This window comes from Exiguobacterium oxidotolerans JCM 12280, assembly GCF_000702625.1.
Lineage (GTDB): Bacteria > Bacillota > Bacilli > Exiguobacteriales > Exiguobacteriaceae > Exiguobacterium_A > Exiguobacterium_A oxidotolerans.
The window spans coordinates 111,296-226,638 of the sequence record NZ_JNIS01000001.1; the positions used below are offsets into that span (position 1 = coordinate 111,296).

Genomic DNA, 115,343 nt, shown 5'->3' on the forward strand with positions numbered 1-115,343 from the left:
GCGGAGCACAAGCACCGGAAGCTTCGCCCCCTACTCGTCCATCTCGGGATACATAGCCTCTGTACAGCGTCTGTCTTAAGTTATTTTTACCTGACTGGACAAATCGAGCTCGTAAGTGCCCTGTATCTCTTCAGTGCGATTATCGGATCGCACGCCGTCATTGACCGCTCACAACTCAAGCGGATCATCAAACCGGCACCGGCTTTTTGGATTGATCAACTGTTACATATCGGCATCATCATTGGTCTGATCGCGGTGATGTTCCCGATCAGTTGGCCAACTGCTATCACCCTCTCCTTCCAAGTGCTTTGGATCATCATGTGGAGCCTGGTTGCGACGGAACTGGTCGGACGCGGCATTGCCCCCTTGCTGCTACCGTTCGCTCCCCGATTGATTGAATCCCATTTCGAGCGGAAAGTGACTCGTAAGGAACAATTGAACGGGATCAGCCGTTCCGTTACCCACGAGGTTGAGGATTCGGCCCGCAGTTACACGACAGAGATTAATGGCGTTGGTCGCTATATCGGTCTCGTCGAACGGGCGATCATCGTCATTCTCGTCGCCGTCAATGCGGTTGGTGCAATCGGCTTCATCATCGCCCTCAAAGCATTGGCGCGGTTCAAGCAGTTTGAAGACCGCCGTTTTGCGGAATATTATATCATTGGCAGTTTACTTAGTATTTTGAGCGCACTCCTCTGCGGAATCGCCATTCGCTTCGTATTATAGAACGAGAAAGAAAGTGAGGTGAGACGGCTTCCTGGCTTTACCAGAAAGACCGTCGAACAAAAATGAAAACGATTGGATTAGTCAGACACCACCGGGTCACAGAAGGATATCCGACGAAAGGTTGGATTAGCGCTTCCGACATCGAAGCTTGGATTGAACGGTACGATAGCTCGGCGATCGATGTCAAACCGGTCGAACTCGGACAGACCGACTGGACGATCTGTTATGCGAGCAGTATGCCGCGGGCGATCCAGACAGCAGAAAGTGTCTATGAAGATGAAATCATCGTGACCGACCTCTTACGGGAAGTGCCGTTCCCGACGATCAATTCCCGGATTCGCCTCCCCTTCCTCGCCTGGGCGATCATCGGTCGGCTCGTCGCTCCATTCAGCAAACGGATTCAGGCGCAGATTAAAGATGCCAACCAACGCATTGAAGTGTTGTTGAATCAATTGGCATTCGAGAATAATGAACGCGTTCTCCTCGTCGGTCACGGCGGAATGATGTTATTGATGCGGACGGCACTGAAAAAACGTGGTTACACCGGCCCCCGCTTCCGTCACCCGCGCAACGGGATGCTCTATCAATTTGAAAAGAGTGAGGTTAGACGATGAAATGGGCTTCGACGATTCTGCTCGCCCTCGGTCTGATCGTCATTTTCTATATGACACGGGAAGACGAAGCGCTACGCACCGACCGCGCCGAAACGACGGTCTCGGTATACGGATTTGATGTCGGACAAGGTGACAGCACCTTCATCCGGACGAAGACGGACTCGATTTTGATTGATGGTGGCAACAATGGTAAGGGAGATGACGTTGTCCGCTACTTAAAAGCGCTTGGGGTGACACGCTTAACAGCCGTCATCGCGACCCACCCTGACGCCGATCACATCGGCGGACTCGACACCGTCCTTGAAGCATTTGATGTCGACCAAGTCTACGCCCCGCGTGTCAATCATACGACCGATACCTATCGTGACTTTTTGCTTGCTGTCAAAAATGAAGGGGTGACAATCAAGACGGCGAAAGCCGGCGTCGTCATCCCGAGTGAATCAGCCGATTTTGAGATCATCGCTCCTTTGACGGACGGGACCCGTGATTTAAACAGTTGGAGTGCCGTCCTGAAGATGACGCACGAGGAGAATACGTTCCTCTTCATGGGGGACGCGCCAATTCGGACGGAGCAACAATTACTAACAGCCAAAATTGACGTCAAGGCAGATGTCTTAAAGATTGGTCATCACGGTGCCGATACATCGTCGTCGATTCCATTTCTTCAAGCCGTCCACCCTGAACGTGCCTTGATTTCAGCGGGAGAAGGAAATGCCTACAACCATCCCCGGCCGACAGTCATGAATGCCTTAGCAGCAGAGAGCATCACAATCGACCGGACGGACCGGATGGGGACGATTGAATACACATCGGATGGGACGGCGATTACCGTCACAAGTCGCAAAGACTTCCGTCCGAACTAAGGAGGCATAACGATGAAGATGACGGTCACAGCTTTCGAGGAGGCATTCGCCTTGTGTGAGACGGAAGCACGGGAAACGATTCAACTCCCGCGAGAACGACTGCCGGTCGCAGCAGAAATCGGCGATCGGCTGGAATGGCAAGGGCGCTCGATCCGGATTTTACGTACCGAGACGGTGGCGCGTCGCCAGGAAATCGACCAATTGATCGATGAACTGTTTGAAGATTGACGTAAAAAGCAGACACGCTGTGTCTGCTTTTTACGTGTTAATGGAATTATTTAGAAGGAATCTCGAGAATCACTAGCAGTTTTATCTGAATTTTCGTACACTTTAGTGAGAAGAAAACAAGGGGGAATTATTTTATGTTTCAACAACTACGTACATCCTTAAAACAATCCGTCCTCGGACAGGACCATGTCATCGATCATCTGTTGATCGGCATGCTCGCCGAAGGACATGTCTTACTGGAAGATCGACCGGGTACCGGCAAGACGACACTCGCTAAGGCATTGGCGCAGTCGCTCGATGCGAAGTTTTCCCGTGTCCAGTGTACAGCTGATACGCTACCGACCGATTTACTCGGAATGGAGTTGTTCAATCCGTTGACCGGCTCATTCGAACAACGATTCGGTCCTCTGTTCGCCAACATCGTCCTCGTCGATGAAATCAACCGGACGACCCCGCGCACCCAGTCTGCGCTCCTTGAAGCGATGGCGGAAGCACAAGTCACAATCGGTGACACGTCCTATACGTTACCGCAACACTTTTTTGTCATCGCGACACAAAATCCGTTCGATGGACAAGGAACGTTCCCGTTGCCTCAAGCTCAGCTCGATCGTTTTTTGTTCAAACTTTCGTTCACGCCGCTCGACCGGACTGCTGAAAAAGCACTTTTGCGGGGCGCACATCTCGAGGCGATGGATCTTCATCTCCCACTCGAGCAATTGAACGCCTGGAAACAGGAAGTCGCAGCCGTAACCATCGAAGACACGGTCGAGGACTACCTCCTTGATGTATGTGACGCCCTACGAGCGCACCGTGACATCGAAATCGGTCCGAGTCCGCGGGCGACGCTTGCCTTGCTGAAAGCGGCAAAAGCACGCGCCTGGATGCATGAGCGGAATTACGTGACGCCGGAAGATATCAAGAGCTTGGCTACCCCTTTGCTCGCCCATCGTCTCGTCTTGACCCTTGAAGCGACGTTGAAGATGACGAATGAACGACTCGTCAAACAAACACTCGAATCTTTGACTGTACCGACTGAGGTGTAACCATGCAATTGATTACACCTAAAGCATTCCATCCCATCTTCTTATTTCTCGTCGGAGTAAGTGGTGTCTTTTGCGCCCTATATGGTTCACTCGTCCTCGCCAGTCTATTCGTCGCCTATGTCCTCTACGGCTGGTATATGCCGAAGTGCCTCGAATACTTAGCTAAACAGATCGACGTCCGATTGGTTGAGACGACACGTGCCTTTCGTGACGATGAACTCGCAATCCCGTTTACGTTCGAAAACCGGGCAAGGTTCCCGCTCGGTAAAGTCACTGTATCCGGTTTGCTCGGGGACCAGGTCCGAATCGATGGTGCAGGCAGTCAATTTTGGCGGCATCACCTGTTCGTCGGTAAAAATCAAATCGTTCCGTTCGAAATTGACGTCATCGCCGCACATCGCGGAACGATTCGGATTCAGTCGTTCGATGTGATGATTTCAGATCCGTTCCATACGATGACGGTCTACTTGACATTACCGATTCAACAACTCGGGCATGTCTTCCCGGACTTCGCCCCTGCTTCCGTCGAATGGAACGAACGGCAAATCCCCGGTGAGACGGTTGATCGGTCGAGCCCGTTCACGGACCGGTCGAGCTTTCATTCCGTCGTCCCTTATGCGGGAGACGCCAAGACAATTTACTGGTCAGCATATGCGAAGACGAGCGAACTCTATTCCTATCAATACGACCGTGTCCGGAATCATGATTATGCCGTCATCATCGACGGTCTGTCCGGTGACGGATTGTCCTTGCGGAGTGACTTTGAAAAACTGCTGTCCCGTGGTGCGACCATCATTCGAGAACTCGAAAAACAAGGTGCCTCTTACAGTCTTTGGATTTCGATGGTCAATCGGGATGGTCAGTGGTACCATGTTCCGTCCGGAAAAGGAAAGGAACAGTTTTTACGGACGATGGAGTGCTTGGCGCGCCTGTCAGAATACGACTTACCACTTGAGCGCCGCTATTTCATGAAACGTCTCCAACGGGCCGTCCCGTCGACGACTGCCGCAATCCACCTCGGTCATCAGCAAAAGGAGGTGAGCGCATGATGTTGCTCTGGTGGTTCCTCATCATCAGTCTCTTACAGACGATGGCACTCCCGTTGCTTGCCTTTGCACTGCTTGCCGTCCTACCCGTTCGGAAAGTCCGGATTCTTCTGCAAGTGATCGCTGCGCTCGCCCTGTTTTATGTATCACCATTGATCAGCATCATCTTATTGTTGGCGACTGCGATCGGTGCCTTCCTCGAGACGATCGAACTCGAATACCGCTTTGCTTTGACAGGTGCGGTCTTCGTCGGGATTTGTTTTTTGTACCCCGGACTGACACCACCGCTCCTCGCCTATGTCTTGCTTGGTCTACTCGTCCTGACACCGTTCTTAAAGCGACATCTCGTCGAGTGGCGCCGGATTTTGACGAGCGTCTCACTCGCCTTCGGACTTAGCTTTTTGCTCGTCTTCCTTCTTCGCCTGATGAAGGAAGCATTGTTCGGATCCGTCGCGAATTTAATGCGCCCCGCCTTTGAGGCATTCGGCTCACTCTTTACGTGGACGATCCCCCTTTCGGAAAAGGTCGATGAAAAAATGCAGACGGGTGCAAACCTCGGCAACATGGAAGCGGTCGAACCGATCAAACAAGGGACGATGAACGCCGCGACGGTCCAGGTGTTTAATTATGCCGCCTTCGCACTCGCTCTCCTCGTCGTCGGACTGATGTTCTATTTCCTCCGTAAACGACGCGTCGTCACGGTGGAGCAGGACGAGATCGTCCGACCAACCGCCAAAAAGCGGACGAAGGTCGCGAAAAAGCACAGTCAGCACCCGTTGCTCCAACTCGCCTCGCAACTGGAGCAAGCCTTTCCACGCAAACGCGATGAGACGACATACGAATGGCTTGAGCGAATCGCCTTCCCGGAAGTCGAGCGTAATGCCCGCTTGATTGACGGAATCGAGTTTAGTCAAAGTGAACCGGCCTATGACTTGCAAGTTTTCCGTCGTCAGGTTCGGGAACGTATGGAAGAATAAAAAAAATCTCCATCTCTGTAACAGAGAATGGAGATTTTTCATTTAGTTGAATCAATTTTCGATGCTTTACGTGCGATGACGACGATAAAGACGATCGCACCGACAGGAAGCACTAACGGCATCCAGTCGAGGATATACTGTGTGTTCATGGTATCCCCCCCTTATTGGCATGAGCTATAAGCGTAGCATATTCCAAATAACGGGATGATGCAAGTCTCGTTACAGCCGCGGTAAGACCGAATAAGCGATTGAATAATACAGTAAAATACTTGTTGCAAGCGAATAGACGACAAGAATCACCGGGATATGTTTGAGTTGACCACGACGTTTAAAGAGACGAATCGAAAAAATTGTAATGGCTAGTGCAAAGAGTGGACTAAAACCAAAAATGACGATATCCATCGTTTCTAATAATTCTTCCGCAAAAAGTAAGTTAAAAGCAAAAATAAACAATAAGTACCAGGAGATATAGGATAGACAGACGAAGAATAGATACAATAGTCCATCCATCCAACCCCGTGTACGGCGATTTTCCATCTGTTGCATGACGTTCCTCCTACATAAGTATCAGATACCCTTAATAGTAGACGGAAAAGATACGCGAAAATATTCAAATATGAATATACGACAAAAAACGACAAAAAGTGTCCTTTCACTTGCTAGGACACTTTTCGCAGCATTAGTTTACAACAGAACTTTCTTGATAGATTCGCGCCAACTGAAGAACCTTCTCTTTAAACGCCTCACGCCGCTCGCTCGGTTCGATGATTTCAGCTTGGTGAGCAAATTGAATCAACCATATCATGAAGCCTTCCGAGAAGAGGGCACTGACCTTAACCTCGAACCATTCTTCGTCGATTCGTCGACAGCGGATGTCCGTACCGAATCGATCGACGACCGTCGGCATGACACTTTCGTGAAATTTCAACGTCAGTTGCTCATCTTCCCCTCCGTACATGTTGAACATGTTACTTAAGTAGGAAGGATCCACCTCGACCGGAGTCTCTGCCGGTTCGAATACACTGCACTGGACGATCCGGTCGACACGATATGTCCGAATCTGCTGGACACGTTCATCGCGACCGATTAAGTAATAGTTCCCGTTATCGACAATTAAGTGCGCCGGTGTGACGAGATAAAAATCACCGTCTCGGCGGAGCTCGAACTTCCGCGTCCGTTCATTAAACTTCCCTTGGTACTGGAAGCTGATGATTTCTTGTTCCGTAATTGCCTTTTGAATCGTATCGATCGAGAACGGAATCACACCTTTTGGTTTTTTGACCGTATGGATGACGGGGTTCAACGTCTTCGCCAACCGCTCGCTCGTCAACGATGGAATCGTTCGAACAAGCGCCTGCGTCTCACTTTCCGAAATGAACTTCGCACTCGCGATCGCGTCGACGAGTAAACGCAACTGGTGGTGCTCAAACCGCCGACTGACGAGATGGTATGGCGTCGCCAGTCCATTTTTCGTCTCTTCTTTAACGACATCAAACCCTGATTTCGCGAGGGCCTCGATATCGTCCTTCAGCGATTTTCGTGATAATTTTTCAATCAATCCTCGTTTTGATAAAGCGATACTCAAGTCTTCTAACGTCAAGGTCTCCTCTTCGTCCGAGTATTTTTCAAAAATATCTCGAACAGCCAGTAAGCGATCACGGTTTGATAATTTTTCAGTAGGCACGGTACATCCTCATTTCCTATCGTTACGATATTTGATTATACTTCGAGTATACCGTAAATAAATAATAATATTAACAATAAATTGGTAAAATTTATATCGTTAGGAGAATTTGGATGCATTTGATTGGTGAATGGAAGGAACAACAATTTGATTACCGGGATAGCGGAACAGGTCCCATCATTCTGTTAATCCACGGGACACAGTCCGATTACCGGGAGATTTATCATGTCGAAAAATTAATTCGCGCCGGGTACCGCGTGATCGTCCCGTCCCGTCCCGGATACGGAAAAACTCCGCTACGGTTAGCGGAGTCCCCTGTCGAGCTAGCAGCGTTCTATAAAGGTTGGATGCAGGCGCGTGGTTTTACACGCTATACCATCTACGGCATCTCAGCGGGCGGTCCGACAGCAATCGCCCTAGCGAGCCAAAACGATGCTGCTTGCTCACTCGTTTTAGCGTGTGCGATGTCTCATCAAATTTCACTTCCATACCAGAACGTATTGATTCAACCGCTCTTGCAACGTCCACTCCACTTCATTCAGTGGGCATTATGGACGTATGTCAAAGATAAGTTAAAAAAATTTCCTGAAGAGGCGTCCGTCCGGATGGTCGAAATGACGAGCCTATTGCAACGCAGTGACATTCGGTCGCTCTTGACGCATGAGGATGAACGCTTATTGTATGCCGTCGGACTACAAAACGGTCCCGGGCGCGGCGTCTTGTTCGACATTACTCAGCAGCTTGAGCGACAGACACTCGAAACGGTCAGCTGCCCAGTCCTAATCGTCCATTCACAAGCCGATCGCGCCGTCCCGTTCGAGCATGCCCGCTATACGCAGCGTCTGATCCCTCATGCCCAGTTCATCGAATCGAAAAGTCCGGGTCATTTGATTTGGATTGGTCCTTCGGCACGACGAGATGAACGAATGATTGAACGGTTCATCACATTAAATCACCTGTAAACGAACATGTAACTTCATTTTTTCATTTTCCTCGACAATCGAGATGATTCCCCGGGCCGTCAATTCGTCGATCGCCTGCTCCGTCCGTTCTTCGTTCAAGCGGGCACAACGGGCGATTTCTGCGATGCCCATTCGACAGGACAGTTGATTCGCTTTGATTTTCGACGAAGGTTTGGCGACGGACCGTTGCAACAAACGCCAAAAGACATGACGGGCGTCGTCCGATAATGCATAGGCGTTCTTTTCAATGACAGGGGGTACATACCGAATGTCTTCACGGATCCGACGAATTAAGTACAGGCTGAGCCATTCCTCGAGTTCAGCTTGAATTCGGAAAAATTCAAACCACCAAAGTTGATCAAGCGCGTCTTCCTCATCGCGGCTGAGCATCCAGCTCGGTGGGATTTGATCAAACTCCTCTTCAAGCCAATCCTCATAATCAAGTGCCGTCTCATAGAGGACTTGCGGCGAAATTTGAGCCAACGATTCCCGTGATTTATAAATATCAAAGCTCATCCGACGGAAGTGTTCGACGGACGCTGCGACTTGACTGAGCTGGACGAACTTTTTCGTGATGAGACGAGCGAGACCGTCTAAATCATGGTGCATCGCATAAAGGTGTTTTTCTAAAGCAATCAAAATACTTCTTTCCATCAGACGTTTCCTCCTCTTTTCCTGGTGTGCTGATAGTCTTTTTCCGCAATCCCGGTTTTCAAAACCATTCTTAGAAGCAAATCAGTTTATTTCAACGTTTCCTTTGTCTTACAATGGACAAATAGTGATTAATGAAGGAGATGGAACGAAAATGTTTACGATTTACGGCAGTTCTAGAAAAGGGAACAGTGAATGGCTCGGTGTCCGCGCACTCGAAGGCATTCCTCATGCCTCGGTCGATTTAGCCAACACGATGATTCAACCTGTGGAAGACCGACGGCATCATGGTGGGTTCTTACCGATTGGCGATGATTACCGGCGGATTGTGGAAGAAATGCTCGAGCATGACGACATCGTGTTCATCACGCCAATCTACTGGTATTCGATGTCCACGAAGATGAAGCTCTTCATCGACCGCTTCAGTGAATCGTTGCGTGATGAAGACTTACGTTTCCGGGAGCGGATGCAAGGCAAGCGATTCCACCTGATTGCTGTCGGCGGTGATGATCCAAAAGAAAAAGGACGCGCTCTCGTGACGCAGTTCGACCATATCGCGACCTTTTTAGGGGCCCGTCTTGAAACGGCGATCCTCGCGGAAGGGAATGCACCGGGGGACGTCGTACACGATACGGTCGCCCTTGCAGAGATTGATGCGTTCCGAGAAAAAATGTCAAAAGCGTACGTTTAAGGAAAGTTATGTAAGGGAATCTTTTGATTAGTTCCATTCTGTAGGCAGACTAATCGGAGGTGGCGATAGATGTTACAGTCGAAAAAACGCAATGAACGCAAGTGGAAACGACTTAAGACACGCAATCATATCGTTTTACTAGAACAGCTATTTCAAACGGATGAAGAAATACGGGTCGTGCGACCACGACTTGATTCTCACCCCACGCCCTTAAATCCGATCGAGCCTTCTCGTTAAGTCGTATAGGACAAAAAAAGACGCATTTGCAATCGCAAATGCGTCTTTTGACTGTTTAGTCGTTTTTGAGCTTCACATTTTGGTCGGCAGGCAACGTTGTCGTCGTTTCCTCTTCTTCAAGCTTCGGTACACCCGCTCCATAATCTTTCGATTCATCTGCGACGTAAGATGCAGCATAGGCCGGGTTGATTAAGTCTGACTTCGATCCAACAATGACGATATGGCCATGGCGGACTTCATCTTCCAAACTTTCTGCAACATCTTTCGTCATGCCAAGTTCAGATAGTTGAGCGATACGATCTTTTCGATTACTACGGACGGTCGCCATCAATGTTTCAAAAAAAGATTTTTTCGTGACGCGGTAAGCAAGCGTCTGTGTATCGTTCGCTATCCGTTCTGCCAGTTCCTCGTCTTTTGCAAAAATATAAATTTGTTTATTGGAATACCCGCCTGACTTTAAACTCGTTACTTCTGCATCGACGCCAGTCATGTCACGGACAATACGTGTTTCAATCATGTTCGTTCATCTCCTTCATACTAAGCCTCAGTTGGCTGTCTCAATATAAAGTTATTCCCGAAACATAATGAATAAAACATGGATTTCAAAAACTGCTTATGAAACTTTCTTTAGTGACGTGCCACGTCGGTGTTTACGAAAGACGGTCAGACCGATGATGAGACCTACCAGCACTTGCGGCACCACGGTTTCAATCGTCGGATAAAATCCGATCCAGGCGACGGGCGGCAACGCAAGTGGATGGATCGGCAATACGCCTGTCAGTTGGAGCGCGTGCAGACTTACACCGAGTATCTTAAAGGCCATCACATAGATTAAGATGGTCGCGCCTAAGAATAGACGGCGAATCGGCAAACGGACACCGAAATAGATGACTGCAATTGACACGAGTCCGATGAAGAGAATCGCTGCCAAAATGCCTCCACCTAAGGCGAGTGGCGTCATCGCCGGTGCCATCCCGACGTAAAAGAGTAACGTCTCCGCACCTTCCCGGAAAATCGTCAAGAAACTGACGATGAAGAGTGAAGTCCGCGATAGGTCGGACACGAGTTGCGTTTGACGGGAAGTGATGGCCGTTTTCGAATGTAACCAATTTCCGACCAGTAACATCACGAGAACGGCGAACAAGCCGGTCCATCCTTCGATTTGCTCTCGTCCGACACTTGCGAGCGCGGTCGAGAAGAAAAATTGAATGATTAGCGCAAGCAGACCACTCGCTAAAAGCCCGAGGACGGCTCCGAACCAGATGTGCCGTTCCCCCCGTAAATTCGCTTTACGTGTCAAGGCGACGAGCGCACTGATAATCAGCAACGCTTCAAGTCCTTCCCGGACCATGACGAGCATCGCGTCGACGAACGTATAGCTCGTCTGGTCGGTCAGTTGTCCGAGCGATGCACTTAATTCCTGTAACGAAGTGATTGTCGCGTTCCGCGTCTCCTCATTTAAGCGGGCGAGCAATAAGGGGACGTCCGTCTCGACTTGCGTATATAAAGCACTGTCTCGTGTCCGGACCGCCCCTTCTCCGCTCGGCCACTGGGCGATGAACGTCGTCAAAGTCGACCGCGCCCCGTCGAGGTCTTTTGCAACGAGCGCATCCGACGCCTGATCGAGTAAACCGATCAAATCGGTCAATTCGACTGATGCCGTCTTGACGATGTCCCCTTCGACGAATGAGTCGATGCTTGTATCAAACTGGTCGAGGGCCTCGTTCCATTCCGTCTGGTCGAATGTCTGGCGTGCTTGTGCGATGCGAATCGCAGATAACGCCATCTCGACTTTTCCGTAGTGACCGATGCTTTCTTCCCGGACGACGCTCTCACGGGCCGTCCATTCCTTTAACAAGGTCTGTTCGAGTGTCTTTCGCTCACCCGCATCCGCTTGCCGCATTTGCTTGGTCACTTCCTGCAAATCAAGCAGACGGGTCCGGGCCGTCGCATCCTGCGCCGGACGCATTGTGTCTTCGAGCGTCCGGACGGCCGTCGACAGTGCCGTCAAATCCGCACTGATCGTTGCGAACGACGCATCCTGATGTTGTTTTAGCATCGATAAACGCTTTAAGATGACGGCTTTTTCATCTGAGTCAGCCAGTTCCTTTGATTGTTTAGCTAACGTCGCGATTCGTTTTGAAAGGGCATCGCGATCTTCCGCCTGCACGGCTGAGATGGCTTGACCAATCGACACGTAAAGAGCATCGGTTTTCGCCTCTGCACCCGCATGGGGGATGAGCGTGCTACATATAAGGAACACGAGTAAGGCAGCTTTAAGCAAAGAGCGCATCACCGATGTAACCTCCTTTTTGAATGCCGCCGAAACATGCGAACAGCGCGCTTCCACGATGAGTAATGTATTCATTCATCCGGTCAGAAGTTGCGAGCCGTTCTTGAATCGTGATGAACTGCTCCGGCGATCGCTGATACGAGAGGAACAACAGACCGGCGTCTAATGCGCCAGTCGTCTCATCAACGCCATCCTGGTAGGAGTAGGAGCGGCGGAGTAATTGCACCTTTCCTTCACCATGCGCGACCGCTGTATGCGAGTCTGCCGGTAGTTCTGCTTCCCCCCGTGCGATCCGTTTCGTCGGTGTAACGGACGCGAACTCATCTTTTGAACCGAGTGGTGCCCCGGACGCCCGTTCGCGCCCGAATGTCCGCTCCTGCTCCTTCAAAATCGTTCGGTCCCAGACTTCAAGGTGCATCTGAATCCGGCGAACGACGAGAAACGTCCCGTTCGTCAGCCAAGGTGAACCATCACGCCATTGATAAAACAAGGTCTTGTCCCGCGTCGCCGCTTTCGTCACGTCAGGATTGCCTGTCCCATCTTTGAATCCGAACAAGTTCCGTGGTGTCCCGCCTGTCGCATCTGCCACTTTCGACCGCTGGAAACCGGCTTGCGTCCAGCGAATCTTGACGACCCCGCGTCCGATTCGGGTCAAGTTGCGTAACGCGTGGAAGACGACTTGCTGGTCGTCCGCACAAATTTGGACAATCAAGTCCCCGCCGGACCATTTCTCATCGAGCTGGTCCAAGTCAAATGTCGGTAAATCTCGTAAGAGTGCCGGGCGTTTATGGCCGATGCCGAAACGATCCCCTTCAAATAAACTAACTCCGCAACCGAACGTGAACGTCAAGTGACTTGCAGATAACCCCTCTGCTTCACCGGTGTCGTCCGGTGGGATGTAGGCACTATCTGTTTCGCCGAGCGATAGTCCTGCTGATAGGCGCGCGCAAGCCCGCGTCCAGCGCTTCAATAAATCAATCAGCTCGTCGCGGCGATCCGTCTTGACGTCGAACGCAACGAGTTGGACGTGATTTTGGGCCGGCGTCATGATGCCCGCTTGATAGGTGCCGTAAAACGGGACTTGATCGGACGCCTTAGCCGTCAAGGCGCGCGGTAAGAAGCGTTCGACACCACTTGCATAGACAGCTGCACCGAGACCGGTCAGACCGGCGACTTTTAAGACATCACGTCGCGTCATGCTAGCCTCTAATGTGGGTCGTGTCATGATCATCCCTCCAGTACGATGCCCATCTTCGACAGCGGTTCTGCCAGTTCGTTAATGGCTTGACTCAACTGTTTAACGTCGGTTTTTGATAAGTCCGTGTAGAGGACGTACCCCTTTTCCGTTTTCTTCGCCTCTAATAAGGCGTTGACGTCCTCAAAGCGTGCCGCGATCTCTTTTGACAACGCGTCGTCTTGCTTCATCAGGCTCGGGTTCAATAACTGATAAATTTTTTCCGCCCCCTGGACGTTCGCTGCAAAATCATACAGGTCGGTATGTGAATAGCGGTCTTCTTCGCCTGTCACTTTCGAAGTCGAGACTTCATTCAATAAATCCGTCGCCCCCGTCACGAGAAGCTCCGGTGTCACGTCGACTGTTTCGACTTTTGCACGCAAGAGGTGGACGTCCTGCATCAGTTGCTCCGCGTATTTCTCATACCCTTTCGTCGTCCCCTTTTCGAACAAGCCTTGTTCGATCCGGTGATAACCGCCCCACTCGGACTCCTTGACGTCACCTGCACGGGCATCGATTTTCGGATCGAGGTCACCGAAAACTTCCGCGATCGGTTCCGCCCGTTCATAGTGCATCCGCGCCGGTGCATAGAGGGCTTTCGCCTTTTCAAGGTCCCCTTCCTTGACGGCCGTTGTGAAGGCTTCTGTTTTATTCGTGAAGGCATCCAGTTCATTGATCGCATAATCGCGGTAATCGGCGACGACCTGATCGAATTGACCGTCCGCTGTTTTCGGTGTCGCTTTTGTCGTTGTTTCTTGTTCCCCGCAAGCGGCTAACAAGGTCGCGAGTGACAAGACGCTCGCCGTAAGGATTTTCTTATGTGACATGATTCATTTCCCCCAAATCGTTAAGTAAGTTCAGTTGTTAGTATAGACGATAATGATAATCGTTATCAATATAAATTTAGAGGTAACATGAAAAACCCGTCCTGGCGAGCGTCATCAGGACGGGTGTTTGCGCATTCAGTTGTTTTTTCGCTTTTTAAAATACGTCCGTGAAATGATGAACGCCACGATCGCAAACCCGATAAAGACAAACGCTTTTTGGACGAGCGTCAAGAACGATAAATCAAACAATAACAGCTTAATCGCACTGACGCTAAGTAGCAACAGACCGGATAATCGCCAGACGGACAGGTTACGGATCCGACCAATCGTGACGAGAAGCAAGGCAAGTAAAATGTAAGCAATCGATAAGGTCGTACTGCGATTCGTTTCGTTGAGTCCGTCATAAAACGGCAGTTCCATGACGAGTAACGTATACGTCGTCAGGACGCCGACGGCTGCGGCAACTAGACTAATCTGGAACGTCCCGTCCTCGACCATCGCGTGGTGTTGTTGCACGAGTAAATAAATTAAACCACTCGTCGCAAGTACTAAGGCGACGACCGAAAGACGAAACGAGTCATTCATTGCCGCGTACATACCCGTCTGCGTAATCTGGTCGAAGATGAAGTAGACATACAAAGCGAGAGCGATCATCCGCTGGTACGGCATGTGCTGGCGTTTGACGAACCAAAGGCCGATCAGGATGCAGGCGAACAACAGGGCTTCGAACTGCTCGCTCAGTCGGAGTATGTCATAGGGGATTTGCGTGATCGCGTAGAACACCGTCGCGTGACCGACTGCATTGTGCCACGCATCTTTCGAGTAGTTGGCGATGCTATAGGCAAGCCCTGCCAGCACGAGGGCAATCAGTGTCCCCCACTGCCAATCGATGACGGCTAGACTCGCAATCGCAATAAGACCGGCCCCGTAACTCGGGTAGTTCCACTTCATCCGGAGACGTTGCCCAGTGAGAGCGGTCCCGATGTAGCTGACGAGCGACGCAGCAAGCAGTGAGATTTCGTCAGACATGGATGGTGGTGAAAAGCCGACCATGCTCATCGCTGTAACGAGAGCGATCGTCAGGAATCCCCAGCTGACGACGAAACCGAGAATCGTTTTTAAGCGAATCGCGGCATAGAATAAGGCGGCGAACAATATCACTTCATACAGTAAAAACAACGAAACGTTCGCTTCGTCCGCCAGTTGTAGAAACGGGAGTAAAAATCCGGTGATCGAGACGAGAATCAGAAGGACACGTGACGCCATCCATAACATTAATCCGAACGTAATGAATAAAATGACGAGTTCGAGCGAGAAGGCAAGACCCGGCGAATAGAATTGATACAACGCCATGCCGGCGTACAAGGCGGCTAACGAAACGATCGTCCCCGTCGCGACCAGTCCGACGCCGAGTTCCCGTCGCTTTTTCTCATACTGATACTCGCCTACTCCGATTAAGAGCAATCCGATGAGCACTCCACTGCCGACTCGGACCGCTGGATTGACCCAGCCGGAGATCGAGGCGTAAGAAAATAAGAAAATTGCCCCAATCGCGGCAAAAATTGCGGCGATGCGCGGTAACCAGATGGTCGCAATCATGTGTTCCCACTCATCACGCGTCCGGCTTTGTTTGATTTTTGGTGAAAACGTGTCGTCTTTTTTGACGAAGACGGGTCGTTTTTTCGGTGTCACGACCGTACTTTGCTCCGGAGTCGACTTAGGATGCGGAACCGGATGCGGCTGTTCGAGTTGCGCGACACGTAACTTCAACGCCTCGAGTTCCTGTTCTAGTTGGGTGATTCGTTGTTCTTCCATCATTCCACCCTTTCTTTATTTTAGATGGTACTAGTGTACCTGTTTCTTCTGCGTTTTCCTTATTTTTTCAAAAATAAGGAAAAGTCAGGTGACGATTCAACGAAAAAAACGACTTCCGCCCTTTTGAAAAAGGTGAAAGTCGTTTGGTCAGGTGACCAGTTAACGAACGGATAACGCATATTGTCCAGTCGTGTTATAAACGGATGTGAACTGTGCGCGACTGACGGCGTATTTCCCACGATACGGGTCAGACACGTAGAACGAACTGCTTGAAACACCCGTCACGAGCATGACGTGATAGTTACGGTACCCGGTGAACGTTTTACCGTCCGGCTTGATCCAAGAGAAGTAGCCATATGGATTTTTGAAATCAACGGTCGCCCAGACGATGACGGGATTCCCGCTTCGGATTTCACGTTCAATCTTACTGACACCTTGTTTCGAGATGTCGACGGCGCCACTCCGGTATTTTTTAGCGAGCGGGAGGATGCCTTTCGGGTAGATGCCCCAGTTTTTGTAGTAAGAGAGCGTCCCGGCCGGATCACCCGTAAACATTTTTTGCGGATCGGCCCAGTAGTATTTCCCATTTTTGTAGGTCGCATTGCTGATGCTTTTCGGTAGTTGTTTATAGAGCGACGCAGCCGAAACAGACTTTTTCTTGTAGGCGAGCGCCATCTTCAGCGAGACGAACTCGCAACCTGACGGATAACCTAACGTGTATTGATTGTAGTACGGGACATTTAATTTTTTAGTCGTACTGCTCGTTGGCTTCGTTTTCGTTAAGTACTGTGTCGAGACATAACGGTAGCTCCCGCTATACAAAATACGTGTAAAACTCCCTGACGTGCCATACGTTGCGACTTTGACCCCTTTACCGAGCTGGGTGACGGATTTGTATTTTGTGCTCGGACCCGTTCTGACGTTTAACGTCCCGACCGTCGTATACTTCGTGCCAGTCGATGTGTACTTCGAGGACGTCGTCGATGTCTTCACATAATCTTTGTGTATGTACCCTGTGCGTGATTTATAGGTGATTTTGTACCAACTTCCCGATGTTCCTTTTGACGTATAGACGTTTCCTTTGACGACATTCCCGAGAATCTTGCTTGAGGTCGTCGGCTTTTCACGGACACGTAAGACTGCGGTCGTGATGGTCAGCTTCGTTGCGGCATGTGCGACGAGCGACGGACTGAATACGCCAAACAGAACACCAGCGACGATGACACTTGAGAAAAACTTCTTCATGATAGACCCCCTTAACAGAATGACAATACGATGGTATACACCATTTTTCCCAAGTTATTGAAATAATAATCATGATTTCAAAAGAAATTTTAAAAAAATAGCAATATCTTCATTTTTTGTAACAAAAAAATCCTCCTGTTGTATCCACACAACAAGAAGATTTAATTATATTGTAATCAAACAAAATTCATTTTTTAATATTGACGATAAACGGTGACGGTTGAGCGAACGCCTGCTCGAGTAGATGGGCGACGAACGTCGTCTCTTCTTCCGTCACAGGAAGAGGGGCGTCTTCAACGATACTCTGGTAAAATGCCCGATATAATTTACCGTAGTCACCAATCGGACTCGGAATCCGGACATTTCGAAGATGATTGTGGTTGTCATGATAGAGTAACCGACCGAAATCATCTTCCGAATCTTCCCCGAATCCTTCTTCCCCTGGGAAGTAGTCTGCTTTTAAGTCAAGTTCTTGCCGATCGACATGCTGTTTGATGAACGTCCCGTTCGTCCCATGGATCATCCAGCGCGGAGCGGGTGCCAGTGCGACATGACTCGTTCGGACACTCGCCTTGAAATCGTCATAATAAAAATCAAGCGCAAACGTATCGTCCGGAATCGCAGTACCCCGGACGGTTCGGATGTCATAAGCGACTTGGTTCGGTCTTCCAAACAAGGCAATGATTTGATCAATCGTATGGACGCCAAGACTATAGAGCGCACCATTTTCATTCGCCGTATTCGCCGGCTTCGCATCCGGACGATACAAGTCGAAATGCGAGACGACTTCGACGATGCGACCGAGCTTTCCGGACGCAATGACTTGGGCGACAGCTTGAAAGTCGCTATCGAAACGCCGATTTTGATAGGCGAGTAGCTTGACGCCCTGCTTACGTGCTTCCTCAAACAGTTGCACCGCTTCTTGTTCTGTCACGGTAAAAGGTTTTTCGACGAGGACGTGCTTCTGCTGTTGCAACGCCTTCAAGGCATAGGCAAAATGCGTCGCAGGCGGTGTGTTGATGACGACGACTTGAAGCTTCTCGTCCGACAACATCTTGTCGAGGTCCGTCGTGAATTGGACTACGGGAAGCTTGCCCGTATATTTTTCCTCTAACTCCGGTTTTGCCGTCCGATTATAAATCCACGTCACCTCGAAATGGGGATCAATCATGACGTAAGGCAGATGGTAACGGGTCGTGCTTTTACCGAAGCCGATGAAGCCAATCTGAAGTCGCATCCTATCACTCCTCGCAATTACTTTTCTTTTACCTTAACAAAGCGGCTACGACTTGTCTTGAACAAATGACCGATTATGCCGTCGCTTCGATTCGTTCGTACTCATATGTCGAAAATCCGTCATATGTTCCTTGGTACGTAAAACCGACCGACGTATAATAGTCGTTTAAAAATGCATTTGACGCCACGCAGTCGAGACGAAGTGTTTCCCCTTCGTAATCCGTCAACTCGATTACATAATCAAGAAGTTGTTTTCCAACGCGGCGTCCTTTCGCCAAATCACTGACGACGATCCGGTGGATATAAAGACCTTCTGTATCTGCCCATAACGAGCGATCCCATTCCATCGAAGGAAGCAGGGCAACGGAACCGAGCAACTGGTCGTTTTCTTCAAAAACAAACAGTCTTCCGGCATCAAGATCCTCTTGGACGAGTGTTTCGATGTCTTGTTCAAGGTAGGCAGACCACTGTGTGCTGCCCGTCGCTTGGAGTGCGAGCGCCTTGTGCTCGAGTAGTGTTGCGATGTTTCGAACGTCTTGTGATGTAGCTAGTCGTATCATGTTGTACCTCCTGTAAGCAAAAATTCTTCTTTATCCTAACGAAAACTGCACCAGAAGAAAACCGTTTTGCTCGCATCGCTTAAAAAAAATCATAAAAACGCATCATTTTGTGATTTTTTTCATATTCTACAATTTTATTTTTAAATATCGTATTCTAAAAACGTGATCAGACCCCCAGTCTTCACAACGTGGATCTACCGGCTTCCCACGAGCCGGTAGGCCTTTTTTTTGTCTTCAGTCGAGTCCGACCCATTTTTTCGATAGACGGCGCGCATCTTCACGGTAGCGCGTATCCTCGACGACCGGGTTACTGAGACGTGGTGCGGAATCGGCATAATAGCCGCCATTGTCGAGCCGGTCATTCGTCGTCGCGAGGTACAGTGCGGTTTTCGCCCCGTACTCCGGCGTATACAGTTTCCCGGTCCAGTAACCGATTTGAGCGATCGGCTTTAAGAGCACTTTCATCGCTTTGCCGTACTTGCCACGGTAAAACAAGTCGGTATTGACGATGCCCGGATGGACGCTGACGAATGTCACATCGTCCCCATACTTGTCCGCGAGTTCACGCATGTGGACCATCTGTAACAATTTCGATTCGCGGTACGACCGCATCGGGTTGTATTGTTCTTTTTTAACATGGGCAATCGATTCCAGTTCGATATCTGTTCGGACGAGTCCGCCTTCCCCGGCGAGCGATGAAATCGAGATGACCCGAGGATCGTTTCCGTGTTGAAGGAGCGGCAGCAAGCGTTCAATTAAATAGAAGTGACTCAGGTAGTTGACTTGGAACTGGGACTCGAAGCCGTCTTTCGTCAAATGATACGGCGGGACCATGACCCCGGCATTTAAAATCAGGCGATCGATGCGACCGATCTGATCAAACAAGTGGTCTGCAAACCGGCGGACGGATTCCAGTTGGTCAAGTTGAACGATTTCGATTTCAAGATTCGTATGCGAAACCCCATGTTCACGTAACATTTGGACGAGCAGTGTTGCTTTCTTCTCTGAGCGGACCGTCGCGATGACGCGGTCCCCCCGTTCAAGCAACGCTTGGATTGTCACCATTCCCATCCCTGAGTTTGCGCCTGTCACGATACATATGTTCATTTCCATTTTCCTCCTCTAGTTACTAGTTACGCTTTCTTCGTTTACATGCATATATGTTGAGTGTTTTCCTTTTTCCGTCGATTTATACACATCATTTCAAAAAAAGACTTCTCCGCCTGCAAAAGAGCTGAATAGCGTATACTAAACGTAACAGAAGAGAACCCTGCCCCGATTCGAGGAGGTATGCACGTGCATGAAGGAACTGTCCTACTACTTGCCGGTATTTTGTTACTACTCGCAATCATCACGACCAAGTTCTCCTTTCGCCTCAACGTCCCGACCTTGATTTTATTCGTGTTCGTCGGCATTCTCGCAGGAACGGATGTCGCAGGATGGATTGCTTTTTCTGACTTTGAACAAGCGCGTCTATTCGGAACGATCGCCCTCGTCATCATTTTGTTCGATGGCGGTCTCAACACGAAATGGGGCGATTTCAGGCAAGTCCTCCCTGCTGCCCTTTCGCTTGCGACGGTCGGCGTCGTCATCACGACTGGCTTGATTGCACTCGTCGCCCACTTCATTCTTGATTTCAGCTGGCCGATGGCGTTACTCGTCGGCGCCCTCGTCGGCTCGACCGATGCAGCGGCTGTCTTTTCCTTACTGAGCGGACGTCCTGTCGATGAGAAGGTCAAACATACACTGGAAGCGGAGTCCGGAACAAACGATCCGATGGCTGTCTTTTTGACGATTCTCTTTACAGAACTTGCGCTCGATCCGGAAAGTTTCTCGATTATCAGTGGCGTCCTGTCTTTATTCTACGAAATGGGAATCGGTTTACTCGTCGGTCTCTGCATCGGCTGGTTCTTGACACAATTGATGAACCGGATTCAGCTTCAAGCATCGGCCCTGTATCCGACACTCTTGATCAGCGGCGCCTTACTGTCTTACGGGATCGCGACGAGTATCCATGCGAGTGGCTTCCTCGCCGTCTACGTGACAGGCATTTGGATCAGTAACCACGACATGATTTACCGCGACATCTTGATTCGGTTCAGCGGCAGCTTGTCGCATTTGGCAGAAGTCGGGATGTTCATCATGCTCGGACTGCTCGTCTTCCCGCGCCAACTGCTCGATCCGCAGATGCTGCTCATTTCAGGCATCATCGTCGTGACGCTGATTCTCGTCGCACGACCGCTCGCAGTTTTCATCTCACTTCTTCCCTTTCACTACAATTACCGGGAGCAAAGTGTCATCACGGCTGCCGGACTACGCGGCGCCGTACCAATCATCCTTGCGACCTATCCGCTTTCGAGCGGACTTCCGAACTCCTATCTCTTGTTCAACATCGTCTTCTTCACTGTCATGACATCGGCTTTACTGCAGGGAACGGCCTTACCGTGGATCGTCCGTGTCATGAAGCTCGAAGTGAAACCAACGATCGGGATTGAGCCGTTGATTCAATTCATGACGGTCGCAAATCCGAATGCTGAAATCGTCGAGGTCAGTGTCCCGTCGTTCTGTCGGATTGACGGAAAAACATTGCAAGAGATTGAGATGCCGCAGGATTTGCTCGTCGTCGCCGTCATTCGTGACGATGCCATCATTACACCACGCGGTCAGACACGATTGATTGGTGGCGATCAACTCCTGATTTTGACGCCGAAACAATCGGAAGAACGGATTCGAAAGCTGATTGCCTCGCTTGGACTTTAAGGTTGAAAATGCCCGATGATCCCGTGAAAAAAACGGAATCATCGGGCATGTGATGGATGTCGGACGGAAATGTCCGGTAGTTTGGTCAGACGTATGAGTCCTATCCCAGATGAACGTTGTTCCGACGTTTAAGCCAGCCTTTCAGCGTCTCCATCCGGTCCGTGTGGCGTTTTAAATCGAGGATCGTCTGTTTCATCTGTTCTGTACCGATTCGTCGCTCCGTTTCATCCGCACTGAATGTCCGGTTGATATTATAAGCGAGCCAATCGAGTTTGCTCGAATAGCTACAGGCGATTACAGCCGACCATTTTGCATCCCCGAGATTATTTTTCGTTGTGTAGCCGCTGAAAAATGCTTGAAACTTCTGCTTGTTCAGATGCCCCGTCTCATCCTCTGACCAGTAAAGCGCCGTCTCAAGGACATCAAGGACAGGATGAATCGGACCCGCCGATTCCCAGTCAATGACGACCAGATCGTTTTTCGTCCATAAGACATTTTTAGGATCCAAGTCGCGGTGACTCATGACGCAAGCCTTGGACAGGAGTGCTTCTGCTCGCACGGCTCGCTCATTCCACACTTTTAACGCCGCGATGATTTCGCTTAGGGCAGCACTCCACTCGGCGTCGATTGCTTGGCCTCTTTTGAGATGAGCTGTCCAGTCGTGGCTAATCGTTCCAACTACCGCAGGGACTATGCCAGCATCAAGTTGGTGTAAGCCTGCCAGATAGGTTCCGATGGTATGACAGTGGGATGGCTGGATCTCCTTCAAGGAAAGCAGGTTGCCGTCGACCCAGTCAAAAAGAAGAAAGTACTCGTCAGCTATCTGTTGCACTGCTTCCCCCCGAATCCGTTTTGCCGGAAGAGCGGAAAGTCGCCGACCTGCAAGCAATGCGAAGTCTTCTGCGTTTTTGAAGTTCGCAAACGCGTCAGGTCGTCTCATAATCTGCGGATTCAAGCATTTTACCGCATAATGTCCTTTAGTCGTCCTCAGTCCATACATGTCATGGATGAAACCGCCAGAAAGGGGGCGTGGGTCTTCTGTCCGTTCGCCTAAATCAAACAATACACAAATCTGATCAAATCGGTATGACTCCATTTGTTTCTCCTATTATCTTCGTGATTTTTTGCGAAATTGTTCGCCTTGACAGGCGTCAGAATCGATTGAACCGTTAACTTATGTGGAAAAACCCCCGACGTTTTTTCGCAGGGCGAAGACATCGGGGGGCGGGCGATCCTCATTCAATAGAATTTATTTTTTTCTACCAGCGTTTTTTCCTGCTGACGAATGCACCGGACATCGAAGTGGTCCGTCAACTGTCTGATGCGTGAAGTCGTATCAGACAGATTCGCGAGTGTAGCTGACGTTCATCGTTGTTCCTCTTCTCGACTAATCTCAATCGTTCCCGGTGGGCGGTGCGGTAATGTAATGGATAGTCCTGCGAACTGGAAGTGGTCACGTCCGTTTTGTGCACGTTCAATCCAATTGACTGCTTCTTGGCGCGCTAAGCCATGCCGAATCCGGTTCTCCGCCTGTGTCCGTGATATCCCCTTACAGACGACCTCTGTCAAGTAGGTCCGTTCATCGGACTCAAACTGTTGCCAAATCCCGAGGATGAGTTGTCCGACAGCACTGACGGGTGTCCCGTCCGGTTCACCGGCGCTGACGGCCTCGTCAAGCGCATGAATCGCTTCGGTACACGTGTCGCCGAGTGCTAAAATCCGTTGGGATGCTTTTTGCATGATCCGGAACCGTTTTTGTCCGTCTTCCAGCCATAACCGCTGTGCAAAAGGGTCGACGGGAATGCCATGAAAGAATGTGACCGTTCCGCGCCAAGCGAAGCCGAACGACGGATCGTAGTCACGAATCGTCTCCATCGCTTGTGTGTGGAATCGTTTGATTTCTGACCGTTCCTCACGCAATTGGTCGCGCAATCCTGCCGTATCATCAATCGCAACCGCAAGCGGCGTCATCGTGAACAGTTCATTATCGGCAATCCGGTGCGGCATCAGGACTGCTCCATCGAACCGGTAATCGTTCGCCGGGCGTCCCGTCCGCCCGACGAACATGTGCCATTTGCCTTCCGCTGCGGCGAATGCGTAAGCTTGGTGTGCGAACGGTGGTGCCACGAACAGTCCAGGAAATTCCTCGAACGTTTCAATCCGGATCGTTTCTCCGTCATACCACTCCCGTTCGATTGCCGCGAGCAACTGCCCTGTCGGAGATTGACGGTCCGTCAAATAACGACCGGTATTGCTATAGAAGCCGAGTAAAAACTCACGTTCTTCTTCTTCGAATGTCACCATCGTCAGTTGGAACAACGATTCGATTTGTGCTTCGGCGAACGCATCCTCGACCGTATCCGGATGGTGCGATTCAATCGCAATCATTTTCCAGCCCATCCGTTCATATAAGTTGATCGTCACGGGGAAGAACAAAAAGGCTCCGTGGGTCGCCTCGAGTTTAATGATGTCTTGCATGGCAAGGCGTTCAATCCGTAAGTTGAAGCCCATTCGTTCGAAGTGATCCTGTAAGCGTCTTTTCCAGTGCGTAAATTCCATGATCCGTCCACTCCTCTCTCGATTCGTTTAGGCGCGTTTTCGTAAGGGGTTCTTCGACCAGTAGAGGTACAACGCAATCAGACCACCGACTCCGATGATGTAGGAAGGTGTCCCGCTGACTTGGAAGATGACATCCGGATTCGGGACGAACGTAATCAAAACTGCTTTATACGTTGCAAATAAAACGAAACTGATGATGAACTGCCCCCAGACACGTCCTTTGACGTCACGTATTTTTGGTGACGTGATTAAGATCGACATCGCGTCAATCAAGAACAAGGCGATGATTGAGAACAACAGATAATCGGCGAGTGCGAACTGGAAGACACCATCGACGCCCTCGATGAAGATATACATCAAAATACTTGAGACATAGTTTCGTGTCCAGCGTTTTTGTGTCTCCGCACGACGTTGTTCCGGAATCGCGGCGATCATCGTGTCGAGTCGCGCTTCCGGTGTTTGCCCGTGGACTTCTTCGAACGGCCGTTGTTGCCGCTGCGCTTCATACAAGTCAGCCTGCAGTTGACGTTCGATGTCCGTTCGCTCCGGTTCTTCCGCGTTAACGTTCAAACGAGGTAACAATGATTCAAAAATGCGTGTGTTAGCTTTCGTTAATTTCAAGCGACATCCCTCTTTTCCATGTTTAAGTATAACGGTTTATCGGGAAAAATACTTAAGTGAAGATGACGATTACTTGACGAATCCCACTTAAATGTTCAGAATAATCAAAAAGTGTAACTTTTCTTTTTTCAATTTCGTAGGATAACAAAAGAAGGAGTGAGCAACGATGCGCCAAACACTAACGAATGCCGCACTCATCACGCTATTGACCAGTGCCGGGATCGCGTTTCCTTTGACGAGCGAAGCAGATGAACTGGATCCACCTGTCGAAACGGAACAAATCGAACCACTTGATGAACAAACCCCCTAAGCGGTGTTGACTCAAACGGGAGCACGTCTCTCGATTAACAAAAAACAAGGAAGACGGTTCTCCGGTGTTCGCCCCGGAAATCCATCTCCCTTTTTTTAATGCGGTCTTGCGAGGTATGCAGCAAAGATGACCAGGAGAATCCCCGGGACGAGTAACAACATGTAGGAACGCTTCCGTTTCCTGCGCGAAATGCTGAAAATCGTCAAGTAGATTCCTAGTATGAATGACAGCAACATGATGTAAAAGCCCATTTGTATTCATTCCTTTCGAACGTAATTGTTCATGCCTAAGCATTACTCGGTTGTGTCACGTCACCTGTAACATCGATCGACCACGTCAACATCGTCGTACTGTCCCGGACAGCATGGTGCTTGATCGTCGTCAACAAGGTCAAAACGGCATCCTGCGCCTCCGTATCGCGAAACGCGCGACCGATGTCCGTCGCATCGCTGAACGGTTCACCGGGACATTCGACGAGTCCGTCCGTCGTCAAAAAGAGCCGGTTGTTTCCCTGACGCAGTTCACGGATGCCGCGGGTATAACACGGGACAGGTAACGCAAACGTATTGACTTGTCCAATCCATTCAAAGAATTGCCGTTGATTGAGACTGTGTTGACCTAGCCCGGCAAGCTCCGGATGGAACAGATGCGCGATGCAATCCCCAACCGATAACCAAAAAACATAGTTTCCTTTACGGACGACGACTAAACAAGCTGTCTCCCCCCGACACGTCTCGCATCGTGCGCGAAATGTGTCTTCCGTCAACAGTTCGAGGATAATCTGTTCGAACGTCGGAAGGACCGACTCGGTTGCTTGTTCGAGTTGCTGATGCAACCGCTCTTGATACGTCAAAAATTGCTCCGCCACGAGTTCGGCACTTTCTGCCGAATTATGGGCATCGAGTAAGACGGTCAACTCCCAGTCCGTCCCCGTCATGACGAGACAACCATCTTCGTTTTTTGTTTGACCCGCCGTCGAGCAGCCACCGAACCGTCCGAGAACGACCGGACCCACCTGTCGTATGTCGATTTGATCGACATACGCTTCTTCACTTCCGACCCAGCTAAACATGCCTGACTCCCCCTATTCTGTCTGTTCTATCGAGAATACCACACCTACTGTCATTTGGAACATTTTCCCTTTCGTTAATTTACAAAAAAGTCCCTCACTTCGACTACGACTGTAGTGACGTGAGGGATGTGGGTTAATTCGTTGTCATGAATGGCTGGATGAATAATTTTAAGCGTTTTTGATAGTTGACTTGATCTTCGAGATACGTTTGACCATGACCCGCTCCTCGGACCGGATACAACTGCTTCAATCCAGGTTTTGCTTGATACAGTTCATAAACCATCCGCGATGGCATGAGTTGATCGTCCGTCCCATGGATGAACAGCGTCGGAATCATGATTTTGCTCGTTTGTCGTGTCACCGACACGTCACCGTAAAAGAAATCCTGTTCGAATTTATTGAACGTGCTCGCCATCGCGAGTGACGGGCCTGCGGGATAACTGATCTGTTGATCCGCTAAATGATTGAGCCAGTCATCAAATCGGGCGTAGGCACCTTCAGAGATGACGACTTTGACTTGTGTCGGTAACATTTCTTCTCCAGCTGCGAGTAATGCGGTCGATCCGCCGACACCAAGCCCGTGATAGGCGATGTGACTCTCGTCCCCTGTTTCCTCGAGAAGTCGTTTCGTCCATTCAATCAAATCAAGCCGATCGAGCCAGCCGTAATTCTTTTTCCCACCGTTCTCAGGCTGCCCCCGTCGTTCGACGACTAAGACATTGTAGCCGAATTGTTCATGATACAGCTGCACGAGTGGTGCAACTCCGTCCGGCGTCGCTTGTTCCTCGTCCGGGACGAGAATGACCGATTTGTTTGTTGACTCTGTTGCAGGTAGATAGTCTGCGTGATGAACGAGTCCATCCGTCTCGAACGTCTTCTGTTCGAACGGTTGGGCAGCAGACCATTCAGTTGCCTCGGTCAGGGCGTCACTTGATTCATCAGCCGGTTTACCCGCAAGAATCGGTGACGCTTCCGACTCGCCGACTAATGTTTTTTGAATGCGGTATCCATCAAAACTGATTAATCCGATGAATACGAGTAGTATCGCGAGTACGATTGCTAGTCCTTTTCGCACAACATGAACTCCTCTCTTTTCCTATATAACGCGTTATTCGTTATCATACCGTATGTCCCCTGCTTCTGCACGGTCTGTTTTCAGAAAAGAGCGTTGGTACCAGGTCCGGACATCCTCAAATTGCTTGTGTGTGAAATAACCCGCGTTCAAATGTCCTTTACCACGCAGATTGATTTCGAACTTCAGCAAGTCCTTTTGTTCGAGAAAACGGGAGACGTGCCCCGACAAAGCCTCGATTTTTAAACGCGGTGCATAAATCGTTTCCCGGTTGACGAGTTGACGACGTAAGACGAACAACTCTTGTTCGAACCCGTAACACGTATTGCGGTACCCCGTTCGGGCAATAACGTAATAGAGTGGTAAAACCAGGTACAACAGCATGCCGATCCATTTAAGCGGGCTCGTCAAAAAATAGACCAGGCTGGCATTGATTGCTGAAAACAAGACGATATACCGGACGAGCCGCCAACGGATGACATAGAAGAACCCGCGGTCGGTCGCATGCTGCATCGGTTTTACACGTTTGAAGCGCGGGAGAAACCGGTCGAGGAAGGCGTCGATTTCCGATTCCCGGATGAAGGGGTGAAGCAACATCTGCTCTTCCTTCCCGTTCGCCGATATGACGTTGAGCGACAAGTGTGCACGCTTGAACCGTCGTTTAATCCAGTTTTCCTCGATGAATAAGGATTGGACCTTATCCTGGTGAAAGATGACTTCCGTCCGGTTCAGTAATCCGTAACGGATGGTCAGCCGTTTATCTTTGAGAGTCGCTTCGAACGAACCGTAACGAACGACGTAGACGACTATCGATCCGATGTAGGCGAAGAGTAAGACAAGCAATCCGATTCCAATCAGGAGGACGAGTGATAAATGCGCCAATTCATTAAAGACACGATCGATATACTTTTCGATATATTGATCAATCAGTTGATACCCTGCAAAGAAACCGACTAGCGCCAGTCCGAGACGACCGGACAAGGCGCCGGCAAAAAACAGGTCGGACAAGCTGACACGAAACGAGTCCGTCGCCTCTATTTGTTCTATCTGTTCGTCCTCTTCTTTAATCGTCGACTTCAAGGAAGTAGCGAACGCGAGCCGGACACCTTTTAATTCGACTTCCGGTTCACCGCCTTCAGAAGACGTTTCGACGGACAGCGTCGCTAAACCGAGCAGACGCTCGAGCAGGTTTTGGTTGATGCCGACGGATTCAATCCGCCGCCGTTGTGTCGTCCGTTCACTTTTACGGAAGACCCCTTTGTTGACACGAATCGCTTGGTCATCAATCGTAAACGTATAAAAATACCAAGAAGTGATTCCAGAAATGAGAAGAACGAGACAAAAAACACTAAAGCCGATGATTGTATACCAACCGAATCCATCGTTCTTTAAATCATTGAACAATAAAAAAGCGAGCGGGATGACCGTCGACCGGAGATGCGTCAGCGTCGACATCAAGATGAATAACGGGTGGACGCGACGTGTCATAAGGATTCCTCCTCTTGCTCCTCGAGTTTCGCGAAGCGTTCGATATGGCGTCTTAATTCGAGTGTCCGTCGTTCCTCGAGACGCTGGATTTCCGCAAATCCGGATGCTGTATTGACTTTGATGTTCATCAAGCCGGCGCGACGTAACAAGGGACCGGTCGATGTATCGATGAACTGAACTTTGACGAGTGGTATGATTTCGATTTTACGGAAGATGACGCCTGACTTGACGCCTAAAAATTCTTCATCGACCTGATAACGGAAATAGTCGTAACGCAGACGCGGTATGTAATAAAACTTTAAGATGAATAACGCGGCCACGAGTCCTGTCACGATCCACATCCACCACGGAGATAAGTCGAGCCACATGATTTGGACGGTTGTCATGACGGCAATCAAAAGCGCATACAAACTAAACCGTATCGCCACATATTGCCGTTCGACTTTGACGGAGTCGAGTGATAACCGTTGCCAGCCACTTTTTAAGGTTGAAGATTGCATCTGTTCTCACTTCCTTTCTCTTAAAACTACGGAGTCCGTCGTCAATAAGTTTCACTCGACTTAAATCGAACATTGACATTTGACCCGAAATCATCGCATATATAGAAGAGTAGAAATGTAATTCTAGGAGGTACCATGCTAACATTTGAAGAAAAATTAAACATCATTGAGTCGTTTCCACAACTCGTCCGAAAAGATGTTTCACTGAACCGTGTCAATTTCCACTTTCCTGAAAGTCAGTTTGAGAAAAAAATCGTCGTCTATCACCTTCATCCGAACGGGAACGGATTCGTCTATGCCGCCGGATTACCGGGCTACGAAGTCGATAACAAAGGACTCGTCAACATCCGTGAGTTTTCTGCTCCTGCCTTGATTCTTTTGCTTGAAGATGCAATCAAATCGTTATCGACGGTCGAGACGGTCGAAACGCTCGAAGAAACGTGGGTCAACGATAACCAGTTCGAACTCACGCTGTTGAATGAAGACCTCGATACATGGCTCGTCTATGCAGGCGACTTGCTCGATGGTGCCTTCAATTCATACAAAGAAGCGGCAAACTATCTTGAAGAAGAAGGTTTCCGCCGTAAATAACGAACATGAACGGAACTGAATCATTCAGTTCCGTTCATTTTTATAACCAATTGATTTAACGTTTGTTTGACACGTTCTAAATCCTCTTCCGACACGCCGAGTGTCTCTTTTAAGGCAAGCGGAACTTGTTCCGCTTGCTCGCGCAACATATGCCCTTTGTCTGTCAACGTGATTTCGATATGTCGTTCATCTTGCTTATTGCGGACGCGTCGAATTAATTCTGACGCTTCGAGTTTTTTCAATAACGGGGTTAGCGTCCCTGAATCCAAATGCAACCGTTCACCGACGGCTTTCAAGGATTGCTGATCTTCTTCCCATAAAACGAGCATCACTAAATATTGTGGATACGTCAGTCCGAGTGGTTCGAGCAACGGACGATACCGCCTCGTAATTTCACGCGAAATCGAATAAAAGGGAAAACAAAGTTGTTCATCTAACGATAATGGGTTTGACATGATAGTCCTCCTCGGGAGCAAAGTACTTGCTTTCTTTTTTAAATTGTATACAATCTAATTGTAAGCTACTTAATAATAAGGAATCAACGAAAGGGAGTTATTGATTATGAAACCAATGTTCACATCATCAGCTACAGCAGTCGGAGGACGCGACGGACGCGTCGTTTCAGAAGATGGCGTTTTAGACGTCGCTCTCGCCATGCCAGTCCCAGGATCTAAAAAATCAGCGACGAATCCGGAGCAACTGTTTGCTGCTGGATACTCTGCTTGCTTTGATTCTGCATTAAATCTTGTTGCACGTAAACAAGGCATCAAACATGATGGAAGCGAAGTAACGGCGCACGTTACGTTGAACGAAGCAGCAGACGGATTTGCTTTATCTGTTGAACTTGATGTTCTCGTCCGTGGTGTATCGGAAGAACAAGCTGCCGAACTTGCAAAAATCGCACACACAGTTTGCCCTTACTCACGCGCGACAGCTGGAAACATCCAAGTCGATGTTTTCACTCGTACGACTGACGCAGCATAAGCATAACATTGTCTGCCCTTTTCTAGTGAAGTCTACTAGAAAGGGGTATTTTTTTATTGTCAATGCGACGTATTTTGAGGTATCGTATGTTTTTTCTGTTAAAGATTTAATATATGATTACGGTAAATGAAATAAACAGTCCGTTATTTTAGAAAACACACTTCTATTAACAGTGTGTTTTCTTCGTTTGTTCGCTTTACAGTTGGTTGACGGATAAAATGACCAACTCGCCGGAGACAATCATGTAATAGGCATCATCGAACCGGTGCCGGACATACCGCTCGGCGTCAAAAATCGTCACCATCGGCTCGGCATCGTCGCCGATCGTTTCATGTACATAAAAGCGATCACGCAAGACGCGTTCGAACGGATCGCGGTCTAAAAAACGGGCTCCCGTCCGTAAATTAATCACTTCATGGTGTTGCTCCGATCGGTCGTTGACGATAAAGATCGTCGATTCGACGTCATCATACGTAAAATCAAATGCTTCATAATCACTCCAGCGAATCCGTTCAAGCTCCGTCACGTCCGTGTCGTCACGGATTTGATAAAATACTTCTTCGTTCAAACGGTCCGTATAGGCACTGAAAATCAAAAACCCAGCTTGTTCCCCGAGGTACTGCACCGTATCCCCTTCCCCGTCAAGGCGTAAGAGTGTCTTAAAGGACAAGACTTCTGTTCCTAGTTCGATTTCCGAAACGATCGTCTCAAGTGAAGCGATTAATAACCCTTCCGAGTGATCAATTGGATCTTCTGGTGATATCAAGCCGCTTTCGAGGGCATCATAAAAGGAAAATTCGTCGAGGCGCGTGTTGCAGACGATATAATCGACGTCTTGGAGTGTGACGAGGAAAAAGTACAGTTCCCGGTAATTTTCCGTCATCCCGTACAACCGTTGATCATGGATCAAGTGTTGCTGCTTCGTTTTCGTGTCATATAAAAAGGCAGACGTCACACGGTCGACGTGGAGCAGTACCATGTAGCGTTCATTGAGGACCCAGTACAGTGACAGATCCCCCGCGACGTTGAACGTCGCGACCTGTTCCGTCTTCCCGGATAAGAGATCAATCGTCAATAACTCCGTCGCTCCTCCGTTCGCCCGGTCGTGTTCGTTCAAGCAATAGACTTTTTGGTGTTTGACGAACGGACGGGTCGGTCCGTGATCCGTCAAGACGTCTTGCGACAAATCGACTTGTTCTTGATCCTCGAGGTCGAACCGGCTGATATGGTACTGTTCGGCGTTGACTTTTCGTCTGAAGTAAATCGACGATGGCGTGACATGAAGTATGTCCGAGTGATCCGCTGGTAACGCACGCGCGTCTAGTATTTCCATCTTGTGCACCCCTCCTAAGCATGTTCTACTGTTCTTTTCCCACGATTGGTCCCGCTTGAAACAAGGTCATTTCGTGCGTCTACGGAATACGAATGATACAATACAGCTAGATAATAACCACGATGAGGAAGGTGATTCGCTTGCATGCACAAGACTTGAATACGATGATGCTCGAATACGTCAATGATAAGGAAGATTATGACGCATTCGCAGACAAACTAAAAATTCTATTATCCGAGCTACTCGACGCGGCCGGAATCAAATACCATTCGATTGTCTCACGGACGAAGGATTCGGAAAGCCTCTACCAAAAAGTCTTACGGCAACCGAACAAATACCGATCGCTCAAGGACGTCCATGATTTGACGGGAATCCGGATCGTCACCTACTTCCACGACGACGTCCGGGAAGCTGCCCGCATCATTGAAAATGAATTTTCGATCGACCGCGATCAATCGGTCGATAAATCGACGTTGCTCGATACGACGGAGTTTGGCTACTTGTCCGTCCACTTCGTCGCCGCCTTGAGTGAACAACGCCTTGCCTTAAGTGAATACGGTCGCTTCAAGTCGCATACGGCAGAAATTCAAATCCGTTCGATTTTACAACACGCCTGGGCAGAGATTGAACATGATTTAGGGTATAAAAATCCGAACAGCGTCCCGGCAGAAGTCCGCCGCAGTTTCAGCCGCGTCGCCGGACTGCTTGAGATCGCCGATCAAGAATTCGTCAACATCAAAAAGCAACTCAAACAATTCGAGGATGAGACCGTCCAACAAATTTTATCCGATCCGTATAAAGTCCGGATCACGTCCGATAACTTAAACTATTTCATCGACCACTCCCCTGTCATCAGTGAGCTCGACAAGCGACTCGTCACGTCACAAATGATGCTCGATTCCGACCAGCAACTGATCAATGAGTTGATCCGGATGTTCCATTACGTCGACATCCGCAATTACGGTGAACTGATCGATGCCGTCTCGAGTCATAGCACACTCGCCTTAAAATGTGCTCAAGTCATGCCGAATCCTTTTTTGCCGCGCCAAGGCATCGGTATCGCCTACATCTGCATGGCCGTGACGATTGCCGGGAACGACACACACCGGATCGATTACTTCTTCCGTCGCTTCTACCCGGAGCTTCGGAACGTCACGGAAATCATTACAAAAGTTCAGCCGTCGCATGATGAGATGATTCAAGAGAAAAATATTGATTAAACTAAAATTTTTCACTATACTAAATGGCGGGTAACGAAACTATCGTATGGAAAGAGTGAAGCTAAACATGGCAACGACAATCGAAGTAGCACAACGCGATCAATTGATCGTCGATACAGAAAAAGGACTCCGCATGAACTACCGCGCCATCAAAAAAGATGTTCGCAGCATGTTCACGACCTATTTGACACGAAATGAATTTTTCATTTTGAAGTCGCTTTGCGGGCAAAGTCCACAAATCGCATCCGCCCTGTCGAACGAATTCCAGTTCTCTGCAAGTATGATTACAGCACTTGCCGATGAATTGACAAAAAAAGGCTTGATTTCACGCGAACGCAGTGAACTCGACCGCCGTGTCGTCGAGCTCCGGGCAACACCAGACGGGATCGAACTGTACGAAAAACTTGAAGCGATGAAGATGGAGTACCTCTCGGACGTCTTCTCCGCGTTTTCGGATACAGAACTTGATACGTTCCGGACACTCTTGACGAAACTCGAACAACAAGATTAATATTCCCCCCTCTAGCTGACTGAGCTAGAGGGGATTTTTATAACATCTACTGAACTGGAGGATAATTTGATGACGCATGCTACTTTAGAACAGGTGACGGCGCTCCGTCAGTCGAAACAGTACGAGCAAGCCAAACAGATGATGCGTGAACTGTTAGAGACCGACCGTACGAATCCTTACTACCATTTTCAGATGGCTTGGTGTTTTGACAACCTCGGCGAAGAACAGGCGGCCGTCCCGCATTATGTCTTTGCCATCAATAACGGACTCGACGCACAGTTTTTGACGGACGCTTATATCGGACTCGGCAGTACATACCGGGCACTCGGACAATACGCTGCTGCGCGTGACACCTTTACGGAAGGCTTAGCACGTTTCCCCGACAGCACGGGACTGAAGACATTTTTAGCCTTGACGCTGTTTAATCTCAAGCAGCATGAGGAAGCGATGCAACAGTTGCTTGATGTCATCACGACGATGACGCCGGACTCCGACGTCCATGCGTACAGACAAGCCCTCCGTTATTACCGTGACCATTTACATGACGTGTCCGAGACGTAACCGTCTGCCCGCTTAACCGTTTACGCCCCTTCATTTCACTCCCTTACTAACGCGAAAGGAGTTTGTTCATGAAACGACCAACAGATGCACAAACGTCAGTCCTGACGATCATTGCCTATAAATACCCCGACCAGCCCCATTACGAGTGGCGTGGCAACATGCTCGAAAAAACAGACGACTACGTGCTCGTCCATGGACAAGCAGGCAGAAGACTGGTCCATCATACACGGGGACAGACCTTCACCTATGCGACACAGTCGCTTGAGTATTATCCCCTGAACGCGCCGTTCACGGTCAATATCGACTTCGATGCAGACGGAACTTCCTATCACTGCAACGTCTGCCTGCCCCCACGGCTCGACGGGGACACATTGTCTTTCGTCGACCTCGACCTCGATTATGTCCGCAATCAAGCAGGCACCTGGCAAGTCGTCGACCGGGACGAGTTCCTCGTCAATCAACGGACGTTCGCCTATCCTATCCGACTGATTGAACAAGCGGAAGCTGCCTTGACGGACTTGATTAAACGCGTGACCGAGGGACGGTTTCCGTTCGATGGGTTTCTTGCACAACAGGTGACCAGACTGTCACAATCCGTCTCCCGTCCCCCCGAATGAGGAGAGTCGTCAGATAAATCCAGACTAGAGCGTCAATCTTTTTAAACAATCCAAAAAGCCGCTGATGGAGGTTGTTGTCACATCCATCACTCGGCTTTTTGTTTGGCTTACTATTGTTGTCCTCACTGTTCTCCGCTCAGCCCGTGTACCATTCCGGAATCCGTCGCGAGAAGTTGTCGTGCGCCGCAAGAATACGCGTCAGGCGACCGGTCATCTCAGTGACTTCCTCCGGATGATTCCGAATCGTCCAGACGAGGGCTGAGAACAGGGTCATCGCCATATAGATACTGTAGACATCCCAAAACGCCTCCGGGACTGGACCGTCAAAATAGCCCTTGAGCTGCCCCCGGGCAAACGGAATGCTCTGTTCGACCGTAAACAGCCCGAGCTTGACGAAATCATGCCACGGGTCGCCATAATCCGCTTGATCAAAATCAATCACACCTACGAGCGATCCGTCCCGGACGATCAGGTTGCCTAAATGAAAGTCATCATGTTGAAATCGGTTCGGACGATCGGTGAGTCGCGGTATCTGTTGTTCGACCCAAGCAATGAGTTGTTCCGCCTGTTCAAACTCTACCCCGCTGGTCCTGTAGGCGGTGACGTATCGCTGATGTTTTGTTCGGCACCGCTCTGCCCAATCTGCGACCGAAGCAGGTGCAGCATATCCGTGGAGCGCTGCCAGCACCCGCCCCGCTTCGATACCTAGCTTGTACGCTGTCGCCTCGTCTGACGTCTCGAGCTCCGTTTTTGCATCGTTCCCCCTAAAATACGGTCTGATGCTGTAAGCTGAATGTGTTGAGAGCCATCCCACCTCAACAAAAGGCACGACCGGCAGTCCGTCCGCACTCATCGTTTGGACGTTTTCCGCCAACTCCCGTTGCCAAGCGAACCGTGTTCCATCCATGAGCTGTAACACGTACTCCCTTTGTCCGTTGATGACGTAGAATTTCGGGTAAGACGAATAACCGATCGTCAATGGCTCGATGCGTGTCGCACTCTTTAACCAGCCGATGTTTTGTTTGATCTCTTCCCGGTCCATCCTGTTTTCCTCCCTTGCATGGCTAGTCTTGAGATTAGACAAAGTAAAAAGCAGGGAAGAATGTGTCTTCCCTGCTTTTTTACGCTGATGGCTGTCCTGGGATATACTCCGAGATAATCCCGAGTAACTCCGCGTAGGCCTGTTCAAAATCAATGTTTTCAATCATATAGTCATAGTGGTCCCGGTCTTTCCAAGCTTCCGAGTAATCGATGAGCCGTGCTTCGAACTCCGGTGTATCCCCGCGCATCAACAGACGTTCTTTCATCAGATCAGGTGGAACGGACACGAAAATCGTGATGACACGGTCTTCGAACAATTCCTTGAACGCTGCCGCACCTTTCGGATCGATGTCTTTGATGACAATTCCGTTCGTCGCCACGACGTCTTCATAGGCTTGACGTGGTGTTCCGTACCACGCCCGGTGGACGTGCGCATATTCGATGAACCCTGTCTCTTGAATCAATTGCTGGAACGTTTTCACGTCGACGAAATGATAACTTTCCCCGTCTTGTTCGGTCGGGCGTTTCGGTCGTGTCGTCACGGAGGGAATGAACCGGACATGTTCATACTCGTGTCGTAATCGTTTGATTAAGGACGACTTTCCGCTGCCCGATCCACCAATCAATAGAATGATTTTACCTGACATCGTCATCCTCCTTTTGTTGTTGCCTAGTCATGAAATATCCCGAAACACGCAGCGCGAATTGTTCGAGTTCGCTATCGTCGACGACCCCGTAAATCGAACGGATGACGACGAGATACCGATCGTATTCAATGATGCGCGCGACATCATTTCGGGTCATTTGGACACGTTGTTCCGGATAGCTTGCGACGTAGTACCAGTCGACCGCAATACGCTCCGGCGTCGGTGTCGTATAAATCCATGTCTCGCTTTTTAGGTCATGTTCAATCGCACTCTTTAAAGAAAAACGTTGTACGGTCTCTAATTCGGCTTTAGCGTCTTGAAGTCCTGCTTGGAAGTCATCCGGTCGTGTCGCTGATTGTGCAACTTGTTTCGGTTGCGGTTGAGGTATTTTTTGAAAACCAATCTCGAGACCGATGCCAAGCGCAATCAGTGAAGCTATGATTGTCAACACATACCCCTTCCGCATGACGCTTCCTCCTTAGTCGATCGACAACTGCGCTTTGAACCCCTTTGGATCATTGACGATGACGGCATCGATGCCGATCGCTTTCATCCGTCTGACATCCTCTGCCGATTTCGGAGTATAGACACGGACGGAGATTCCTACGGCGTGAGCGAGTGCGACGTCTTCTGCCGTCACGCGACGATAATCCGGATGGATGCCCTTCGCCCCGAGCTGCTTCGCTTGTTGCTCCGGGTGAAACAACGGATACGGATAGAGCAGTGCTGTCTCGAGTGACGGATCAAGCTGACGAATCGTATCAATCGAGTAATGATTGAAGGAACTGAAGATTAATCGATTTGGTGCAAGCTGATGGGCACGGCACCGTTCGACGACGTAGGCCTCGAGACCTTCATAACGGATCGTATCCGTCTTCAGTTCGATATTGAGGACGATTTGCGTTGGCGCCACGAGCTCTAAGACTTCGTCAAGTGTTGGAATCATCGCACGCTGCGGTCCCGTACCCTTAAAGCGCGCTCCTGCATTCAATTGTTTGAGTTCTGCAAGCGTAAGATCAACGACACGCCCCGTTCCGTCCGTCGTCCGGTCGACCGTTTCGTCATGAATGACGATTCCGACGCCGTCTTTTGAGAAATGGACATCGAATTCGATGCCATCGACGTCCGGTAAGGCTGCTTCGAACGCCTCGAGCGTATTTTCCGGAAACGCGTCACTTGCGCCGCGGTGGGCAAACCATTGCATCACAGCGTTTCGACGACGCGCGTGTATTTCTTCGTCAAGTAATCAATCAATGGTTGGACCGTAATCGATTGCCCGGTCGCTGCTTCAATCAATTCGGCCGGCGTCTTCGCTTTTCCGTGTTGGTGGATATTTTCCTTTAACCACTTTTTGATCGGTGTAAACGAACCGCTTGCAATCAGTTCGTCGATGTCTTTAATATCCCGACGCATCGCTTCGTTCAACTGGGCACTGTAGACGAGTCCGAGCGCGTAGCTCGGGAAATAACCGAACGATCCACCCGACCAGTGAACATCCTGTAAGACACCTTGTGCGTTCGACGGGACATCGACTCCAAGGTATTCTTTATAAAGGCGGTTCCATTCCTCTGGCAGTGCCTTGACTTCGAGTTCACCCGTGATAAGACGTTTTTCAAGTTCGTAGCGGATGATGATATGCATCGCGTATGTCAATTCGTCCGCCTCGATCCGGATCAACGATGGTTTGACTTCGTTAACGGCCGCATAAAATGTTTCGAATGGAACGTCCGTCAAAGAAGGAATCGCAGCTTGCAATCCTGTATAACGTGCTTCGAGGAAACCACGGTTGCGTCCGATGAAGTTCTCAAAAAACAATGATTGTGATTCATGAATCCCCATCGACGCCCCTTCACCGAGACCAAGCGAGTCGAGTTCCGGATCGATGCCTTGTTCGTACGTCGCGTGCCCTGCTTCGTGCATCGTCCCGAAAACAGAGTTCCGGTAATCCGCTTCATCATATTTCGTCGTGACACGGGCATCTTTGCGGTTGATTGTCGTTTGGAACGGATGAACCGTCTCGTCGAGGCGACCGGCTGTAAAATCATACCCGATGTCATTCAACCACTCATGGTTGAGCTTGATTTGTGTCTCCCGGTCTGCCGACCAATCGAGTTTCGGGAATGTTTTCCCATCAAGATCGGCGAGCAACGTGATGATTGCTTGACGGAGCTCCGCGAACAATGGATCGAGCTGAGCGACTGTCATTCCTGGCTCATAGTCATGGAGCAATGCGTCGTATGGGTGATTTTCGTATCCACAGTACTCGACGAATTTACGTTCTGTCGCGACGATTTTTTCTAAGAGTGGTTCGAACATCGCCCAGTCATTTGCATCCTTCGCTTTTTCCCACACACTTTCCGCTTCCGAAATCAATGTCACAAAGGCTTGATATTCCGCTTCCGGAATTTTTGAGTCCCGATCAAATGCCTGTTTCGCTTTCTCGTATGAGATCGCATCGAGTCCCGTCAATGTTTCTTGCCCCATTGCGCCTAACAAGGACTGGTACTGTTCCCCTGTCCGGCGACGGAAACTTTCTGTCGATAAAAAACCAAGTGATTTCGAGCGGTTCGGCGCTGATTGTTCCGGCATGTATGTCCGCATGTCCCAGTAGAGTAAAGCGACTGCTTCCTCATAGGCACCAAGTGCGTCGAAATGGTCGCGCCACTGTTGTAACGTATTCATTCTAAAATCCCCCTTGAAGTATGTAGTGGTATACGTTTTTTAGCATATCACAAAATGTTCAAAACATTCATACAGGAACATCTCCTGAAACCTTTGTGGTCATTTGAACGTATAAATTATATAATCATTGTAACGGAGAAAGGATGGACCACACGTGAAAACAGATCAAGAACTGGCGACAGCCATCACCATCGAGTCAAACGGACAAACGCAACTGATTACCGGTCAACCACCTGAGTTAGACTGGATTGGTACGGGACGAAGTGCGTTCGTTTTTCGGATTCAAGGAACGGACCGCGTCATCAAAAAATTTTTCCCGAGCCATCGTCATCTTGCCGTCCTTGAAGGAGCGATTTATGAGCAATTGTCGTCGTTTTCGACGTACGCCAAACAATACGCCTACGGGGCGGATTACCTCGTCATCGAATATATCGAGGGACAGACGTTGTTCGACTGTCTCGTCAACGGGACGTTGATTCCCCGGGACGTCATCCGCGCTGTCGATCAAGCTTTAGCGGACGCACGATCGGTCGGCTTAAACCCGTCCGACATCCACTTGCGCAACATCATGCTGACAAAAGACGGGACACGGATCATCGACGTCGCACGGTTCCGTCAGACAGCACCGTGCTCACAGTGGGACGACTTAAAGCGCGGGTATGATTACTTTTATTGCAAATCGTATTTTCCGAAAAAGCTGCCCGAGGCTTTTCTGAACACAGTCGCCGATATTTATAAACGCCGGATGTTCGAGTCACACAGTAATACCGGATGACGCAGATAGATGAAGCGGTAGCATTTTTCCTGATTCACTTCATAACTCGACTACTGAAACAGGAAAATCCATCCGTTTTCGTTATACATTTTTTGGTATAATTAAGATAGATGAAAAGCAATTCATACCCTGTTTGAAAGTAGGTCGACAGATGAAAGAAATGATTCAAACGCACGATGATTTACTTGACATGCTTGACGATTTACTGCGTGAACCGACAGCATTCTGGAACGGCTTTTACGCCGACCGTGACAAACGGATTCCGTTTTTCGTCAACAAGCCGGACGAAAATCTCGTCCGGTACTTTGAACGCGACATCATCACGCCGGGTCACGTTTTGGAACTCGGTTGCGGCCCGGGGCGCAACGCGCTGTATTTTGCAAGACAAGGCTGCACCGTGACCGCCGTCGATTTGTCGTGCGAGTCGCTTGCCTGGGCACGCGAACGGGCGCAGGAGGAGCAGCTCGAGATTGAATTCATCGAACAGAACATCTTTGCGTTAACGATTGCTGAAGGCTCGTGCGATGTCATTTACGATTCTGGTTGTTTCCATCATATCGCCCCGCACCGCCGACGCGATTACCTCAAGCTCGTCACTGATTCCTTGACGGACGGCGGATATTTCGCCCTGACTTGTTTTATCGAAGGCGGTGAGCTCGGCGGATCCGACATTTCCGACTGGGAAGTGTACCGGACACGCAGCTTAAACGGTGGATTAGGATTCACGGAAGAGAAGTTACGGTTGATTTTCGCTGACTTCGACGTGGTTGAAATCAGACCGATGCTGATGATGCCGGTGTCCGCGACGACGTTTGGTCTATCCGGCTTGTGGACGGCATTGTTTCAAAGAAAAGCACGGTGAGTATACATGACAAAAAACCACGTAGGGCACGTATGCCTGACGTGGTTTTTCGTCACTTGGATGTTTTTCCGGTCACGCGTTTCGGTTTAGCGAATAACCCGAAGTACAATCCAACCATGATGCTAACGATGATCCAGCCATCTGTTTTATCCATCTCGACGCCTCCCGTCTTGCACTTAAGTGTGCCTAAATCATACACCAATGACTGATTACGTGCTTCATGAACACTTTTTTGTGCCTTAGCTTACGATTGAAAATGATAATGGAACAAGACGAGCACCGATAAGATCAGGGACTGATCTTGCTGTTGCTTGACTTTAAACGTTACGTCGGACCGCAAGTTCGCTTTACTCGTCGCAATCACCTCAGCCCCCTGCCAGACTTTAATCTTCGAGGACAACGTTGAGGAAGTGACTTCGTACTCGACGTCTTGATAGGACAGGAGCATGACTTCTTTGAATGTACGCATCCGTTTCAGTGACGCGTCGGTCCGGACCGTTCCGACGACTTCACCATTTTCATAGACGAGCCACTTTTGATTCCGCGCTAGGAGGGAACTCCGTTGTTCGACGTAAGAAACAGTACGGTCGGAAAAACTGAAGTTCAGATTCAAGAACCACCCCCGCAGTTTTGCCGAGAGCTGAACGAACAAAAATTGCCAAGCCTTTTGATAGCTCCGTCGATAGGAACCGATTTGCTGTGCACCTTCCAGCACGTATTTCGGTCGTCGTGTCGTCCGTTCGACGCACCGTGTCGTTAACGTGTTCGCGCGTCCCCCGTACCGCATGTCGCGTCTGATTTGCCAGTAATCGAGAAGCGCGCCACCAAGTGCTGCGAGCAGCAACAACGAAATCAAACCAAATTCCAGCCAACTGAACATGCCGGTTAAGAGGAAGCGGATGACCATTCCAATTGTAAATAATCCATACAGAAACAGCATTTCACCCATCGTCCTTCTTGCCTCCTTCCGCTACTTCAATTCCGTCATTTTTAGTGTACACTAGCACGATTACGATAGTAAGGATTATCTAAATGAGTTAAAATATGTTAAAAGATGGAGTTCAAGGAGGAGATGCAGTATGACTGAACAACGACAAATCGCACTCGTGACCGGTGCAAGTCACGAACGGGATATCGGAGCAGCGATCTGTCGGACGCTTGCCGCACGAGGGATCGACGTTTTTTTCACCGCCTGGCAAGCCGACCACGACTGGATCCCGTCATTTGAAGCGGAACTGGCAGCTTTTGGTGTCCGGACAAGAGGATTCCTGATTGACCTAGCCGATCCGGCGGCGGCGGCAACTGTCCATCAAACCGTCGTTGAGACGCTCGGCCAACCGTCGATTTTAATCAACAACGCTGCTCACTCGACACAAACCGACTATTTATCACTCGACGCCGCATCACTAGACGCCCATTATGCGGTCAATATCCGGACGACGTTACTATTATCGGTCGAGTTCGCCCGCCAGCTGCAAGCGTCACCGTTACTTTCAGGACGAATCATCAACATGACATCCGGACAGGAACGCGGACCGATGCCGGGCGAACTTGCTTATGTCGCGACGAAAGGTGCGATTTCTGCTTTTACGCAGACGTTCGCGCAGGAAGTTGCCCCGTTCGGCATTACGGTCAACGCCGTCAACCCCGGTCCGACCGACTCGACTTGGATGACGGACGAGATCCGCTCCGCCCTGTTACCGAAATTCCCCTTCGGCCGCATCGGGACACCAAACGACGTCGCCCGTCTGATTTCGTTTCTCGTCAGCGGCGAAGGTGCCTGGATCACCGGGCAAATTCTGCATTCGGAAGGTGGCTTTATCCGTCAATAATGGCATAATCCGTTAGTCGGCGAACAAAAAGGTCACTGGACGATGATGTCCGGTGACCTTTTTAGTTTTCTTATGTTGCATACGAATTAGACGTCATCCTTGCAAAAATTGAGTCAAGGACGGAGCGACGACTTCTTCGCGTTCCAGTGTTTCATGACCGACGACCATTACTTGACCCGTTACGAGATCCACACATAACAGGTCTCCATACATGTCTTCGTATCCGATGATGTACCATGATTTTAATCGATCCGCTTGATGTTGTTCGACTTCAATGATACTCCGAAAAATCGCTTGTGATTCCTCAAACAGATCAACCGGATGAACACATCCATAACGTGGCAATCCATCGACATCTGTTAATCGTATTTCTTCTTCCTCAACAGGTAACATCGCCATTACTTGTTCAATCGTCATCACTTCTTCTTCACATCCCTTTTAGTAGCACGTCGCTGTTTCATCTTCAGTTTGATGCTTCTTTATGTTAGTAAACAAAAACAGACTTCGGAAACTTCCGAAATCTGTTAGCGTCATGACGTATTTTTCTAGGGTATCTCAGTCGTTCCGGTAGGTCAACCCAAGAAACTGGGCTTTTTGATTAAACAGTTTCCGGTAGGACAGGTAGCCGACCATGACGGAAGACACGGCAGCATTCGTCAAAATCAGGAACAGAATCAGCAACTGGTACATGACGGCTTCCATCGGATCGGCTCCACCGATGATCAAACCGCTCATCATGCCGGGAAGCTGGACGAGTCCCATCGTTTTCTGGGCCTCGATCGTCGGAATCATACTCGTCTTGATGGCGCTTTTCAAACTTCGGTCAATCGCTGTTTTCGGTGAACCTCCGAGCGCTAAAATCAGCTCAATGACTTCATCGCCCCGGTCGACCTCGTCCTTGAACTTATTCAGGAACAAAAGCGACAGAATCATACAATTCCCGATCACCATCCCACTGATCGGAATGACTTCCTGCGCTTCGAACGGAATGATTCGAAGACCAAGCATGATACCCATCGTCAAGACTTCGACACTGACTAACGTCAGTAAAATGATACCGGTAATCCCGGGAATTCCGTCACCTTTTTTGATGATGTTGAGCGTCGCCGCGACAATCATCAACAGAATCATCAACCCAATGTAAATTTTACTGTCACTTTCGAAAACGAACGTCAAGATATAACCGACAATCAACAACTGGACGATCGACCGGACCGTCGCAATCAAAATATCGTTGCCAAGTCCAAGCTTTAACGTATATGTCAGCACCAATGGAATCAAGATGAAGACTAAGGCGGAAGCGAGTTGCACGTAACTCATTGGTCGACCCCCTTGACGAACGCTTCGATGACGGGATTATCCGAGTCCTCAATCAATTCAATCGTTCCCTGTTGAATCAATTGCCCGTCTTTTAAGAACCACATGTCATCACTGACACGGCGCGCTTGTTCGAGATCATGCGTAATCCAGATCACCGTCACGTTGAATTCCCGTTGAACTTTTCGGACGAGCGCCTCGATTTCCTTGACCATCCGGTAATCGAGACTCGCCGTGATCTCGTCGAGCAGCAGGACATCCGGTCGGTTGACGAGTGTCCGCGCGATCGCGATGCGGCTTTTTTCGCCTCCTGATAGTTCTTTAACGTTTTGTGTCAACGGTATCTCTTTTAAGTCGACCCGCTCCAACAGACGTTTTGCCTCTTCCTGTTCCAGTGTCTGGTCGAAGATCGCTTTCGGAAGATTCAAGTTGTCGTACACAGTCCCCGCAATCATCGGGGCACTTTGAAAGGCCATGCCAATCTTTTTTCGAAGCTCCATCATATCGATGTCTTTTAAATCGGTTCCCTTAAAATAAATCGCCCCGGCGTCCGGGGAAAGTAATCCGTTGATTTGTTTCAGACACGTCGTTTTCCCGGCACCGCTCGGTCCGACGAGCGTCGTGATTTTTCCTTCCCGAAACGTCCCGGAGATCCCTTTTAAAATCGATTTGTACTGGACATCCTTAAATTCAATGACTGCCACACCACTCCACCTCACCTTTTTGGTCGTTTTTTCTAGTGTAGCAGGGACGGTTGCCGCGCGGACAGCAAGAAGGTTCGACCGATGCCCAAGGCTTAGCGAAAGTTAACGAATCGGTGATATCACGTCAGACGATAGACCCAAATTTCTTCACCGTTCGCTTCATCGATCCGTTTGATATCAACAAAGCCTGCTTGCCGGTAAAAATACTTGGCATGCGTATTTTCTGCGTGTAAACTCAACACGATTTCATCGACTTCGAAATGGTCTTCGATGAAGCCGATTGCTCGTTTTAAAAACTGCGTTCCTAAGCCTCGTCCTTGGTATGGCTGACCGATCATGAACCGGTCAAGCCAAATGTACTTGTCAGTCCGGTTTTCAGCACCAATCATCATGAACCCGACCGGCTGCCTGTTTTCGCATAAGGCATAACAACGCCAGTCGTGATCGTGATCGTTCATCGCTTCTTGAAGCGACTGCGCGTTCGTTTCGATGTATGTACGCTGCGCAGGTGCGACGGTTAATGTCAAAACCTTGGCCTGATTCGCGTCATTAATCTCTTCGATTGTCATCATTGCTCATCCCCCAACTCTGTGTTCTTGTAAGATCTACAGCCTGCTCAAGCCACGAACAAATCCCGCATCGCTTAACCAAACTACGCGCGATACGGGTTATAGCGTACAGAGATCAATGAAACAGGCGATCTTACCGTCCGTCACGAATGACACGTGTTTTCGCAAACTCATCTTCCGGTAAAACGGAGGCATCCTGCAGATAACGCTGACGGTCCTTAAAGAATTTCCCTGCTGTGAATACTTCACGGTAAGCAATCCGTTTAAGGATTTGTGTCGTTTTCAACGGTTGGTTGTCTTGACTGACGACACGGAGTCCCATGACACGACTGCCGACCGTTCGGCCATCCGTCAAGCGTAATTGAACCGTTTCCATGACGACATCGACGACCGACTGGGTGACGATGCCACGGATGACGGGACGTTTGCTCCGTTTGAGAATTGTTTCTTCAAGGACATTTACAATGACAGCGTTCAACATCAAATTAATGACAGCCGCCCCGATTCTTCGTTTTGTGAGAGATTCCATGTGGATCATCCTTTCTCGATTTGAATAAAAAAAATGCCACTTCTCTTTCTGAAGAAAGAAGTGGCGTCATGCAAAACGATGAAACGTCCTGTCTGCCCAGCCATGCGGTGATTTCAGAGGCAACGAACATCCCCTCTCTTTTCCCGTTTTCTCATGGATTTAATCGAACGGTGACCGTTGATGTTTGAACAGTAATCTGTCTGAGTGTTGAAGCGTCAGCGTTGTCCTTTGATCGTTGAACATTCAGCTTTGACCGGACGGTCGCAAGGACCATCTTGGATGCTAATCGGTCAACCGATTAGAAGATGTCCGTTCTCGCACGGACAACGCGTGTTCGGTTATGAAATCATCAGACAAACAGGACGGTATGTTTAGATTAATATTTTCGTAAGTGTATTACTTTCAGATAGACTGAAATCGACTTCGGCATCAAATGCATCGATTGTCTCGTCTAACTGTTGAATGACTTGACGAAGACCGGAAGGGTCAATCAATTTCGGTTCTAATCGTTGGATGAACAGACGGCGCGTTTTTTCAATTTCTTCCGCGTCCCCTTTTTCACGCGCACCGTATGTCGCTTCGATATGATTTTCTGCGCGCCGCTCGATCTCGATACGCTCCTGTTCAATCGTTTGCTCCACTTCATGCAGTTGTGTTTTGAGTGTTTGTAACAATTGGCGATCGTAGTCAAGACCCGTATCGCGACGATCAATCGCCTCCGCGACCGTCATCTCGGTCCCGGCGATCCGGACACGCGTCACGGCATTCGATGCGGTAATCGCTGCTTTGATTTGATTTCGACGCTCAATCAATGCGCGAATCGACTGGAGATTTGCCGCCGCTTCCGTCGCGAACTGTTCGACGTTCGGAAAACCGACAGGCGGTTTGTCTCCCATATGCAATCCGATAAAGTGACCAAGCTGACCTTTTTTAATCCGTTTATCTAACATTTTTAATTCTACTAATCCACGATGGATCGACATCTCAATCTGCTCGATGTTCGCCACTTCCTTTTTAGATACTCGTGAGCTCCGCTCTACCTTTTCAGCATAGCAGAAAACACTTTAAAAATCGGACAATCGATGTTCTTTTCAACCTTACAAACTTGTCATATACTGATTTACCTTCATGTTATAATTCCATTATCAGGATATTCATGTTAAGAAAACGGAGGAACTGAACGTATGCCACACAGACTGCAATTGACGGCCCCCCGGACGCTCGAATGGATCGAGCGCCCCTTAGCGCCCTTGCAAGCAGATGAAGTACTCATCCAGACATTACATGGAGCGATCAGCATCGGCGCTGAATTGCCGCAAGTCATGGCGACTGACCGATCAGACCTCGCCCCGATCTATCCGAAAGAAACCGGATACGAGAGTTATGGGGAAGTGCTGGCGATTGGAGCGGATGTCTCAGACATCCGTGTCGGTGACCGCGTCGTCGCTTTTTACGGCCATCACGACAGCGCCATCGTCCGCGCAGCAAAAGTCATTCCCGTCCCGCGCGACCTGCCGCCGCAACTCGCCTTATTGACGATCTTATCGTGTGACGCCGCAAAAGGCGTCCATAAACTCAATCCCCGTCCGTCGGATGCCGTCGCCGTGACCGGGCTCGGGACGATCGGATTATTGACCGTCTTTTACTTACGTCACTATTTCGGTCTCTCGCGCATTGACGCCGTCGACCCGGACGAAAGGCGCCATGCACTCGCAAAACAGCTCGGGGCAACCCGCACGTTGACGTCCGGAAACGACCTCGAGCTGAATACTTATGTCGCTGCCCTCGAATGTTCGGGGCGGCAAACCGCGTTTGCGCATCTTCAGGAGGCACTCGCTCCAAACGGTCAGCTCTGCATTCTCTCTGACGGCAATTACGACGTCTTGTCGCTCTGTCCGAGCTTCTATGAAAAAGAGTTACGGATCGTCGGATCGAGTGACGGGATTGATTACCGCGCCCATGCGGACTGGTTTTTGCCGGTCGCCCGAAAGACACCTGCCTTACTCAAACTGTTTGAACAGTCAGTCGACTGGTCGGAGTTGATTCCTTGTTTCGAGGCTTTACAGGCAGGCGTAAAACCGTTAAAGGTGTTTATCAGCTACGACCGGTGACTGGATTTGTCTGACAGACACACCGTTCGGATCGACGGCTTCGATGTCTTCCCCCATAAAGATGACTTGCTGTAAGACGGTATGATTGCCAGGCACCGTCGTCACTTCATCGATTGCCCGTCCGAACAACCGCTGCAACTCCTGTTCGAAGCCGATTTGTTTTGTTGACAGCTGAATCCGTTTCAGTGGTTGATCGTCTGATAAAATCGCATCGTGATGCGTCTGCAGTTCAATCCGGCAAGCGTAAGGGGTCTGGATGAACGTCCGCCGTTCATTTGCTTGGATGGTCCAGCCCATCTGTTGTGCACGTTCGAGAAGCAGTGTCCGTTGTTCGGGTGTCACGAGAAAACCGAGATGGTCGAAGCGGACGGCTTTCCCGTGACCGAACGTAACGTTGATGGCACCGCGTTTCATCTCGATGATTCGAAAGCGAATCCCGTCGTCCCGGAAGTCATCCCATGTCAACGGCGGATCAAACGCGGTAAATGCTCCGTCGGTTTTTCCAATCCGTTGCGTGACCGCAAACCCTAATTTTTCATAAAACTGCTCCGTCGCCTCAACGTTCGGCGTCCAAAGATGATAATGAAACAACATCGGCACTACTTCCCTTCGCAATCAGTTCAGGGAACGTCATCACGTCGACGTCCCGACTGTCGTCTAAAAATTGTTGTATTAACGGTAAATGGGCGGCACCATAGAGGACGAGAATCCGTTCCCCCGGCTCCGCCAAATCAAGAATCCGGTTCGCGATCAACAGATTGCGGTAGTACCAGTACTGGATGACCCACCTCGCCCCGACGTGCGTCTCCGGATCCAGCCGGGCGAGTTGTCGGTACGTCCGGTGACTTGCTTCGACCGCCTGTTTGTCATTTAGTTGTTCAAGAAATGAGAGGTAGGTCTGCCCAAGTAATCTCGCTTCGAGTGCCTCGGATTTTTGTTGCTCGGCACGTATCAACCGGTCAAACGCGATCGGGTCGAGCTGTTCGAGTTCCGCAAGATTCGGGACACCTTCTACCGTCTGATTCCAGTCCACCGCCTGCAAACCGGTCAGACCCGCCGAGCGCGCCACTCGAAACCCGAGTTGATGGCGTTCATTCGCCGTCAGCGTAAAGGTTTGCTTGAGATAAGCGGCGTAGTCGCCATTCAGTGCGTCCGCCTGCTCAGGCAAAATCTCTAGCGCAACTTCTGTCGGACGAAACGTTTGCAGGACTTCGACGACCTGTTGAATCTCCTGCTGCCGTTCGTCTGAAAACACATCAAAGATTCGCGGACGAAACAAGTCCCCGTTGTCAGGACGGTCCAGATGAACGGTCCCGACGAGTAATACGGTTGCGCGTTGTGCCATCGATACTCCCCCTTTTATCATTTCCATTTTACTGTAAAATGGAAGCTAATCCTAGTCGGTTTCATTAAAATAGACCTTCTGCTATTGGCAAAAGGCGCCTCGACCAATCACGAGAGTCCCCCGATGGAGCTTTTGTTAGCAGCAGACCCATCTCAAAAAATAGTCGATGAGTATTTGAAAAGAGGTCGATGTTTCGTAGCTGAAACAGGGAATCAACGGATTGGCGTGTATGTGCTTCTGCCGACCAGACCACAAACGATTGAAATTGTAAATCTTGCAGTGGATGGGCAACATCAAGGTTACGGCGTAGGAAAATATCTTTTACGGCATGCCATTAAAACCGCGCAAACGATGAAATATACGACAATTGAAATCGGAACAGGCAATTCGAGCATCGGACAGTTGGCACTTTATCAAAAATGTGGATTTCGGATCGTCGGAGTCGACTTGAATTTCTTCTTGAGGCACTACGAAGAGGAGATTGTAGAAAACGGTATCCGGTGCACAGACATGATTCGGTTGTCTAAAGACATATAAAAGTTTCAACTTCCTTCATACCAAACAGCTCGTCTCGATTTTTTACAGATACGAACATTGCCTTGCTTTTACAGAATCAGTCAGCTCTTACGAATAACAAACCGATAAGAATAGCTCGAGCAAAAAAACGTGTAGTCAGTTATCCTCCTCACAGTTCATACTTTATGCAATTATCTTCTGCGCACAATGAGATGCTCTACATATGATTCAGGCATACACAGAAGCAAAGAACATCACAATTTCTCACTTCATGCGTGATTTAATTCTTAATCGTATCGGGAATGAAAACGATTTGACACGCTACCGTATTTTAATGGCAGCACACGAAAAGAAGTTTGAAGCCGTTACGTTCGAGAACATGAAACAAGATGCACCATAAGGTGAGTCTCATGATTGTTTTTCTCCGTCGTCATTATATAAATACGTGGATCTAGTTCTTCGATTTCGTACATAGAAATCAGTCTTTTTTAACTCTATTCCTATAATATTGAAAGCATCACTTCACTAACATTGCGTAAGAACCACAAACCTATTGCAAAATGCATATTCAACAAAACATCGATTCTACGAGATTCACTATATATTTTTTTAGAAACAAAAAGTTAGTTTTGATTTCAATTAAATCGGCTTATCAAAGTATGGCTGTTTATCGATGCTCCATGTAAAAACCTGTGTCCGTGTATGACGGTTCGGATCGTATAAAGGATCACCCTCAATTTCAGTATATGTCCGAGCATGATAAATAATAACATGTTGTCCCTGTTCATCTACTGTAAAGCTGTTATGTACTAGTCCATATTGACCAGCCTCTTCGTTCGTAACGAATACGGGATGTGTTTTTTCTCGGTACGAAAACATCAAGAGAGCTCTCTTGATGTTGAAAATTTTAGAATATTGTTCATTTTTATGAACTTACTTATAAATTTTTGATTATCAATCACCAATGCTTGGAGAGGGTTATATTAAATCTATTTTTTAAGTAGGACTAAGTACGTTATAGGTTTAAAACACATTTTATAAATTATTTCGACGCCGAAATGTATACATATTAACGGAAGAATTGTCCTATATTATTTTTAAAAGAACATGTACTTCAAAGTTTCTCAAGGATGCGTAATTTAACCGAATTACTGCGTGCTTCGCAGTTTCTCTTTGGCATTTCATAATTCTGTCCAGCTTTGATCGCATTGTGTGTAAGAACGTTCCATTTTATTTCGCTCGAAATTGGAGGTAGCTTTCGTCCTAAGTTCTGAGAAATCTTTCTCAATAAAAATCCAAGCTCTAGATAGGTTTCTATTTCCATTCTTCCTAATTTAGAAAGATGAATATTGCTTATAACGTTTCTCAGTTAGATTTATGTTGTGAATCTACTTTACAAAAAACGGTTATGGGGATTTTTTTGTGTTTTTATCTATATTCTGTACTTAATATACAATTCCTCATTATAAAATAAGAAGTATATATTCCCTCGTTGAAAGATGTATACTTCTTATTTTTTGACATTTATTATGTAAACAATACTATAACCATTATTACTCTTCATTAATAGACATTTATTTAATACTCGTTAATTTTAATTAAGCAACCTAATACCCATAAAAGCGGTATTATCCGTTAATTCCATTCTTATATTTCTTCATTAAGTACGAGAATAAAGTTATTAAAATTAATACAGATAGCCATAATACATACCCAGAAGTAACGATAAGACAGAATGCTAAAATTATACCTAGAAATAATTCTCCAAATTTATCTGCATTCATTGATTTCTGTACCCATGAATCAAACATTAATATCAATAGAAAAATTAGCACTGAAAAACCAAGCGGCCTTGTTATTGAACTTAATTCTGTTTCTGCACTCAAATATAACGAAATCATAATCAACGTACCAAAGATAAAAAAAATTGATATTAAATATGGCTTAAACAATTCAGCGATTCTGATGCTTAATTTTTCCATATCAGAAAACAATCCTTCACTCTCATCATGTTCTAATTCCATTAAAGATTTTTTTACTTCTTTATCTAAGTAGATAGATATTAAATTAGTGATTGAATTAATTTTTTGACGATTTAATTCTTTAGAATTCATGATAAGAAGAATTTCTTTCAATGCTTTTTTGTTAATAACATGATAAGAGTCATGGACTACTTTAAAAAAATCGTCATTTCCTTTACTCAGATTTACATTTTTAGATTCATAGAGAATAGAGGAATAAGCTTTAATTCTTTTTTCATATAACTCCATTTTTATTTTCTTTGATTCTATTTGTTGTTGTTTGAAACCATTACTTAACCAAATAAAAAATACGATAATGATCAAGAGTAAAATCTTATTCGCATTATCTAAATTTATAACCTGATCAACTTGGTCAATAAGTTGCTTATTCAAATATACCATTCTCACTTCTCCTGTTTTTCAGTAATTAAAATCATACAGAGCTGATCTTTTTCAATAAAGAAATAGAGCGCGTAATTGACATTTAAAAATTCGTAGTTCAAAAATATTTGCTTAGATAGTTAAAATCGTAAAATTCTTCAAGACATGGAGTAGTTTGCTCATATTGTATTTTTCATCCTCGTTTTAGTAGATCGTAAAGTCAATCAGATTTACAGTGATGCTCTGGATTATTAAGAAAACGAATTAAATCCTTCTCTCCGTGTACACAATCCAACAGATAGATAAATACGGTGATATCTTCGCTCGTGAAGCGGAATATCCTCTGATCAACGGCGAAGCTTTCAACGAGTGGATAAATGACGATCACCTGTTCGCTCGCGTATTTTTTAGCATATGCAAACATTTGATACATATCGGCCTGTGAGATCCCAAAATTGTTCACCTTAGGATTAAGGACCTTCCATTTCATGTCGATGATCCTCGTCTTCGTCACCTTATCAATACGGCACAAATACTTCATTACGACATCTGGGACTAATCTGAACGATCCACTATCGAATAGATACTTCGCTGGTTTCTTAAGAGTCACTTCCCATTCGGCTCCAGCATAACTCTCGATTAATTTCCCGACGTAACTCTCGAATAATTGGTTCATCGAGAAGAGGAGAGACTGAGTTCGAGTATTGCCTACCATATTTGAGATGTTTAAGTTGTTCAATAGAAGCCGTGACCATTCTAAACAATTAGTGTAATGTCCATTTTTTCGATTCTCAAGAACACTCGCAAACTCTTGATCGATTGTATGACTCTCTGCAACGCCATCAAAATGATGTAATAGGCGACGTGCCTCGCGACGATTCATCGGATCTGATGCGATCAAAATCGTCTTCATCAACGCCTTCTTGAGGATCCGATTTTCTGGACAATCGATGCTGTATTCATCAAACGCGACGTAAAATCGTTCTTTATGTACATGGTTGATGGTAATCTGACGTGCGAAGTTCATCTTTCCTTTATAGAACCGTACATTCTCTTCCTTCGTACGATAATCAGATTTCAATCCTCGCTTGACCACCCCAGACACTTCGCGAAGAAAAAGACTGATATATATTTCAAACATTGGCATTTTCGAGCTCCCAAGTTCCGTCGCATCAAAGGATTTACTCGGAAATTTACGCAACGTTTTTAACATCTTGAGCATCGCTGTACGGGCATCGACGTTTGTGGCATCAATTTTTGGAAGGATTTGAAGTTGTCTGCCGCTCGGCATCTGTAGAACACCAACGTAGTTCCTCGCCCGGATCACCTTACCGACACCTTTTCTTGAGGATAAGGTTAAGAAATCTAACCCATCCCGTCCTTCTTCCGATAACTCAAGCATCAGACTTTCCAGTTCCTTAAAGGTCTTTTTATCGATATTCCGGCCAGGTCCCGTGCACATGATGGCCTCATACTCCATCACCTCAATAACGTCATGCCTTTGCATATTGATTTCCATAGATCGCTTTGTATGTATCTGGTTGATTGAGGATATCATGATTGATACGATAGCTCGTCTCTAGATCTCTTGGGTCTATAGATGAATCGAACAAACCAAACGCTGGTTCATCATGAATGAGGATCGGATAGTTCTTATCGTTTCCGAATATAGCGTTTATTTTTCCAAAATCATCAAAGAAGTACTCTTGAAGGAGCGGAATGATGGATTTCAGGAAGACTTGCTCCAACGCACTTATATTGTCGTCCGATGACAGTGACGTAAAATAGGCATGTCCAATCATATGGTCCCGGTCATAGAGTGCTGCAATTCGACGATTCATGATGTCGAGCAAGTGCTCTAAATTTACGCCTTTGACAGAGATCCCTCGGAGCGTCAGCGAGTCAGGAGACATTTCGATAAATTGGAATCTTCTTCGCAGCGCGGTATCCATCAACGCAATGGAACGGTCCGCTGTGTTCATCGTTCCAATAATATAGATGTTACTCGGAACACCAAACTCTTTTTTCGAATAGGGAAGCTTAACGAGCGTTTCTTCCATCTCTCCAAGGCGTTTTGAAGGCTCGATCAACGTGATGAGCTCCCCTAAAATCTTCGAAATGTTCCCGCGATTAATTTCATCGACGATAAACACATATGGTTTCTCACTCTGGTCATTTATATCCGGAATACCATATTCTCCTTCAAGCATGCGTTCAACTTGCGATACGGATAGACGATCTAAAGGATAAACGGTCTTCTGAGTCAAATTCTTCCGCATATTCATTTCATGGATATCGAGTGAGATATTCTTAGCAAGCCAGTTCACTTTCCGGCTACGCTTGTACTGAGCTTCATCTTCCAACCATTTGACTTCACCTTCGATAATACCAATACCATCAATATGCCGTTCGTCTTTCAATGAAAGAACAATATCCCCAGCTTTCATCGTCTCGTAAAAATAGGTCAGAATACTACGTTCAGAAGGATTCATGGAGACAGTACTTTTAAAGGGGTTCTCTCCATAATTATCCCATCCAATCCGCATGATACCCTTGTCAAAACAAGCCTTCTTGAGAGGATGATCCCCTGATCCTCCTAGAGAAACCTTCCAAATACGTGCCTCACCATCAATTGAAACGTCATATCCGCCAAAACGATGACCGGCAGCAGCGAGATCGCAAAACTCCTTGAAAATACCAGACTCGATGTTGAACCCGATCTCATTCGTATCAGACGCGACCACTGGTTTGATTCCTTCTATAAACTCCTCGTATCCATACGACTGATGAAATGTCGTAAAGGCGATTCGGTTCTCATCTCTATACTTTGCATACCGTCGTTTCACTTCCGGGTATCCATCTTTCTTAATTTCATCCATGGTTTTCCCTTCAATGATAGCGACGGCATATAAGACCGTATGGTAGGTCTTCCCCGTACCTGGTGGCCCCTGTAGGATCGTGTTCTTAGGATGCACTGCTCTTCCTCCTTCAAGATGGTTTTTGACTGTAGCTGGTACTTGCTCCTCAACCATTGCAGGAGCGGCCTCTAGGATGGCTTCATAACTCGGTATAATTCGTTTGATCGACTCGTGCAATATGTCAGTCAGTTCTCTGCCCTGTGTCTCTTCGCGGGCACTCACATTAAGGGTAAACACTAACTCTATATTCTTGTTTTTCTCATTATTAATTTGTTTCTTTAAACTATCAGGAGTTTCTATTCCCGATTCCGATTCGTAATGGAATCCATCCTCACTAAGATAAGGCATATTTAAAAGACGGCTATGACGTACCAAATCCTCGGCCGAGGGATAACGCCTTCTTGTTCCCCTTCCATATCGACACTGCAGTACGACACGAACAACAACTTCCTCTTCTTCTGGTCTCCATCGAAGGTCGACTTGGATCCCATGGGGAAGTTCTTCGTATCCTCTTTTTTTGAGGACACCCCAAAGTCTGTTACGTCTTCCATTTATTAATCTATTTCCATCAGTCAGTATCATGTCGCTGCCGATCACTAAGCTTTCATAGAATCTTTTCTCAGCTTCTTGTATGGCGATGGCTTCCTCATTCGTAATTTCGTCTTCTCCCCTGAGGTATTCCAAGAGAATCGTCTCGATTTTGTCGCTCATTTATTACTCCTTTCGAGTCATTCCTTAACGAGTATGAGTCAGTCTACATCACTCTAAATGCAATGGAATGGCTCTATAATTTAAAATTCTTTACTTAAAAAATGAAGAAACTAATTTTTGTAGAGGATAATATCCAAATTCATGTTCAATCAAGATTTGAATCTAATCGTATCCCATACCTTACAACTCAATGATATTTTCATTTTTTATTCAGATTTGTATACATTTCGATATCGAAATGTATACAAATCTGAATACTCTATCAATAAACATATTTCATGCGTAATGGATCTTCTTTATTTAAAATTTTTTCAATTAATATTTCATTATATTCAATGCCATCGACACCTCGATGGATGCGTGCATGACAGTTAGGGCAAATAGCGGCAACGTGCTCTGGATGATCCGGTCCACCATCAGATAGACGATACATATGATGTACTTCTAATGATGAACCTGACTTGGCCTCAAAAGGCAAGCTTCGCATACTCCAACTGCTCTTCTTCGAGCGTACAGTTTGATAGCTTCTGATCGCTTTCGCACCGTCACTTGCTTGACTTGAATGGTTTCATGTCCATTTGACGTATCTTGAAGAGCTAACTGTTTTAACTCATCAAGCGAAAAATCTATATTTTGTAGTGTCACTTCACTATTGTTCAAAAGAGATCGTTCAATATTTGAAGAAGATTCAAAAATAAACTCTATAACATCGCGCATATTACCATTTCGATCTGGTGCTCGTTTTATTTCGTAATCAATTAGCGTTAACTGATCATCAAATGTATACAGACCATTTGTTGCGCGGTGAAACAAAAAAACATATTTTGAAGAATTAACATGATCTCGTAATGCTTTATTTCCCATTGAAAATGCTTGATCTCCGATTTGTCCTTCGCCTGTGTACATAAACAATATTCTTTCTTCGTTCCAACTATCAGAATAACCATATTGGCCGCCACTAGCCCCTGAAAAGATAAAGATTACAGATTCTTTAGCAGAAGCACTTATACCGCGCTGACGATTCCCTCCAAATTGATCATAAATCTCAGAACGTTTGTAGTACTCACCTGGACTAAAATTAATAGACAACATAAAGTATCACTCCTATTTTTTCTATCTAATAATCAATCACTTTTTTTAAGACAGATTCAATAATTTTAAAAATAATTAAAGTGATTTCTAATGAATAACCAATATACTATTGCTTTATTAATAAATTTCCCAATAATTTTATTGCTGTTACAAAAGTGAAAAGCGTCTAGTCCTGTATATACTTATAAGGAGTTAGACGCTTATTCGCAAGATGATGCAATTTATATGACTTTTAGAGTTTTTTCTTTACTTCTATTAGAAGATTTGTCCTGTGCATAAACTTTTAAAACAGATCCCTTTTTTTGAGCTTTAATTTTAACTTTAAAGTTCCCTTTAGAGTCTGCATTTCCTTCTGCAATTTTTTTAGAATTATAGTAAACGAAAACTTTAACATTGCTTTCTGCCTTACCACTTATCATTTTACTCGTATTCGTTATCTTATTTACAATAGGTGTTGCTGGTGGTGTTCGATCTAAAACAGTAACTTGCTTACTTTTGCTTTGATTTCCAGAAGCATCAACAGCATAAACAGTTAGTTTAGTACCAGCTTTTTGTTTAGCGATCTTAATATTGTAAATACCTTTTCCAGATAAAGCTGATCCGATTAATTTAGATCCTACTTTTACATATACTTTTACATTACTTTCTACTTTTCCATTAACGACAATCGATTGATCTGATACAAGGCCTACACTTGAAATTAGTGGCGGTGTTGTATCTCTAACAATTACCTCAGTTGATTTACTAATATTCCCATAATGATCTATTGCAACAAACGTTAATTTCACACCTGCCTTTTGTTTCGCGATCTGAATTTTATAGGTTCCATTTGAGTTCACAATTGAGTTACCAATCTCTTTGATCCCGATTTTCACTAAGATTTTAGAACCCGCCTCCGCTGTTCCACTAACCGAAATAGCTTTATCCGTAACTTCGTACACTTTTGGTGGAGGAGGCGATGTTACGTCTTTTACGAGTAATGTTGTTTCATCACTTTTATTTCCTGCAGCGTCTGTTGCTACAACACTTACTTTCACTCCCGCTGCTTGGCGTGGAATCTTCAATGAGTAGATTCCATCTGTTCCGGCTGATGTAGTTCCAAATACTTTTTCGTCTACTTTCACAGTGACTTTGGTATTAGCTTCCGCTTGTCCACTAACCTTTGTCATTTGGTCCGTTAATCCGTCCACCTTCGGTGCCTCCGGTGCCGTTACATCTTTCACGGTAACAACGGTCTCTACACTCGTATTTCCAGCTAAGTCTGTTGCTATAACACTCACTTTCACTCCCGCTGCTTGGCGTGGAATCTTCAATGAGTAGATTCCATCTGCTGCTCCAGCTTTTGTAGTTCCAAGCATTTTATCGCCTGCTTTCACGATCACTTCGGCATTTGCTTCCGCTTGTCCACTGACTTTCGTCATTTGGTCCGTCAGTGCATCCACCTTCGGTGCCTCCGGTGCCGTTACATCTTTCACGATGATAATCGTTTCTTCACTTGTGTTTCCAGATAAGTCTGTTGCTATAACACTCACTTTCACGCCCGCTGCTTGACGCGGAATCTTCAATGAGTAGATTCCATCTGTTCCGGCTGATGTAGTTCCAAATACTTTTCCATCTACTTTCATAGTCACTTTGGCATTAGCTTCCGCTTGTCCACTGACTTTCGTCATTTGGTCCGTCAGTGCATCCACCTTCGGTGCCTCCGGTGCCGTTACATCTTTCACGATGATAATCGTTTCTTCACTTGTGTTTCCAGATAAGTCTGTTGCTATAACACTCACTTTCACGCCCGCTGCTTGACGCGGAATCTTCAATGAGTAGATTCCATCTGTTCCGACTGATGTAGTTCCAAATACTTTTTCGTCTACTTTCACAGTCACTTTGGCATTAGCTTCCGCTTGCCCACTGACTTTCGTCATTTGGTCCGTTAGTGCATCCACCTTCGGTGCCTCCGGTGCCGTTACATCTTTCACGATGAAAAGCGTTTCTTCACTTGTGTTTCCAGCTAAATCTGTTGCTACAACACTTACTTTTACACCAGCTGCTTGACGCGGAATCGTCAATGAGTAGATTCCATCTGTTCCGGCTGATGTAGTTCCAAATACTTTTCCGTATACTTTCACAGTCACTTTGGCATTAGCTTCCGTTTGCCCGCTGACTTTCGTCATTTGATCTGTTAATACGTCCACTTTTGGCGCTTCGGGTGCTGTCACATCCTTCACGGTGACTATTGTTTCTTCGCTCATATGTCCAGACTGATCTGTCGCTACAACACTTACTTCCACACCGGCTGCCTGGAGTGGAATTGTCAGCGTAAAGTTTCCATCTGCTCTAGCTTGTGTAGTCCCAAGTGTTTTATGGCCTACTTTCACAGTTACCTCAGCAGTTGCTTCCGTTTGGCCACTGACGGTCGTCATTTGATCTGTTAATACTTCCACTTTTGGTGCTTCAGGTGGGGTAATATCTCTAACCCATTCTTGAATTTCCTTACTTCTATTTCCAGCAGCATCAACCGCCACAATAGTAACTATAGTATTAGCACTTTGTGGAGTTATGATCACCTCAAACATTCCGTATTCGGAAGTTGTAGCTGTTCCCAGAATACTTGAACCAGAGGTTATTAAAATTGTTGAATTAGGTTCTGCCCATCCAATTACAGTGGTCGAATGTTCTGTTAAATCATTTATTAAAGGACTACTTGGTGCAGTACCATCTTTAACAAGTACTTTTGTTATCTCGCTAATATTTCCTGATGTGTCAGTAGCAGACACAGATAAAATATCACCAGCATACGGTACCATTATAGGGATGTCAAAATTCCCTTCGCGATCGACAAGTCCACTTCCGATTATCCACATTCCACTTTTAAACGAGACTGTAGCACCAGGTTCTGCTTTACCTTTTGCAGTTAAGGTTTGATCAGTTATCTTATCCACAGTAGGGGCAAGTGGTGGAGTTTTGTCTGAAACCACTATTTCTTTTACGGCACTCATATTTCCAGCAAGATCTACTGCATAAACATTTAATTTTGTTCCTGCAACTTGTTTAGAAATCGATACATTATAATTTAAATAATATCGTTCAAACCGAACCGCCGGATGTAAAGTCGCATCTGACATGCCTAAAACCTCTGAACCTTTTTTCACTATAATTTTAGCTCCACCTTCAGCACTTCCAGTTACTTCTTGTGTTTGATCTGATACATCATCCACATTGGGAGATAAGGGCGGTGTACTGTCTAATGCTACTGTATTTGATTCTTCACTAGTTATTCCATTTTTAATGGAGGTTAGACGCATTGTATAATCCCCACTGTATATAGGATTAATTTCAAATTCACCAGTTGAATCTACAAAAATCCACCCTTGTTCCGTTCCAACTTCATATGGGCTAGTAGGATAGTAAAAATAGTTAAGGAGTGAACCAGGTTCAGCAAATCCTTTGACAGAAGTGCTTTTTTGAGTGTATACACTTGTTAAAGTCGGAGCTTTAGAAGGTAACATAGAAGGTGTATTCTCATGAGGACTGGATAAATAAGAATCAAAACTCACTGTATTATGTACTCTTAAGTCATCATCAGCATCATAAATCTTTTCTGAGATTTTCGATTTAATATTTGTATTCCAAAAGTTATTTTCTATATTATTAATTTTTGAAGATCCATAAAGTTTTACAACATCATTTTCTTCACCTAGGAAGCTATTATAATTAAAAACAATATTTTGCTCGCCAGAAATATTTAACTTATAATTTTTTAAAAAAACATTATTTATGAACTTCGAATTATTTGAAACTGAAATTGGTAGGATATTTGCAAAAATATTTCTTTCAATTATGGCACCATCACCGAAAAAATATGAATAACCGTTATAATCATTAAAATAACCGTTGTAATCATTAAATTGAGGTGTAAAGAAAGATTGTCCAAATGAATCGTCAATCCAAGAATCTTTTAAAATAAATGAATTTTTTATTCCATAAGGAATATCAAAACTACATTTGAATAAGTCACTATTCGAAATAGTCATTTTACCATTTCGTAGATAGTCTCCTCCCTTCAAATTAACACTCATTAATCTTACTTTTTTATCCTTGCTACCTGACACTTCTAATTCACCAAATACAGCAATATCTTTTCTATTCCCAATTACAGTTACACCAGGTTCTATTGTGAGTTTCCCACCAACTTGAATATTATCTACTAAATTATATGGTGACCCTTCTTTAGTCCATATAGTGTCTGTTCTTAGTAGGCCTTTAACATCTGTGCCTTTAGTAGCATCGACCTCATGATGAATGCAAAAAACACATACAAATACAGCTAAAAAAATAAGTTTTTTTATCATATTATATATTACTCCTTACAGGTAATTTAAATTATCGTCCATAGAAAATGTAAGTTTAGAGAATAACTAATAACTCCTTGAATCACATCTCTTAACATCCAATTACAAAAAGATGTTTATTGTTCAACTGCTACAAACAATTTTGCTTTCTTTATAACGCCTTTAATTTGATATTTTTTCATTTCGTTTAGGAAAGATTGTGCTTCTTCAATAGTCTCGAATCTTGTAGCACAATCTAAAACTCCATCTAACACTTTGCCTTCAAAAATACTGTCATCGACTACATATAGTCCACCATATTCATCAGTGCTTGTTTGAACAACATAGTGACTATCATATTCTTCAATATCGCGCATATTTTCTAATAAATTCTCTTCCATATTCTATTCCTCCAATCTTAGTTCTAATAATTAAATCCCGCGTCCAAAGAGTATTAGCAGTAATGCAATCATTAGAATTTTTTCATATTTAAATTAGCTCTCTATTGCGCGATTTGCTCATTTTTTTAGAATCTCAACCGCTGCCACTCTTCTTCAAGATGTTGATCCAAAGCTTGAATGTCTAATACGTCGCCTTTTAAAAAGACGCGAACTTCTTTTATAGAGGCATACATAAATCGACTCCATGCAACATAATTCAATCGGGTTGCAAATAAAATAGGGACATTATTACTTCGGAGATATGCATCAATACCATCTGTTAAGCATAGAGAGCCTTGTCCAACTAGCAGCATTTTTCGAAGAGTCGGCTTATTTCCAAAGGGAAGTGACTCTATAAAACTTTTTTGATGATAAAACTTACTTTTTAGTCCCCATAATAAACGAATAATTAATTCATTTAGCACAACTGGAACTGTCATTGCTGCTCCAAAACGAGCATCATATCCTTTTTCAAACACTTTAGTCGAGAACTCTGCAATCGTCAGATCGGCTCCGTTATGTTTTATATTACCGACGTTTGCAAATTGAAATACTTCAAAAAACGGAAGAGGAATCCCAGCCCCTCTTCTACCATCTAAATGTCCCCTCGTGCCACTTGAACCAGATATATCTGACAAGAGGTGTCCTAACCAGTTTGAAAAACCAGCAAATAGTTTAGATAAAATCGTTGCACCCACTAACCTAGACGAACCGTCTTCTTTTGGTTCAAGTCGAAGTAGCTTTCCATCAGATACAAAACTAGCTTTTCCAGTGAATTGATCAAGAATTGAAAAGAATAATCCTATGATATCTGGAGCATGTGCAAGTGATTTTAAATGATGATCAGTTGGACGCATGTTTAGCGATTCTCCGTTCATTTTCAAATCACTTGCATAGCGGGCATCGTAATTTACTTTAAAACGTCTCTCAAGATAACCAATGGCACTAGCAATTGAGTCGGGCTGTGTACGAATGTTCGATCCGTTTGCTTTATCGTGATTCCATACCATTTTTGAAAATTTAATAACGATTTTATCGACTTTTTGATCAGACCATTTCATAATTTTACTATCGAGTGGAGATCCTACAAAAAAACTATCGATTAAACCGGCTACAAGACCACTAAACGCAGCAATCATATAATCATAACGATCACAAGATTCATTCTTCAGGATAAATTCCTCACGAAACGTTTTTGCTATCTCTGCTTTTTGTTGAGCACTTAACAAATCTGCATATGGATTTTCGTGTGCAACACCCTTCTCGATCAAATAGGTATCAATCCGCTTTGAAAAATCATTCCACGATTTATCTGAAATAGATAAAGGCTGTAAATCATCATAATCAGGAACAATAAGTGCAGAAAAAGAATGTTGTTCCTGTTGAATTTGATGTCCGTTCATCAGCATAGTTGCTTGAGCAAGTAAATGATCTAGGGCTTCACTTTGATCATGTTGAAGGTGATCTAAGCTTTCAATGTTTTTATTCACGTCGCTTAGTCTTTGTTCTGCCGATACTACTTGATGATTTTGTGCTAATAATGCTTTACCTATCTCATTCCATTCTTCATCTAATTCTTTCATTTGATCACCGATCACCAAACAAGTTTTTTGCAATTCGTTTCGCACTTCCAGTAACCTCAGCAACTCCACCACTTGTTAATTCGAAATAGCCAATGTTCTCAAAAGATTCTTGAAGCATTTCTAAATCTTCTAAACTTAGATTTTCATTTATTTCTAATTTTCCGTTTTGTGTTTTATTAAAGCTTTCAAATGTTTTTTTATAATTCTCACTCAAAGAATTCAACTTTGAAAGTTCTGCATTCTCTTGAACACCACCCACTAAAACAAATCCTTGATTCATTTCTGGAGTTACTTCAGGGGTTAGTGCTTCCATAGATTCAGTAACTTCAGTTGTATAGCACTTAAGAATAAACTCACGAATTTTTAACTGTGTTGGTTTAGGTGTAAGCTCTTCTAAACGGTCAGTACTTAAAATTAAAGGAAGATGCGTAATCATCTGTTCTTTTTGAGATTCATTTTGTTTTTTAGCACTAAATCGAGCACTTTCACTTAGCATCGTTAACATACTAGATAATTTATTGATTTTTTCTGAGTTTTCGTTTCCTTTTTGAATAGCCGCAACTAATGCACGAGATATTTCATTAATATCTTCTAACAAGTAATCGAGTGTTTGTTGAGAATTTCGAATGATTTTTTGAAGCATATATTCACGTTGTTTATTATTTTCTATATCTTTAATACCTGTGATTTTCTTTAATCCTTGATAAGTACCTACACCAATTAATACAATAGCTCCAATTCCTGTGAACATACTTGAGAATCCTAAAATCCCACCCATACCTAATGTAGCTAGTCCAGATGTAAGACCTGCTGCACTCAAACCAACAACAGAACCAGATAAATAAATCGCTGTAAGTGGCATTCCAACAGCAGCAGCTTTTGCAGCGATATCTTTCATCGACTTAACAATGTCAGAATCGTTTTTCCGGAACGTTAAAATATCTTCATCATTCTTAATTGCAGCACAAATCAAATCGATTTCTTCAGATTGAATCGAAAATTCATCTCTTAATTGTATAAGGAATTTATTTTCTTCCCATGTCTGTAAACTATTTTTTAATTTATATAAGTATAAGAGATCTTTAAATAGTGATTTTTGAACGATAGAAAAATCGATGGAAATTGACTTCTCTTTAAGTTTTCTAATTAGAAACATAGTCTCTTCTTGATCTTTTACCGATCCAATATAAGCTCTTAGTTTTAAACGGTATTCTGAACTAAGATGAATGCGTGTAACAAGCGACATCAATTCGCTATATTCTTTAGCATCGACCTTACCATCATCAGACATAGTAAAATTAGCTAACACTTTTAAATAAGAAAGCTTATATGTTTCAGACATATCCGCTAAAGGTGTGATTTGCGATACATTTTCAAACTCTTGAGTCTCTTTCAGAGCAATAATTCCTTCAATTAATTTAACGAATTTTTCAATCGAATAATCATGTAATTTATTTGTCAAAATATGTGTTGTGCTCTCAGTAGTCAGAATAACGTGAAGCTGTTCTTTTTCTTTATCTCCTTTTACAATCTTTTCGCGATCTATTCGAATTTCTAGTAATTCTTTATACAGAACAACGATTGGTTTTTCAAACATTGGCTTAAAGTAAAAACAGTCGCCTAAAAACAATAATCCATCCTTAGCATTTTTCAATAATGTTGAATCGTGTAATAAAATCACATGTTCAGGAATAACACCATTCGCATAAGACTTAATAGCAGAATTTAATTTCTTTTCAGAGATATTTGGTGCAATTTGAACATCACTTCCGATTAAATTAGAAGCATTTTCTTTTAAAAATTGTGCAATATTCATCAAGGTTTCCTCCTAAGTAGAAACGATACAGATATTATTTTTCCATTTTTTATTTTTTTTAAGTATTTATGTATTTATTATACAACCATTTACCATAAGAGTAGATTATTATTTTAAACCCCTTATTATTTTTTACAGGGTTCAAAATCAAACTATGTAAGCAAATCAAAAAGCATGTCCTTTATTTAAAGAACATGCTTCAAATTCTCTTGAAATGATATTAAATTTATTTCTCTTTTACAGTTAATTTATTCTATAAGAATAAATTAGCTCAGACTGTAGACAAACCCTCATTTCCACTTGGAAATGAGGGTTCGTCTTATGTATACGTAAAAAATATGACACTTCATTAGGATTCCGACTGGAATCCCATGACCAATTGGCCAATTTTTTGAGGTTCAGGGCAGCAAAAGTGAGCATTGCCTGCATCGTCACTTTTTTTAACCCGCGGTAGCGAGTCCAACGCATGCCATGCTTTTCTTTCGCGTCCGCCGATTGTCTCTTTTCGTCGGGCATACAGCTGCCTATTAACCGGTGTGTGGCGAAGGTGCTCGACTTCGTCGATTGCATCTTGCCAGACATGCCGATGAATCACTTTCTGCATCGTCTGACTTTTCGTACACCGTTCTAGAAATGGATAAGTTTCACAGATCTTTGGATCTGATACGTACTCCCGTCTTCCTTCCCGTGTAGTTGTTCGATAGACAAGCTGCTGATCATTTTCACAGAGATAGCAGTCGTAATACGCATCATAATAGAAGGCATTCGTTTTGAACATACCCTTCACCCCTTTGGGGCGGGTGTAGGGGAAGACTGGCAAAATACGCTGTCTGAGAAGTAAGTGTGCGATGGGGGCGGTTTTATAGGCGGAGTCTGCGACGACTGCAAACGGGACGGTAAACGGTGGATAATGAGTTCGAGCAAGGGCTTTAAAATGATACTATCGTGAATATTACCTGGTGTGACAATTGTCCCGAGGACAAAACCATTCCGATCACATGCTGTATGAAAGGAATAGGCGAATTGCTTTTCACGCTCCCCCTTCACGTAATATCCTGACTCAGGATCCGTGGTACTCTCTTTCGTCAACCGTTGATCATTCTCGTCCTTCTTCTTGGGGGTAAAACGCTTTTTTCCGTGCGCCTCACGATCATCATTGATTTCTTGTTCCAGTTCATCTTGATAAAAACGTGCTGCACGACTAACATGTTTCTTTTTATATTTCCGCTTATTCGCATTTGCTTTGACGTGTGTCGAATCGATAAACAGGACCACCGGGTCCACGAATCCAGCATCGACGCCTTGGGTCAGAATTTTGTAGAAGATATCTTCAAAAATCGTCGTGTCTTGGAAGCGTCGGACATAGTTTTTTCCGAAGGTTGAAAAATGAGGAACCTTTTCATCCAATCCAAGTCCTAGAAACCAACGATAGACGACGTTCGTTTCGATTTCTTGGATCGTCTTCCGCATAGAAGGAATACCGAATAAATATTGAAGGAGAGCCATCTTGATTAAGAGAACAGGATCTACGCTAGGTCTTCCGTTATTTTCACAGTACAACTTTTCAACAAATGGATAGATGAATTGAAAGTCCATCACCTGATCGACCCTGCGGACCAAGTGGTCCGCAGGAACCAATTGTTCGAGTGTGACCGTGATGTTTTCAGAACGATGGTGTTGATTTCGTTTTCCCATCATGGGAAACCCTCCTTCGTGGTATATTTCTTTTATTTTATAATATGAAAGAAAGCTGGAAAAGCCTCGATTTCCGATCTAATCGCTTCCTAGTGGAAAGCAAACAGGAGCGACCCTGCAGCGAAGCGAAGCGATGTTTGCCACAGGAAGACGATTAGGAAGGAAAGAGAGAGCAAAAAAAGATGGGAAATCACATTCAAGTGACCTTCCATCTAGTTTGTCTACACGCTGAGACTAGCTCTTTTTAGGGCTAGTCCGTTTAGTTCATTTGTTCACTTTCAGGAATCAACTGTTTAATCAACAACGTCTTCCCACTGATTTCTTTTGGAATTTCCGGGACCGCTTTTAAAAGGACATCCATTTGTCCACCGAACAAACGCTCTAACACGAAGTATAACTCCTTTTCATGCTCTTGTTTAAAGCAACGTTCGTCCGGTACGTACAACATCACAACTTCATCCGCGTCTTCTTGGATGTACTGGACTCGTTCGATACAATTCGGGAACCGCCGCACGATTCCAGCGAGTTCCCCTTCAAAGATTCGATGCCCATTTTTCAACTGGATATAACTTCGTCCGCGTCCGTCAATCGATGCGATGATCGGACCACCATGCCCACATGGACACGTCTCGTGACTAAGCGTCATCCGGTCACCAATCCGGTAGCGGACAAGGGGCGTACCATGTGTATCAAAACTCGTCACGAGAATTTGACCGTCTGCTTCGACTTCGATGATACCCATCTCATAATGGAGATGTTTTTTACCGTAGCGGCATTCGGCGACAATCGGTGCCCCTTCGGACGAGGCGTACTGATCAAAGATTGGTGCATGAAATACTTCCTCGATTAAAGCACGTTCGTCCCGTGTCAACATTTCAGCCGTCGGAAAAATCGCCTTCGGACGGAATGTACAGTCGACGGCATGTTTTTTGGCGTATCGTGCAACCTCAATCATTCCCGACGGTAAACCATCAATCGACACTGGATTAAATCGGTTCAATTGTTCGATGTAAGCGGGAATTGTCAACGGGTTAATATTCTTAATTGAAAAAAGCATTTGATTGATCGCCTTATTCATCCGCCAATAGACGGGTGACTTTTGTTGTTCTGCCGCTAATGTCTGTCCCGTAAAACTCGCCCGGCGCATTCCCTGTTCAATTCCATGCGTCCATTTGAAATAATCGAGGTGCGCCATCCGGATTTGCATGTCCTCTCTCGTATAATGGACTTGGATCGATTTCCCGGTCGTCCCGCCCGTCTTTCCAAGAATCGGCGCATGAATCCGCGCATGGACGTCGGCATTCCTTGTCCGTAGCGTCTCTTTATCGAGCAAGGGAATTTGTTTTAACTCTGACAACTGCGCAAGCGGAAGCTCAATCCGGTTCTTATCGAACAACTCTTTGTAGTACGGGCTATAGGCCTGACAAAACAGTAAAAACTGATTCAGGCGGGATAATTGCTCCTGCTCGGGATCAATCGATTGCCGTTCTTTCCGCTTCAATTCTTCGAACCGATTACGGTAGGCGGACCCGTAACGTTCCTGGTACAAGACCCGTCCGTAAAGCGTCGTTAGGATATTCTGAATGAAAATCGGTGAATGGAAATAAATCGATTCTTTGAGTTGCATATGTTCACTCCCCTTCCTCATCATTCGACGCGCGACTTGTCAGCAGCCACCATACCTTCCCTGTTACTTACATCTTATTTCCAGTCCTACCGCTAGACAACCAAATCTTAAGACATAAGCTTAGCTTTTATTTAGATGCTGTTTTACATTAATAACTTCAGTTCACAAATGTAAGTTAACGGTCCTTGAAATGACAAAAAAAGATAACCGAAGTCCATCTGACAACGGCTATCTTCTTTAGTGTACTTGCATGTTTTGATTTCCGAATGACCGGATTTGGATGGCTCCGAGGACGAGCTCTAACTCCGTTTCATCTAACTGATCGATGATCTCCATGATCGTCAACGTCGTCCTGCCGTTATACAACTGAACGAGTAATTGACGTTCGACATCGACCGTTAAATCTTCGACAGGTTCCGCTAATAATTCTTGGTAAAAAAATTCACCCGTCTCCGGAAAAAAATAGTCACTGAACAATTGCATAAGCGCTAGATTACCCGTCGCTAAAAATAAGATTGATTGAAAAGAATACTTTTTACGGTTTCGTGCATTCAATCGCTTCAATATCATTTGGTAACGTGTATGATGACGTTCGTCCAAAAAACAGACAGCATTCATATCCGTCTCCCTCCCCTAAAAAATGATACTGTCCATCCCTCCAAAACAGTGCGCAAATCTTCTTTATTTGTTTTCCCTGTTTTAAAAAGATGAAGCATTTGTTTTTAACTATAACATTCGTTTGATTAAATCGCAGGACGTTTGGGTAAATCTTTGTAGTAAGCAGCTAATGAGGAGGAATTGACATGACGCAACCACGTAAACGCCTGGCACTTGCCGGTGCGACAGGATATATCGGACATAATCTATTAAATGAATTGAAGAAAAAGTACGACGTCATTGCCTTGTCTCGCAATGGTGACGACAAGGAAGATGAAGCGAATGTCGAATGGCGGTCGTGTGACCTTTTTTCGTTAGCGGATACGACAGCCGGATTAAAAGGAGCAGACATCGCCATCTACCTCGTCCACTCGATGATGCCGTCAGCAAAGTTGACGCAAGGCTCATTTGAAGACATGGACTTGATTTTAGCCGACAATTACGCACGCGCTGCAAAAGCAAACGGCATCCAGCAGATTGTTTACTTAAGTGGCATCATTCCGGACGAGACGGAAAATTTATCACGTCATCTTAAAAGTCGCCTTGAGGTCGAGCGCGTCCTCGGTGCATACGGTACACCGGTCACGACGATCCGCGCTGCGCTCATCGTCGGTCCGAAAGGGTCTTCGTTCCCGATTCTGTCAAAACTCGTCAAACGACTTCCCGTCATGCTTCTCCCGCGTTGGACGCGTAACAAAACACATCCCGTCGCGCTACCGGACGTCATTCATGCGCTCGGATCTAGCGTCGACCGCGAGGACCTCAAGGATCGTGCCATCGATATCGGCGGTCCGGAAGCGATGACGTACAAGGAAATGATTTTGAAGACGGCGGAAGTAATGGACAAAAAACAACCGACCTTCGACTTACCGTTGATGACCGTCAAATTATCGCGGCTTTGGGTGACACTCGTCTCCGGAGAACCGAAAGAAACCGTTTATCCGCTCGTCGAAAGTATGGTCCATGAGATGGTGGCGGATCCCGACAAGATGGTCGAGGGCATCAGTGACGGAAAAATTTCATTCGAGCAATCCGTACGGATGGCGATGGAAGAAGAAGAAGAGTCGAAATCAAAAAAATCAGGAAACTCTTCATCGAGTAAGAAATCACAAACGCTTGATGTCCGGTCCGTCCAACGTGTCCGTCTTCCAGACGACCGGAACGCGAACTGGGCTGCCGACAATTACGTCGATTGGTTATCGACGTTCGCGAAACCTTTTCTTACATCGAAGACAGCGGAAGAAACGGTCGTTCGGATTCATGTTCCGTTGCTTGACGCCCCGTTGCTTGAACTGACGAAAGAACCGTTCGAAGACGATCAACAGGCAACGTACCGAATTACAGGCGGCTTGTTTGCTCAAGTGAAAGAAGATAGTAATGGACGCATCGAGTTCCGGCAAATCCCGGGTTCGCAAGAGTGTATCATCGCGATTCATGAATATGTTCCCGCATTACCATGGTTGGTCTATAAAACGACCCAGGCGAATGTCCACCTCATCGTCATGTATCTCTTTAAACTGCACCTGCTACGCTTGATGCAGACGACAGAAGAACAGCCGGACGAATCAGAAATGATCGTTCCGGAGCCGAACTGAATCAGCACTGTTTTTAGAGGCTTCTCACGATTCGTGAGCGCCTCTTTTTTCGTGTACAACCGTAAGATGACGAAAGCAAAATAAACATGATACACTTACAATTGACTGTAAGAAAGGGGTTACAATTTGCATGCGCTCATTTGAAGAACGATTGACGAACCACCTGGAAGCGACGGCGCTTCTCGCGACACTGATTCAACCTTCACGCGATCAGCTCCGACTCGATAAATTAGATACATTTTCAAAGAAGTTAATCCGACGCGACTATACGATTGCCTTCGCCGGTCATTTTTCTGCCGGTAAATCCAGTATGATCAATGCCTTGACGGGCGAATCCATTCTCCCAACGAGTCCCATTCCGACGAGTGCGAATATCGTCACGCTTCGTCAAGGCGAGACCGACGAAGCGATTGTTTCCTTCCATGATCGAAAAGCAGTCCGTCTAGCCTCGGAAGATGATTTGCAACACTTACGCCATTTCGGCCGTGACGGCACCGTCCAACAAATCGACATCACCCATGCGACGTCCACTTTACCACCTGGTCTCGTCCTGATGGATACGCCAGGCGTCGACTCCGTTGATGACGCCCACCGGATTTCGACTGAATCGGCGTTACATGTCGCCGACTTAATCTTTTATGTCATGGACTATAACCATGTCCAATCTGAACTGAACTTCAGCGTCACAAAAGACTTACTCGCTTCTGTTCCTGAACTCTATTTAATCGTCAATCAAATCGACAAACACCAAACATCCGAGCTGCCATTCGATGCCTTCAAACGCTCCGTCGAAAAATCGTTTGCTGAGCATGGTGTTCAGCCAAAAGGCATTTTCTTCACGAGCCTGCGTGAGCCGGAATTCGCGGGGAACGACTTTTCTGCCGTCAAGCGATTGGTCGACCAAAGTATTCGTGACGCCCAGCCGAAATTGATCGAATCCGCTCAAACGACGCTCGAGGTCTTACACCAGGAACACATCAACTATTTAGAAGACATGATTGAAGAAGCATCTGACGCCATGCGGCATATGGTCTCGGCGACCGAACGCGCAGAAGCGGAGCGTTTGTTTGACCGGCATGCACAAGTCAAACATCAATTGACCCTATTTGCCCCGGAACAATGGAGCAGTCGTTTTTCGGCACACCGGGAAAGTTTACTTCGCAATGCGACGTTGATGCCGTTTGAATTGCGCGAAAAGATGAAAACGTTCCTCGAATCCCGGCAACCTGCATTCAAGGTCGGATTGTTCCGGAGCGCTAAAAAAACACAGGCGGCGCAACAAGTCATCGCTGACGATGTCCTGCGCGCACTCCAGTCTGTCACTGCTTCTGAAATTGCGCTTCATCTTCGAAAACTTATGAAACAATCGCTAGCGGAAATTGATTTGCTGTCTGACCAGCACTCGTTACGAATCGATCAACTCCCACTTGATCCACCGTTAGCCGTCATCGAGGAAGCACTTCAAGACGGCATCACAATTACCGGGGAATCGGTCTTGCAGTTCACGAATCGGGTCGTTGCATCGGTCAGTGCTTGGTACGTCAAGGAAACGAACCATTGGCGAGAAGCGGTCCGCCAGGAGTTGACGCATGAAAACATCCCTGCGAAAGCGACGCTTCAAGCTGAATTTGAGACGCTCGAACAAAAATGTGACGTGATGACAACGTTCAAGAATGCGGAACAGGTGTTAATAAGCTACCTCGAACGGGCGAACGAACCGACCACTGACGATATGACAGCAGCACGTGAGCAACTAGAACAGTGGCATACGCAGCTTACGCAGGCGACGCTCGACATCGAGACGTTTACAGGAATCAATCCAGTCGTGACACAAGAGATAGAAACTACGCATGAAGAAACGCTTCAAGCTGTCCCATCCCGTTATACATTAGAAGAGATGCAGCAAATCCAGACCATCCTCTCCGGTGTCCGCGGGTTCGAGGACGCTACGAAGTATTTGCAACAAAAGCTTGCGCGCGTGACGACAAGCGACTTTACGATTGCCTTATTCGGTGCTTTCAGCGCCGGCAAATCTTCGTTTTGTAATGCTTTGCTCGGTCAGCGTGTCCTACCGGTCTCACCGAACCCGACGACGGCATCGATCAATCGGATTAAACCGGTCACGGCGACGCATGTCCACGGGACCGCAACGATCCGGTTTAAATCGGAGACTGACCTTCTCAACGACTTGAACGAAGCCCTGCAAACGTTTGACGCAACGATGCCGTCAGTCACTGCCGTCGTCACATGGTTGCGCGAACGGACGACAAGCGACTTGAAAGATGCCTCTTTCTTACGCGCGTTCCTAAAAGGATATCCGACGGTCGAACCTTTCATCGGTACAGAACAGACAGTCGATCAATCGGCATTCGAGGAGTATGTCGCGCAGGAACACCTCAGTTGTTTCGTCGATGTAATCGACCTGTATTTCGACAGCCCGTTGACACGTCTCGGCATCACGCTCGTCGATACACCGGGTGCCGATTCCATCAATGCCCGGCATACGGACGTCGCATTTGAATACATTAAAAATGCGGATGCAATCCTGTTCGTCACCTACTACAATCACGCTTTCGCCCGAGCCGATCGTGAATTTTTGATTCAACTCGGCCGGGTTAAGGATGCATTCGAGCTCGATAAAATGTTCTTCGTCGTCAATGCGATTGATCTCGCAACTTCGACAGCGGAACAGCAAGATGTCCTACAATACGTCGGCACGGAACTAAAACGATTCGGCATCCGTGCACCACGTCTGTTCGGCGTCTCGAGCCTCAATGCCCTTGCCGAGAAACAACAAGGGATTGATGAACAATCCGGCATCGATTCGTTCGAACAAGCCTTCCATCACTTCTTGAACCATGATTTGAAGGGGCTCGCGCTTCAATCCTTGACGGAAGAGACGGACAAGACGATCCACCGCCTCAATCAATTGATTGATCAGACAGAACGGAACATCGCCAGAAAAGATGCCCGATTGACGGAACTCGATGCGCTCGAACATGAGATCACGGCACACTTCTCGAACGGTCGGGTCGAACTCGTTCACCATGAGCTATTTGCTGAGATTCATGAATTGTTACATCACGTCAATCAACGAATCTATTATCGTTTCCCAGACTTTTTCAAGGAAGCCTATCATCCGGTCCGGTTTGCGAACGAAACGAAAGCAGTCGCTTTGCAACAAGCACTCGTCGAGTTACTCGGATTTTTACGCTACGATTTCGAACAAGAATTACGTGTCACCCATTTCCGAATCGATAGCTGGATCCAACGTGCCATCGCAAAGCGCTTTGACGAAGAGGCGATGTATGCTACGAAACTGAACCCGTCGTTCCAACTATCACCGCTCGATCCGCCAACGCTACCTCCGATGACGTTCAGCGGTCCGTTCCAAGATGACACGAAATACCGTTCCGTCAAAAGCTACTTCCGGAACGCAAAGGCTTTCTTCGAACGGAACGAGAAGGAGCACTTAAAAGACGCGCTGGTCGCGTTGACGAAACCAGATGCCGTCAGTTATCTCGAAGGCGAAGAGTCACGCCTTCGTCATCTAACGGAGCAACATCTCGACGACGTCTTCGCGACACTCTATGCCGAGTGGACAGAGACATTATTGAGGCAAATCGAAACGGAACGTTCGACTTTGACGGATGCGCATCCACTGGACTCATTCAAGACCGCACAAACGAAGCTCTCTCACCTACTCGAACAATCTGTTCGCTAACGCTGGTAGACAAAGTCGTATGGGATGATAACAGCGAAGCTGATACGTGTTAAAGCAGCGTTCTGTCTTGAATCGTTTCCAACACGAAAATCATTCCGACAGCATACCCGTGTAGAATTTCCACTACTCATGAGGGGTTGTCTACAACCTGAAATCAACTAGTATATAACTAGCTGATTAAAAAAAGAGGAATTGCCATCATCGTAGATGCGCAGTTCCTCTTTTTTTACTTCATAAATTTTACGATAGTCCAAGATATCTGTCTTTACGAAATACCAGGGGTCAAGTCGAATGTCCAATCGTGGCCACCGTCTATTCGTCAAACCAGTGGTTACGGATAAAGTAGAACGTCATGCCGATCGCGACAAGTGCCATCGCTCCGAGCGTCATAAAATAACCATAGCGGACCGTCAGCTCGGGCATATATTGAAAGTTCATCCCGTAGATGCCGGCGATGAACGTCAACGGCATGAATATCGTCGTAAAGATCGTCAACGTCTTCATGATGTTGTTCATGCGGTAAGAGTTTAAAGAAATGAAGTTTTCCCGGAATTCTGACGTCATCGCCCGATTGTACTCAATCATGTCGTTGAGTTTCAGCAAATGGTCGTAGATGTCACGGAAAAATGCCTGTTTGTTCGGATGAATTGCCAGTCTCTTCGATTCAATGACCCGGTACAACAAATCCCGCATCGGTAAGACCGTCCGTGCTAACTCAAGCAAATCCGAACGAATGTCGAAGATGTCTTCCATGACTTTTTTATCATTACCTTCCTTTTCGTATCGGCTTTCGAGTGAAAAAATCCGGTCTTCCAAATTGTGCACGATCGGGAAATACCCGTCGACGATCTTGTCCATGATTTTATGGACGACTTCGACCGTCAAGTGCTCCTCTTGTCCTTCAATACTTTCAAAGGCACGAAAAACGAAATCGACTTCCGGTGATGCTTGTTCATGATAAGAAACCACATAATGTTCACTTGCGAACAGATTGATTTCCTTTCCTTTTAACGAGGGTTCTTCAACCGCATGCAATACAAAAAAACTGTACCCGTCATAATATTCGAGTTTCGGTCGTTGCAAATATTGAAAACAATCTTCAATCGCGAGCGGATGAAACGTAAACGAGGAGACGAGTAACTGTTTCTCCTGTTCTGTCGGTTGGTCGAAATCAACGAAATACCACTTAATGTCCGACCGCGTTAAGCGATCAAGATTCGTATCGACGAAAACATGATTGTCCTGTGTGACAATGAGGGCACGAATCACCAATGAACACCTTCCTTGCTATTTTCTCACTTTAGTATGGCAAAACCGATCTTAAATAGCCATCATCAAAAAAAGGACTTGCGCCAATTAGTAGCACAGTCCTTGATCGTTCACCCGCGTTCAAAATAAAATCCACTCCAGTAGACTTGGCGATATGTGAATTCTTTCCCACTTTTCGTTGTCACGAGCATCTCATCTTCCGAGACGACAGCGATCTTGATCGGCGTTTCACCATGATCCGTCAAGTAATTGAGAATTTCAAGATGGCGGTTCAACCACATACGGCGCCGAAACCAACGAAAACGGCTAAATGCGGCGCTAAAGTGGAGAAGCGACAATAATATGATGATCATTCCGAATGGAAGCGGAATTTGGAAGAGCGCGATGATATAAAGATCGGCGATGATGAGGAAGACAGACAGCCCCATCTCCGTCATCTCCATGAAGGAAGCTTTATACGTCGCGAAATACGTCATGACACGGAATAAGACAATGACGGTCAAGTACGGTACGAAATAAAGTTGGAACACCTTGTCAGAGCCGCTATTCATGAACATCAATAAGGGTAAGAAGAAGAGCAACTTCCAGATCAGGATGGCGGAATAAAACAAAGTGTGATCCGTGTAGCGTTTGCGTAAGATGGTTTGACTAATGTTCATTGCCTTCCCCTCCTTCAAACGTGACTTTGCGCTAAGCCATTGATGTCGGGACATGATGCCTATAAGGGTATCTTTCCTAATCGGACGCTTTTTAACCGTCTATTTACAGTTTTTTTCATCCATATGTAGAGTATACGAAAAATTCAGAATAAAAGATTTACTTTCCCATCATTCCCCATATTTTAATGTACTGATGATATTAAGATTTGTCACCAGCGTACTTTTTCTTTAGACTAGATGAAGAGTCTTAAGAAATGAGTTGAATGAACATGTATACACACATTATCATCGGTGCCGGGATTTTAGGTGCATCGACAGCCTATCACCTATCAAAACAAGGGGCGACCGTGCTTTTGATTGACCGAAAAGAGAGCGGACGCGCAACCGATGCAGCAGCCGGCATCATCTGCCCCTGGATGACACAACGTCGCAATAAAGCCTGGTACCGCTTAGCAAATAATGGCGCTCACTATTACGATACGTTAATCGAAGAGCTGGAAGCGCTTGGCGAAACCGCGACCGGCTACCGAAAAGTGGGCACGATTGCGCTACATGAATCGTCAAAAATCGAGAAGATGAATACGATTGCTGAAAATCGATTTCCGGAAGCCCCAGGCATCGGACGCATCGAACGACTCGACGCTTCTCAGGTCAAATCTCTATTCCCATTGATCGATACGGTCGAAGACGCGTTGTTCGTCTCCGGTGGAGCGCGCGTCGATGGTCGTGCTTTGCGTGGTGCACTCGAGCGTGCGGCAATCCATTACGGGGCGACTGTTATTGATGCGGATGCGGAATTACTCATCGAAACAGGACAAGTGCAAGGTATTTCAATCGATGGACAACCGCATTACGCGAAGCACGTGATTTTGACGGCTGGGGTCTGGATCAATGAATTGTTACGTCCGCTCAAGCTCGAACTCGATATCCGGACGGAAAAAGGACAAATCCTTCATCTTGATTTAGAGGAAACGAAAACGAAACATTGGCCCGTCATCATGGGGCAACGTGGACTCTATCTCGTGTCGACGGAAGATGGTCGTCTTGCTTTAGGATCGACCCATGAAAAACAACTTGATTACAACTTACAACCGACCGTCAAAGGGATGCATGCGCTTTTAACGCGTGCCCTCCCTGTCGCACCACGACTCGAAGAAACGAACATCCATGAAATGCGGGTTGGTCTACGTCCCTACACGAGTAATTCGTTACCGGTCATCGCCTCACTCGATGCTCACCCGAACGTTTTCATCGCGAACGGCCTCGGTGCATCCGGATTGACGATCGGCCCTTATCTCGGACGCGAGCTCGCAGAACTGGCGCTCGATCAACCGCTCGAGATTCCGTTAGGGGATTACGTTCCGACTTATCACAACTAATTTGTTTGACGATAGGAGATGACTCATGGATCCGATTAAACCATTTGTACCCGTCGAAACCTTTACCGCGTTAGATATCCGTGTCGGAACGATTCGTTCCCTCATCCGTGACGAGAGTGAACCACACCTTCTCAACGTGACGGTCGACTTCGATGGACACGATCACTCTTTTTTACTCGACTGGGTCGAAACCCGGTTCGACTATGAAGAAATTTTAGGGAAACAAGCCATCGCGATCCTGAACGTCGAGGGCGCGCGTACCGGTTTCACAGGTCGTATCCTTGAACTTGGTCCGCTCGATCAACTGATGCCCGTCCTCGTATGTCCGGAACATCCAATTCCGGATGGAAGTCGCGTCAGCTGAGACGACTCCGCCTGAAAGTTCATCATGGCACATCTTTTCAGTTGCACAGCTTCAAGAGGAAAAAACACGTCTTGTCCAAGGTAACTTTATCTACACGCAAATCGAAGGGATTGCCCATCAACTTTAAGATGGCAATCCCTTCGATTTTATCGTCAGTTAGCGGTGTGTCAGCCCCTCTTCCATCGTCATGATCGCGTTAGCCGTTCGTCTTCTCAAGGTAATGGACGCTGAAGTGATGGTTCGCATCCGTCCAGTAGGTGACGGCACGAAAGCCACTTTTACCCGCCAACTGCTGAAATTCTTCGATGCTATATTTGTACGAATTTTCTGTATGAATCGTTTCACCTTCCTGGAACGTAAACGACTGACCGTTGATTTGTACGATCTGGTCAACCCGACTGCGGATGTGCATCTCGATTCGACCTTGCGCTTCATTATAAAAGGCTACATGCTCAAACCTTGTTTGATCAAATGTTCCATCTAAGACACGATTGATGTGGGTCAGGATGTTTAAGTTGAACGCTTCCGTGACGCCGGCCATATCGTTATACGCTCGATGAAGGATGTCCGGATTTTTTTTCGTATCGACACCGACTAAAAAGCCGTCTCCCACTTCGAGTAAATGAGATGAATGGCGCAAGAACTCCATCGCCTCCACTGGATCAAAGTTACCAATCGTCGATCCCGGGAAGAAGATAACTTTTTTCAGTGCGCGGTCGACCGGTAAGGTGATCGGTGTCGAATAGTCGCCACAAACCGCTTTAATCGAGAGATTCGGATAATCCTTTGACAATTCCGCCGCCGACTGTAGTAAATAGTCCTTCGAGATATCGATTGGGACATATTCTTCCAACCCGTGCAGCGAACTGAGCAGACTTTTGATTTTCCGACTACTGCCACTCCCATACTCAATCAATGTATGGACAGGACCAATCTTATCTGCAATCGTCGTTTGGTGCGTCGTCAAAATCTCGAGTTCAGTGCGCGTCGGATAATATTCCGGTTGTTGCGTAATCTGCTCGAACAGTTCCGACCCCGTTTGATCGTAAAAATACTTGGCGTGAAGCGTTTTAGCCGGTTTCGATAAACCAGCTATGACTTCTTCTAACATATTTTGCTGCGTCGTATATAAATCAAAGCTCTTCACTTGCTGACTCATCTTACAGGTCACCTGCCAAACGGAACCCACTGAATTGCCACCGCTTATCCGGCGGGAAGAAATTACGGTACGTCTCACGGATGTGATCGTCCGGCGTCACACACGCGCCACCCCGTAACACCATCTGGTTACACATGAACTTTGCATTGTATTCACCTAGTGCTCCTTCAAGCGGTCGACTGCCCGGGTATGATGAATAGGCACTGGCCGTCCATTCCCAAACGTCACCAAACATTCCTGTCAATTCGTGCTCGGCCCGTACAACCGGTGCCGGATGGTACGTCCCTCGTCCCATCATGTTCCCTTGTCTTGCGACCGTTTTTGCCGCATGCTCCCACTCCGCTTCTGTCGGGAGACGTTTTCCTTTCCAACGACTATAAGCATCCGCCTCATAAAAGCTGACGTGACAAACCGGTTCGTCGAGTGCGAGTGGTTCGACACCATTTAATGTGAAGACAGACCAGTCCCCCGACTCATCCTTCATCCAGTAGAGCGGTGCTTTCCAGCCGAGTTGCTTGATGACTTGGTACCCGTCAGAAAGCCAATATTCGGACGTCTCATAACCTCCAGCTTCGATGAAAGCTAAGTATTCCCCGTTCGTCACGGGCGCGGTTGCCAGTTCAAATGGATTCAACCATACTTTATGGACAGGACTTTCGTTGTCAAACGCAAAGCCGGTCCCATCATGACCGATTTCAATCAATCCTCCGTCAAATGTTTTGTAAGCAGGACTGACATTCGTTTCAGCAGTCGGCGCGACCGCTTTATTTTGATAGGCCGGTAACAAGGGATTGACGAACAAGTTAAATTTCATATCCATCAAAATAAGTTCCTGATGTTGCTGTTCATGTTGCACCCCCATCTCAATCAAACCTTCAATTTTATTTTGACTCGCCGCGTCGCGATCTTGTCTCAAGAACGTATCGATTGCCGCATCGACGTACGAGCGGTAGGCGATGATTTCACTTACAGTCGGCCGCGACAAGACACCTCGTTGATGGCGCGGTTGATACGGACCGATTGAGTTGTAATACGAATTGAACAGATAATTGAACTGTGGATTAAACACTTGATACGCTGCATCGTATTCCTGCAAAATCATTCGTTCGAAAAACCATGTCGTATGCGCGATATGCCATTTAGCCGGACTTACATCAGCGCTTGCTTGGATTACGAAATCTTCCGGTTCAAGTGGATCAATCAATTCAATCGTCTTATCACGGACTCGCGTAAACTTTTCGATTAAGTACGTTGTCGTTTCTGTGTTCATATGCTATGACACCCCTTTTGATGGAATTTTCTGAAAAATAACCATTTAACTATTACCCTAGTTTTATAGGAAGTATGCAAAAAAAAGCAGACGTCGTCGAGACCGTCTGCTTTTTCTACTTTTAATTGCCTTAAAATACTTTATCCCCATTAAAGATTGAGTTCTTGACGACGACATAGTCGACCGTCCGAATCGCTTGCAATTTATTTCCTCCGGCGTACGAGATCGACGATTGCAAATCTTGCTCCATCTCCGTCAATGTATCGGCTAAGCTCCCTTTATGCTCAACAAACATCTTTTTCCCCTCGACGTTCTTTTTTTCACCTTTTTGGAACTCTGATGCCGAACCAAAGTATTCTTTGACGCGGACACCATCGACTTCATGCGTCTCACCAGGCGATTCTTCGTGCCCGGCAAACAATGAACCAATCATGACCATCGTCGCACCAAAACGGACGGATTTCGCAATATCACCGTGTGTCCGAATTCCTCCATCCGCGATGATCGGCTTGCTCGCAGCTTTAGCGCACCAGCGAAGTGCTGCCAATTGCCAACCGCCTGTTCCGAATCCTGTTTTAATCTTCGTAATGCAGACTTTCCCGGGTCCGATTCCGACTTTCGTCGCATCCGCACCTGCATTCTCGAGTTCACGGACAGCTTCCGGCGTTCCGACATTTCCAGCGATGACGAAACTGTTCGGTAAAAATCGTTTAATGTGCTGAATCATTTGAATGACCGCGTCTGAATGACCATGCGCGATGTCAATCGTAATATACTCCGGCACGAGCCCTGCCTGTGCGAGTTCTTCGATGAACGCGTATTCTTCGATCTTGACGCCGACACTAATCGACGCAATTAAGTTTTTCGCTTGCATCGTCTCAACGAACGTCCGTCGTTTTTCTGGTTCAAAGCGATGCATAATATAGAAATAACCATTTTCGGCTAAGTACGTCGCAATCGATTCATCGATGATGGTTTGCATGTTCGCCGGAACGACTGGTAGTTTGAATCGTCTTCCACCAAACTCGACCGTCGTATCACACTCAGATCGACTGCCCACGATTGACTTTGCGGGAATCAATTGAATATCTTCATAATCAAATACTACATCCATTTTCAACACTCCAAATAACGAATATTTTTTAAACTATTGTTTATAATCGTTCGTACTTGAACACTATATCGAATGCAGATTGTCATGTCAAAGGATTTAGAGTGATTTCTCACCTAAAAGCAAATATTTTTGTCTCATAAATGATTTATCGTTCGTTTTTTCATTCTTTTTTATGCTTCAATCGCTATAATCAGTCTTTTCAACAGTCAAAATATCTTAATTTCGATTTTTGAATGGAAATCGATGTTAGATCATGCAGTGCGAATGAGCGTGTAGACAAACTCTTATGAAGCATGAATAGGCTATAACGAGAGGCAATCCGTTCGCACTCCCCTGTCTCGCCTCGTCTTCAAAGCAGCAACCGGTCGCTTTTCGCGGTCTAAAGCGATTCGAGACGGATTGCGCTCTAAACTGTCTGCATGACTGGATTTCTGTCACGGTATTACCTGAAAAGCGTCATGTTTCGTTGACTCCTACGGGAAAAAGTGCGTTTTTAACGTACGTTCAGAGGCAGGCAGGACCCTGCTCGTTGACCGCTAGAATCCAAGTAGCAACGGCTTGCGCCTCGCCCGAGAAAAGTAACGAAAAAAGACGCTGTATCTCCCGATAGCACGTTGTCTACAGTCTGGCGAATGATCGTCGTTCTTCAAGATGAAAGTACGTCCATTCAAGCGATTCACCATTAAAACAGCCAATCAGGCGTGTTAGTCGAATGATTAATCCAGTTTCTTCATATTAAGTTGCGCATGATTGCATACACAGAAGGTTGACCTTATTCAGTTGTAGCCGCGGATGATCGCGACGCCAGAAGGACTAAAAAGTAATAGTTATTAATTTTTTTGCGGCATGTACTATAAAACATCGACATCGACAACAATCATTATCTCCTTACACTAAAAATTCTTCTTTTAATAGTGCAAACATCGTGAAGTCTTCCCAGTTTCCATTAATATATAGACTTTTCCTAGCAAGTCCCTCTCTTCGAAAGCCTACTTTTTCGAGAACACGGCTTGATCCAATGTTCTCAGGCATTACTTCCGCCCGTAACCGATGAAATGCATACTTGTCAAAGAGCAATGCAACTGCTTGACTGACTGCTTCAGCCATCAATCCTTGACCATTGTAATTGCGGTCAAGTTGATAGCCGATCATACATGTTTCAGCTGGAAACCGTTCAATGAACGAAGCAGATACTTCGCCGATTAATGCATTGTTCTCCTTCAGGAAAACACCAAACGCATAGTAGCGATCATCTTGCATCTTTTGTAAGGTTTGACGAATCCGTTCTTGATGGGCTCCAAGAGAATACTGTTCTTCTTTCGGTTTAAGTGGCATCCAAAATTCAAAGTGCTCCCGGTTTCGTATGTTCAGTTCCAACAATTCTAATGCATCTTCTTCTATATAAGCTCTAATAAAAACACGACTCATCCTTGAACATCTCCTTTTTAAGTAACACGCCCTCTAAATATCTTGAAGTTAAACAGTTCAAACGTTTGATTATTATATTTTGGGGAAAACAAATTAAGCAGAACAGATGACAATTCAATGACAATCGTTTTACTACATGACATTAAGGAGGAGAGCATGCAGACAGACCAAGAACTATTCGAACAAATCGAATTAAAAAATAGTCATGCCCTCGAGTTACTTTACGATCGGTATGAAACTTCTCTTTACCTTCTACTTAGACGCGTGACAACTGATGAAGCACGGATTCAACGGACGTTGGCACATATTTTTAAAGCTGTTTGGACCGAGCCACGCCGGCATACTTCCATTCACGGTTATGTCCTGGCAGCGATTAAACACGTTCAACACCCTACTCAGCCTGCCCATTAACTACAAACAGACCTTGTCACTTTTATTCGTTAGGCCGAGACCGAACCCTTTAAAATTTAGGTGCACCTGGTGTTATTTCAAGTTTTTTAGTAAAATTTAACGATTTTTCTGTTTATTCCTTCCTTTTTTTTCGAAGGCATGCTATATTATTAAGTAATTATTGTTGTTCGGTGGAGATAAGAAGATTACTCTTTTAACTCGATGAAATTGATCACGGTAGTAATAATCAGTGTGACTCAGTCGCACGCAGGAGGCAACACACATGGAACAAGGTAAAGTAAAATGGTTTAACGCAGAAAAAGGTTTTGGCTTCATCGAACGTGAAAGCGGCGACGACGTTTTCGTTCACTTCTCAGCTATCCAAACTGATGGCTTCAAATCACTTGACGAAGGTCAAGAGGTTTCTTTCGAAGTTGAAGAAGGTCAACGCGGACCGCAAGCAACTAACGTTACTAAACTTTAATTTCCTTAGAGGATTCGCATTTGCGAATCCTCTTTTTTAATTCTTTTTCCGATTCCCCTTTCTTTCTCTCATCGGCTATGGTATATTATTAAGTAATTATTGTTGTTCGGTGGAGATACAAAGTTTACGCTTTAACTCGATGAAATTGATCACGGTAGTAATAATCAGTGTGACTCAGTCACACGCAGGAGGCAACACACATGGAACAAGGTACAGTAAAATGGTTTAACGCAGAAAAAGGTTTTGGCTTCATCGAACGTGAAAGCGGCGACGACGTTTTCGTTCACTTCTCAGCTATCCAAACTGATGGCTTCAAATCACTTGACGAAGGTCAAGAGGTTTCTTTCGAAGTTGAAGAAGGTCAACGCGGACCGCAAGCAACTAACGTTACTAAACTTTAATTTCCTTAGAGGATTTGCTGATGCAAATCCTCTTTTTTAATTCTTTTTCCGATTCCCCTTTCTTTCTCTCATCGGCTATGGTATATTATTAAGTAATTATTGTTGTTCGGTGGAGATACAAAGTTTACGCTTTAACTCGATGAAATTGATCACGGTAGTAATAATCAGTGTGACTCAGTCACACGCAGGAGGCAACACACATGGAACAAGGTACAGTAAAATGGTTTAACGCAGAAAAAGGTTTTGGCTTCATCGAACGTGAAAGCGGCGACGACGTTTTCGTTCACTTCTCAGCTATCCAAACTGATGGCTTCAAATCACTTGACGAAGGTCAAGAGGTTTCTTTCGAAGTTGAAGAAGGTCAACGCGGACCGCAAGCAACTAACGTTACTAAACTTTAATTTCCTTAGAGGATTTGCTGATGCAAATCCTCTTTTTTAATTCTTTTTCCGATTCCCCTTTCTTTCTCTCATCGGCTATGGTATATTATTAAGTAATTATTGTTGTTCGGTGGAGATACAAAGTTTACGCTTTAACTCGATGAAATTGATCACGGTAGTAATAATCAGTGTGACTCAGTCGCACGCAGGAGGCAACACACATGGAACAAGGTACAGTAAAATGGTTTAACGCAGAAAAAGGTTTTGGCTTTATCGAACGTGAAAGCGGCGACGACGTTTTCGTTCACTTCTCAGCTATCCAAACTGATGGCTTCAAATCACTTGACGAAGGTCAAGAGGTTTCTTTCGAAGTTGAAGAAGGTCAACGCGGACCGCAAGCAACTAACGTTACTAAACTTTAATTTTTTAAGACCTTGCTGATGCAAGGTCTTTTTTTAATTTCATTCATGATAAACTTCATACGTATAGAAAGGAGAACTTCCATGCAACTCTCAATACAAGAACAATTGCAACATGTCTTACAAGCAAGACACAACCATTTGATGGCTGGAAACCGAGAAGCGATGAATGAACTCTTAACTCCTAATTTCTCGTTCATCGATGGACTTGGACGACAATTCGACGCAGAAACTTATTTAGATCACTATGTTGACGTTGATTTGATAAAATGGGTTTCTTCTATAGATGAATCGATGACTGTCGAGCTTTTTGAGACGACTGCCTTAGTACAAACGTTGACAGAGGACCAGTTTCAATATGGGACGACGTCTTATGTAGGACGTTTTCGTATCGTCTCCCTTTATCAACTGACGGACACAGGCTGGAAGTGGCATTTTTCGCAAGCGACGTCGCTTGATCAAGATTAAATAAATTCAACGCTCTACTAGACTCGCTTTAAAGATTGACTCCTTAATTATTTAATCTTTAAAGCGTGACTTAAGCCAGTTTTCCTGACCATTACGGACAGGAAAACTGGCTTTTTTTGTCTCTGAGCGTATATAAACAAGCACTTTTTCTGCAGAAGTTGCCTAAAAATACTGAAAGCTGGTCCTAGGCATCTCTAAAATTGAGTTTCGGTCGATTCTTGAGTCAATTCCTTTTTATATTCCAATTCGGTACTTGAAATCTACTCGAAAGCAATTTGAAAATCCGTTTTCATTCCGTTACACTAAAGTTGCATGTATTTTCTGAAAATTAACGAGAAAGAAGGAATTGGATGACTGTTTTTAACTTTTCCGCAGGTCCCGCCGTTTTACCTGAACCTGTCTTACGTAAAGCACAATCGGAATTATTGAATTATCGAGGGTCCCATCAGTCTGTCCTCGAGCTCAGTCATCGCTCCGCCCTATTCGAAGCAATCTTAGACGATGCAACGTCGCTCGTCCGCGAACTGCTTGAAGTGCCGTTAGACTATGATGTCTTGTTCTTGCAGGGTGGCGCAACGCTCCAATTTTCCATGTTGCCACTGAACCTTGCGATGACTCATCGTGTCGACTTCATCGATACGGGCGGCTGGTCGCAAAAGGCGATTGCCGATGCTGCTCCTTATGCATCGACACGCATCATCGCCTCTTCCCGTGACGATCACTATCGGTCGATTCCGGCCGGTCCTTTTATTTCGGATGCCGATTATCTACACGTGACATGGAACAACACGCTTGAAGGGACGACTTTTCAGGAAGCTCCACGTGTCAACGTCCCGCTCGTCGCTGATTTTTCTTCATCAATTTTATCAGAACCGATTGATGTCAACGCGTTCGACGTCATCTATGCAGGTGCTCAAAAAAACCTCGGTGCTGCCGGTATGACACTTGTCATCATCAAAAAAAGTTTAGTCGAGCAGACACCTTCTGCTCTCGGTTCATACTTACGTTATGACGTTCATGCGAAACACCATTCACTCTACAATACACCACCTACGTATAGTATTTATTTAACGAAACTCGTTCTCGAATGGATAAAACAAGAGGGCGGATTACAGACAATCACGGCACGCAACCGTGCTCAAGCCGCCTCGCTTTATGATGCGCTCGACCACTCCAACCTGTTTTCGAATCAAGTCGCTCACGCAGATCGAAGTTTGATGAACATCCCGTTTTCGACGGGACAACAAGCCTTAGACGATGCCTTTATCGCATACGCCGAACGACACGGCTTAGTGAACCTACAAGGACATCGTTCTGTCGGCGGTATGCGGGCTAGCCTTTATAATGCGATGCCGACCACTGGTGTCGAAGCTTTACTATCCGTCTTACGTAAATTTGAACAGGGGGAACGTTAAATGTACCAAATCCAGTTGTGGAATGATTTGTCTGAAAAAGGGCTGAGTCGCTTTACGGACGATTACCACGTCCATCGCCAAGTTGAGGCACCAGATGCTTTCCTCGTTCGAAGCAAAGACTTACACGGGATGCAGTTCGCCGACTCCCTGAAGGCAGTCGCCCGTGCTGGCGTCGGTGTCAACACAATCCCGCTCGACCAACTCGCAAATCGTGGAATCCCCGTCTTTTCGACGCCCGGTGCGAATGCGAATGCCGTTAAGGAACTTGTCATCGCCAGTCTCTTTTTGACAGCCCGAAAATTGATACCGAGTATCCTTTGGACGAATAATCTACGCGGACCAGACATCCCGGAACGGATCGAAGCCAACAAGCGGCAATTTGTCGGGACAGAACTGTTAGGTAAACGAATCGGCATCGTTGGTCTCGGGGCAATCGGGGCAAATCTTGCTAATACGCTACATGAGTTGGGGATGACCGTTTCCGGTTACGATCCGCATATGTCGATTGAATCCGCTTGGCAGGTCTCAAACCAAATTCATCGGGTGACGAACCTTGAAGAACTTCTTGCGACGAGTGACTATGTCACGCTCCACCTTCCACTCGTCGATGCAACACATCATCTGCTCGACGAACGCTTGTTGTCGAAAGTAAAACAAGGTGCGACGCTACTTAATTTTTCGCGTGGTGAGTTGATTGATGAAGCTGCACTCGCGACCGTCCTGAAATCTGGTCGCCTCGCGAACTATGTCACAGACTTTCCGAATGCCTTCATTTTATCATTACCGCGGGTCATCCCTTTTCCGCATATCGGAGCATCGACCGGTGAGGCCGAAGAAAACTGCGCCATCATGGCAGTCGATCAATTGAAGACCTTTCTCGAGACAGGCAACATTCGTCATTCCGTCAATTTCCCGTCAGTCGAGCTACCGGACTCCGGTAAACGACGCTTGACGATTGCCCATCAAAACATTCCGAACATGGTCGGTCAGATTGCTTCCGTTCTCGCGACGGAGCGGATTAACATCGCGAACATGATTAACGGTAGCAAAGGGCCGATTGCCTATACGATCATCGATATCGATAACCATCTTGACGAAACGATTTCCTTGACGCAGCTCGATGCGATTCCCGGCATCTTAAAAACACGACTACTTTAAAGGAGTGATCTCATGCCAACATTCGAACCTTTCCAGGCACTACGACCACAAAGCAAATATGCAGAAACGTTCTCTTCGCTACCTTATGATGTCTTCAACCGGGCTGAAGGACGGGTCGAGGTACGCCGTCGCCCATTATCCTTCCTTCGGATCGACAAAGCTGAAGTGACGCTACCTGATCTAATCGATGAGCACGACATGCGTGTTTATCAACAAGCTGCCCTCCACTTCAAAGATGCACGCGATAGTCAAATCTTAAAACTCGACGAAGATGAATGTTATTACCTCTATCGTCTCCGTGATGGCGAGCATGTCCAAACAGGTTTTGTCGGTTGCGTGTCCGTATCTGACTACGACGACGGCTTCATCCGTAAACACGAATTTACGCGTCCTGATAAGGAGCGAGATCGCGTCCGTCAAATCGATGCGTTAGAGGCACATACCGGTCCCATCCTACTCGCCCATCAACCGGATGATGAACTCAATCGAATCGTTGCAGAACAGAGTACAAATGTCCCGCTCTATCAGTTCACCACCGAGGACGGGATTGAACATACCATTTTTAAGATTACAAATCGTTCTGACATGCTGACGATCGGGAGTCAGTTTGCTCGTCATGATGCACTGTACATCGCGGACGGACATCACCGGGCAGAAGCGGCATCAAAAGTTGCAAAATTACATCCGGACAACGATGAAGCACAACTGTTCCTCGCTGTCTCCTTCTCAAGTGACCAACTAAAGATCATGGGGTATCATCGCGCTGTCGAAGATCTTTACGGACAATCGGTCGACGAATTACTCGAACGGATCAGTCAACGCTTCACCGTGACGGTTGGTCGTGCTGAAACGACGCAAAAACACCGGTTTGAGATGTATCTTAAGCAACAATGGTATACGCTCGATTACACAGCGCAGCAGACGACTGTCAAAGACAATCTTGACGTCTCTATCCTTCAACATGAACTTTTGACACCCTTTTTAGGGATTGAAGATCCTCGGACCGATGCACGGATTCAATTCGTCGGTGGCATCCGTGGGTATGCCGGACTAGAACAACTCGTTGATCACGGGACGATGGCAGTTGCCTTTCACCTACATCCGACCGACTTGACGGATTTGATGCAAGTCGCGGATGCAAATCAAGTCATGCCGCCAAAATCGACGTGGTTCGAACCAAAACTGCGTAGCGGTTTACTGATTCATCGCTTTTTCAGCTAACGATATAAAAGGATTGGCGCAAAAATTGCGCCAATCCTTTTTCTTATCCATTCTTTACTTGTAAGATCGTCCCATGGATTGGCCCTACGTTGATTTCACCAGCCCACTCCGTTCCGTCCAGTAAGTCGACTGCACGTCCTGAAAATTCGAACCGCGTTTCTTTCTCCCCATTGTTGATGAGGATTAGATAGTCCCCATGTGGTGAGGAGCGCCGGATAACGAACTGATTTTTTTCGTCATCGATTTGCTCAAAGACATACGATGCTTCGTTTGCGAGCGCCGGATGAGCTTTTCGTAACGCAATCAATTCCGTTACGTAGCTAAGCAGTTCTGTATCTTGTTTTTCTTGATCCCACTCCATACATTTCCGGTTTGCCGGATCCTGCCCACCGCTCATACCGATCTCATCACCATAATAGATGACAGGACTTCCCGTGAAGGTTAAGAGCGATAATAAAAGCAGTCGCATCCGTTCCTTATCGCCACCCGCTCGTGTCAATGCACGTGGTGTGTCGTGCGAGCCAACTAAGTTAAACATCACCTCGTTGACGTTCATCGCGTTCCCGTTCAAGTTCCGGACGACGGCATAACTAAATTCAGAGGCTGTCGTTTCTCGTGTCGCAAAGAAGGTCAAGAACGCTTCCGTCAGTCCGTAGTTCATAACGGCATCAAACTGATCTCCAAACAACCACTCTTGCGAATCCGTCCAGCATTCTCCGACGATATAGGCTTCCGGATTTGCCGCACGTACTTCTTTTCTGAAGTCACGCCAAAAGGCATGATCGACTTCACTCGCGACATCGAGCCGCCAGCCGTCAATTCCAAACTGTTCGACCCAGTATCGCCCGACTTTCAACAGATAGGCTTTGACATCCGCATTCGCCGTGTTCAGCTTCGGCATGTTCGCTTCAAAAGCAAATACTTCATAGTTCGGCGGGTCCATCTCGAGCGGAAACGAATCAATCATGAACCAATCGGCATATTCTGAATCAGCCCCCCGTTTGATGACATCCTGGAACGTCGGGTGGTCGACACTAACATGATTAAAGACGGCGTCGAGTAATACGCGAATCCCGTTCGCATGTAACAGTTCGACCATCTCACGAAACTTCGCTTCCGTCCCGAATGCAGGATCGAGTTTCAAATAGTCAAGTGTGTCGTATTTATGATTGGAGGGTGCGGCGAAAACCGGACAGAAATAAATTCCGTTAATCCCCAAGTTTTTCAAATAACTGATGTTGTCAATCACCCCTTGAAAATCGCCACCGAAGTGATTCTCGTACGCCGGTGCTTCCGACGCCCACGGGACCGTTCCTTGTCGGTCGTTCGTAACGTCTCCATTCGCAAACCGGTCAGGGAAAATTTGATACCAGACCGTCTCTTTGACCCATGCTGGGGCATCGAATACATCGACTGCATTGATGTACGGAACGGCAAAATAATAACCGGGGTGGTCGAGCGGAATCTCGTCATACCATCCCCGTTCCGTGTAGATTGCCGTTTCCTCAGCAGTCGACAACTCAAATCCATAACGGACGCGTCTTCGACTCGGTTTTATGGCGACGAACCAATAGTCGTGCGTCGCGTCAGCACCTGTCCGCATCATCGGTGTTTGCTGCGTTTTCCAAAACTTTTCTTTATCCGGATCAAAGTTCCAGTCCCGATCCTCTTCTCGTTCTGCATCCCACTCGTATGGATCACCATGAATCAGAATAATGCGGTCGACATCCCCTTTTGCTGTCGTCAACCTGATATGGACTGTTTCTTGATCATACTTATAGACATATGGCGACATCGCCCGGTGAAAAACGGCCTGCTTATTAATAATCCGTCACTCCTTCAGAATAGCTGTAGATTTAGTTCTTGTTCCCGACTTTGTACTACTTATAAACGTTTTCCGCAAAAAGTCAGCTATTCCCTCACCATTTTGATTCAATATCTGGCTGTTTTTGATGTATACTGATAACGCAGAGGAAGCCGTCTGGTTTCCAAATCAAATCGAAGTCATGTGAAAGAGAGTGGATTCTGATGGGTCGTAAATGGAATAATATTAAAGAAAAAAAGGCATCGAAAGACAAAAACACCAGCCGGATTTATGCGAAATTTGGTCGTGAAATTTATGTTGCTGCGAAACAAGGAGAACCGGATCCCGAATCAAACCAAGCACTTAAAGTTGTTCTCGAGCGTGCGAAGACGTATAACGTGCCACGGGCAATCGTCGATCGGGCGATTGAAAAAGCAAAAGGCGGTGCGGAAGAGAACTTCGATGTTCTCCGTTATGAAGGATTCGGACCGAGCGGCTCGATGGTCATCGTCGAGACATTAACGAACAACGTCAACCGGACGGCCTCAGACGTGCGGGCTGCTTTCGGAAAAAACGGCGGCAACATGGGTGTCAGTGGTTCCGTCGCCTATATGTTTGACGCGACTGCGATTTTTGCTTTTGAAGGAAAATCGGCGGATGATGTTCTCGAGTTGATGATGGAGGCGGATATCGACGTCCGTGACATCCTGGAAGAAGAAGAAGCCGTTATCATCTACGCAGAACCCGATCAGTTCCACACGGTCCAAGAAACATTAAAAAATGCCGGTGTGACCGAATTTTCAGTAGCCGAACTCGTCATGCTCGCTCAAAACGAAGTCGCTTTATCTGAAGAAGATGTTCAGCAATTCGAAAAAATGGTCGATGCACTCGAAGATTTAGAAGATGTGCAACAGGTCTATCATAACGTTGAACTTTAAACGAAAAAAAGCAGCCGAATGGCTGCTTTTTCTTTTTTTAGCTGACGCTTGGTTTATTTACTCTTCCAATTACGCGCTACCTTATTTACAAAATACATTATGAAACGCGTTTCATGGCAAGCAAAAAAAAAGATTCTTTTTTTCAGCGTGTAGACAAACTCTTATGAAGCGTCAACATGCGATAACGAGAGACAATCCGGTCGCGCTTCCCTGTCTCGCCTCGTCTTCAAAGCGGCAATCTTCCGCGCCGCTACAGCAAAGCTGCAGGGTCGCGACCGATTGCTTTTCGCGGTTCTAAGCGATTCGAGACGGATTGCGCCTAAACCGTCTGCATGACTGGATTTCCGTCATAGTGTTACCTAAAAAGCGTCACGTTTCGTTGACTCCTGCGGGGAAAAGTACGTTTTTAACGCACTTTTAGAGGCAGGCAAGACCCTGCTTCTTGTCCGTTAGGATCAAGGAGCAACGGCTTGCGCCTCGCCCGAGGAAAGCAACGAAAAAAGACGCTTGATCTCCCGACGGCACTTTGTCTACAGCCTGAAAAAAAAGATTCTTTTTTTATGTTTAGTTCTGCAATTTAATGGGAAAATTATTAATCGGAACGGTTAATCTTTGGGATAGCCCGTTTGTTTTGTAAGAGAAGAAGGAGGAACAATCATGTCATATCCAGTCATTGAAACTTTTAAACACATCGTCAACGAGGCTACTCGCTTTAATCGGGTCGACTTTGGTGGTTACGATATTTATATGCAGACGAACGACGGTCGCCTAATTACTGCCCACATCCGCTTCGACGGTGGTGGTGAAGATCAAAACGAGGCGTATTTACTCCTCGAGTCAAGCACCGGTCAACGCCGGATGACGACACTGACGTTACATCAGTTCGAACATCTTTCATCCTATACAGCCCATAGCGAACGGATTCGAGCCCTCGAAAGTACGAGTGCTTAAGTGGTTTTCTAATACATGTCAACAGCGCCTCCCATTACAGGACGCGCTGTTTTTTTACACTTCTTCGTTTTCTAGACGCTCACGTTCCGCATGTGTTTGCGGGAAACCATTCGCTTGCCACTCTGCTTTTTGGATGGAATCGAGTTGTGTTAAGCCAACTTCCGATTCGTCTTGTGTTTGATCGACACTCGGACGACGATCGAGCTCAGCTGAATCACTGATGCTTTGATTTTGTTTCGCGCATGAACGTTTGTATTGCTGGATTCCGAAAACAGACACTGCGGCTAAGCTACCTACAAACAGACTGCGCTTTAATGTAGTATTCATGATTTTGTTCCCCCTGCTTTCAATAGTAGATGACATTACTTGAATAATGTTCCCTCAATGATTGCAGATTAATCACTTTCTAACCAAGGTTAAAAAATTTTTTCAATCCTTTTCACCCGTGTTTCTACATATTTAATAATTTAATCTAAAAACACTGGTCTCCTTTGCTTCATGAGGGTTCTAGTCATGCAGAGACGGCAAATGTACGCTATACTTTTAACAGGTGCTCAATCATAAAATCGAATGAATATGGCTGAGAGGACAAGTCCCAAGCAGAACGAACGCTTGCGTACGAAGTCCTTCTTTCATTTATTCGGTTCATTTCAAAGGAGGGAATCTTGTGTCATTGCTTCATTTGGCCATCTTGTTGCCATTACTTGCTAGTATCTTCATCCCATTCTTGTACAAACAGTTTCGCTCCGTGCATACGGGATGGTTCGTCTTGCTCGTCCCTCTTTCGCTCGTTCTTTACTTTAGTCAATACATCAGTCAGACGATGGCTGGGGAGACTGTCACGCAGTCGATGCAGTGGATCCCGTCACTCGGAATCAACTTCGTCGCTTACATCGATGGTCTCGGACTATTGTTCGCCCTGTTGATCACAGGAATCGGGACGCTCGTCGTTCTCTATTCCGTCTATTATCTCGATGCAAAAAAAGAGGCATTGCATAATTTTTATGTCTACTTGCTCCTTTTCATGACGGCGATGCTCGGAATCGTCCTCTCTGACAACATGATCGTCATGTACATGTTCTGGGAGATGACTTCGATTTCTTCATTCCTATTGATCGGGTATTGGTATGAACGGGAACGTTCCCGCTACGGTGCTCAAAAATCAATGTTGATCACCGTCTTTGGTGGACTTTCAATGCTCGGTGGGATCTCGATTCTTTCGTTACTATCCGGCTCGTTCAGTATCCGGGAGTCCCTCAGTACGCTCAGTACGTACAATGATGATCCGATGTTTCTTGTTGCACTCGTCCTCTTTTTATTGGCAGCCTTTACGAAATCGGCTCAATTCCCGTTTCATATTTGGTTACCGGATGCGATGGAAGCGCCGACACCGGTCAGTGCCTACCTTCACTCGGCAACGATGGTCAAAGCCGGTCTCTATCTCGTCGCTCGGATGAGTCCGATTTTCGCCGAGACGCCACTTTGGTTCTATCTTGTCTCTGGCGTCGGAATGTTCACGCTATTCTGGGGATCTCTCAACGCTGTCAAACAAGTCGATTTAAAAGCAATATTAGCTTACTCGACGATTTCTCAGCTCGGTCTCATCATGTCGCTCCTCGGTTTAGGGGCCGCTGCTTTGCAGGTCGAGGCACTGCCTGACAGTTTATATACGATCGCGACCGTCGCGGCCGTCTTCCACTTGATTAATCACGCGACCTTTAAAGGAAGCTTGTTCATGATGGCGGGAATCGTTGACCACGAAACCGGAACACGCGATTTACGTAAGCTCGGTGGTCTATCACAATTGATGCCGGTCACGTTTACAATTGCGATGATTGGAACGTTGTCGATGGCAGGTGTCCCACCATTCAACGGCTTCCTAAGTAAAGAGATGTTCTTGACTGGAGTCAACGAAGTATCTGAATCCGGCTTATTCCATCTCGAAACGTTCGGCTTCTTATTCCCACTTTTCGCCGTCGTCGGAAGTATCTTTACATTTGTTTATAGTTTACTGATCGTCTACCGGACGTTCCTTGGACCAAAACAGCATGATCAGTTACCAAAAAAACCACACGAAGCACCAATCGGGATGTTGATCTCACCTATCATTTTGGCTTCACTCGTCATCTTGATCGGTCTTTTCCCGAATATGTTGTCGGAAACGATCATCCGTCCGGCAACCGAAGCGATCTTACCGCAGGTCCTAGCTGCTGGTGGTGAAATTGATGTCCACATCAAGCTTTGGCACGGATTGAATCTTGAACTTCTCTTCACCGTCATCATCATTACGGTCGGGTTCATCTTGTTCAAGACCTTCCCGAAATGGCAGTCACTCTATAATCGGATGCCGAAAAGTTTCTCGCTGAACCATCAATACGATGGCTTGTTACGCCGCGGTGAAAAAGTTTCGACGGCGATTCACGATGCGGTCATGACCGGATATATGCGATCTTATCTCGTTTATATTTTCGGATTCATTGTCCTCCTCGTGTTATCGAGCCTATTTTTCTTCGATGCCTTTGCCTTCGACGTCGATCCCTTAAGCTCGATTTCCGCTTACGAAATCATCTTAGTGCTTGTCCTCGTCAGCAGTGCGCTTTCGATCACGTTCGCTCGGTCGCGTTTGACATCAATCATCTTGCTTGGTGTTGCCGGTTATTCGGTCGCTTTGTTCTTCGTCTTGTTCCGGGCACCGGATCTCGCTTTGACACAACTGGTCATCGAGACGGTTTCTGTCGCACTGTTCCTGCTAGTGTTCTACCACATGCCGGAAATCAGTCGTAAAGAAGAACGGATTAAGTTTAAACTAGGAAATGCTGCGATTTCAGTATTGGTTGGTCTCAGCGTGACGCTCGTTGCCCTGTCATCGCTTAGCCAACGCTCGTTTGCCTCAATTGCTAAATACTATATTGATAACGTGTATGAATTGGCGGCTGGTGGTAATATGGTCAACGTCATCCTCGTTGATTTCCGCGGTTTTGATACACTGTTCGAAATCAGCGTGCTTGCCATTGCTGGTCTTGGCATCTACGCGATGATTCACTTCAGAAAGACAGGAGGCATCGACAAATGAAAAAACCAATGAAAAAGAATACGAATGACGTCATTCTAGAGTCGGCGACGACGTTCATCACCTTCATTATTTTCTTGTTTGCCGTCTACCTGTTCTTCGCTGGACACTATACGCCAGGTGGCGGATTCATCGGTGGACTAGTCACTGCATCTGCTCTCGTGTTGATTTTGCTTGCCTTCGACATTAAGACGCTTCGGCAAATCCTGCCGTTCGACTACAAGATGGTGACAGCCGTCGGGATGTTGATCGCCGTTTTAACGGCGTCCGGTGCCTTACTGTTTAATGTACCGTTCTTCACCCATGCCCACGGGTACTTTGATTTACCATTGTTCGGAAAAACGTCTTTGCATACGGCCATGCTATTTGACCTCGGTGTCTACTTCGTCGTCGTCGGCGTCACGATGACGATCATTCAAACGATTGGGGAGAGTGATTAACAGATGGAGATTATCATGGCGATAGCTGCAGGCATCTTGACGATGTGTGCCGTCTATCTCATTCTTTCAAAAAGTATTTTACGCATCATCATCGGAACCGGCTTACTCAGTCACGCTGCCCACTTACTCGTCATGACGATGGGTGGACTGAAGACTGGTGCTGCGCCTGTCCTTGAAGACGGAGTGACGAAATATACCGACCCACTCCCGCAAGCGCTTGTCTTGACCGCAATCGTCATTAGTTTCGGGGTAACAGCATTTTTCCTCGTTCTTGCCTACCGAGCGTATCAAGAGCTTGGGACCGATAATATCGAGGAAATGAAAGGAACCGATACGAATGATTAATTTACCGCTATTACCGATTTTAATTCCACTGCTGACTGGTGTCTTGTTGATGTTTTTCACGAAACGTCTGTGGATGCAACGTATCGTGTCCTTCTTGTCGACGCTGTTGACGATTGGTGTCTCGCTTTACCTCGTCTCTCAAGTCAAGGCAAACGGGATTTTGACAGTCACACTCGGCAGTTGGCCGGCACCGTTCGGCATCACACTCGTTTCAGATATGTTGTCCGCCTTACTCGTTTTGACGACGAGCGTGCTCGTTTTCTTCGTCATTTGGTATTCGATGACGTATCTGTCGGAGCAACATCAACGTTTTTATTACTACATCGCCGTTCAGTTTTTGCTCGTCGGTGTCAATGGCGCCTTTACGACCGGTGATATTTTTAACATGTTCGTCTTCTTTGAAGTCTTCTTGATTTCATCATATGTCCTGATTGTGCTCGGTGGTAAACCGGCGCAGTTACGCGAATCGTTGAAGTATCTGTTGGTCAATGTCATTTCATCTGCTTTGTTCGTCATGACGGTCGCTTTTTTATATGGCATCATCGGCACGCTTAATATGGCAGATATCTCGCAAAAGATTTCTGAAATCAATCAGCCCGGAATCTTGAGTGTCATCGCGATTTTATTTTTAGTCGTCTTCGGCTTAAAAGGAGCGATTTTCCCGCTTTATTTTTGGTTACCTGGCTCGTACCAAGTGCCACCGACACCCGTCCTCGCCTTGTTCGGCGCTCTCTTGACGAAAGTCGGTGTCTATGGCATCTTGCGGACGTATAGTTTGTTCTTTTCGAACGAAATCGGGATCATCCACTCGCTTCTTGGTGGACTGGCACTGGCGACCATCATCATCGGTGTCATCGGCGCCCTCGCGACAAAAGATGCGAAACAAATCTTAATCTACAACATCATTGTTGCCGTCGGCGTCATTCTTTACGGCGTTTCCGTCATGACTCGTCAGTCGCTCGAAGGAGCCGTCTTCTACCTGCTACATGATATGTTAATTAAAGCAGCTCTCTTCTTGCTCGTCGGTATCATGATCGGAATTGCCGGCTCGAGCCGTTTGAAAAGCATGGGCGGGATGATTAAAGCCTATCCGTTGCTCGGTTGGACGTATTTCATCGCTGCCTTGTCCTTGGCTGGTATCCCACCGTTCAGCGGGTTCATTGGTAAACTATTGATCGTCCGTGGCGGGATTGAAGCGGGTGACCTCGTCGGACCGTTCATCGTTCTTGCGTCAAGTTTGCTTGTCCTCTATTCCGTCATGCAAATCTTCATTCGCGGATTTTGGGGCACACCGAAGACGTATACGGGTTCACGACGTCACCTCGTCAAACAATTGCTCGCTCCATCAATTCTTTTAGTAATGATTACCGTCGCCTATGGGGTCGGGGCAGAAGCCGTTCGTCCATTCATCACTCAAGCCGTTGATCCGCTCGTCGATCCATCACTTTATATTCAAGCTGTACTGAAGGAGGGCTAATCGATGCCATTTCAATTAATGCTCAATGCTTTTTTAGCCGTCTTATGGATGTTTCTATCGAACTCCTTCACGACTTCGTCATTCATCGTCGGTTATCTGCTCGGGTTGATTGCGATGTTCGCGATGCGTCGTGGTTTCAGTAGTCGGTTTTATCTCGGTCCGGTCATCGCTCTAGTTCGCCTCTCGATTCGGTTTCTTTACGAATTGGTCGTTGCGAATATCGAAGTTTTGGCCGTCATCTTAAAACCGCGACTCGATATTCAGCCTGGTATCTTTGCGTACGAGACGACGTTAAAGAAAAACTGGGAGATTACGTTACTTTCTATGTTAATTACGTTGACACCCGGAACACTCGTCGTCGATATCTCAGATGATAATAAAACACTGTATATCCACGCGCTTCATATGCCAGAAGCGGATGAAGCTGTCGCTGCCATCCGGAATAGTTTTGAAAAAGCGATTTTGGAGGTGAGTCGATAATGTTCGAAATGCTGATCTATATCGCACTCGGAGGCGTTTTCATTTCCATGATTGGTTTGTTTTACCGCGTCATCAAAGGACCCTCGATTGCTGATCGCGTCATCGCACTTGATTCAATCGGCATCAGTTTAATCTCCATCGTCGGTTTAGTATCCGTTCTCTTACGGACAAGTGACTATTTAGAAGTCATCTTGTTAATCGGGATTTTAGCTTTCATCGGGACAGTCGCCTTCTCGAAATTCATTGAGAAAGGAGAGATCATCGAACGTGATCGCAATAAATGAAATCTTCGTAGTCGCCTTTGCTTTAATTGGAGCCTTTTTCAGCATCGTCGCGGCTCTCGGGCTGATTCGTCTACCCGATATCTATACGCGCGCACACGCAGCCTCTAAGAGCGCCACACTCGGCGTCATGAGTATTCTAATCAGCGTCATCATTTTCTTCGTGACAGAAGAAGGACTCTTTTCATCACGAACATTTTTAGGTATCTTGTTCGTCCTGACGACAGCACCAATCGGAAGTCATTTAATCGCCCGTGCTGCCTACTACAGTGACGTTCCCTTATGGAAAGGATCCGTTCAAGACGACCTCTCGAAAAACAAAGAACATGTCATGCCCAAAAAACGCGTCAATCGTGATAATTGATGCTCGTGAATTCAACATAAAAAGGACATCATCCTCCGAATTTTTACGGAAGATGATGTCCTTTTTCGTGAACGTCGTCACGGGTTTACGATTGAATTGATGTCGTTTCTGTTGCAAATAAAAAGGTTAGCTCCTCTTTATTTTCAACGAGCTCTGCTAACGTATGCTGTTCAAGTTCTTTCAAAAAGGCGCGTAAGGCGCGTCCAAGAATCCCTTTTAAGTGACAATTCGGCTCAATGATGCACCGGCCTTCTTCAGAAAAACATTCAACGATTTCCATCGGTTCCATCTCACGTACGACTTGTCCGATATTGATGTTTGCTGGATCCTTTATCAATCGTAATCCACCTGTCCGTCCACGCGTCGATTCCACGTAACCGAGTTTCGTCAACTGTTGCGTGACTTTCATCAAATGATTCGCTGAAATTCCATAATGGCTCGCGATCATCGGCATCGGCGTAATTCTATCTCGGTGAACACCGAGATAGATCAGGACCCGTAATCCATAATCCGTATATTGTGTGATGCGCATCCAACCCGTCCTTTCTCAAGCGTCTTAAAACAATTTTAATTCATCCGAATTTTCTATGCCTAGCGTACCATTTTTTAGATAGAATCTGAAAATCAAATGTCCGATTTAAATTTTTCCATCTCACGCGTTTCGGCGAATAAACCGTTTTTTCATACAAGCATACGTAAGCACATCGCTCTTGGATCGTTTTTTTATGAATGATAAAAAAAATCAGCTACCTCCTTCCATAATGGGAGACAACTGATTTTTCTTGTATTCATTTATTTTTTTTATTCAGAGCGTGCAACACTTCATTAAATCGATCGGCATAGTTCGTAAAGACACCCGTCACCCCGTAATCAAGCATCCGCTCCATGTCGACTTTTTCGTTGACTGTATAGGGGTGGAGCAATAACCCACGCTCGCGGATCATCGCTGTATTTTCCCGCGTCAATCCTTTAAAGGACGGTCCGAGTCCGACTGCGTACGTCTGTAGCTCGTCGAGTGCCTCAGGCGTCATCGCTTTGACCGTCGCCGCGTCCATCAATTGAACGAGCGGAAGACGTGCATCCAGCTGTTTGACTTTCAACAAACTTTCTTGACTGAATGATTGAATCATAACTTGCCCCGGTTTGACGTGATCGCTTGATAGACCATGACGTTGTAACGTTTTCAGTAATTTTTCTTCCATGCCCGGGTAAACTTCAGGTGATTTTGTTTCAATATAATAGTTCGCATGTTTGCCATACGTATCAAAAATCTCATCGAGTGTCGGAACTTGCAGTCCCTTATATTCAGCCTTCGCATATTCAGGGTTCGCCGTATTAAACCAGCTTCCTGCATCAAGTCGCTTGATTTCTGCTAACGTCTTGTCTTTGACGGCACCTGTTCCGTTTGTCGTCCGGTCGACCGTCTCATCGTGCATCGCAATCAGCTTACCATCTTTCGTCATCTGTAAATCGATTTCGATGTAGTCGGCTTTTAATTTTTTATGACTTAATTGGTATGCAGTCATTGTATGTTCTGGTGCATAACCAGAAGCACCGCGGTGGGCGATGTTGACGACTCGATCCGGATCGAGTAACCCGTGTTTCTGTTGATGTGCCGAAGCATCGATGATTCCAAAACTTGTTGCAACGATTGCTCCTGTAAGTACGGTAACGCCAATCTGTTTCATCATGTTGTATTTCCCCCTTGAAAGTAACTTACAGACTGAATCTTACGCTGTGACTGTGAAGGAAACATGGAGTGCGGGTGAAGAAGTTTTTAGAAACGATGACAACGATGTAACACTAAAAAACAATATCTCTGTCAATTATTAAGCGCACTTCTAATCGTGCTCTTCTTGTATGGTACACTTTGAATAGGGAATTATTCCCTGTAACTTCAACATCACTCAAGGAGGGCTCCAGTATGAAAGCAGCAGTATGGTACGGGCGAAAAGACTTACGAGTAGAAGAAGTTGAATTAGCAGAAATGAAAGACAACGAAGTTCAAGTAAGGGTCGCATGGGCTGGGATTTGCGGAAGTGACTTGCATGAGTATGAAGAGGGTCCCGTTTTCATGCCTAGTCAAACAGAAGATATGTTGACGGGTCAGAAGACTCCATTAACCATGGGACATGAGTTCGCTGGAGTAGTCGAAAAAGTCGGCGCACAAGTCTCTGGAATCAATCCAGGTGACCGTGTTGCGATTAATCCGACTTTGACACACGGCAACAAACATGAAGATGTAGATATATATGATGGGTTCAGTTTTATTGGATTACATGGAAATGGCGGATTTACTCGGTTTGCGAACGTCCCACAAGATAACGTGTATATCTTGCCTAAATCGTTATCCCTTCAAGATGGCGCTTTAGTAGAACCGATGGCCGTTGCCGTGCAAGCTGTGAAAGAATCTGGTTTACAATTTGGTAATACAGTTGCAGTATTTGGAGCTGGTCCGATTGGTTTAGTAACGATCGTAGCTGCAAAAGCTGCTGGAGCAAGCAGAATCATTGCTCTTGACCTTTCAGAAACTCGTCTAGAAAAAGCGAAAGAGATGGGGGCAACAGATACAATTAATCCAGGTGAAGTAGATGCAATCGAAGCGATTAAGCACTTAGAAAAAGAAGGTGTCGCTATTACTTTTGAAGTAGCAGGAGTTGGTCCCACTTTCAAACAGGCGATTGATGCGACAAAAGCGAGAGGCACTATGGTGATCGTCTCGATCTTTGCAGGTCCTATCGAATGGAATCCGATGCAACTGACCGGAAGTGGCGTTAAAATCACTTCAACCATCGCTTACTCTCCAACTACTTTCCAACAAACCGTCGATTTGATGGGGACAGGTCAACTTAAACCACAAGGTATAGTGACGGATCAGATTCAATTAGAAGAGATTGTCGAAAAAGGGTTCGAGACCTTAAGCAATGACAAGTCTCAAGCTAAAATCCTAGTTGAACTGAGCGGCGAGCTGTGAAATGTTCGAACCCCATGCGAGACCCTGCTCCTCGTGTCTGAGGGCAGTACGGGAAGAATGAATCTTTCTTCGGATGACATGATTTAGTATAAAAAACAGGCATTCCCCTATTCCCTAGGAGAATGCCTGTTATTTTTAAGATTTACGCTTCAAAAATCAACGACTCTGGGTCTTCAAGTAAGTCTTTGATGTGTTTCAAGAACGTCACGGCTTCTTTTCCGTCAACGATCCGGTGATCGTATGAAAGTGCGACATACATCATCGGACGGTTTGCCATCCGTTCTGCATCGATTGCGACAGGACGTAAGTTGATCGCATGCATCCCGAGAATCGCAACTTGTGGACCGTTCAAGATTGGTGTCGACATCAATGAACCGAATGTCCCACCATTCGTGATCGTAAACGTCCCACCTGTTAAATCAGACAATCCTAATTTATTATCGCGTGCTTTAACAGCCAGACTGATGATATCTTTTTCAATCTCACCAAAGTTCTTTTTGTCCGCGTCACGAACGACTGGCACGACAAGCCCGTCTGGCGCAGACACGGCGATTCCGATATCATAGAATTTTTTAAGAACGATTTCGTCGCCTTGGATTTCAGCATTCAAGTACGGCATTTTTTTCAATGCTGCGACGGCTGCTTTCGTAAAGAAGGACATGAAACCAAGTTTGACATCGTTGTCTTTGACGAATTTTTCTTGACGCCGTTTCCGTAATGCCATCACGGCCGACATATCGATTTCGTTGAATGTCGTCAACATCGCTGCCGTCTGTTGCACTTCGACGAGACGGTTGGCAATCGTCTTACGACGACGTGACATTTTAATCCGTTCTTCCGGTTTACCTGGAGCTGCTTGTGCTGGTGCTTTCGGTGCCGGTGTTGCTTGTTTTTCCTGAACAGGTGCTTGTTCGCGTGGTGAAACTTCGAACGTCGCAACGTCTTGGACACGAATCCGACCGAGCGGGTCTTGTGTCGCCACTTGCGCGAGATCAATCCCTTTTTCCCGTGCCAATTTCCGAGCCGCCGGAGAAGCGATCGGACGATCAGCCGCTGACGTTTTTTCAGTTGCTGCGACTGCGACCGGTTGTTCTTTTTCAGGTTGCTTCGCTTCTTCTTGTTTCGGTTCTGCCTTCGGCGCTTCTGCTTGTTTCGGCGCTTCGGCTTCTCCGCCAACCGTGATGATGGCGATTGTTTCCCCGACACGTACCGTATCCCCTTCTGCTGCCATCACTTCTGATAATGTTCCCGCTTCGTCTGACGGTACTTCGATGTTTACTTTGTCCGTTTCCAGTTCAACGATTGCTTCCCCTTTTTCTACGTGATCGCCCGGTTGTTTCAACCATGAAGCGACCGTCCCCTCTGTAATTGATTCGGCAAGTTCTGGTACTTTGATTTCCATCGTTTTTGTCCCCCTATGACTATGGTTCAATCTCTGCTAAATCGCTTTCGTTACGCGTTCGTATTCGACGCTTCTTGTTCGTTCTCCGTCCGTGCTGCTGTCCGAGTCAACGCATCATGAATGATACGCGCTTGTTCGACTTTGTGACCGGTCGGATCTCCTTCAGCCGTACTCGACCGGCGTCTACGACCGATATAACGGACTTGTGTGATCCCGTTAGGTGCGATGGACTCAAGACGTGGTTCGATATAAGACCACGCGCCCATGTTTTTCGGTTCTTCTTGGACCCAAACGATTTCTGTCACATTCGGATAACGCGCGACTAACGCTTTCAACTGTTTCGCCGGGAACGGATAGATTTCCTCGACGCGGACGATATGCAGCCAGTCATACGACTCGTCCGACTTCGCGAGTGCATCCGCTAAATCAATCGCGACTTTACCCGTTGCGAACACAAGACGTTCGACGCGTTCCGGTGATTGACCTAACCCCTCTTGTTCGACGATTCGCTTGAACGAACCCGACGTCAATTCCGACAAGTCCGATGTCGCAAGCGGATGACGAAGTAAACTTTTCGGCGTCATCACGACGAGCGGACGGACTTCGTCTTTGCCGAGAATGGCGGCTTGACGACGCAACAAGTGGAAATACTGCGCTGCGCTCGTGACGTTCGCGACGGTCCAGTTCTTCTCACCGGATAATGTCAAGAAACGTTCCAAGCGACCACTCGAGTGTTCTGGACCTTGCCCTTCGTACCCATGTGGCAAGAGCATGACAAGACCTGATGTTTGACCCCACTTCGCGCGGCTTGCCGTGATGAATTGATCAAAGATGACTTGCCCCGAGTTTGCAAAGTCACCGTATTGCGCTTCCCACAAGACAAGTGTCTCTGGTGCAAAGACGTTATACCCATATTCAAACCCGAGTACGCCAGCTTCCGATAACGGACTGTTATAGACGGCGAATGATGCTTGCGCTGACTCTAACTCGTGCATCGGTGAGAATGATTTCCCTGTTTTCACATCATTCAAGTTAATGTTCCGTTGTGCAAACGTTCCTCGCTCCGAATCTTGACCACTGAGACGGATTGGTGTACCGTCTGACAAAATCGAAGCAAAGGCAAGCGTTTCGGCATGTCCCCAGTCAATTCCCTTGTTCGTCGTTAAAGCATCCGTCCGCCGTTTTAAAACTTTTTCAAGCTTATGGAAGACCGTGAACCCACTCGGCCATGCGAGTAGCTGGTCATTGTAATGAATCAATTTGTCCTTCTCGACCCCCGTCTCAATCGACGGAACCCCTTTGAATACGACATCCGGCATGATGCCCCCGTATTCTTTTTCGACGTTTGGTACTTTTTCGCGCGCCGCTTTCATCACATCACTAATCTCAGCTTCGATCGTTTTGACTTCCTCTTGCGATACTTCCCCGCGTTCGACAAGATCTTTTGCATAGAGGACACGCGCTGTGTCATGTTTATGGATCAACTCATACAGGACCGGGTTCGTATTCATCGGCTCATCCATCTCATTGTGACCAAATCGGCGATATCCAATCAAATCAATCAAGACGTCTTTGTTGAACTTCGCACGGTATTCGCTTGCTAAGAGCGCGACTGCTAAACAGGTTTCCGGCTGATCCGCATTGACGTGGAAGATCGGAATCTCATAACCTTTCGCTAAGTCACTCGAATAACGTGTCGACCGTGAATCGGTTGGCTCTGTCGTGAAGCCAATCGTGTTGTTGGCGATGATATGAATCGTACCGCCCGTGTTGTATCCCTTCAAGTTCGTCATGTTCAACGTCTCTGCGACGATTCCTTGACCAGGGAAGGCAGCATCACCATGAATTAAAATTGCGGCTGCTTTATTTTGACTTTGCGTCGGCATCCCCTTGCCGGAACGATCGTCTTGCGCCGCCCGTGTGAATCCTTCGACGACAGGATCGACGAACTCGAGGTGTGATGGGTTGTTCGCAAGTGTCACGTGGACGTTCGTCGATTGTTGTTCCATTTTGCGATTGAGCCCGAGGTGATACTTAACATCGCCTGTCCAACCATACGTAATTCCGATTGACCCTTCTGACGGGACAAGGTCATGATTTGGCGCGTGCTGGAACTCTGCGAAAATCATTTCGTACGGTTTCCCGAGCACGTGAGCGAGCACGTTCAAGCGTCCACGGTGAGCCATCCCGATATTGATCGTTTCTGAACCGTTCGCAATCAAGTGACCGATAATCGTATCAAGCAATGGAACCATCGCGTCGAGTCCTTCGATTGAAAAACGTTTTTGTCCGACATATGTTTTATGAAGAAACTTCTCGAATAACTCTGTTTCAGCTAGTCGTTTGAACAATTGTTTCTTTTGGTCACGCGTCAGTTTCGCCGTCAATGCGCCTTGTTCGACTTTTTGACGTAACCATTTCTTTTCGTCTAAATCATCAACATGTTGGAGTTCGACTGCCGCCGCTCCCGTGTATTGCGCTTTTAAATGCTCGATCGCTTCGAATGCGTCCGAAAGACCTGCAGGTGGATCTGGACAAACGAGTGAGACCGGCATCGTCCGTAAATCTGCCTCCGTTAATCCGAACTGCTCTAATTCAAGCAATTCGTTCTCACGCGGATGATCTTTCAACGGATAAATATCTGCCGCAAGGTGACCCTTCGCCCGAATGCGTTCCGCGAGACGATGCGCCGCTAAATATTTTTCGAAATCCCCTGTTTCTACGTGCACTGGTGTGACGGTTTCTGTGACCGGAGCACCATGTGTCTCAAAATAAACACGCGTCTCTTCGTCAATCGAAGAAGCATCTTCTAAAAATCGTTCATACATCTCGATGATGTACCCAAGGTTCGGTCCATAAAATTCTTGTTGCTCCTGTTCCCGGCTTGCCATGTACGGTTCCCCCCGTTTCATTCTTTCACCCTTTGAGCTGCTCAACACAGCCCGTTCCAAGCTCTCTACCTGTTAGCGCTTTCAAATATAATGGCATAAAAAATCGACAGTGGCACGTCCTCTATGAATAAGTAGGATGACCACGTTTGAAGGCGTTTATCAAAATCAGGCGAGAATACTCCCACCTCTAAGCGTCTCAGGGCGAAGCCCAGCGAAGGTGGGAGATGAATCGCCTTCGGGCAAGACGTGCCTTGAGACACGTCAATTGCACGACATTCTTGGTTTAAAAACACTCAAAATCAGGAATAAAATCGATGTCATGTTCTTTGAAAACTGAAGAGATAGGGTTGTGACAGGGAGTTCGTCTGTCACGTAAAATCTTCAACGTTCACCTTGCGGATGACCGAAGTAGCGAAAACCAAGCAAAGTAGGCATCCGCGTAAAAGAAACTGACAAGATTAACTCTCAACCGTCGGGACGACGGGGTTAGCCTGATAAAGTTTCGACCGATAAGTCGGATAACTCAGGAATCTTTCACCTCTTAGCATAGCGTAGGTGGAGGTAGTTCAAACCAAAGTGTTTGCCTTAGTTATTATCTTACTACTTCTGAGCCCTCAGTGCGTTTCGAATTCCCAATTTCTCTGTGGTAAATGTATAAGTTTTTCTTATGATGTCATCTTCAGTAATTTATGATACAAGCATTTCTTTTTTATCCCATGACAAAGAACACAAGTATCCCCGTTAGAGACACTTGTGTTCTGTATTCATAAGACTTTACTTAAAAAAGATTGGGTCCGTTCATGTTGCGGAGAATCAAACAGTTCACTCGGAACATTCTCTTCGACGATATAGCCGCCGTCCATAAAGAGTACGCGATCCCCGACCTCACGGGCGAAGCCCATTTCATGTGTCACGACAATCATCGTCATCCCTTCGATTGCCAATTGTTTCATGACTTCAAGGACATCCCCGACCATCTCCGGATCAAGTGCCGATGTCGGTTCGTCGAACAACATGATTTTCGGATTCATCGCGAGTGCACGGGCAATCGCGACCCGTTGTTTCTGACCTCCCGAGAGTTCACCAGGATAGTTGTCCGCTTTTTCGCGGAGCCCTACCTTATCAAGTAATGCAAGCGCACGTTCCTTTGCTTGTCCCTTTTCCGTTTTACGGACTTTAATCGGTGCGAGCATGACATTATCTAAAACCGTCTTATGCGGAAAGAGATTAAAGTGTTGAAAGACCATCCCGACTTCTTCTCGGACTTTATTGATGTCGACTTTCGGGTCCGTGATATTGTGCTTATCGATGATGACTGTCCCACCTGTAATGTCTTCCAGACGATTCAGACAACGAAGAAACGTACTTTTCCCGGAACCAGATGGCCCAATGACGCAAACGACTTCTTTCTCTTCTACTTCAACGGAGATATCCTTTAAGACTTCATTTTTTCCGAATGACTTTTTTAAGTTATCTACTTGAATGATACTCATCGTAGCGTAAACCTCCGTTCCAAGAATTTCGCTAACATCGACAGCAAATAGATGATGACGAAATACATTAAGCCGACGACGGACCAAACGATGAACGGTTCAAACGTCGTCGCTTGCTGGACTTGTCCTTGTTGCGTCAAATCGGCGATGCCGATAATCGAGAGCAACGAAGTATCCTTTAAACTAATGATTGATTGGTTCGTGATGGTCGGCAACATTCTCCGAAAAGCTTGCGGTAAAATGATTTGGACCATCGTTTGACGGCCCGTCATCCCGAGCGATCGTGCGGCTTCAGTTTGACCTTTGTCAATCGACTGGATGCCGGCCCGGATGATTTCTGCAAAATAGGCCCCTGCATTGATCGCGACCGTCAAAATCCCCGCGTACATCCGGTCCATCGATAACCATTCGAGCGAGTTCAAACCAAAATAAATGAAGAACAGTTGAACGATGAACGGTGTCCCACGGATTACATCGATATAAATGATCGCGATCCCATTTAAAATTTTTAATGGAGACAAGCGCATCAAGGCAACGATGAGACCAATCAAGAATCCTGCGATGACGGCGATGATAAAGATATATAAGGTGACTTGTAACCCATCTAAGAAAAACGGAAATGCAGCTTTTGCTACTTCCATCAGCAGCTCAACTCCCTCATCCTTCACTCAATCTGGTGATTATTTTAAATAACGATCAACGATTTTGTCGTACTCGCCACTGTCTTTTAAATTTGCTAAACCTGTGTTGATTTTTTTCATCAAGTCTTCGTTTTCCCCTTTAAGGACGGCAATCCCGTAATTATCTCCATTTAAACGGTCTCCCACGAGTTTCAGACCAAGGTTTTGTTGTTTATTGGCATACGAGATGACTGGATAGTCTTCAATCAAGGCTGCTGCATTCCCATTTTTGACTTCCTGGAACATCGCTGGACTATCATTGAATTGTGTGACTTTAATGCCTAGCTTATCCGCGTTATCTGTTGCATACTTTGCCCCTGTCGTCCCTTTTTTAACTGCCACCCGTTCCCCTTTTAAATCATCAACCGACTTGATGTCATCATTGTTGTCTTTGACGACAAGAATCAGTCCGGCTTCAAAGTACGGGTCAGAGAAGGTGACGACTTTTTCACGTTCCGGTGTGATACTCATTCCGGCAATCGCGATGTCAAGTTGATCCGCCTGCAGCGCAGGAATGATTCCGCTAAAGTCCATCGCTTCAAATTCAATCTTGAAGTTTTGATCGTCTGCAATCGCTTGAATCAAATCGATATCGATTCCTTTGTACGTATCCCCGTCCTTGTACTCGAATGGTGGATAGGTGACGTCGATCCCGACTTTGTACGTTTTGTCCTCTGACGATGAATCATCATTTGAACCGATGCTACACGCACTTAATACAAACAGACAGCCCATCAATAAAAATAAGATAGAAAAACGTTTATTCATCCTTTTTACCCCCTTCTTTTGAAGGCACGGCCCTCTACTAAGATATTTCCCTTAATAGTGGTCCCTTTGAAACGTCTTTTCGATAAAAAAACTGAATTAAATGAAAAAACTGAATTTTTAACGCGGTAAACGTATCACGATATTAGGTCTTCCATTATTTTCACAGTACAACTTTTCAACCAATGGATAGATGCATTGAAAGTCCGTCACCTGATCGACCTTGCGGACCAAGGGATCCGCAGGAACCAATTATTCGAGTGTGATTCAGAACGATGGTGTTGATTTCGTTTTCCCATCATAGGAAACCCTCCTTCGTGGTATGTTTCTTTTATAATATGAAGGAAAGCTAAATAAGCCTCGATTTCCAATCTAATCGCTTCCTAGTGGAAAGCAAACAGGAGCGACCCTGCCGTGAAGCGAAGCGGCGCGATGTTTGCCACCGGAAGACGATTAGGAAGGAAAAAGAGTACAAAAAAAAGATGGAAAGTCACATGCAAGTGACCTTCCATCTAGTTTGTCTACAGTCTGTGACCTACTAACAGGTCTTCAACTTATGAAAATGCCGCCGAGAGGACTTGAACCTCCACAGTGTTGCCACCACTAGATTCTGAGTCTAGCGCGTCTACCAGTTCCGCCACGACGACATGACGTATATGATATTAGAATACGGAATGGACGAATTTTTGTCAATCCATTCCGCTTTTTCTTATATTTGAACGTCTCTGGCTAGCAAAACACGCCGAACGAATGCCTCGACGACTTCATCGTATCGATCGGGTGCTTCGAAATAAGCCATCGCATGTGCCGCATTCGGAATGACGACAAGTTCTTTCTCCGTCTGGCAGGCATTATACAGTTCATAGACCATCGAGGTCGGAACGAACGTATCTGCCTCCCCATGGATGAATAAGATCGGTACCGTTGCCTTTTTGACTTGTTTTAATGCTGAGGCTTCACTGAAGAAGTAACCGGCTTTTAATTTCGTCAGCACACTCGTCATCGCAAGGAACGGAAAGTGCGGCAAACGATACATCCGTTTCATTTGATACGCGAGGACTGCGTTGACTGATGTATAAGCACAGTCGGAGATGATGCCTTTGACTTGAGCAGGTAATGTTTCCCCGCTCGTCATCAAAACCGTCGCGCCCCCCATCGATACACCATGTAAAAAGACGGAAGAAGTCGTTCCAACGCGTCTGACTAAATAGTCGATCCAGCGCAGACAGTCTTGCCGGTCATGCCACCCGAAACCGATGTAGTTTCCGTCACTTTTTCCGTGACCACGATTGTCCGGCATCAACACATGAAAACCGGCTTGATGATACAGATAGGCGAATCCTGCTAAATCCGTTCCGACACCACCGTAACCATGTACGAGAATGACGACTCGATCGGACGGAACGAGTGGCGGTAAGTAATGTGCCCGAAGCGTCAATCCATCATGTGCTTGCGTCGCGACGAGTTCTAACGGTTGTTCCTTAATCCATGTCTGACCCGGTTGCATCAATCGGACCATCTCGTCACTTAAATCACGGTTGTTCGTCAAGAAGGGTTTCGGGTTCGTTGCGATCGCCATTTCGTAAAAATAATAGCTTGCTGCAAGCATCCCTGATCCAATCACGCCTAAACCAATTTTTGTACCTGTTCGCATCCAGTCCTCACTCCTCGTTGTTATAGTTCGATTTCTAGTTGAGCTGACGACTCTGGATGATCATCTTGTAAGATGTTCTGGCGCAACCGTTGTTCATGCTGCGCCTTCCGGTAAGCGAATTCGCGAATGAGCTCTTGCCCCGCAAATCCCTCTTCAACGATTTGCGATAATAATTCGGTCTCCATCTCGACCATCTCGTCCGGATTACGCATGACGAGAACTTGTCCGACTTGCGCAATCATTACTTCATCCGTCAGCCCGAGTGCATCATAAAAAGGTTCAGGTAACGTCATCCGGCGTGTTTCCGGATTGATGTAGATTCGCTTATATGCACCAAGCGATTGAAAATGTCGTGTCGCCATATGAAATCTCCTTAGTCAAATGTCATGTCAAGCCGTGAATCTTTTCCTTGAAGCGTCACCGTTGCCGTCGCTCCGTTGACGAGTGTCAATTGGGGCGGCTGATGCCCAATGTCTAAATCATAAAAAATCGGGAGTCCTGTCTCTGTAGCAATCATTTGGTAGACATCCAGTAGTGTATAGTCTTCGATTGCCTGACCTGCGCTTGTTCGACCAAACAAAATACCAGTTGCGTAATCAAACCAGCCGGCAAGATGCATCTGCATCAAGGAGCGGTGAAGATCAGTCGCGCTGGCTTCACAGGCTTCGAAGTACCAAAGAATTGGTTCACCCCCGAGGTGTTGTTCTTGAAATGCACGGACATCGCCATAAGGCGTACCGATTAAATGACGGACGGTTTCGAGGCATCCGCCTAGAAGTCGACCCGTCACCTGAGTGATGGATGGATTAAGGGTTTTCCATTCCGTCGGTTGATCGAAATGGAACATAAAGCGCTTAGGGCGGACGTCGTGATTCCAGGCTGTTTGAAACCTTGTCGACATCCACTGGGTCACGGAACCATCACGCGGTGTCGCAAGCACGCGACGCCAAGCAGCTGTCGTCTCGTCCCATTCTTCACTCCTCAACTCAAGCACGTTCGGACCATGTGCTGTCGCAATCCCCGTTTTGACGGTAATTGCGAACAAGACCGTACTCGTATCTGAATATCCGAGTAACCATTTCACCGGCAGTTCAAAAAAATCTAGATGCGATAATATATCTAAGGCACGTTCGCCACCAAACGGCGGAAGGATCGCATCGATATCTGGGTGTTGGAACATCTGCATCAATTCAGATGCCCGAACCGATGCGGTTGTACTTTGTGCTTTCTCTTGTGTCCAAACTGTCTCACCAATCACCGTCTCCATCTGCCGGTCCTCTAAACGTAACTTGGATTCTTCGAGTAAAGGATGGAGCGCATCAGGTAAGCCGGAAGATAATGCTGTTATACCAATTGTTTGCCCTGTCCAGCCGAAAAATGGATACCTCATCTTCTTCCTCCTTCAGTTAACGATTAATTTTCTAAATCGATAATTTCTGATTTTACAAATTCACCAATCTGCTCTACACGTCGACGGAATCGTTCGATTGGGACGATTCGCGCCTCGCGGTGCATCTCTTTTCCGTTTAAAAACAAAAGTAAGACAGGGGCGGTGAAAATGGATAACGCTCCTGCAATTTCGGGAACGTCCGATACATCGACACGCGCTGATCGAATTTCTGGGTGTTCCAACATGATGGGTTCGATTTGTGGGAACAAGGATTCACAGACGGAACAATTCGGGCTTGAGACGTATAAAAAACTAGCACCCGGAACCGAATACCAGGACTGCACGGCATCAATGGACGTCAATCGTGTAAACTCAGCCATCAACAAGACCTCCTTTTAAAAAATGTTGCTCTTATTATACCGCTCTTCGCATAGAGAAACCAAATTTCGTGCTAGCGTTCCCGTGACACAGCAAATGAAAAAACACCTAAAACTGCTTCGGTGACGTCTCTCACACGAAGCAATTTCAGATGTTTTAAAGGGGATCATCTAGTGTCAGTCTGAAGTGTAGCGTATTCTTCGTCCGTAAAGGCGCGGGATCGAGTTAGAAAACGTTTCCCTTCGACCCCTTCAAGCGAAAACATGCCACCGCGCCCATCGACGACATCGATGAGGAGTTGGGTGTGTTTCCAGTACGTATACTGATCTTCATGGATATAAAATGGACAGCCGCCAATCGTCCCAATCAATAAATCGTGATCTGCGAGAAATAAATCCCCCTCCGCAAAGCACATCGGTGAACTGCCATCACAACAACCACCAGATTGATGAAAGATGAGGGGCCCATGTTTTGCTCGTAACTTGTCAATCAACTCGAGCGTCGCCGCTGTAGCAAGGACACGTTCGACCATACGGACACTTCCTTTCTTCGCTTAGAAGAAACCGAGTTTGTTCGGGCTATAGCTGACGAGAAGGTTTTTCGTCCGCTGGTAATGATTGAGCATCATTTTATGATTTTCTCGCCCAATCCCGGACATCTTGTAACCGCCGAATGCCGCGTGCGCCGGATACTGGTGGTAACAGTTCGTCCAGACACGTCCTGCTTCAATCGCCCGTCCGAAGCGATAGGCACGGTTCATGTCGCGCGTCCATACACCAGCACCGAGACCGTACAACGTATCATTCGCAATCTCAAGCGCTTCGTCATCCGTTTTAAACGTCGTGACGGACAGAACCGGCCCAAAAATTTCTTCTTGGAAAATCCGCATCTTGTTGTGCCCTTTAAAGATCGTCGGCTGGATGTAGAAACCGTCCGCTAGATCGCCGTCCATCTGATTGCGTTCTCCACCAATCAGGCATTCTGCACCTTCTGATTTACCGATTTCTAGATAAGATAGAATTTTTTCCATTTGTTCATTCGATGCCTGAGCCCCCATCATGACGTCGCCGTCAAGTGGATTGCCGAGTTTGATTGCTTTGACGCGTTCAAGGACTCGCTCCATGAACGGTTCATAAATCGACTCCTGAATCAACGCCCGCGATGGACAGGTACAGACTTCCCCTTGATTCAAGGCAAACATTAGTAACCCTTCGATTGCTTTATCGAAAAAGGCGTCATCGGCGTCCATGATGTCTTCAAAGAAGATGTTCGGAGACTTTCCACCCAATTCAAGTGTAACGGGAATAATGTTTTGTGACGCATACTGCATGATTAAGCGACCTGTCGTCGTTTCACCCGTGAAGGCGATTTTCGCAATCCGTTTGCTCGACGCAAGTGGTTTTCCTGCCTCTAAACCAAACCCGTTGACGATATTCAAGACGCCTGCTGGGAGCAAGTCTTCAATCATTTCAGTCAAGAGTAAAATACTGGCAGGTGTCTGTTCCGCCGGTTTTAAGACGACACAGTTTCCGGCAGCTAATGCCGGTGCTAGTTTCCAGACGGCCATCAGAATCGGGAAGTTCCACGGAATGATTTGACCGACGACACCGAGCGGCTCATGAAAATGATAGGCGACGGTATCGTTATCAAGTTCCCCGACAGATCCTTCTTGCGCCCGGATGACACCGGCGAAATAACGGAAATGATCAATCGCCAGTGGTAAATCTGCGTTTAACGTCTCGCGGACGGCTTTCCCGTTTTCTAGCGTCTCGGCGTAGGCTAAAAGTTCTAAATTTTCTTCCATCCGATTAGCGATTTTATTTAAGATGTTCGACCGTTCCGTGACCGATGTTTTTCCCCACGCCTCTTTGGCTGCGTGTGCGGCATCGAGTGCTAATTCGATATCTTCTTTTGACGAACGCGCGACTTGGCATAATACCTT

Annotated in this window: 116 protein-coding genes, 1 tRNA gene and 1 pseudogene (2 of these 118 running past the window's edge); 47 read left to right on the forward strand and 71 right to left on the reverse strand. The window is 46.4% G+C overall.

The features are described 5' to 3' along the window. The 7 genes from P403_RS0100665 to P403_RS0100695 all read left to right on the forward strand — a co-directional run. Positions 1-726, forward strand: the 3' portion of a protein-coding gene (locus P403_RS0100665; protein ID WP_029330217.1) for a DUF3307 domain-containing protein. Its footprint begins 69 nt before the window's first position; only the last 726 of its 795 coding nucleotides appear in the window; its start codon lies off the left edge, out of view; its stop codon occupies positions 724-726. 62 nt (positions 727-788) lie between these two features. Beyond that, positions 789-1,340: a histidine phosphatase family protein gene (locus P403_RS0100670; protein ID WP_029330219.1), complete on the forward strand. Its 552-nt coding sequence runs from the start codon at positions 789-791 to the stop codon at positions 1,338-1,340. Then, complete coding sequence (locus tag P403_RS0100675; RefSeq protein ID WP_029330223.1) at positions 1,337-2,203, forward strand: ComEC/Rec2 family competence protein; 867 nt, start codon at positions 1,337-1,339, stop codon at positions 2,201-2,203. Before P403_RS0100670 ends, P403_RS0100675 begins: the two co-directional genes overlap by 4 nt. 12 nt (positions 2,204-2,215) lie before the next feature. Then, positions 2,216-2,431 (forward strand): DUF3006 domain-containing protein, encoded by a 216-nt coding sequence (locus tag P403_RS15925; RefSeq protein WP_034800737.1) that lies wholly within the window; start codon positions 2,216-2,218, stop codon positions 2,429-2,431. Between the two features lie 134 nt (positions 2,432-2,565). Continuing rightward, positions 2,566-3,474 carry an AAA family ATPase gene (locus P403_RS0100685; RefSeq protein ID WP_029330224.1) on the forward strand — a complete coding sequence of 303 codons (909 nt, stop codon included), beginning with the start codon at positions 2,566-2,568 and terminating at the stop codon, positions 3,472-3,474. A 2-nt stretch (positions 3,475-3,476) separates the two neighbouring features. Next, entirely contained in the window at positions 3,477-4,523 is a 1,047-nt protein-coding gene (locus P403_RS0100690) for a DUF58 domain-containing protein (protein ID WP_029330225.1), read from the forward strand. Continuing rightward, positions 4,520-5,497, forward strand: coding sequence for a hypothetical protein (locus P403_RS0100695; protein WP_235195153.1), 978 nt, complete (start codon positions 4,520-4,522; stop codon positions 5,495-5,497). The genes P403_RS0100690 and P403_RS0100695 overlap by 4 nt, the downstream gene beginning before the upstream one ends. Before the next feature lie 219 nt (positions 5,498-5,716). Here the strand turns inward: P403_RS0100695 and P403_RS0100705 are convergent, their stop codons facing one another. Continuing rightward, positions 5,717-6,043 carry a hypothetical protein gene (locus P403_RS0100705; protein WP_029330229.1) on the reverse strand — a complete coding sequence of 109 codons (327 nt, stop codon included), beginning with the start codon at positions 6,041-6,043 and terminating at the stop codon, positions 5,717-5,719. Between the two features lie 133 nt (positions 6,044-6,176). Next, the gene (locus tag P403_RS0100710) at positions 6,177-7,181 is read right to left on the reverse strand and encodes a helix-turn-helix transcriptional regulator (protein ID WP_029330231.1); all 1,005 of its coding nucleotides are present in this window, start codon (positions 7,179-7,181) and stop codon (positions 6,177-6,179) included. Between the two features lie 113 nt (positions 7,182-7,294). Here P403_RS0100710 and P403_RS0100715 point away from each other — a divergent pair, with 113 nt between their 5' ends. After that, complete coding sequence (locus P403_RS0100715; protein WP_029330234.1) at positions 7,295-8,143, forward strand: alpha/beta fold hydrolase; 849 nt, start codon at positions 7,295-7,297, stop codon at positions 8,141-8,143. Here P403_RS0100715 and P403_RS0100720 read toward each other — a convergent pair. Then, positions 8,129-8,797, reverse strand: coding sequence for a hypothetical protein (locus P403_RS0100720; RefSeq protein ID WP_029330236.1), 669 nt, complete (start codon positions 8,795-8,797; stop codon positions 8,129-8,131). The two genes, P403_RS0100715 and P403_RS0100720, sit on opposite strands and share 15 nt — an antisense overlap. A gap of 151 nt (positions 8,798-8,948) precedes the next feature. Between P403_RS0100720 and P403_RS0100725 the strand changes: the two genes are divergently transcribed. Further along, on the forward strand, positions 8,949-9,485 hold the full coding sequence (locus tag P403_RS0100725; protein WP_029330238.1) for a flavodoxin family protein: 537 nt from the start codon (positions 8,949-8,951) through the stop codon (positions 9,483-9,485). 69 nt (positions 9,486-9,554) lie between these two features. After that, complete coding sequence (locus P403_RS16555) at positions 9,555-9,722, forward strand: hypothetical protein (RefSeq protein ID WP_160167769.1); 168 nt, start codon at positions 9,555-9,557, stop codon at positions 9,720-9,722. A 55-nt stretch (positions 9,723-9,777) separates the two neighbouring features. On the opposite strand, the gene P403_RS0100735 is transcribed toward P403_RS16555, so the two are convergent. The 9 genes from P403_RS0100735 to P403_RS0100780 form a co-directional block, all read right to left on the reverse strand. Next, positions 9,778-10,239: a YflT domain-containing protein gene (locus P403_RS0100735; RefSeq protein WP_029330240.1), complete on the reverse strand. Its 462-nt coding sequence runs from the start codon at positions 10,237-10,239 to the stop codon at positions 9,778-9,780. Positions 10,240-10,335: 96 nt separating this feature from the next. After that, a complete protein-coding gene (locus P403_RS0100740) occupies positions 10,336-12,015 on the reverse strand; it encodes an FTR1 family iron permease (RefSeq protein WP_029330246.1) in 1,680 nt (559 codons plus the stop codon). Continuing rightward, the gene (efeB, locus tag P403_RS0100745) at positions 11,999-13,240 is read right to left on the reverse strand and encodes an iron uptake transporter deferrochelatase/peroxidase subunit (RefSeq protein WP_029330249.1); all 1,242 of its coding nucleotides are present in this window, start codon (positions 13,238-13,240) and stop codon (positions 11,999-12,001) included. Before efeB ends, P403_RS0100740 begins: the two co-directional genes overlap by 17 nt. A gap of 2 nt (positions 13,241-13,242) precedes the next feature. Beyond that, the gene (efeO, locus tag P403_RS0100750) at positions 13,243-14,076 is read right to left on the reverse strand and encodes an iron uptake system protein EfeO (protein WP_029330251.1); all 834 of its coding nucleotides are present in this window, start codon (positions 14,074-14,076) and stop codon (positions 13,243-13,245) included. 135 nt (positions 14,077-14,211) lie between these two features. Beyond that, entirely contained in the window at positions 14,212-15,891 is a 1,680-nt protein-coding gene (locus P403_RS0100755) for a DUF2339 domain-containing protein (protein ID WP_029330253.1), read from the reverse strand. A 159-nt stretch (positions 15,892-16,050) separates the two neighbouring features. After that, positions 16,051-17,136, reverse strand: coding sequence for a C39 family peptidase (locus P403_RS0100765; protein WP_029330255.1), 1,086 nt, complete (start codon positions 17,134-17,136; stop codon positions 16,051-16,053). Between the two features lie 187 nt (positions 17,137-17,323). After that, complete coding sequence (locus tag P403_RS0100770) at positions 17,324-18,373, reverse strand: oxidoreductase (protein WP_029330258.1); 1,050 nt, start codon at positions 18,371-18,373, stop codon at positions 17,324-17,326. Positions 18,374-18,446: 73 nt separating this feature from the next. Then, positions 18,447-18,932 (reverse strand): GNAT family N-acetyltransferase, encoded by a 486-nt coding sequence (locus P403_RS0100775; protein WP_029330260.1) that lies wholly within the window; start codon positions 18,930-18,932, stop codon positions 18,447-18,449. Positions 18,933-19,166: 234 nt separating this feature from the next. Continuing rightward, entirely contained in the window at positions 19,167-20,039 is an 873-nt protein-coding gene (locus tag P403_RS0100780) for an SDR family NAD(P)-dependent oxidoreductase (RefSeq protein WP_029330262.1), read from the reverse strand. 183 nt (positions 20,040-20,222) lie between these two features. Here P403_RS0100780 and P403_RS0100785 point away from each other — a divergent pair, with 183 nt between their 5' ends. After that, the gene (locus P403_RS0100785; protein WP_029330264.1) at positions 20,223-21,692 is read left to right on the forward strand and encodes a potassium/proton antiporter; all 1,470 of its coding nucleotides are present in this window, start codon (positions 20,223-20,225) and stop codon (positions 21,690-21,692) included. A 100-nt stretch (positions 21,693-21,792) separates the two neighbouring features. Here the strand turns inward: P403_RS0100785 and P403_RS0100790 are convergent, their stop codons facing one another. From P403_RS0100790 to P403_RS0100800, 3 genes are all read right to left on the reverse strand, one after another. Then, entirely contained in the window at positions 21,793-22,788 is a 996-nt protein-coding gene (locus P403_RS0100790; protein WP_029330265.1) for a phosphotransferase, read from the reverse strand. Positions 22,789-23,057: 269 nt separating this feature from the next. Beyond that, a complete protein-coding gene (locus P403_RS0100795) occupies positions 23,058-24,251 on the reverse strand; it encodes a hypothetical protein (RefSeq protein WP_029330267.1) in 1,194 nt (397 codons plus the stop codon). A gap of 27 nt (positions 24,252-24,278) precedes the next feature. Further along, a complete protein-coding gene (locus tag P403_RS0100800; protein ID WP_029330268.1) occupies positions 24,279-24,872 on the reverse strand; it encodes a hypothetical protein in 594 nt (197 codons plus the stop codon). 166 nt (positions 24,873-25,038) lie between these two features. Between P403_RS0100800 and P403_RS16625 the strand changes: the two genes are divergently transcribed. Next, positions 25,039-25,182 (forward strand): hypothetical protein, encoded by a 144-nt coding sequence (locus P403_RS16625; protein WP_167331085.1) that lies wholly within the window; start codon positions 25,039-25,041, stop codon positions 25,180-25,182. A gap of 95 nt (positions 25,183-25,277) precedes the next feature. On the opposite strand, the gene P403_RS16560 is transcribed toward P403_RS16625, so the two are convergent. The 5 genes from P403_RS16560 to P403_RS0100830 all read right to left on the reverse strand — a co-directional run bounded on the left by P403_RS16560 (position 25,278) and on the right by P403_RS0100830 (position 29,314). Continuing rightward, positions 25,278-25,433: a hypothetical protein gene (locus tag P403_RS16560; RefSeq protein ID WP_160167770.1), complete on the reverse strand. Its 156-nt coding sequence runs from the start codon at positions 25,431-25,433 to the stop codon at positions 25,278-25,280. Between the two features lie 35 nt (positions 25,434-25,468). Further along, a complete protein-coding gene (locus P403_RS0100815; RefSeq protein WP_029330270.1) occupies positions 25,469-26,254 on the reverse strand; it encodes a PP2C family serine/threonine-protein phosphatase in 786 nt (261 codons plus the stop codon). 133 nt (positions 26,255-26,387) lie between these two features. Then, positions 26,388-27,329: an alpha/beta hydrolase gene (locus P403_RS0100820; protein ID WP_029330273.1), complete on the reverse strand. Its 942-nt coding sequence runs from the start codon at positions 27,327-27,329 to the stop codon at positions 26,388-26,390. 33 nt (positions 27,330-27,362) lie between these two features. Beyond that, on the reverse strand, positions 27,363-28,814 hold the full coding sequence (locus tag P403_RS0100825; protein ID WP_029330276.1) for a PH domain-containing protein: 1,452 nt from the start codon (positions 28,812-28,814) through the stop codon (positions 27,363-27,365). Beyond that, positions 28,811-29,314, reverse strand: coding sequence for a PH domain-containing protein (locus tag P403_RS0100830; RefSeq protein ID WP_029330279.1), 504 nt, complete (start codon positions 29,312-29,314; stop codon positions 28,811-28,813). Before P403_RS0100830 ends, P403_RS0100825 begins: the two co-directional genes overlap by 4 nt. Positions 29,315-29,449: 135 nt before the next feature. On the opposite strand from P403_RS0100830, the gene P403_RS0100835 reads away from it, so the two are divergent. Next, complete coding sequence (locus P403_RS0100835) at positions 29,450-29,905, forward strand: hypothetical protein (protein WP_029330281.1); 456 nt, start codon at positions 29,450-29,452, stop codon at positions 29,903-29,905. Positions 29,906-29,925: 20 nt separating this feature from the next. On the opposite strand, the gene P403_RS0100840 is transcribed toward P403_RS0100835, so the two are convergent. After that, the gene (locus P403_RS0100840) at positions 29,926-30,363 is read right to left on the reverse strand and encodes a MarR family winged helix-turn-helix transcriptional regulator (RefSeq protein WP_276525023.1); all 438 of its coding nucleotides are present in this window, start codon (positions 30,361-30,363) and stop codon (positions 29,926-29,928) included. 103 nt (positions 30,364-30,466) lie between these two features. On the opposite strand from P403_RS0100840, the gene P403_RS0100845 reads away from it, so the two are divergent. After that, the gene (locus P403_RS0100845; protein ID WP_029330285.1) at positions 30,467-30,889 is read left to right on the forward strand and encodes an organic hydroperoxide resistance protein; all 423 of its coding nucleotides are present in this window, start codon (positions 30,467-30,469) and stop codon (positions 30,887-30,889) included. A gap of 196 nt (positions 30,890-31,085) precedes the next feature. Here the strand turns inward: P403_RS0100845 and P403_RS0100850 are convergent, their stop codons facing one another. Continuing rightward, positions 31,086-32,222, reverse strand: coding sequence for a hypothetical protein (locus P403_RS0100850; RefSeq protein WP_029330287.1), 1,137 nt, complete (start codon positions 32,220-32,222; stop codon positions 31,086-31,088). A gap of 131 nt (positions 32,223-32,353) precedes the next feature. Here P403_RS0100850 and P403_RS0100855 point away from each other — a divergent pair, with 131 nt between their 5' ends. The 4 genes from P403_RS0100855 to P403_RS0100870 all read left to right on the forward strand — a co-directional run bounded on the left by P403_RS0100855 (position 32,354) and on the right by P403_RS0100870 (position 35,131). Next, entirely contained in the window at positions 32,354-33,442 is a 1,089-nt protein-coding gene (locus tag P403_RS0100855) for a GTP pyrophosphokinase (protein WP_235195154.1), read from the forward strand. Between the two features lie 67 nt (positions 33,443-33,509). Continuing rightward, positions 33,510-33,953 (forward strand): MarR family winged helix-turn-helix transcriptional regulator, encoded by a 444-nt coding sequence (locus tag P403_RS0100860; protein ID WP_029330291.1) that lies wholly within the window; start codon positions 33,510-33,512, stop codon positions 33,951-33,953. A 69-nt stretch (positions 33,954-34,022) separates the two neighbouring features. Next, positions 34,023-34,514: a tetratricopeptide repeat protein gene (locus P403_RS0100865; protein WP_029330293.1), complete on the forward strand. Its 492-nt coding sequence runs from the start codon at positions 34,023-34,025 to the stop codon at positions 34,512-34,514. 68 nt (positions 34,515-34,582) lie between these two features. Then, the gene (locus P403_RS0100870) at positions 34,583-35,131 is read left to right on the forward strand and encodes a DUF402 domain-containing protein (RefSeq protein ID WP_029330295.1); all 549 of its coding nucleotides are present in this window, start codon (positions 34,583-34,585) and stop codon (positions 35,129-35,131) included. 136 nt (positions 35,132-35,267) lie between these two features. On the opposite strand, the gene P403_RS0100875 is transcribed toward P403_RS0100870, so the two are convergent. From P403_RS0100875 to P403_RS0100895, 5 genes are all read right to left on the reverse strand, one after another. After that, positions 35,268-36,173, reverse strand: a complete 906-nt coding sequence (locus tag P403_RS0100875) for an aminoglycoside phosphotransferase family protein (protein ID WP_029330297.1) — start codon at positions 36,171-36,173, stop codon at positions 35,268-35,270. 79 nt (positions 36,174-36,252) lie between these two features. After that, the gene (locus P403_RS0100880; protein WP_029330299.1) at positions 36,253-36,819 is read right to left on the reverse strand and encodes a guanylate kinase; all 567 of its coding nucleotides are present in this window, start codon (positions 36,817-36,819) and stop codon (positions 36,253-36,255) included. After that, positions 36,809-37,285, reverse strand: a complete 477-nt coding sequence (locus P403_RS0100885) for a hypothetical protein (protein ID WP_029330301.1) — start codon at positions 37,283-37,285, stop codon at positions 36,809-36,811. The genes P403_RS0100880 and P403_RS0100885 overlap by 11 nt, the downstream gene beginning before the upstream one ends. Before the next feature lie 12 nt (positions 37,286-37,297). Continuing rightward, entirely contained in the window at positions 37,298-38,023 is a 726-nt protein-coding gene (locus P403_RS0100890) for a glycerophosphodiester phosphodiesterase (RefSeq protein ID WP_029330303.1), read from the reverse strand. Next, positions 38,023-39,501, reverse strand: coding sequence for a carboxypeptidase M32 (locus tag P403_RS0100895; RefSeq protein WP_029330305.1), 1,479 nt, complete (start codon positions 39,499-39,501; stop codon positions 38,023-38,025). The genes P403_RS0100890 and P403_RS0100895 overlap by 1 nt, the downstream gene beginning before the upstream one ends. 154 nt (positions 39,502-39,655) lie before the next feature. Between P403_RS0100895 and P403_RS0100900 the strand changes: the two genes are divergently transcribed. Both P403_RS0100900 and P403_RS0100905 read left to right on the forward strand, forming a co-directional pair. Then, positions 39,656-40,276, forward strand: coding sequence for a lipopolysaccharide core heptose(II) kinase RfaY (locus P403_RS0100900; protein WP_029330306.1), 621 nt, complete (start codon positions 39,656-39,658; stop codon positions 40,274-40,276). A gap of 151 nt (positions 40,277-40,427) precedes the next feature. Continuing rightward, complete coding sequence (locus P403_RS0100905; RefSeq protein WP_029330308.1) at positions 40,428-41,138, forward strand: SAM-dependent methyltransferase; 711 nt, start codon at positions 40,428-40,430, stop codon at positions 41,136-41,138. 244 nt (positions 41,139-41,382) lie between these two features. Here the strand turns inward: P403_RS0100905 and P403_RS0100915 are convergent, their stop codons facing one another. Then, positions 41,383-42,087: a tubby C-terminal domain-like protein gene (locus tag P403_RS0100915; RefSeq protein WP_029330310.1), complete on the reverse strand. Its 705-nt coding sequence runs from the start codon at positions 42,085-42,087 to the stop codon at positions 41,383-41,385. A 130-nt stretch (positions 42,088-42,217) separates the two neighbouring features. On the opposite strand from P403_RS0100915, the gene P403_RS0100920 reads away from it, so the two are divergent. Beyond that, positions 42,218-42,970: an SDR family oxidoreductase gene (locus P403_RS0100920; protein WP_029330312.1), complete on the forward strand. Its 753-nt coding sequence runs from the start codon at positions 42,218-42,220 to the stop codon at positions 42,968-42,970. Between the two features lie 93 nt (positions 42,971-43,063). Here P403_RS0100920 and P403_RS0100925 read toward each other — a convergent pair whose 3' ends face one another. From P403_RS0100925 to P403_RS0100950, 6 genes are all read right to left on the reverse strand, one after another. Then, entirely contained in the window at positions 43,064-43,390 is a 327-nt protein-coding gene (locus tag P403_RS0100925) for an SMI1/KNR4 family protein (protein WP_152638907.1), read from the reverse strand. A gap of 135 nt (positions 43,391-43,525) precedes the next feature. Continuing rightward, the gene (locus P403_RS0100930; protein WP_029330318.1) at positions 43,526-44,290 is read right to left on the reverse strand and encodes an ABC transporter permease; all 765 of its coding nucleotides are present in this window, start codon (positions 44,288-44,290) and stop codon (positions 43,526-43,528) included. Then, complete coding sequence (locus tag P403_RS0100935) at positions 44,287-44,991, reverse strand: ABC transporter ATP-binding protein (protein ID WP_029330320.1); 705 nt, start codon at positions 44,989-44,991, stop codon at positions 44,287-44,289. Before P403_RS0100935 ends, P403_RS0100930 begins: the two co-directional genes overlap by 4 nt. 119 nt (positions 44,992-45,110) lie before the next feature. Next, positions 45,111-45,563, reverse strand: coding sequence for a GNAT family N-acetyltransferase (locus P403_RS0100940; protein ID WP_029330322.1), 453 nt, complete (start codon positions 45,561-45,563; stop codon positions 45,111-45,113). 130 nt (positions 45,564-45,693) lie between these two features. Next, a complete protein-coding gene (locus tag P403_RS0100945) occupies positions 45,694-46,089 on the reverse strand; it encodes an RDD family protein (RefSeq protein ID WP_029330324.1) in 396 nt (131 codons plus the stop codon). A 371-nt stretch (positions 46,090-46,460) separates the two neighbouring features. Further along, a complete protein-coding gene (locus tag P403_RS0100950) occupies positions 46,461-47,096 on the reverse strand; it encodes a hypothetical protein (RefSeq protein ID WP_235195155.1) in 636 nt (211 codons plus the stop codon). A gap of 177 nt (positions 47,097-47,273) precedes the next feature. Between P403_RS0100950 and P403_RS0100955 the strand changes: the two genes are divergently transcribed. Then, positions 47,274-48,200, forward strand: a complete 927-nt coding sequence (locus P403_RS0100955; RefSeq protein ID WP_029330327.1) for a zinc-dependent alcohol dehydrogenase — start codon at positions 47,274-47,276, stop codon at positions 48,198-48,200. On the opposite strand, the gene P403_RS0100960 is transcribed toward P403_RS0100955, so the two are convergent. Together P403_RS0100960 and P403_RS0100965 are read right to left on the reverse strand one after the other, a co-directional pair. After that, positions 48,171-48,794: a VOC family protein gene (locus P403_RS0100960; protein WP_029330329.1), complete on the reverse strand. Its 624-nt coding sequence runs from the start codon at positions 48,792-48,794 to the stop codon at positions 48,171-48,173. The two genes, P403_RS0100955 and P403_RS0100960, sit on opposite strands and share 30 nt — an antisense overlap. After that, complete coding sequence (locus P403_RS0100965) at positions 48,757-49,545, reverse strand: DUF5694 domain-containing protein (RefSeq protein ID WP_029330331.1); 789 nt, start codon at positions 49,543-49,545, stop codon at positions 48,757-48,759. The genes P403_RS0100960 and P403_RS0100965 overlap by 38 nt, the downstream gene beginning before the upstream one ends. Before the next feature lie 123 nt (positions 49,546-49,668). Here P403_RS0100965 and P403_RS0100970 point away from each other — a divergent pair, with 123 nt between their 5' ends. Both P403_RS0100970 and P403_RS16490 read left to right on the forward strand, forming a co-directional pair. Further along, on the forward strand, positions 49,669-50,082 hold the full coding sequence (locus P403_RS0100970; protein ID WP_051667265.1) for a GNAT family N-acetyltransferase: 414 nt from the start codon (positions 49,669-49,671) through the stop codon (positions 50,080-50,082). Between the two features lie 202 nt (positions 50,083-50,284). Further along, positions 50,285-50,461: a DUF6290 family protein gene (locus P403_RS16490; protein WP_152638908.1), complete on the forward strand. Its 177-nt coding sequence runs from the start codon at positions 50,285-50,287 to the stop codon at positions 50,459-50,461. 239 nt (positions 50,462-50,700) lie between these two features. On the opposite strand, the gene P403_RS0100980 is transcribed toward P403_RS16490, so the two are convergent. From P403_RS0100980 to P403_RS0101045, 13 genes and pseudogenes are all read right to left on the reverse strand, one after another. Next, on the reverse strand, positions 50,701-50,940 hold the full coding sequence (locus tag P403_RS0100980; protein WP_029330339.1) for a family 43 glycosylhydrolase: 240 nt from the start codon (positions 50,938-50,940) through the stop codon (positions 50,701-50,703). A 749-nt stretch (positions 50,941-51,689) separates the two neighbouring features. Beyond that, on the reverse strand, positions 51,690-52,484 hold the full coding sequence (locus P403_RS0100990) for a hypothetical protein (RefSeq protein ID WP_029330342.1): 795 nt from the start codon (positions 52,482-52,484) through the stop codon (positions 51,690-51,692). 199 nt (positions 52,485-52,683) lie between these two features. Then, positions 52,684-53,982: an McrC family protein gene (locus P403_RS0100995; protein WP_160167771.1), complete on the reverse strand. Its 1,299-nt coding sequence runs from the start codon at positions 53,980-53,982 to the stop codon at positions 52,684-52,686. Beyond that, positions 53,957-56,092: an AAA family ATPase gene (locus P403_RS16235; protein WP_051667267.1), complete on the reverse strand. Its 2,136-nt coding sequence runs from the start codon at positions 56,090-56,092 to the stop codon at positions 53,957-53,959. The genes P403_RS0100995 and P403_RS16235 overlap by 26 nt, the downstream gene beginning before the upstream one ends. Before the next feature lie 262 nt (positions 56,093-56,354). Continuing rightward, positions 56,355-56,525 carry a hypothetical protein gene (locus tag P403_RS16360; protein WP_160167772.1) on the reverse strand — a complete coding sequence of 57 codons (171 nt, stop codon included), beginning with the start codon at positions 56,523-56,525 and terminating at the stop codon, positions 56,355-56,357. Between the two features lie 11 nt (positions 56,526-56,536). Continuing rightward, positions 56,537-57,184, reverse strand: coding sequence for an SRA domain-containing endonuclease (locus tag P403_RS16240; protein WP_051667269.1), 648 nt, complete (start codon positions 57,182-57,184; stop codon positions 56,537-56,539). A gap of 221 nt (positions 57,185-57,405) precedes the next feature. After that, positions 57,406-61,530, reverse strand: coding sequence for an Ig-like domain-containing protein (locus P403_RS16245; protein ID WP_051667271.1), 4,125 nt, complete (start codon positions 61,528-61,530; stop codon positions 57,406-57,408). A 116-nt stretch (positions 61,531-61,646) separates the two neighbouring features. Continuing rightward, entirely contained in the window at positions 61,647-61,910 is a 264-nt protein-coding gene (locus P403_RS0101020; RefSeq protein ID WP_029330352.1) for a hypothetical protein, read from the reverse strand. A gap of 125 nt (positions 61,911-62,035) precedes the next feature. After that, positions 62,036-63,532, reverse strand: coding sequence for a hypothetical protein (locus tag P403_RS0101025; RefSeq protein WP_029330354.1), 1,497 nt, complete (start codon positions 63,530-63,532; stop codon positions 62,036-62,038). Positions 63,533-63,536: 4 nt separating this feature from the next. After that, the gene (locus tag P403_RS0101030; protein ID WP_029330356.1) at positions 63,537-65,348 is read right to left on the reverse strand and encodes a hypothetical protein; all 1,812 of its coding nucleotides are present in this window, start codon (positions 65,346-65,348) and stop codon (positions 63,537-63,539) included. A 243-nt stretch (positions 65,349-65,591) separates the two neighbouring features. After that, positions 65,592-67,046 (reverse strand): annotated as a pseudogene (locus P403_RS16960) (IS1182 family transposase). A gap of 256 nt (positions 67,047-67,302) precedes the next feature. Then, positions 67,303-68,670 (reverse strand): phenylacetate--CoA ligase family protein, encoded by a 1,368-nt coding sequence (locus P403_RS0101040; protein WP_029330358.1) that lies wholly within the window; start codon positions 68,668-68,670, stop codon positions 67,303-67,305. Positions 68,671-68,907: 237 nt separating this feature from the next. Beyond that, the gene (locus P403_RS0101045) at positions 68,908-69,288 is read right to left on the reverse strand and encodes a hypothetical protein (protein ID WP_029330360.1); all 381 of its coding nucleotides are present in this window, start codon (positions 69,286-69,288) and stop codon (positions 68,908-68,910) included. 185 nt (positions 69,289-69,473) lie between these two features. Here P403_RS0101045 and P403_RS0101050 point away from each other — a divergent pair, with 185 nt between their 5' ends. Next, the gene (locus P403_RS0101050; protein ID WP_034800752.1) at positions 69,474-70,922 is read left to right on the forward strand and encodes an NAD(P)H-binding protein; all 1,449 of its coding nucleotides are present in this window, start codon (positions 69,474-69,476) and stop codon (positions 70,920-70,922) included. Positions 70,923-71,052: 130 nt separating this feature from the next. Beyond that, positions 71,053-74,646, forward strand: coding sequence for a dynamin family protein (locus P403_RS0101055; RefSeq protein WP_029330363.1), 3,594 nt, complete (start codon positions 71,053-71,055; stop codon positions 74,644-74,646). A 312-nt stretch (positions 74,647-74,958) separates the two neighbouring features. Here the strand turns inward: P403_RS0101055 and corA are convergent, their stop codons facing one another. Next, positions 74,959-75,915: a magnesium/cobalt transporter CorA gene (gene corA / locus P403_RS0101060; protein ID WP_029330365.1), complete on the reverse strand. Its 957-nt coding sequence runs from the start codon at positions 75,913-75,915 to the stop codon at positions 74,959-74,961. A gap of 110 nt (positions 75,916-76,025) precedes the next feature. Further along, positions 76,026-76,574: a hypothetical protein gene (locus tag P403_RS0101065; RefSeq protein WP_029330367.1), complete on the reverse strand. Its 549-nt coding sequence runs from the start codon at positions 76,572-76,574 to the stop codon at positions 76,026-76,028. 269 nt (positions 76,575-76,843) lie between these two features. Here P403_RS0101065 and P403_RS0101070 point away from each other — a divergent pair, with 269 nt between their 5' ends. Both P403_RS0101070 and P403_RS0101075 read left to right on the forward strand, forming a co-directional pair. Further along, entirely contained in the window at positions 76,844-77,953 is a 1,110-nt protein-coding gene (locus P403_RS0101070) for an NAD(P)/FAD-dependent oxidoreductase (RefSeq protein ID WP_029330368.1), read from the forward strand. Positions 77,954-77,978: 25 nt separating this feature from the next. Continuing rightward, a complete protein-coding gene (locus tag P403_RS0101075) occupies positions 77,979-78,317 on the forward strand; it encodes a hypothetical protein (RefSeq protein WP_029330370.1) in 339 nt (112 codons plus the stop codon). A 196-nt stretch (positions 78,318-78,513) separates the two neighbouring features. On the opposite strand, the gene egtD is transcribed toward P403_RS0101075, so the two are convergent. The 4 genes from egtD to P403_RS0101100 all read right to left on the reverse strand — a co-directional run bounded on the left by egtD (position 78,514) and on the right by P403_RS0101100 (position 83,288). Next, complete coding sequence (gene egtD / locus P403_RS0101085; RefSeq protein ID WP_034800755.1) at positions 78,514-79,476, reverse strand: L-histidine N(alpha)-methyltransferase; 963 nt, start codon at positions 79,474-79,476, stop codon at positions 78,514-78,516. Between the two features lies 1 nt (position 79,477). Then, positions 79,478-80,746 (reverse strand): ergothioneine biosynthesis protein EgtB, encoded by a 1,269-nt coding sequence (gene egtB, locus P403_RS0101090; RefSeq protein WP_029330374.1) that lies wholly within the window; start codon positions 80,744-80,746, stop codon positions 79,478-79,480. Positions 80,747-80,876: 130 nt separating this feature from the next. Continuing rightward, positions 80,877-81,860, reverse strand: a complete 984-nt coding sequence (gene guaC / locus P403_RS0101095) for a GMP reductase (protein ID WP_029330376.1) — start codon at positions 81,858-81,860, stop codon at positions 80,877-80,879. Between the two features lie 888 nt (positions 81,861-82,748). Continuing rightward, positions 82,749-83,288, reverse strand: a complete 540-nt coding sequence (locus P403_RS0101100; RefSeq protein ID WP_029330378.1) for a GNAT family N-acetyltransferase — start codon at positions 83,286-83,288, stop codon at positions 82,749-82,751. 156 nt (positions 83,289-83,444) lie between these two features. On the opposite strand from P403_RS0101100, the gene P403_RS0101105 reads away from it, so the two are divergent. The 9 genes from P403_RS0101105 (at position 83,445) to P403_RS0101145 (ending at position 89,624) form a co-directional block, all read left to right on the forward strand. Then, the gene (locus P403_RS0101105; protein ID WP_029330380.1) at positions 83,445-83,699 is read left to right on the forward strand and encodes an RNA polymerase sigma factor; all 255 of its coding nucleotides are present in this window, start codon (positions 83,445-83,447) and stop codon (positions 83,697-83,699) included. Positions 83,700-83,961: 262 nt separating this feature from the next. Continuing rightward, on the forward strand, positions 83,962-84,162 hold the full coding sequence (locus P403_RS0101110; protein ID WP_012370557.1) for a cold-shock protein: 201 nt from the start codon (positions 83,962-83,964) through the stop codon (positions 84,160-84,162). Positions 84,163-84,362: 200 nt separating this feature from the next. After that, positions 84,363-84,563 carry a cold-shock protein gene (locus tag P403_RS0101115; protein WP_029330387.1) on the forward strand — a complete coding sequence of 67 codons (201 nt, stop codon included), beginning with the start codon at positions 84,363-84,365 and terminating at the stop codon, positions 84,561-84,563. A gap of 200 nt (positions 84,564-84,763) precedes the next feature. Further along, positions 84,764-84,964 carry a cold-shock protein gene (locus tag P403_RS0101120; RefSeq protein ID WP_029330387.1) on the forward strand — a complete coding sequence of 67 codons (201 nt, stop codon included), beginning with the start codon at positions 84,764-84,766 and terminating at the stop codon, positions 84,962-84,964. A 200-nt stretch (positions 84,965-85,164) separates the two neighbouring features. Next, the gene (locus tag P403_RS0101125; RefSeq protein WP_029330387.1) at positions 85,165-85,365 is read left to right on the forward strand and encodes a cold-shock protein; all 201 of its coding nucleotides are present in this window, start codon (positions 85,165-85,167) and stop codon (positions 85,363-85,365) included. Between the two features lie 81 nt (positions 85,366-85,446). Beyond that, on the forward strand, positions 85,447-85,830 hold the full coding sequence (locus P403_RS0101130; protein ID WP_029330388.1) for a nuclear transport factor 2 family protein: 384 nt from the start codon (positions 85,447-85,449) through the stop codon (positions 85,828-85,830). Between the two features lie 350 nt (positions 85,831-86,180). Then, the gene (gene serC / locus P403_RS0101135) at positions 86,181-87,245 is read left to right on the forward strand and encodes a 3-phosphoserine/phosphohydroxythreonine transaminase (protein WP_029330390.1); all 1,065 of its coding nucleotides are present in this window, start codon (positions 86,181-86,183) and stop codon (positions 87,243-87,245) included. Then, on the forward strand, positions 87,246-88,403 hold the full coding sequence (locus P403_RS0101140) for a phosphoglycerate dehydrogenase (protein ID WP_029330392.1): 1,158 nt from the start codon (positions 87,246-87,248) through the stop codon (positions 88,401-88,403). Between the two features lie 12 nt (positions 88,404-88,415). Then, positions 88,416-89,624 (forward strand): DUF1015 domain-containing protein, encoded by a 1,209-nt coding sequence (locus P403_RS0101145; protein ID WP_029330394.1) that lies wholly within the window; start codon positions 88,416-88,418, stop codon positions 89,622-89,624. A 43-nt stretch (positions 89,625-89,667) separates the two neighbouring features. Here P403_RS0101145 and P403_RS0101150 read toward each other — a convergent pair whose 3' ends face one another. After that, positions 89,668-91,419 (reverse strand): glycoside hydrolase family 13 protein, encoded by a 1,752-nt coding sequence (locus P403_RS0101150; protein WP_235195158.1) that lies wholly within the window; start codon positions 91,417-91,419, stop codon positions 89,668-89,670. Between the two features lie 233 nt (positions 91,420-91,652). Here P403_RS0101150 and P403_RS0101155 point away from each other — a divergent pair, with 233 nt between their 5' ends. After that, positions 91,653-92,366: a YebC/PmpR family DNA-binding transcriptional regulator gene (locus P403_RS0101155; RefSeq protein WP_029330405.1), complete on the forward strand. Its 714-nt coding sequence runs from the start codon at positions 91,653-91,655 to the stop codon at positions 92,364-92,366. A 657-nt stretch (positions 92,367-93,023) separates the two neighbouring features. Next, the gene (locus P403_RS0101160; RefSeq protein WP_029330408.1) at positions 93,024-93,317 is read left to right on the forward strand and encodes a hypothetical protein; all 294 of its coding nucleotides are present in this window, start codon (positions 93,024-93,026) and stop codon (positions 93,315-93,317) included. Between the two features lie 54 nt (positions 93,318-93,371). Here the strand turns inward: P403_RS0101160 and P403_RS0101165 are convergent, their stop codons facing one another. Beyond that, the gene (locus P403_RS0101165) at positions 93,372-93,644 is read right to left on the reverse strand and encodes a hypothetical protein (protein ID WP_029330411.1); all 273 of its coding nucleotides are present in this window, start codon (positions 93,642-93,644) and stop codon (positions 93,372-93,374) included. A gap of 340 nt (positions 93,645-93,984) precedes the next feature. Here P403_RS0101165 and P403_RS0101170 point away from each other — a divergent pair, with 340 nt between their 5' ends. The 7 genes from P403_RS0101170 to mnhG are packed head-to-tail and all read left to right on the forward strand — an operon-like array spanning position 93,985 to position 99,774. After that, on the forward strand, positions 93,985-96,390 hold the full coding sequence (locus tag P403_RS0101170; RefSeq protein WP_029330419.1) for a Na+/H+ antiporter subunit A: 2,406 nt from the start codon (positions 93,985-93,987) through the stop codon (positions 96,388-96,390). After that, on the forward strand, positions 96,387-96,827 hold the full coding sequence (locus tag P403_RS0101175) for a Na(+)/H(+) antiporter subunit B (protein WP_200872396.1): 441 nt from the start codon (positions 96,387-96,389) through the stop codon (positions 96,825-96,827). Before P403_RS0101170 ends, P403_RS0101175 begins: the two co-directional genes overlap by 4 nt. A gap of 3 nt (positions 96,828-96,830) precedes the next feature. Next, positions 96,831-97,172 (forward strand): Na(+)/H(+) antiporter subunit C, encoded by a 342-nt coding sequence (locus tag P403_RS0101180; protein ID WP_029330423.1) that lies wholly within the window; start codon positions 96,831-96,833, stop codon positions 97,170-97,172. After that, complete coding sequence (locus P403_RS0101185; RefSeq protein WP_029330427.1) at positions 97,165-98,649, forward strand: Na+/H+ antiporter subunit D; 1,485 nt, start codon at positions 97,165-97,167, stop codon at positions 98,647-98,649. Before P403_RS0101180 ends, P403_RS0101185 begins: the two co-directional genes overlap by 8 nt. A gap of 3 nt (positions 98,650-98,652) precedes the next feature. Further along, positions 98,653-99,129, forward strand: a complete 477-nt coding sequence (locus tag P403_RS0101190) for a Na+/H+ antiporter subunit E (RefSeq protein ID WP_029330430.1) — start codon at positions 98,653-98,655, stop codon at positions 99,127-99,129. Positions 99,130-99,137: 8 nt separating this feature from the next. Beyond that, on the forward strand, positions 99,138-99,413 hold the full coding sequence (locus tag P403_RS0101195) for a Na(+)/H(+) antiporter subunit F1 (protein ID WP_407716615.1): 276 nt from the start codon (positions 99,138-99,140) through the stop codon (positions 99,411-99,413). Beyond that, on the forward strand, positions 99,397-99,774 hold the full coding sequence (gene mnhG / locus P403_RS0101200) for a monovalent cation/H(+) antiporter subunit G (protein ID WP_029330434.1): 378 nt from the start codon (positions 99,397-99,399) through the stop codon (positions 99,772-99,774). Before P403_RS0101195 ends, mnhG begins: the two co-directional genes overlap by 17 nt. A gap of 85 nt (positions 99,775-99,859) precedes the next feature. On the opposite strand, the gene P403_RS0101205 is transcribed toward mnhG, so the two are convergent. Beyond that, positions 99,860-100,306 (reverse strand): Rrf2 family transcriptional regulator, encoded by a 447-nt coding sequence (locus P403_RS0101205; RefSeq protein ID WP_029330436.1) that lies wholly within the window; start codon positions 100,304-100,306, stop codon positions 99,860-99,862. Positions 100,307-100,562: 256 nt separating this feature from the next. Continuing rightward, entirely contained in the window at positions 100,563-101,465 is a 903-nt protein-coding gene (locus tag P403_RS0101210; protein ID WP_029330438.1) for a glycerophosphodiester phosphodiesterase, read from the reverse strand. Positions 101,466-101,698: 233 nt separating this feature from the next. Between P403_RS0101210 and P403_RS0101215 the strand changes: the two genes are divergently transcribed. Beyond that, positions 101,699-102,748, forward strand: coding sequence for a 2,3-butanediol dehydrogenase (locus P403_RS0101215; RefSeq protein ID WP_029330440.1), 1,050 nt, complete (start codon positions 101,699-101,701; stop codon positions 102,746-102,748). Positions 102,749-102,890: 142 nt separating this feature from the next. On the opposite strand, the gene odhB is transcribed toward P403_RS0101215, so the two are convergent. From odhB to adh, 12 genes are all read right to left on the reverse strand, one after another. Continuing rightward, positions 102,891-104,150 (reverse strand): 2-oxoglutarate dehydrogenase complex dihydrolipoyllysine-residue succinyltransferase, encoded by a 1,260-nt coding sequence (odhB, locus tag P403_RS0101220; RefSeq protein ID WP_029330442.1) that lies wholly within the window; start codon positions 104,148-104,150, stop codon positions 102,891-102,893. 50 nt (positions 104,151-104,200) lie between these two features. Then, entirely contained in the window at positions 104,201-107,062 is a 2,862-nt protein-coding gene (locus tag P403_RS0101225; RefSeq protein ID WP_051667276.1) for a 2-oxoglutarate dehydrogenase E1 component, read from the reverse strand. A 743-nt stretch (positions 107,063-107,805) separates the two neighbouring features. Beyond that, positions 107,806-108,534, reverse strand: a complete 729-nt coding sequence (locus tag P403_RS0101230; RefSeq protein ID WP_029330448.1) for an amino acid ABC transporter ATP-binding protein — start codon at positions 108,532-108,534, stop codon at positions 107,806-107,808. After that, positions 108,531-109,175: an amino acid ABC transporter permease gene (locus tag P403_RS0101235; protein ID WP_029330450.1), complete on the reverse strand. Its 645-nt coding sequence runs from the start codon at positions 109,173-109,175 to the stop codon at positions 108,531-108,533. The genes P403_RS0101230 and P403_RS0101235 overlap by 4 nt, the downstream gene beginning before the upstream one ends. A gap of 39 nt (positions 109,176-109,214) precedes the next feature. Continuing rightward, positions 109,215-109,982, reverse strand: a complete 768-nt coding sequence (locus tag P403_RS0101240; RefSeq protein WP_029330452.1) for a transporter substrate-binding domain-containing protein — start codon at positions 109,980-109,982, stop codon at positions 109,215-109,217. 560 nt (positions 109,983-110,542) lie between these two features. Beyond that, positions 110,543-110,626: transfer RNA gene (locus P403_RS0101245), tRNA-Leu, on the reverse strand. A gap of 62 nt (positions 110,627-110,688) precedes the next feature. Continuing rightward, positions 110,689-111,633, reverse strand: a complete 945-nt coding sequence (locus P403_RS0101250; protein WP_029330455.1) for an alpha/beta hydrolase — start codon at positions 111,631-111,633, stop codon at positions 110,689-110,691. A gap of 20 nt (positions 111,634-111,653) precedes the next feature. After that, positions 111,654-111,995, reverse strand: a complete 342-nt coding sequence (locus P403_RS0101255; RefSeq protein WP_029330457.1) for a hypothetical protein — start codon at positions 111,993-111,995, stop codon at positions 111,654-111,656. 11 nt (positions 111,996-112,006) lie between these two features. Continuing rightward, positions 112,007-113,023 (reverse strand): S66 family peptidase, encoded by a 1,017-nt coding sequence (locus tag P403_RS0101260; RefSeq protein ID WP_029330460.1) that lies wholly within the window; start codon positions 113,021-113,023, stop codon positions 112,007-112,009. 23 nt (positions 113,024-113,046) lie between these two features. After that, on the reverse strand, positions 113,047-113,403 hold the full coding sequence (locus P403_RS0101265; RefSeq protein ID WP_029330462.1) for a thioredoxin family protein: 357 nt from the start codon (positions 113,401-113,403) through the stop codon (positions 113,047-113,049). Positions 113,404-113,567: 164 nt separating this feature from the next. Further along, on the reverse strand, positions 113,568-113,933 hold the full coding sequence (locus tag P403_RS0101270) for a DUF779 domain-containing protein (protein WP_029330465.1): 366 nt from the start codon (positions 113,931-113,933) through the stop codon (positions 113,568-113,570). Between the two features lie 21 nt (positions 113,934-113,954). Beyond that, positions 113,955-115,343, reverse strand: the 3' portion of a protein-coding gene (adh, locus tag P403_RS0101275) for an aldehyde dehydrogenase (RefSeq protein WP_029330467.1). It continues 132 nt past the right edge of the window; the window shows 1,389 of its 1,521 coding nt (coding positions 133-1,521); its start codon lies off the right edge, out of view; it ends in the stop codon at positions 113,955-113,957.

Bases quoted from the DNA above. Each gene is read 5' to 3' on its own strand.
- P403_RS0101205 (WP_029330436.1), bottom strand. From the start codon at position 100,306: ATGCGCATCACACAATATACGGATTATGGATTACGGGTCCTGATCTAT.
- P403_RS0101210 (WP_029330438.1), bottom strand. From the start codon at position 101,465: ATGATGAAACAGATTGGCGTTACCGTACTTACAGGAGCAATCGTTGCA.
- P403_RS0100960 (WP_029330329.1), bottom strand. From the start codon at position 48,794: ATGTTGTTTCATTATCATCTTTGGACGCCGAACGTTGAGGCGACGGAG.
- P403_RS0101195 (WP_407716615.1), top strand. From the start codon at position 99,138: ATGCTGATCTATATCGCACTCGGAGGCGTTTTCATTTCCATGATTGGT.
- P403_RS0100675 (WP_029330223.1), top strand. From the start codon at position 1,337: ATGAAATGGGCTTCGACGATTCTGCTCGCCCTCGGTCTGATCGTCATT.
- P403_RS0100875 (WP_029330297.1), bottom strand. From the start codon at position 36,173: ATGGACCGGGAAGAGATCAAACAAAACATCGGCTGGTTAAAGAGTGCG.
- P403_RS0100695 (WP_235195153.1), top strand. From the start codon at position 4,520: ATGATGTTGCTCTGGTGGTTCCTCATCATCAGTCTCTTACAGACGATG.
- P403_RS0100980 (WP_029330339.1), bottom strand. From the start codon at position 50,940: ATGTTTTCGTACCGAGAAAAAACACATCCCGTATTCGTTACGAACGAA.
- P403_RS0100970 (WP_051667265.1), top strand. From the start codon at position 49,669: ATGGAGCTTTTGTTAGCAGCAGACCCATCTCAAAAAATAGTCGATGAG.
- P403_RS0101235 (WP_029330450.1), bottom strand. From the start codon at position 109,175: ATGGAAGTAGCAAAAGCTGCATTTCCGTTTTTCTTAGATGGGTTACAA.
- P403_RS0101075 (WP_029330370.1), top strand. From the start codon at position 77,979: ATGGATCCGATTAAACCATTTGTACCCGTCGAAACCTTTACCGCGTTA.
- P403_RS16555 (WP_160167769.1), top strand. From the start codon at position 9,555: ATGTTACAGTCGAAAAAACGCAATGAACGCAAGTGGAAACGACTTAAG.
- P403_RS0100860 (WP_029330291.1), top strand. From the start codon at position 33,510: ATGGCAACGACAATCGAAGTAGCACAACGCGATCAATTGATCGTCGAT.
- serC (WP_029330390.1), top strand. From the start codon at position 86,181: ATGACTGTTTTTAACTTTTCCGCAGGTCCCGCCGTTTTACCTGAACCT.
- P403_RS0101130 (WP_029330388.1), top strand. From the start codon at position 85,447: ATGCAACTCTCAATACAAGAACAATTGCAACATGTCTTACAAGCAAGA.
- efeO (WP_029330251.1), bottom strand. From the start codon at position 14,076: ATGTCACATAAGAAAATCCTTACGGCGAGCGTCTTGTCACTCGCGACC.
- P403_RS16490 (WP_152638908.1), top strand. From the start codon at position 50,285: ATGATTCAGGCATACACAGAAGCAAAGAACATCACAATTTCTCACTTC.
- P403_RS0101190 (WP_029330430.1), top strand. From the start codon at position 98,653: ATGCCATTTCAATTAATGCTCAATGCTTTTTTAGCCGTCTTATGGATG.
- P403_RS0100770 (WP_029330258.1), bottom strand. From the start codon at position 18,373: ATGCGACTTCAGATTGGCTTCATCGGCTTCGGTAAAAGCACGACCCGT.
- odhB (WP_029330442.1), bottom strand. From the start codon at position 104,150: ATGGAAATCAAAGTACCAGAACTTGCCGAATCAATTACAGAGGGGACG.
- P403_RS0100740 (WP_029330246.1), bottom strand. From the start codon at position 12,015: ATGCGCTCTTTGCTTAAAGCTGCCTTACTCGTGTTCCTTATATGTAGC.
- P403_RS0100940 (WP_029330322.1), bottom strand. From the start codon at position 45,563: ATGATGACAATCGAAGAGATTAATGACGCGAATCAGGCCAAGGTTTTG.
- P403_RS0101225 (WP_051667276.1), bottom strand. From the start codon at position 107,062: ATGAAACGGGGGGAACCGTACATGGCAAGCCGGGAACAGGAGCAACAA.
- P403_RS0100715 (WP_029330234.1), top strand. From the start codon at position 7,295: ATGCATTTGATTGGTGAATGGAAGGAACAACAATTTGATTACCGGGAT.
- P403_RS0100920 (WP_029330312.1), top strand. From the start codon at position 42,218: ATGACTGAACAACGACAAATCGCACTCGTGACCGGTGCAAGTCACGAA.
- P403_RS0100955 (WP_029330327.1), top strand. From the start codon at position 47,274: ATGCCACACAGACTGCAATTGACGGCCCCCCGGACGCTCGAATGGATC.
- P403_RS0100995 (WP_160167771.1), bottom strand. From the start codon at position 53,982: ATGGAAATCAATATGCAAAGGCATGACGTTATTGAGGTGATGGAGTAT.
- P403_RS0101240 (WP_029330452.1), bottom strand. From the start codon at position 109,982: ATGAATAAACGTTTTTCTATCTTATTTTTATTGATGGGCTGTCTGTTT.
- P403_RS0100755 (WP_029330253.1), bottom strand. From the start codon at position 15,891: ATGGAAGAACAACGAATCACCCAACTAGAACAGGAACTCGAGGCGTTG.
- P403_RS0101255 (WP_029330457.1), bottom strand. From the start codon at position 111,995: ATGGCGACACGACATTTTCAATCGCTTGGTGCATATAAGCGAATCTAC.
- P403_RS0101160 (WP_029330408.1), top strand. From the start codon at position 93,024: ATGTCATATCCAGTCATTGAAACTTTTAAACACATCGTCAACGAGGCT.
- P403_RS0100880 (WP_029330299.1), bottom strand. From the start codon at position 36,819: ATGTCAGGTAAAATCATTCTATTGATTGGTGGATCGGGCAGCGGAAAG.
- P403_RS0101110 (WP_012370557.1), top strand. From the start codon at position 83,962: ATGGAACAAGGTAAAGTAAAATGGTTTAACGCAGAAAAAGGTTTTGGC.
- P403_RS0100790 (WP_029330265.1), bottom strand. From the start codon at position 22,788: ATGGAGTCATACCGATTTGATCAGATTTGTGTATTGTTTGATTTAGGC.
- P403_RS16560 (WP_160167770.1), bottom strand. From the start codon at position 25,433: ATGGGCTTTTACATCATGTTGCTGTCATTCATACTAGGAATCTACTTG.
- P403_RS0101030 (WP_029330356.1), bottom strand. From the start codon at position 65,348: ATGAATATTGCACAATTTTTAAAAGAAAATGCTTCTAATTTAATCGGA.
- P403_RS0100720 (WP_029330236.1), bottom strand. From the start codon at position 8,797: ATGGAAAGAAGTATTTTGATTGCTTTAGAAAAACACCTTTATGCGATG.
- P403_RS0101115 (WP_029330387.1), top strand. From the start codon at position 84,363: ATGGAACAAGGTACAGTAAAATGGTTTAACGCAGAAAAAGGTTTTGGC.
- P403_RS0100965 (WP_029330331.1), bottom strand. From the start codon at position 49,545: ATGGCACAACGCGCAACCGTATTACTCGTCGGGACCGTTCATCTGGAC.
- guaC (WP_029330376.1), bottom strand. From the start codon at position 81,860: ATGGATGTAGTATTTGATTATGAAGATATTCAATTGATTCCCGCAAAG.
- P403_RS16360 (WP_160167772.1), bottom strand. From the start codon at position 56,525: ATGTATCGTCTATCTGATGGTGGACCGGATCATCCAGAGCACGTTGCC.
- P403_RS0101070 (WP_029330368.1), top strand. From the start codon at position 76,844: ATGTATACACACATTATCATCGGTGCCGGGATTTTAGGTGCATCGACA.
- P403_RS0101150 (WP_235195158.1), bottom strand. From the start codon at position 91,419: ATGTCGCCATATGTCTATAAGTATGATCAAGAAACAGTCCATATCAGG.
- P403_RS0100915 (WP_029330310.1), bottom strand. From the start codon at position 42,087: ATGGGTGAAATGCTGTTTCTGTATGGATTATTTACAATTGGAATGGTC.
- P403_RS0101045 (WP_029330360.1), bottom strand. From the start codon at position 69,288: ATGAATGCTGTCTGTTTTTTGGACGAACGTCATCATACACGTTACCAA.
- P403_RS0101120 (WP_029330387.1), top strand. From the start codon at position 84,764: ATGGAACAAGGTACAGTAAAATGGTTTAACGCAGAAAAAGGTTTTGGC.
- P403_RS0100845 (WP_029330285.1), top strand. From the start codon at position 30,467: ATGAAACCAATGTTCACATCATCAGCTACAGCAGTCGGAGGACGCGAC.
- P403_RS15925 (WP_034800737.1), top strand. From the start codon at position 2,216: ATGAAGATGACGGTCACAGCTTTCGAGGAGGCATTCGCCTTGTGTGAG.
- P403_RS0100825 (WP_029330276.1), bottom strand. From the start codon at position 28,814: ATGACACGTCGCGTCCACCCGTTATTCATCTTGATGTCGACGCTGACG.
- egtB (WP_029330374.1), bottom strand. From the start codon at position 80,746: ATGAACACAGAAACGACAACGTACTTAATCGAAAAGTTTACGCGAGTC.
- P403_RS0101155 (WP_029330405.1), top strand. From the start codon at position 91,653: ATGGGTCGTAAATGGAATAATATTAAAGAAAAAAAGGCATCGAAAGAC.
- P403_RS0101065 (WP_029330367.1), bottom strand. From the start codon at position 76,574: ATGAACATTAGTCAAACCATCTTACGCAAACGCTACACGGATCACACT.
- P403_RS0101230 (WP_029330448.1), bottom strand. From the start codon at position 108,534: ATGAGTATCATTCAAGTAGATAACTTAAAAAAGTCATTCGGAAAAAAT.
- P403_RS0101215 (WP_029330440.1), top strand. From the start codon at position 101,699: ATGAAAGCAGCAGTATGGTACGGGCGAAAAGACTTACGAGTAGAAGAA.
- P403_RS0100865 (WP_029330293.1), top strand. From the start codon at position 34,023: ATGACGCATGCTACTTTAGAACAGGTGACGGCGCTCCGTCAGTCGAAA.
- P403_RS0101165 (WP_029330411.1), bottom strand. From the start codon at position 93,644: ATGAATACTACATTAAAGCGCAGTCTGTTTGTAGGTAGCTTAGCCGCA.
- P403_RS0100830 (WP_029330279.1), bottom strand. From the start codon at position 29,314: ATGCAATCTTCAACCTTAAAAAGTGGCTGGCAACGGTTATCACTCGAC.
- P403_RS0101175 (WP_200872396.1), top strand. From the start codon at position 96,387: ATGAAAAAACCAATGAAAAAGAATACGAATGACGTCATTCTAGAGTCG.
- P403_RS16240 (WP_051667269.1), bottom strand. From the start codon at position 57,184: ATGTTGTCTATTAATTTTAGTCCAGGTGAGTACTACAAACGTTCTGAG.
- P403_RS0100690 (WP_029330225.1), top strand. From the start codon at position 3,477: ATGCAATTGATTACACCTAAAGCATTCCATCCCATCTTCTTATTTCTC.
- P403_RS16235 (WP_051667267.1), bottom strand. From the start codon at position 56,092: ATGAGCGACAAAATCGAGACGATTCTCTTGGAATACCTCAGGGGAGAA.
- P403_RS0100685 (WP_029330224.1), top strand. From the start codon at position 2,566: ATGTTTCAACAACTACGTACATCCTTAAAACAATCCGTCCTCGGACAG.
- P403_RS0101250 (WP_029330455.1), bottom strand. From the start codon at position 111,633: ATGCGAACAGGTACAAAAATTGGTTTAGGCGTGATTGGATCAGGGATG.
- efeB (WP_029330249.1), bottom strand. From the start codon at position 13,240: ATGACACGACCCACATTAGAGGCTAGCATGACGCGACGTGATGTCTTA.
- P403_RS0100990 (WP_029330342.1), bottom strand. From the start codon at position 52,484: ATGGTATATTTGAATAAGCAACTTATTGACCAAGTTGATCAGGTTATA.
- P403_RS0100890 (WP_029330303.1), bottom strand. From the start codon at position 38,023: ATGCAATGGTTTGCCCACCGCGGCGCAAGTGACGCGTTTCCGGAAAAT.
- P403_RS0100930 (WP_029330318.1), bottom strand. From the start codon at position 44,290: ATGAGTTACGTGCAACTCGCTTCCGCCTTAGTCTTCATCTTGATTCCA.
- P403_RS0100765 (WP_029330255.1), bottom strand. From the start codon at position 17,136: ATGAAGAAGTTTTTCTCAAGTGTCATCGTCGCTGGTGTTCTGTTTGGC.
- P403_RS0100785 (WP_029330264.1), top strand. From the start codon at position 20,223: ATGCACGTGCATGAAGGAACTGTCCTACTACTTGCCGGTATTTTGTTA.
- P403_RS0100905 (WP_029330308.1), top strand. From the start codon at position 40,428: ATGAAAGAAATGATTCAAACGCACGATGATTTACTTGACATGCTTGAC.
- P403_RS0101140 (WP_029330392.1), top strand. From the start codon at position 87,246: ATGTACCAAATCCAGTTGTGGAATGATTTGTCTGAAAAAGGGCTGAGT.
- P403_RS0101100 (WP_029330378.1), bottom strand. From the start codon at position 83,288: ATGAGTCGTGTTTTTATTAGAGCTTATATAGAAGAAGATGCATTAGAA.
- P403_RS0101270 (WP_029330465.1), bottom strand. From the start codon at position 113,933: ATGGTCGAACGTGTCCTTGCTACAGCGGCGACGCTCGAGTTGATTGAC.
- P403_RS0100835 (WP_029330281.1), top strand. From the start codon at position 29,450: ATGCTAACATTTGAAGAAAAATTAAACATCATTGAGTCGTTTCCACAA.
- P403_RS0100795 (WP_029330267.1), bottom strand. From the start codon at position 24,251: ATGGAATTTACGCACTGGAAAAGACGCTTACAGGATCACTTCGAACGA.
- P403_RS0101260 (WP_029330460.1), bottom strand. From the start codon at position 113,023: ATGAGGTATCCATTTTTCGGCTGGACAGGGCAAACAATTGGTATAACA.
- P403_RS0100945 (WP_029330324.1), bottom strand. From the start codon at position 46,089: ATGGAATCTCTCACAAAACGAAGAATCGGGGCGGCTGTCATTAATTTG.
- P403_RS0100775 (WP_029330260.1), bottom strand. From the start codon at position 18,932: ATGATACGACTAGCTACATCACAAGACGTTCGAAACATCGCAACACTA.
- P403_RS16625 (WP_167331085.1), top strand. From the start codon at position 25,039: ATGCGCCAAACACTAACGAATGCCGCACTCATCACGCTATTGACCAGT.
- P403_RS0100895 (WP_029330305.1), bottom strand. From the start codon at position 39,501: ATGAATACGTTACAACAGTGGCGCGACCATTTCGACGCACTTGGTGCC.
- P403_RS0101145 (WP_029330394.1), top strand. From the start codon at position 88,416: ATGCCAACATTCGAACCTTTCCAGGCACTACGACCACAAAGCAAATAT.
- P403_RS0101125 (WP_029330387.1), top strand. From the start codon at position 85,165: ATGGAACAAGGTACAGTAAAATGGTTTAACGCAGAAAAAGGTTTTGGC.
- P403_RS0101185 (WP_029330427.1), top strand. From the start codon at position 97,165: ATGATTAATTTACCGCTATTACCGATTTTAATTCCACTGCTGACTGGT.
- P403_RS0101040 (WP_029330358.1), bottom strand. From the start codon at position 68,670: ATGCAACTCAAAGAATCGATTTATTTCCATTCACCGATTTTCATTCAG.
- P403_RS0100780 (WP_029330262.1), bottom strand. From the start codon at position 20,039: ATGAACATATGTATCGTGACAGGCGCAAACTCAGGGATGGGAATGGTG.
- P403_RS0101055 (WP_029330363.1), top strand. From the start codon at position 71,053: ATGCGCTCATTTGAAGAACGATTGACGAACCACCTGGAAGCGACGGCG.
- P403_RS0100735 (WP_029330240.1), bottom strand. From the start codon at position 10,239: ATGATTGAAACACGTATTGTCCGTGACATGACTGGCGTCGATGCAGAA.
- P403_RS0100815 (WP_029330270.1), bottom strand. From the start codon at position 26,254: ATGTTTAGCTGGGTCGGAAGTGAAGAAGCGTATGTCGATCAAATCGAC.
- P403_RS0101020 (WP_029330352.1), bottom strand. From the start codon at position 61,910: ATGGAAGAGAATTTATTAGAAAATATGCGCGATATTGAAGAATATGAT.
- P403_RS16245 (WP_051667271.1), bottom strand. From the start codon at position 61,530: ATGATAAAAAAACTTATTTTTTTAGCTGTATTTGTATGTGTTTTTTGC.
- P403_RS0100870 (WP_029330295.1), top strand. From the start codon at position 34,583: ATGAAACGACCAACAGATGCACAAACGTCAGTCCTGACGATCATTGCC.
- P403_RS0100885 (WP_029330301.1), bottom strand. From the start codon at position 37,285: ATGCGGAAGGGGTATGTGTTGACAATCATAGCTTCACTGATTGCGCTT.
- P403_RS0101180 (WP_029330423.1), top strand. From the start codon at position 96,831: ATGGAGATTATCATGGCGATAGCTGCAGGCATCTTGACGATGTGTGCC.
- P403_RS0100850 (WP_029330287.1), bottom strand. From the start codon at position 32,222: ATGGAAATACTAGACGCGCGTGCGTTACCAGCGGATCACTCGGACATA.
- P403_RS0100705 (WP_029330229.1), bottom strand. From the start codon at position 6,043: ATGCAACAGATGGAAAATCGCCGTACACGGGGTTGGATGGATGGACTA.
- P403_RS0101025 (WP_029330354.1), bottom strand. From the start codon at position 63,532: ATGAAAGAATTAGATGAAGAATGGAATGAGATAGGTAAAGCATTATTA.
- egtD (WP_034800755.1), bottom strand. From the start codon at position 79,476: ATGAGTCAGCAAGTGAAGAGCTTTGATTTATATACGACGCAGCAAAAT.
- P403_RS0101050 (WP_034800752.1), top strand. From the start codon at position 69,474: ATGACGCAACCACGTAAACGCCTGGCACTTGCCGGTGCGACAGGATAT.
- P403_RS0100670 (WP_029330219.1), top strand. From the start codon at position 789: ATGAAAACGATTGGATTAGTCAGACACCACCGGGTCACAGAAGGATAT.
- P403_RS0101265 (WP_029330462.1), bottom strand. From the start codon at position 113,403: ATGGCTGAGTTTACACGATTGACGTCCATTGATGCCGTGCAGTCCTGG.
- P403_RS0101105 (WP_029330380.1), top strand. From the start codon at position 83,445: ATGCAGACAGACCAAGAACTATTCGAACAAATCGAATTAAAAAATAGT.
- P403_RS0100725 (WP_029330238.1), top strand. From the start codon at position 8,949: ATGTTTACGATTTACGGCAGTTCTAGAAAAGGGAACAGTGAATGGCTC.